Origin of the sequence: Pseudomonas sp. B22129 (assembly GCF_044218875.1) — a bacterium.
GTDB lineage: Bacteria > Pseudomonadota > Gammaproteobacteria > Pseudomonadales > Pseudomonadaceae > Aquipseudomonas.
Window position 1 is genome coordinate 4,296,449 of sequence record NZ_CP162592.1, and the last position, 115,343, is coordinate 4,411,791.

A 115,343-nucleotide genomic window follows, 5' to 3' on the forward strand; every position below is an offset into this window, starting at 1 on the left:
GTTGCGGCGCGGTGCTGTGCTGGCCGCGCAAGGCCGATGACCGCGCCTTGCGCCGTTTGCAGGTGGCGGCGGAAACCGGGCAGACCCTGGCGTTTGCCTGGCGCTCTTTGAACGAGGCGATCAATTCGTCACCCGCCGCCCTGCGCCTGGCGGTCGAGGCCAAACCCGCGCAAGTGCGGGTGCTCAAGTGCCGTGGCGGGCTGGCTCATCCGGCGCCGATTGCGCTGGCAGGGCATTGAGGTTGCCATGCGCTGGGTGTGTATTGTCTTCCCGCAATTGGCGCTGGACGGGGTGCAGCGTGTGCACCCCGAGCCGGACCAGCCTTTGGTATTGCTCGCCGGCACGCCGCAACGGCGCGTGCTGCAAACCGTCAATGACGCCGCCCGCGCCCTGGGTTTGCGCCCCGGCCAATCGCTGACGGCGGCGAACGCGTTGGCCAAAACCTTTGCCAGCGCCGAATACGACCCCGCCGACATTGAACGTTGCCAGCAGTTTCTCGCCGCCTGGGCCTACCGTTTCAGCTCCCAGGTCAGCCTGTATTACCCGCGCGCCTTGCTGTTCGAGATCGAATCGAGCCTGGGGCTGTTCGGCCCGTGGCCACAATTTGAAGCGCGTTTGCGCCAGGAACTGACCGAGCTGGGCTTTCGCCACCGTATCGTCGCCGCGCCCAACCCGGCGGCGGCGCGCGTGTTGGCCAACCTTTACGATGGCCTGGCCGTCGGCGATGAAACATTGATGCAAGCCTTGGCCCCCTTACCGGTTGACCGCGCCGGCCTCGATCCGCAGGCCGCCACCGCCTTGTCGCGCATGGGCCTGCGCACCTTGGCCCAGGTGCAGGCGTTGCCCCGGCATACGTTGGCGCGGCGCTTTGAGGCCGGCTTGCTCAAGCATCTGGACGCGCTGGCCGGGCAGCGGCCGCTGGCCTTGGCGTTCTATCAACCACCGGACCGGTTTGATGTGCGTATCGAGCTGAATTTCGACGTGCAATCCCATCAGGCCTTGCTGTTTCCACTGCGCCGTTTGACCGGCGATTTGTCCGCTTTCCTCTGCGGGCGCGACAGTGGTGTACAGCGTTTCGAACTGCACCTGGAACACGCCCAAGCGCCCGACAGCGTGATCAAGGTCGGCCTGCTCAGTGCCGAGCGCGAGCCGGCGATGCTGTTCGAACTGGCCCGTGGCCGCCTGGAGCAGGTGCAAGTCACCTCGCCGGTACGCGGCTTTCGCCTGGTCGCTCAAGACCTGCCGGCATTTGTGCCGCAACGCCATGACCTGTTCGACGACCGCCCGCAACAAACCCTGCCGTGGGCACAATTGCGCGAACGCCTGCGTGCACGCCTGGGCGATGAGGCCGTGCAAGGCCTGCGTTTTCACGCCGACCACCGCCCCGAATGCGCCTGGCAGACGGCGGCCGACAAACACCCGTGCCCGACCCTGAACAGGGTGCAACGCCCCGGCTGGTTGCTGCACGAACCCACGCTGCTGGCCGAGCAGGGCGTACAGATAGTGATGGGCCCGGAGCGCATCGAATCCGGCTGGTGGGACGGCGCCGATATCCGCCGCGATTATTATCTGATCCAGACCCGTGCCGGCCAGCAAGGCTGGGCCTACCGCACCGTGGGGCAAAACGACGGCTTGTGGCTGCACGGCTGGTTTGCATGAGTTACGCCGAGCTGCATTGCCTGTCCAACTTCAGCTTCCAGCGCGGGGCGTCGAGTGCGCTGGAGTTGTTCGAACGGGCCAAACGCCAGGGTTACAGTGCACTGGCGATCACCGATGAGTGCACGCTGGCAGGCATCGTGCGCGCCTGGCAGGCGGCGAAAGCGGTGGAGTTGCCGCTGATTATCGGCAGCGAAGTGCGTATCGAAAACGGCCCGAAACTGGTGCTGCTGGTGGAAGACCTCAGAGGCTACCAGCACCTGTGCCGCTTGATCACGGTGGCCCGGCGCCGTGCCGAAAAGGGCAGCTACCGCCTGTTGCAGGAAGACTTCGCGCAGCCGTTGCCCGGCCTGCTGGCGTTGTGGATGGCCGACGACAGCGACACCCAGGCCTCGATCCAATGGCTGCGCCACACCTTCGCCGAGCGCCTGTGGCTGGCGGTGCACCTGCATTGCGGCCAGGACGATGCGCGCCACCTGGAGCAACGCCTGCAACTGGCTGCCCGCCTGAATATCCAGGCAGTGGCCTGTGGCGATGTGCACATGCACGCCCGTGGCCGCCGCGCGCTGCAAGACACCATGACCGCCATCCGCCATCACGTGCCGGTGGCCGAAGCCGGCACGCGCCTGCATCCCAATGGCGAGCGGCATTTGCGCAGCCTCGACGCCCTGGCCGCGCTGTACCCGCAAGCCTTGCTCGACGAAACCCGAGCCATCGCCCGGCGTTGCACCTTCGACCTGAGCCAGTTGCGCTATCACTACCCGCGCGAGCTGGTGCCCGCTGGCCATGACGCCAAAACCTGGTTGCGCGCCGTGACGGAAGAAGGCATCGCCCGGCGCTGGCCGCAGGGCGCCGATGCCAGGACGGTGCAGCAGATCGACAAGGAACTGGGGCTGATCAGCGAGCTGGGTTACGAGAGTTATTTCCTCACGGTGCACGACATTGTGCAGTTCGCCCGCAGCCGCTCGATTCTGTGCCAGGGGCGCGGTTCGGCGGCCAACTCGGCAGTGTGCTTTGCCTTGGGCATCACCGAGATCGACCCGAGCCGCATGAACATGTTGTTTGAGCGCTTTCTGTCGAAGGAACGCAATGAACCGCCGGACATCGACGTGGACTTCGAGCACGAGCGCCGCGAAGAGGTGCTGCAATACGTGTTCAACCGCTATGGCCGTACCCGCGCGGCGCTGACGGCGGTGGTCAGCAGTTACCACGCGGCCGGCGCGGTGCGTGACGTGGCCAAGGCTTTGGGCTTGCCGCCGGACCAGATCAATGCGCTGGCTGAATGCTGCGGGCGCTGGAGCGAAGATGCGCCGCCTCTGGAACGCCTGCGTGAAGGCGGCTTCGACCCGCAAAGCCCGATCCTGCGCCGTGTGCTCACGCTGACCCAGCAACTGATCGGCTTCCCCCGGCACCTGTCCCAGCACCCGGGCGGTTTCGTGATTTCCGAATACCCGCTGGACACCCTGGTGCCGGTGGAAAACGCGGCCATGGCCGAGCGCACCATCATCCAGTGGGACAAGGATGACCTCGACGCCGTGGGCCTGCTCAAGGTGGATATCCTCGCGCTGGGCATGCTCAGTGCAATCCGCCGCTGTTTCGACTTATTGCGTCGCCACCGTGGTCGCGACTTTACCCTGGCGACAATCCCGTCCGAAGACCCGGCGACCTACGCGATGATCAGCAAGGCCGACACCATTGGTGTGTTCCAGATCGAGTCGCGGGCGCAGATGTCGATGCTGCCAAGGCTCAAGCCCCAAAAGTTTTACGACCTGGTGATCGAGGTGGCCATTGTGCGGCCCGGGCCGATTCAGGGCGGCATGGTGCACCCGTATTTGCGCAGGCGTAACGGTGAGGAACCCACCACCTACCCGTCGCCGCAGCTTGAGGCGGTATTGGAGCGCACGTTGGGCGTGCCGCTGTTTCAGGAGCAGGTGATGCAGATCGCCATGGTCGCGGCTGACTATGGCCCCGGCGAGGCCGACCAGTTGCGCCGGTCCATGGCGGCCTGGAAACGCCACGGCGGGCTGGAGCCGCATCAGGCGCGGCTGCGCACCGGCATGCTGAAAAACGGCTACACCGAGGCCTTTGCCGCGCAGATTTTCGAGCAGATCAAGGGCTTTGGCAGCTACGGCTTTCCCGAATCCCACGCCGCCAGTTTCGCCTTGCTGACCTACGCCAGTTGCTGGCTCAAGTGCCATGAACCGGCAGCTTTTGCCTGTGCGCTGATCAACAGCTGGCCCATGGGCTTCTACAGCCCGGACCAGATCCTGCAGGACGCGCGGCGTCACAGCTTGCAGATTCGCCCGGTGGATGTGCAGGCCAGCGACTGGGATTGCAGCCTGGAACCCATCGAGGGCCAGCAACCTGCGATCCGCATGGGCTTGCGCATGATCTCGGGGTTTCGCGAGGAAGACGCGCGGCGCATCGAGGTGGCCCGCCAGCGCCGGGCGTTTGGCGACATCGCCGACCTCGATGAGCGCGCCGGGTTGGATGCACGCGCCCAGGCGTTGCTGGCGGATTCCGGCGCCTTGCGCGCGCTGGCGGGCAACCGGCACAAGGCGCGCTGGGAGGTGGCGGGGGTGCACAAGCAACTCGGGTTGTTCGCCGGTTTGCCGGGCCCTGATGAAGCCATGGTGGAGCTGCCGGTGCCTTCGGTAGGCGAAGACCTGCACGCCGACTACGCCACCGTCGGCACCACGCTGGGCCCGCATCCGCTGGCGTTGTTGCGTGCCGAGCTGCGCAAGCGGCGCTGCCGCAGTTCCCTTGAACTGATGGCGGTGGAGCATGGACGCAATGTGAGCATCGCCGGGCTGGTGACGGGGCGTCAGCGCCCGGGTACGGCCAGTGGCGTCACCTTCGTGACCCTGGAAGACGAGTTCGGCAACCTCAACGTGGTGGTGTGGCGCGACCTGGCCGAGCGCCAGCGCCAGGCGCTGGTTGGCTCGCGGCTGCTGAAAGTGGACGGGCGCTGGGAGGCGGTGGGCGAGGTGCGGCACCTGATTGCCGGGCGTTTGACCGACCTGACGCCGCTGCTGGAAGGCATAAACGTGCGCAGCCGGGATTTTCACTGAGGCCAGTGGTGTCTGCGCCAATTACCCCCTAACGTATAGGCATTGAAACGATCTTTGCCTGGCGCGCTCCAAACTTTGCCGACGTCCTCTTTTCGCACAGAGTTTAACCATGCAGTTTTTATCCAACCCTCATGGCTGTGAAGGCTGGGCCGGTGAAATGGCCCAGCGGATTCGCGGGTTCGACTGGTCGGCAACCGACCTCGGCCCGATCGACCGCTGGTCCACCAGCCTGACCTGCACCGTGCAGATGATGCTGGCTTCACCCGTGCCGATGGTGATGCTGTGGGGGCGGGCGGGGTACATGATCTACAACGACAGCTACTCGGCCTTTGCCGGCGGGCGGCATCCGTATCTCTTGGGAACCCCGGTGGAAATGGGCTGGCCGGAAGTGGCCGAGTTCAACCGCCATGTGGTGGACACCTGTCTGGCGGGCGGCACCCTGTCGTTCAACAATAAAGACCTGGTGTTGTTGCGCAACGGCCAACCGGAAACCGTGTGGCTGGACCTGTATTACAGCCCCGTCGCCGGCGACGGCCAGCAACCGGCCGGGGTGCTGGCGATTGTGGTGGAGACCACCGAACTCGTGCATTCCGAGCACGTGCGCCAGGAACTGACGCATAACCTGGAGCAACGGGTGGCCGCCGAAGTGCAGGCGCGCTCCGCTGCCGAGGACCAATTGCGCCAGTCGCAGAAGCTGGAAGCCATCGGCGGCCTGACCGGCGGCGTGGCCCACGACTTCAATAACCTGCTGCAAGTGATCGCCGGCAACCTGCACCTGCTGGCCCGGCATGAGCCGGACAATGCCCAGGTGCAGCGCCGCGTGACGGCGGCCATCGCGGCGGTGGAGCGCGGGGCCAAGCTGTCTTCGCAACTGCTGGCCTTTGCGCGGCGCCAACCCTTGTCGCCGGCGGTGTACAACCCGCAACGCATCTACGCGGGCCTGGGCGAGTTGCTCCAGCGCGCGCTGGGGGAAACCATCCATATCGACGTGCAGTTGCCCCAGGACTCGTGGTGCATCAATGTCGACCGCAACCAGTTGGAAAACGCGCTGCTCAACCTGGCGATCAATGCCCGGGATGCCATGAACGGCGAGGGCGTGATTCGTATCACCGGCGAGAACATCATCCTCAACCCGCACGATTGCGCCGGTAAAAGCATCAAGCCGGGCGAGTACGTGCGCCTGGCGGTCACCGACACCGGCGTCGGCATGCCGGCGGCCGTGCTCAAACGCGCCTTCGAACCGTTCTTCACCACCAAGCGTGAAGGCCAGGGTACCGGCCTGGGCCTGAGCATGGTGTTCGGCTTTGTGCGCCAGAGCGGCGGGCACGTGGAGATGTGGAGCGAAGAGGGCAAGGGCTCGGTGGTGCAGATGTATTTCCCTCACAGCCTGGAGCCGGAAAGCCTGGACATCGGCAGCGAACTGGCGCTGCACAGCGGCGGCCAGGAAACCATCCTGGTGGTGGAAGACAACGAAGGCGTGCGCCTGACCGTGGTCGAGTTGCTGGAGCAGTCCGGCTACACCGTGCTGACCGCCGAAGACGGCGACCGCGCGATGCTGGCCTTGCAAGGCGGCGCGCTGCCCGACCTGATCTTCACCGACGTGGTGATGCCCGGCCGCGTCAAAAGCACGGACCTGGCCGACTGGGCCCGCGAACAGCAGCCGCCCGTGGCCGTGTTGTTCACGTCGGGCCACACCCGCGACATCCTCTCCACCAACCACCTGCTGAACCCCGACATTCATCTGCTGAGCAAGCCCTACAGCCCCGAAGCCCTGACGCATCGGGTGCGCAGCGTGCTCACTGCAAGACAAGGTTGCCCATGACGTCACAGCGCACCATCCCCCCGATCACTGCCCAACGCCCAGGTTTTGTCCGGGTGCGCGGCGCCCGCGAACACAACCTGCGCAACGTCGATGTGGATATTCCCCGGGATGCCCTGGTGGTGTTTACCGGGGTCTCCGGCTCGGGCAAATCGTCCCTGGCGTTTTCCACGGTGTACGCCGAGGCCCAGCGCCGTTATTTCGAGTCGGTGGCACCGTATGCGCGGCGTTTGATCGATCAGGTCGGCGTGCCGGACGTGGACTCCATCGAAGGCCTGCCGCCCGCCGTGGCCCTGCAACAACAGCGCGGCACGCCGAGTGCACGCTCGTCGGTGGGCAGTGTGACCACGTTGTCGAGCCTGATCCGCATGCTCTATTCCCGCGCCGGCAGCTACCCGCCGGGGCAGGCGATGCTGTACGCCGAGGACTTTTCGCCGAACCTGCCCCAGGGCGCGTGCCCGGAATGCCACGGGTTGGGCCGCGTGTATGAGGTGACCGAGGCGCTGATGGTGCCCGACCCTTCGCTGACCATCCGCCAGCGCGCGGTGGCGGCGTGGCCGCTGGCGTGGCAAGGGCAGAACCTGCGCGACATCCTTGTGACCCTGGGGTATGACGTCGACATCCCGTGGCGCGACCTGCCGAAAAAACAGCGCGACTGGATCCTCTTTACTGAAGAAACTCCAACCGTCCCGGTGTACGCAGGTTTTACCCCGGAGCAAACCCGCGAGGCCTTGAAACGCAAGGTGGAGCCCAGCTACCAGGGCACCTTCAGTGGCGCGCGACGCTACATCCTGCACACCTTCACCCACACCCAAAGCGCGCTGATGAAAAAGCGTGTCTCGCAGTTCATGCAGGGCAGCGCCTGCCCGGTGTGCGACGGCAAGCGGCTGAACAAGGCGGCGCTGTCGGTGAAGTTTGCCGGGGTGGACATTGGCGCGTTGTCGCAATTGTCGCTGGCGCAGCTGGCCGAGCTGCTGCGTCCGGTGGCGGCGGGGCAGGACACGATGAAGCTGTCGGTGGAAAAACGCCTGGCCGCGCAACGCATCGCCCAGGACTTGCTGGAGCGGGTCAGCACCTTGACCGAGCTAGGGTTGGGGTATTTGTCCCTGGAGCGCAGCACGCCGACTTTGTCGTCCGGCGAGTTGCAGCGTTTGCGCCTGGCGACGCAATTGGGTTCGCAATTGTTCGGCGTGATTTATGTGCTGGACGAGCCTTCGGCGGGCCTGCATCCGGCGGATGGCGAAGCGTTGTTCACCGCATTGGAGCGCCTGAAAGCAGCGGGCAATTCATTGTTTGTGGTCGAACACGACCTGGAAACCATGCGCCGCGCCGACTGGCTGATCGACGTGGGCCCGGCGGCGGGTGAGCATGGCGGGCAGGTCCTTTATAGCGGGCCGCCTGCGGGGTTGGCCGAGATAGAAGCCTCACAGACCCGTGAATATCTGTTTGCCGAACGGCGCCCGGCCAATTCGGCGCGGCGTGAACCTTCCGGCTGGCTGAAGTTGGAGGGCGTGACGCGCAATAACCTGAAGCATTTGAAGGTGGATTTTCCGTTGGGCTGCTTTACCGCGGTGACGGGTATCTCCGGGTCGGGCAAATCGAGCCTGGTCAGCCAGGCGTTGCTGGAACTAGTGGGCACGGGGCTTGGCCGTGTACTGGAAAGCGACGAAGAACCGAGCCTGGAAGATGACGCGCCGCAAGCCAGCGGCGGGCGTATCAGTGCCGGGCTGGAGCACATCCGCCGCTTGGTGCAGGTGGATCAGAAGCCCATTGGCCGCACGCCGCGTTCCAATCTTGCGACCTACACCGGGCTGTTCGACAACGTGCGCAAGCTGTTCGCAGCCACACCGGCGGCGAAAAAGCGGGGCTACGATGCCGGGCAGTTCTCGTTCAACGTCGCCAAGGGCCGCTGCCCGAACTGCGAAGGTGAAGGCTTTGTCAGTGTTGAGTTGCTGTTTATGCCCAGCGTGTATGCGCCGTGCCCGACCTGCCATGGGGCGCGCTATAACTCTGAAACCCTGGCGATAAAATGGCAGGGTTTGAGCATCGCCCAGGTGCTGGGGTTGACGGTGGAACAGGCGGTTGAAGTGTTTGCCGAACAGCCTGGGGTGCTGCGTTCGTTGCAGGTGCTGCGGGATATCGGCCTGGGTTATTTGCGCCTGGGGCAGCCGGCGACTGAGTTGTCGGGCGGTGAGGCGCAGCGCATCAAGCTGGCCACCGAGTTGCAGCGCAATGCGCGCGGGGCGACGTTGTATGTGTTGGATGAGCCGACGACCGGATTGCATCCGCGAGATGTGGACCGCTTGCTCAGCCAGTTGAATCACCTGGTTGAGGCGGGGCACACGGTGGTTGTGGTGGAACATGAAATGCGCGTGGTGGCGCAGAGTGACTGGGTGATCGACATCGGGCCGGGGGCTGGGGACTTGGGGGGGAAGGTGGTGGCCAGTGGTACGCCGCAGAAAGTCGCCAAAAGCAAAACCAGCCGGACTGCGCCGTTTTTGGCCCGAGAGCTGATCTAACGTCAACACCCATCAATGTGGGAGCAGGCAAGCCAGCTCCCACCTTTGATCTTCATCGCTGGCAAGTACGTGCCCGGCGCGATGACGCTGGTTTCCCAAACACCACAAATCCCCTGTGGGAGCTGTCGAGCCCCGGCGAGGCTGCGAAGGCGGTGGCATAGACAACATCTCTATCAACAGTGCCGCCGCCATTGCGGGCGAGCCAGCTCTCACCGTTTTGGTCAGGGTCGGGTCAGCTGGATTTGTGCTTTCGCTTGCTTCACCACATTTTCAACGGTGAACCCGAATTTCTCCTGAAGCTTGGCCAACGGCGCGGAAGCGCCAAAGCCGTTCATCACGACCTTGGCGCCGGTTTGCCCGACATACCGGTCCCAGCCAAAAGGCCCGGCCTGTTCCACCACGACCCGCGCTTTCACCGCTGGCGGCAACACGCTGTCGCGGTAAGCCTGATCCTGATCCTCAAACAGCTCCCAGCTCGGCATGGGCACCACCTGCGCGGCAATCCCTTCGCTTTTCAGCTGTTCATACGCCGCCACCGCCAGGCTGACCTCGCTGCCCGTTGCCAGCAGCAGGACCTGGGGGCTATCGCCAGCCGCCAGCACATAAGCCCCCTTGGCCGCCCCGGACGCTGGCGCATACCGGGTACGATCCAGCGTCGGCAACGCCTGGCGCGACAGCACCACACAACTTGGCCGGTGGGTCTGCGCCAGTGCCACCTTCCACAGCTCCAGCGTTTCATTGGCATCACCCGGGCGCAAGGTCAGCAGCCCCGGCGTGGCGCGCAACTGGGTCAAATGTTCGATCGGCTGATGCGTCGGCCCGTCTTCACCCACGCCAATCGAGTCATGGGTAAACACAAATATCACCGGCAATTCCATGATCGCCGCCAAACGAATCGGCAGCTTCATGTAGTCGCTGAACACCAGGAACGTCGAGGTGTAGGGCCGTAAATACGACAGCGCCATACCATTGGCAATCGCGCCCATGGCGTGCTCGCGGATGCCGAAGTGCAGGTTGCGCCCGCTGTAATCCTCGGCGCTGAAGCGCCCGGCACCGTCGAAGGTCAGGTTGGTTTTGGTCGATGGCGACAAATCTGCGGAACCGCCGAGCAGCCAGGGGATTTGTTGAGCAAAGGCGTTCAACACCTCGCCACCTGAGGCACGGCTGGCGATGCCCTTGGCATCCGCTGAGAAGCCGGGCAATTCATCTTGCCAATGCTCCGGCATTTCGCCGGCGCGCATGCGGCGCAGTTCATCCGCTCGCTCCGGCTCGTATTGTTCAAGCTGCGATAAGTGCCCGGCCCAGGCTTCATACAGGGGCCGGCCTCGCTCAAACAGCGCGTCGCGCAACACCGTGCGGGCTTCATCGGGCACCCGGAAACTGGAATCTTCCGGCCAGCCATACGCCGCCTTGGTCAGGCGAATTTCCTCTTCACCCAACGGTTCGCCATGGGCGGCAGCGGTGTTGTGTTTGTGCGGCGAGCCATAGCCGATCACGCTGTCGACCACGATCAGGGTCGGCGCACCGGCAGTGGCCTGGAAGGTTTCCAGCGCTGTGCTCAACGCCTGCAAGTCATTGGCGTCGGTGACGTGCAGGGTGTGCCAGCCATAGGCCTGGAAGCGCTTGATCACATCCTCACTGAATGCCAGCTCGGTGTGGCCCTCGATGCTGATGGTGTTGTTGTCGTAGATCCAGCACAGGTTATCCAGCTTCAAGTGCCCGGCGAGGGAGGCCGCCTCGCTGCTGATGCCCTCCATCATGTCGCCGTCGCCACACAAGGTGTAGACGTTGTAGTCGAACAGCACCTGACCGTCGCGGTTGAAGCGCTCACCCATCCAGCGTCCGGCCATGGCCATGCCGACGCTGTTGGCGCAGCCCTGGCCGAGCGGGCCGGTGGTGGTTTCCACGCCGGTGGTCATGCGGTATTCGGGGTGGCCGGGGGTTTTCGAGTCGGCCTGGCGGAATTGCTTGATGTCGTCCAGGCTGATCGCCGGCTGGCCGGAGCGCTTGCCGTGGGCGTCAATCTCCACCACGCCGGCCAGGTGCAGCAGCGAATACAGCAGCATCGACGCATGGCCCACCGACAATACAAAACGGTCACGGTTGGGCCAGTCCGGGTGTTCAGGGTGATAGCGCAGGAAGCGGCTCCACAGCGTGTAACCCACGGGCGCCAGGCCCATGGGCGTTCCCGGGTGGCCGGAATTGGCCTTCTGCACGGCATCCATGGCCAGGGTGCGGATCGTGTTGATGCATTGGGTGTCGGCGGCGGTGGCAGCGTGAGTCATGAAACCGGTCTCCCTCGGGTGGCGATTTACAGTGGAGGGCAGGGGGTGGCAAAGGTTTGATCCCATCGCCAGCGTTGCGACGAACGGGGATGGATTGATCCCGAACATGACAAGACCCCGCGCAATGGGCTAGCTTCAGGAGCGTAGGCCATTGATCAACTTGCGGAGGTATTCCATGCCAGTGAAACACGACCTGTATCAGGACTTGGGGTTGAGCAAGGAAGTCGTTCACGAACGCAGGGCGGGCGATAAACGGCTGGACTCGTTGTTCAGCCAATACGACGCTGCCGACGGTGAAGTGCTCAAAGCCGAGTCGGCCAGTGCCAGCGATGAGGACGTGGAGAAGCTGAAGAAGAAGCGGCTGTTGATCAAAGACGAAATCGTCGGGCGGTTGAACTGAGTGATTTGTGGTCCTACAGGCCACGGACACATTTGTTCAGAATTGTCTGAGGGACAGGGCGCTTTTGACTGAATATGATGCGCCCCGTCCACCCGGCTCTGGGGACTGTTGCGGCGCAAGGATTGCGCTGCTGAGCCGGGTGGGCATCTCTATTTCACGCCAGCAGCGCCTGGGTGCACACCTCTATAGAGCGCTGCTGCGTCTCGCCGTACAGCTTCAATTCATCCATCGTCTGACGGCCCAGTGCCTGTTCGAACTCGGCCCTGTTTGAGTTGGCTGCGTAGTGACTCTGCGCCGTGTCGCCCAGGTTGGACTGAAAGATCCCCGCCGCACTCACTGGCAGAAAATCCTCATACACCAAGGGCTCCACGTCGATGTGGCCCGCAGCGATCAGCGCCTCCACTGTGCGCGGCTGATCCGCTGCACCGCGTGCCGCCAGGCCTTGTTCGGTGGCGAAGTAACGGTAGTAGGCCAGGCCCTGTTCACGCATCTGCGCGTGATCATCCGGGAAGGCCTGGAAGTGGTGTTCCATCAATTTTATATAGCGCGTGGCGTTACCCTCATTCGGGAAAGCGCCCAGTTCGTCGCGCGCGGCGTTCAGTAATTCGTCGTACAACGCGCGGCCTTTGGGCGTCAGCGCCACGCCGCGTTGTTCGATTTCGCCGAAACGCGCGCTGTGGCTGCCTTTGGCGTCGGTGAAGGCGATGGGCTCATCGAGGGCCTTGAAGCTGGTCTGGCGCAGCAGGATCGGGCACTGGCGGGGCGGCGGCCCTTCGATGACGGCTTTTGGCGTGATGCCTTTGCCGGGCATGGCGGCCTGTACCTGGTCGATGTCCAGGGTGCGCGGGGTCAGGTGGTTGATATGCGGCCCACGGAATGCGACTACGTCGGCGATCAAGCGGTGCTGGTCACTCAGTTGCTGGTATTGAGCGCCGGTCACGGTCGCCGTGTGATGCCAGCGGAAGGTCTCCAGGGCTTGGCGGATGAACGCTTCGGCGTCTTCGGCGTTGAGGCCGCCATCACGTTCCGCTTGTTCGATCAGCGCCAGGGCGCCCGGCGTGAAGATCGAGCGTTTGGCCAAAGCGCTTTCGGCGAAGGCGCGCAGTTCCAGGTTTTCGATCAGTTCCAGGCGCAGCAGCGAGGTGAACACGCGAAACGGGCTGGTTTGCAATGACTGCTCGTGCACGGCGCGAAAGGCCGTGGAATGCACCGGCACGCCCGCCGGCGTCAGGTCGTAATAGCCCACTGGCTGCATGCCCATCACCGCAAAAAGCCGGCCGATGGTGGCCAGTTCGGTCGCTGTGCCCAGGCGGATGGCGCCGTGGCGCTCCATGTCCAAACGCTGGATTTCCCCCGTGCGTTGCAGGTGCGCGGCCAGCGCTTGATCGTGCTCCAAAACCCCGGCATTGGTCTCGGCCACCAGCTCCATCAGCGCGCCATACAGTGGAACTTCATCTCTGTACATGTCGGACATGGCTCGGGAGAAACCCTTGCGGATGTCGTCGGGGCTGACATAGGCGACGGTTGGCATAGAAAAATTCCTGAACACGGTGGGAGGAGGTGAGGCCGTTGTCTGGATTTTGTTGGGCTGGGCGCGGCCATGCAAACGAAGAATCTTCAGGACTTCATTCTTCAAGAGAATGAAATGACGGGAATATGACAAAAAACGACGGCCGTGAAATTTCATTTTCGAGGGGGTTTTCCTAACTAATTCTTCACGAGGAGCGCCGGGGCCGTCATGAAACAATCGTCACGTTTGTAGGGATGAAAGCTGTTCTGCACACACCGCACATAAAAATATGTTTAGGGGCCGTCGTTAATGAAAATTTCTACACTGGCGTTATCCATCACCGCCGCCTTGCTCGCACAACAAGCCAGCGCCGATGATTTCGGGCTGGGTTCGCTGGGCACAGGTACCGGACACAGCGGCTTCCTGGAAGACAGCCACGCGGCTATCAGCTCGCGGACCATGTACTACAGCGCAGACAATCGTTCGGGGACCAGCAACGATTTGCGCGAAGCGGCAACACTGCTGCGCTTTGACTACAAATCCGGCTTCACCCAAGGCACCCTCGGGGTCGGCTTCGACGTGATGGCCTTCGGCGCCCTGCGTCTGGATGGCGGCGATGGCCACACCGCGGGCCCAGGCTTGTCCGGCAACGGCAACAGCTTCTTCCCGACCAAAAACAACGGCACCGAGCCGGCTGACTCCTTTGGTCGCGCTGCGGGTAACGTGAAGTTCCGCATTTCCCAGACCGAGTTGCACGTCGGTGGTGGCCTGGCGCCGGTGTTGCCTATCCTGGTGTCCAACGACAGCCGTGTAGCGCCGCAGACCTTTGACGGCGGCATCCTGACGTCGAACGACATCCCGAACGTCACCTTCACCGGCGGTGAGCTGAACAAGGCCGAAGGCCGTGCGTCCAGCAACTCCACCGGCTTGAGCGTTGCCGGCGGCACTCGTGACAGCGACAGCTTCAAATTCGGTGGTGTGGACTACAAGCCTTTCGGTTCGTCTGACAACGCCATCGCTAAAAACCTGACGTTGCAGTACTACTACGCCAACCTGCAAGACTTCTACAAACAGAACTACTTCGGCCTGGTTCACGTACTGCCGCTGGGCAACGATCAGTCGTTCAAGACTGACCTGCGCTACTTCGACAGCACCAGCGACGGCAAAAACGGTGAAGCCGGCTACCAGTTCAACAACAACGGCGGCTATGCCAAACACGCCGGCGAAGTGGACAACAAAACCTACAGCGCCGCGTTCACCTACCAGTTGGGCGGCAGCAGCCTGATGCTCGGCCACATCGGCGTGAGTGATGACGGCGGCTTCGTGTGGGTCAACCAGGGCAGCATCGCCAACCCTCAGCCGCAAGGCGCAGGCGGCAGCGACTTCTACCTGTTCACCGACGCTGTGGTTGGCCAATTCTCCCGCGCGGGCGAGCAAGTCAACTTTGGCCAGTACACCTACGACTTCAAAGCCTTTGTACCGGGCCTGAAAGCTTCTGTGGCGTACCTGGACGGTTCCGACATCAAGTCCAAAGTGGCGGGTGGTTCCGACCAGAAAGAAAGCGAAACCGACTTCCGTCTGGATTACGTTGTGCAGGAAGGCCCGCTCAAAGGCTTCGGCACTACTTTCCGCACCGGTACTTACAAAGGCCACAACACCGGTACTGCAGACCAGGATCAAACCCGCCTGATCTTCAACTATACCTACGCGATCTTCTAAGAACGCGCTGCAAAACTCCCCATCTGGAGCGCTGTAAAACTGAAGGCCGCCTCATCCGCGGCCTTCAGTCTTTTTAGCGCCGGGGTGACTCTTCATGTGCATCCGGGGGCGGATGGGTTCTACACTGGCCGCCACTGTGTCAGTGCTGGAGGACCCGATGCCCGTCACGCCCGCCAACATCCTTGAAACACTCGAAGGCCAACGCCTGGCCACCCATGACGCCGCAAGCTGGCGCGAATGGGGCCCTTATTTAAGTGAACGCCAATGGGGCACGGTGCGCGAAGACTACAGCGCCGACGGCGACGCCTGGACCTACTTCCCCCATGAACATGCCCGCAGCCGCGCCTACCGCTGGGGCGAAGACGGCCTGGCCGGTTTCAGCGACAAGGCGCAACGCTGGTGCCTGGGCCTGGCCCTGTGGAACGAGCGTGACGCAATCATCAAGGAGCGCCTGTTCGGCCTGAATAACGCTGAGGGCAACCACGGTGAAGACGTCAAGGAACTGTACTTTTTCGTCGACGGCGTACCGAGCCATGCCTACATGCGCATGCTCTACAAATACCCCCATGCGGCCTTTCCCTATGCTGACCTGATCAGTGAAAACGCCCGGCGTGGCCTCGGCGATGCCGAGTACGAGGTGCTCGACACCGGCGTGTTCGAAGACAACCGCTATTGTGATGTCAGCGTCGAATACGCCAAGCACCAGCCCGACGATATTTTCATGCGAGTCACCGTGCATAACCGCTCGGACCAACCGACGCGCCTGCAGGTGCTGCCCCAGTTGTGGGCACGCAACGACTGGAGCTGGACCTTCGACGCACCCAAGCCGCAGTTGACGCTGGACGGCGATCACGTGTTGGCGCGTCACCACGAGCTGCCCGATCGCCACCTCAGTGCCTGGGGCCAGGACGGGGTGGAGTGGCTGTTCTGCGAAAACGAAACCAACTATCCCAAGCTGGACGGGCTGGCGGCGCTCGGGCCCTTCAAGGACGGCATCAACGATTACGTAGTGGGCGGCGTGCAGTCGGCGATTCGCCGCGACACGGGCACCAAGGTGGCCGCACGCTTTACCCTCGAACTGGCGGGTCTGGAAAGCAAAATCCTCTACCTGCGCTTTGCCCCCACGGATGCGCCCCAGGTCAATGCGCGCAAGCTGTTCGAAGCGCGTCGCCAGGAAGCGGATGACTTCTATGCAGCCCTGCAACACGGCATCAGCGATGAAGACACGCGCAATGTGCAGCGCCAGTCCCTGGCCGGTTTGCTCTGGTCCAAGCAGCTCTACTATTTCGACGTGAACCAGTGGCTCGACGGCGACCCGGCCCAACCCGCGCCACCGCCCGAGCGCCTGCACATCCGCAATACCCATTGGCGGCACCTGTCGAACTTCGACATCCTGTCAATGCCTGACACCTGGGAATACCCGTGGTACGCCTCGTGGGACCAGGGCTTTCAGGCAGTGGCGATTGCGCTGATCGACCCGGGCTATGCCAAGCAACAACTGTTGCTGCTGGTGAAGGACCGCTTCATGCACCCCAACGGCCAGTTGCCGGCCTACGAGTGGCGTTTTGACGATGCCAACCCGCCCGTGCATGCCTGGGCCAGCTGGCGCGTGTATCAGCAGGACAAAGCGCTGACGGGCGTAGGCGATATGGATTTCCTGGAGCGAATTTTCCATAAGCTGCTGCTGAATTTTTCCTGGTGGGTCAACCGCAAGGACGCCGAAGGGCGCAACCTGTTTCAGGGCGGCTTTCTGGGCCTGGACAACATCGCCTTGTTCGACCGCTCGGCCACCTTGCCGCCGGGTTACCAACTGGATCAGGCCGACGGCACGGCGTGGGTCGCCGCTTACGCGTTGGACCTGATGCGCATCGGCCTGGAGCTGGCCAAGCGTAATGCGGTGTACGTGGATATCTCGGTGAAGTTTTTCGAGCATTTCCTCTACATTGCCGGCGCCATCAACCGGGTCGACGACAATGCCGAAGGCCTGTGGGATGAGCAGGATCAATTCTTTTACGACGTGCTGCACCGCCCTGACGGCCAGAACGAGCCGGTGCGCCTGCGCTCCATCGTCGGCCTGATGCCGCTGTTTGCGGTGCTGGTGCTGGAGCAGCGTGAACATGAAGGGCTGCAAGGTTTGCGTGAGCGCTTGCTGGGCTTCATGAAACACCGGCCAGACCTGGCCAAGCTGGTGTCGCGCTGGAACGAGCCGGGGCAGGGCAACCGCCTGTTGCTGGCGCTGTTGCGGGGCGAGCGCACCAAGGACCTGCTGCGGCGCATGCTGGATGACAAGGAGTTTTTGTCGCTCTTTGGCGTGCGTTCACTGTCCAAGGCGTTTGCCGAACAGCCACTGGCGCTGAAGATGAATGGCGACACGCTGTGCGCACGCTACCAGCCCGGTGAATCCGACTCACGCTTGTACGGCGGCAACTCCAACTGGCGCGGGCCGTTGTGGATGCCGGTGAACTACATGCTGATTGAATCCTTGCGCGAGTTTCACCGTTACTACGCCAACAATTTCTCGGTGGAGTACCCGACGGGCAGCGGTTATCTGGCGTCGTTGGAGGAAGTGGCCGACAGCCTCAGTCAGCGTCTGACGCGATTGTTCCTGAGGGATGAAAATGGCCTGCGGCCGTCGATGGCCGGGTATGCGCAACTGGAGGCCGACCCGCTGAGCCGCGATCTGGTGTTGTTCCATGAGTATTTCCATGGCGAGACCGGGCGGGGGTTGGGGGCGTCGCATCAGACAGGGTGGACGGCGTTGGTGGCGTTGTTGCTGCAACCGAAAGCCTAGGTAAAACCGCGGACAAAAAATGTGGGAGCGGGCTTGCTCGCGAAAGCGGTGTGTCAGCATCAGATGCATTGACTGACACACCGCTTTCGCGAGCAAGCCCGCTCCCACAGGGATCAAGGTTGCCCTTGAATCAAGCCGGGAACAGCTCGCTCAGCTTCATGGCCAGCATCATGTCACCTTCAGTGCGCAGTTTGCCGCTCATGAACGCCTGCATGCCGTCGGTGTCGCCGCTGACGATGCCTTCCATGGTTTCGCCGTCGGTGACCAGAGTCACTTGGGCGTCAGGGTTTTCGCCTTCCAGCAGTTCGCAGGTGTTGTTCTTGACCACCAGCGAGAAATTCTGGGTGTCGTCGATACGGAAACCGAACACCAGGTCCAGGCCGTCAGCGGCGGCCGGGTTGAATTTGGCTTTCATTGCTTCTACAGCTTTGGCTACGTCAGTCATGGTTTCGATCCTTTAAGGTAGAGTCCAGTGACCTTGGGGTCACGGTTGGCCGCAATTCACCGGAAAGTGATGAGCTGCGGCGCCTTCAACAGTTGCAAGTGGGTATGACCGTTGAAGGAAGCCAGGGCCACCTCGCGACCGCGGAATTTCAGCTGGTTAAGCGAGGTGTTAACAATTTGCCAGTTCAGTTCGAAGGCCTGCGCGGCAGGCATTCGGGTAATCAAGTGGAGCAGGGCGGTGATGGTGCCGCCGGAGGTAAACACGGCGATCTTGTCGGCGTTGCCTGCGGCTTCCAGAATGCGTTGCAGGCCGCCCTGAACGCGCTCGACAAAGCCCAGCCAGCTTTCCAGGCCCGGCGGATCATAAGTGCCGGCCAGCCAGCGCTCGATGATCAGGGCGAAGATGCGTTGGAACTCGCTGCGGTTTTGCGCGCCGTTGCGCAGCACTTCCACGGCGTGAGGCTCGGTGGCGAGCAGGTCGGGCAGCAACGCGCGAATGATCGCTTCGGCGTCGAACTCATTGAACGCGCTGTCGATTTCCAGGCGCGGTACGGGCAGGCCAAGGGCGGTGTACTGATCAAAGGCGGCGGTGGCGGTGTGCTGCTGGCGACGCAGGTCGCCGGCGATGCAGCGGTCGAACGTCAGGCCCAGGTCTGCCAGGTGGCGGCCGAGCACTTGCGCCTGTTCCACACCGATGGGCGACAGGACGTCATAGTCGTCTGCACCGAAGGAGGCTTGGCCATGTCGAATCAGATAGATGCTGCCCACGTCCGTTTTCCCGGTACGTTGAAAGTCTGGCGAGGTTATGAGGATGCCTGCGAGCTGTCAATGAAAAAACATACGCTTGTTTTAAAAGGTCGTTAGAGGGCCGCTGCTGGCGGTTTGAGCACTGGCTCGAAGGCAGTGCCGTCGGTATGCTGGGGCAATCCGCGCCTGGCGCCGTGCAATTTTTTAAGGAGTCATATGGATTTTCTGGCTGAATACGCGAGTTTCCTGGCGAAGACCGTCACCCTGGTGGTCGCTATTCTGGTGGTGTTGATCAGCTTCGCGGCCTTGCGCAGCAAAGGCCGTCGCAAATCTGCCGGCCAGTTGCAGGTCAGCAAGCTCAATGATTTCTACAAGGGCCTGCGCGAGCGCCTGGAGTCGACCCTGCTCGACAAGGACCAGCTCAAGGCCCTGCGTAAATCCGAAAGCAAAGCCGAAAAGAAAAAAGGCAAGAAGAAACCCGAGGCCAAGCCTCGTGTGTTTGTGCTGGACTTCGACGGCGACATCAAAGCCTCGGCCACCGAAAGCCTGCGCCATGAAATCACCGCGCTGCTGAGCCTCGCGACACCGAAGGACGAAGTGGTGCTGCGCCTGGAAAGCGGCGGCGGCATGGTCCACAGCTATGGCTTGGCGTCTTCGCAACTGGCGCGTATCCGCCAGGCGGGTGTGCCATTGACCGTGTGCATCGACAAGGTGGCAGCCAGCGGCGGCTACATGATGGCGTGCATCGGCGAGAAGATTATCAGTGCACCGTTTGCCATCCTCGGTTCCATTGGCGTGGTGGCGCAGTTGCCCAACGTCAACCGCCTGCTGAAAAAACACGACATCGACTTCGAGGTGCTGACCGCCGGCGAATACAAACGCACCCTCACGGTGTTTGGCGAAAACACCGAGAAGGGCCGCGAGAAGTTCCAGGAAGACCTGGACATCACCCACCAACTGTTCAAGAACTTCGTGTCGCGTTATCGCCCACAGCTGGCGATTGATGATGTTGCGACCGGTGAAGTGTGGCTGGGTGTTGCAGCCCTCGACAAACAGCTGGTAGATGAGCTGCAAACCAGCGACGAGTACCTGGCGACTAAAGCCAAGACCGCCGAGGTGTTCCACCTGCACTATGCCGAGCGCAAAAGCCTGCAAGAGCGCGTGGGCCTGGCGGCCAGCGGTTCGGTGGACCGCGTGCTGCTGACCTGGTGGAGCCGGCTGACCCAGCAGCGGTTCTGGTAACCCGGGGATGCAGGCAACCCCAACTGTGGGAGCGGGCTTGCCCGCGATAGCGGTGGTTCAGTCAATCTATTCGTTGGCTGACACACCGTAATCGCGGGCAAGCCCGCTCCCACATTCAGGTTGGTGTCGGCGCGGAGGTCTGTTGCGCCAAGGGGATCGGGTTACGCATCAAAATCCCCACCACCAGCGCCCCCAGCAACCCCAACAACCCCGCCACCCACAACACCCCGCTGAACCCGCCCACAAATGCCTGCCGCGCCAATGGCTGCACCAGCGCCCGTGCCGATTCCGGCAATAAGCCCATCGCGGCCGGCATATCACCCGCCACCACCCGCGACGCAATGCCCGCCACCTGCGTTTGCCACTGCACGCCGATACTTGCGCTCAGCAACTGCTCGCTATGGCTGCTCAGTAGCGCGCCGTACACCCCAATCGCCAACATGATCGCGCTGAAACGCATGGTGGTGCTCATGCCCGACCCCATGCCCGCGCGGTCGCGCGGTATGCAGGCCATGATGTTTTTCTGGGTGTCGCCATTGAGCAGGCCGGCACCGGCACCGGTCACGGCAATCGCCAGGGCGAACGGCAGGTAGCCGCCGACATTGACCGCCCAGGCGCTCAACAGGTTGCCGCAACCCACCAGGGTCAAACCGGTTGCCATCAGCGTTGCCGGGGCGAAACGACTGGCCAGCCGCGCACCGATCCTTGGGCAAATCAGCATGGTCAAGGCAAACGGCAGCATGCCCAGGCCCGAGTGGATGGCGGAGAAACCCAAGCCGTTTTGCAGGTAGAACGGCAGCAGCGTCATCATCACCTGGGCGCAACCGGCGTAGGCAAACATCCCCAACAAAGCACCGATAAAGCGTGGGTGGCGAAACAGTTGCAAGTCCACCATGGGCCGTTGTTGCACACGTTCGACGATGACAAACACGCCCAGCAATAACGCGCCGCCCACCAGGCGCGCGCCGGTCAGCGGGTTGCCCCAGCCGATGCGGTTGGCTTCGATCAGGCCCCAGATCAGGCACAGCAGGCTGGCGCTGAACGCCAGGCTGCCCCACGGGTCCAGGCGCGCGGACTGGGCGTCGCGGGACTCCGGAATCGCGCGCACTGCCAGCGTCATCAGCGCCAGGCCCACCGGCAGGTTGAGATAGAAAATCCAGCGCCAGCCCAGGTACTCAGTGATCAAACCACCCAGGGTTGGCGCGGCAGTCATTGCCACGCCCATGCAGGCGCCCCAGAAGGCCCAGGCTTTTGCGCGCTCCACTTCATCGTGAAAGGTGTGGCCGATGGAGGCCAGGGCTGAGGTCAGCAGCAAGGCGGCGCCGACGCCTTTTACCGCGCGGGCAATGTCCAGGAACAAGGCACTGGGCGCAGCGCCGCAGCCCAGGGAGGCCAGTATGAAAATACTCAGGCCCCAGATCAGCGATTTCTTGCGGCCAAAGCGGTCGGCAATGCTCCCGGCGGGCAGCAGCAGGGCGGCGAAGGCCAGCATGTAGGCGCTGACCACCCATTCGATATCGGCGAAGTTGGCCCCCAGGTCGCGGGCGATGCTCGGCAACGTCACGGCGACGATATTGGTGTCGAGCACAATCAGCGAGCAGACGCCCGAGGCGGTGAGCAACGTCAGGCGTGGGCTGACCCGGCTCATGGCTTAATTACCTTGCAGGCAATACGGAAATGACGGTTGACGGACATCGCAGGGGCTCTTTAGTGTTGAGGTGCTGCAAGCTTATCCTTGGCCGCCGTTGCCTTTGTTAGCTGCCTGGAAGCACTTCATTACCTTTGAGCTAATCCTGAGATGGACATACGCCACTTCCGCTACTTTCTGGCTGTTGCCCGGCAGCGCAATTTCACTCGCGCGGCTGAACAGTTGGGCATCGCGCCTCCCACGTTGAGCCGGCAGATTCAGGACATGGAAACCGATCTGGGCACCCGTTTGTTCGTCCGCCAGCAACGCGAAGTCAGCCTTACGGAAGCGGGCGCGGCGTTGCTGATAGAGGCCGAAGCCACCGTACGCCAATTCGAATTTGCCCAGCGCAGTGCGCAGCGTGCCGGACGTGGCGAGATCGGCCATATCGAGCTGGGTTATGTGGCCTCGGCGGTGTATTCCGGCGTATTGCAGCGGCAAATGCAGGCGTTCAGCCAAGCGTTTCCTGATGTCAGCGTGAATGTGCGTGAGTGTGCGATGGCAACCTTGCCGGGCGCCGTGGCGGATGGGCGATGTGATATCGGCTACATCCGCTCGCCGATGGCCTTGCCGGACGGTGTGGAAGCCGTACGCCTGGACAGCGAAGGTTTTGTGCTGGCGCTGTACCGGGATTCATGGCTGCTGGGGCTGAAGGCTATCAATTGTGAACACCTGCAAAACGAGACCTTCATCCTGCCGGAACAAATCAGCGGCACCCTGCACGTGGCGGCGCGAGGGGGCTATGCACCGCGTCTCGGCCCGCAGCCGGGTGGGTTGGTCGCCGTGGTTGCGCTGGTGTCATTGGGGCAGGGAGTGGCGGTGGTGCCGGCGTCACTGGTAGGGCATGTAAGTTTGCCGGGTGTGGTGTTTCGGCCCATTCAGGGCAATGACGCCACTTCGTGGTTGTCGCTGATTCACCGGCGCTTTGAGAAGGCGCCGGCGGTGGTGCGGTACATTCAGCAGGTCAAAATGAGTGGATGAGCACAGGGCACAGTTCCTGTGGTGTCAGGTGAGGCGAGGCTGCACTGAGTCCGCCAGGCGGGTGAGGATCAGGCAGCACGACACCGCCCCGGCATCCAGCACGCCCAGCGAGCGCTCGCCCAAACGGCTGGCCCGGCCGATTTTTGCGATCAGGTCCTTGGTCGAGTCGCGGCCTTGGGACGCGGCGGCTTTCATGGCGTCCAGTGCGTCGTTGAAAGAGGCTCCGCTGGCATGGGCGCGCTCGAAGGCTCCAACCGCCGGAATCAGCGTATCCATCAGGCACTTGTCGCCTACGCCGGCTTCGGTAATGTCCTGCAACGAGGTCAAGCCGCCGCGCAGCAAATGGGCGAAGGTCGCCGCGTCGATGTCGTCACTGCCGCGCACTTCATCGGCCATGCCGATAAACAGGCTGCCATACAGCGGCCCCATGGAACCGCCGATGCCTTCCATCAGGCTCAGGGTCAGTTCATCCAGCGCCTCGGCCAGGGTCAGTTGGCGGCCTTCTATCGTGCGCCCGCAATGGGCGAAGCCCTTGGCCATGTTGATGCCGTGGTCGCCATCACCGATGGCGCCGTCGATTTCGCTGAGGTATTCACGGTTGGCCACGATCACGCTGACCAGGTCGCTGACGATGGCGCCGCCGTCACGGGTGGAAAAATGCTGGCTCATGGTTCACTCCGCCTGGGTCATGCCGATGGAGCGGCAGGGTTGGTCGATCAGGGTTTTAAGCTCGGCGTCGAGGCCGAGCAGGGTGAGGGTTACGCCCATCATTTCCAGTGACGTGAAGTAGTTGCCCACGTAGCAGCGGTGAATCTTCAAGCCCTTGGCCGTGAGCTGGCGCTCGACTTCGGCGTAGAAAATATACAGCTCCATCACCGGTGTGGCGCCCAGGCCCGAGACCAGCACCACCACGCTGTCGTCCACGCTGAAGTCGCGGTCGGCGAGGATCGGCGCGAGCATGCGCTCGGCCATGGCAGCGGCAGATTCAATGGGGATGACTTCAATGCCCGGTTCGCCGTGATGGCCGATGCCCAGCTCCATCTGGCCGTCCGGAATCTGGAAATTCGGCTTGCCCACGGCGGCGATGGTGCAGGGCGTCAGGCCGATACCGATGGAGCGGCAGTTATCGACCGTTTTTTGCGCAACACGGATCACCCCGTCGAGGTCGTAATGCTGGGCGGCCGCAGCGCCGCCGATCTTCCACATGAAGATTTCCCCGGCCACACCACGACGTTTGGCTATATCGGCCTTGGGCGCCGACGCCACGTCATCGTTGGCCACCACGGTGCGGATGCGCATGTCTTTGCTGGCGGCCATTTTCATGGCCAGCTTCACGTTCATGTTATCGCCGGCGTAGTTGCCATACAGGCAGGCCACACCTGCGCCATGGTCGGCGGCGCGGAAGGCGTCGAAGAAGCTTTTGGCGGTGGGTGAGGAGAAGATTTCGCCGACGGCCACGGCGTCCACCAAGCCTGGGCCGACATAGCCGAGAAAGGCGGGTTCATGGCCCGAGCCGCCACCGGTGACGATACCGACGCAGCCTTGTGCCGAAGGTTTGGCCTTGACGATCACCCGAGGGTTGCTCTCGTATTGGCGCAGTTCGGGGTGCGCGACCAGAATGCCGCGCAGCATGTCCTCGACCACCTGGTCCGGATCATTGATGACTCGATTCATAACGCGGGTTCCTGTTCTTGTTCTCGTTGTATAACAACAATCCAGTGTGGGAGCTGGCTTGTTGTGGCGAGGGAGCTTGCTCCCGCTGGACCGGGCTGGCGCTCCAGTGCGAAGCGCTCCCAAGATTTAAGGGCTGCTTCGCACCCCAGCGCAAGCAAGCTTGCTCGCCACAACAAGCCGGCTCCCACAAGGGGCTGCGTCGGTGAAATCAGGGTTCGAGTACCACTTTGAGCGACTTGTCCCCACGCTCCATCACCGCAAACGCTTCCTTGAAATCCGCCAGCGCAAATTTGTGGGTCACCACGTCGCGCATGTCGATCTTGCGGTTGCCGATAAAGTCGATGGCGCGCGGGTACATGTACGGCCCCAGGTGCGAGCCCAATATGTCCAGTTCCTTGCGGTCGCCGATGATCGACCAATCTACCGTGGCCTCGTCATTGAACACGCTGAATTCGACGAAACGCCCCAGCTTGCGCAGCATCGCCAGGCCCTGGTTCACGGCTTTGTGGTGCCCGGTGGCTTCGATATAGATGTCGCAACCATAACCGTCGGTGATTTCACGGATTTTGGCCATCACGTCGACTTCGGCCGGGTTCCACACTTCGTCGGCGCCCATTCGCAGGGCGAGGGCGGCGCGTTCGGGTTTCATGTCCAGCACGATCAGCTTTTTCGGGTTGCGCAGGCGCACGGCGCCGATGATGCCCAGGCCCAGCGTGCCGGCACCGGCCACCACCACGACATCGTCATGGTCGACATTGGCGCGTTCGGCGGCGTGCAGCGAGCAGGCGAGCGGTTCGATCAGGATCGCCTCGTCGGGTGCGATGGATTCCGGCACTTTGTGAATGATGCCTTCCTTGGTGAAGATCATGTACTGGGCCATCGCGCCCTGCACATTGTTCTGGAAGCCATACAGGTCGTGCTTCTGGCACATCCAGTACTGGCCGTGGTTGCAAAAGCGGCAGCCCCAGCACGGCACGATCTGTTCCGAGATGACCCGGTCGCCGACGCTCACACCGCGTTTTTCCGCGCCAGGCCCGAGCGCGACCACGCGGCAGACGAATTCATGCCCAGGGATCATCGGCGGTTTCACGTAGCGCGGCTGCTCGGCGTCGCCCCAGAATGACGGCGCGCCACGGTAGGTCTTGATATCGCCCATGCAGATGCCGCACAGTTCGACCTTGGTCAGAATTTCGTCGGGCCCGGGTGTGGGCACGTCGACGGTTTCCAGGCGGTAGTCTTCCGGGCCATGGCAGACCACGGCCTGCATGGTTTTCGGGATGACCGGGGACAGTTGTTCAGGTGTGCGTTCGGTGACGGTGGACATGACAAGACCTCACGGCAAAAAATGAATTACTGAATGCTGTAGCCGCCATCAATCACCATGTTGGCGCCGGTGATCATCTGCGCGGCGTCGCTGAGCAGGTACAACGCCAGCCCGGCGATTTCTTCCGGTTGGGCAAAGCGGCCCGCCGGGATCTGCAATTTGGCCTTTTCACCGACTTCACCGGCCCAGGCTTTTTTGCCCAGCGCGGTCTCGACGATGGTCGGGGAGATGGCGTTGACGTTGATCTGCGGCGCCCATTCCATGGCCAGTACCTTGGTCATGCCGACAATGGCCGCCTTGCTCGCGCAGTAAGCGACGTGGCGATCCAGGCCGATGACGGCGGCCTGGGAGGCGAGGTTGACGATGCGCCCGCTGCCCTGGGCCAGCATGTGTTTGGCACAGGCCTGGGCCACGAAAAAACTGGCTTTGAGGTTGATGTCCAGGGTGGTGTCCCAGGCGCTTTCGCTGACATCGATAGCCTTGTCCAGCAACACCACGCCGGCGCTGTTGATCAGGTAGTCCAGGCGTTGGAAGTGTTCGAACACCTGGTCGATGGTGGTTTGTATCTGGCCGATCTGGCCGAGGTCGACGGCAATGCCCAAGTGGCCGTTGCCCAGGCTGGCGGCGACTTCAACCACGGCCGGGTCGCGGTCGAGCAGGGCCACGCGCGCGCCACGTTCGGCCAGTAAGGCGGCGCACGCCAGGCCGATGCCGGCAGCGCCGCCAGTGATCACCGCGCAACGGCCGGTGAGGTCGAAGGCTTGGTTCCAGAAACCCGACATGAATGACTCCATTTTCGAAAACAGTGGAGATCCAATGTGGGAGCGGGCTTGCTCGCGAAAGCGGTGTATCAGTTAACAGATGTGTTGTCTGACACACCGCTTTCGCGAGCAAGCCCGCTCCCACATTTGGATTGCATTTACACGTTTAAACCGTCATTTGCCGCCGCTGACTTGCTGGTACAGCGCATCCGCATTCGCATTGGTCACCGGCACCCACGGCAGGATGTAGTTCTTGGCCGTGCCATCGCCCCATTTCACGTCCTTGGCGTAGCGCTCCCAAATCACCGACTGCGGCTTGTAATCCTTGCCGGCCAGTGCGCGCAATGCCACATCCAAAGCGCCTTGGGATTGGGCCTGGGCGTCTTGCAGGAAAGTGGTGACTTCATCTTTCTTTGCCGCCTGGATCGCGTCCGGCATGCCGTCAATCGAGGTAACCGGCACGTCCTTGGACGACAAGCCATGGGACTTCAAGGCCTGCACCGCGCCGAGGGCCATGTCGTCGTTCTGCGCGATCACACCGTTGATGCCTTTGGGGTGGGCGTTCAGCCAGTCTTCGGTGAGGGTCAAGGCCTGGGCGCGGTCCCAGTTGGCGGTTTTCTTCTCGATGATCTTGATGTCAGGGTGCTTGCTCAGCACCTCCAGCTCGCCTTTTTCGCGGTCGATTTGCGCCGACTGGCCAATCGGCCCCTGGATGATCACCACGTTGCCTTTGCCATTGAGCTTGTCGACCATGGCCTGGGCCTGCAGGCGACCGCCTTCCACGTCGTCATTGCCCACATACGGCACGGAGGCATCGGCTACTTTCGTATTGGAGGCGATGACCACCACGTCGTTGCTCATGGCTTGCTTGACGGTGCCGACGCCGGCCTTGGTGTCGATAGGTACGAACAAGATGGCGTCGTAGTGTTGGGTCACCATGTTTTCAATCTGGTTGTTCTGGGTCAGGGCGTCGTAGTTGCCGTCGAACACGGTCAATTGCACGGTGCCATCCTTGACTGCCGGGTGTTCCTTGAGCTCACGGACCCAGTTCTGCATGAACTGGCCCTTGAGGCCGTAGACGGCGGCGCCGATTTTGTACGTCTTGCCATCGGCTGCCATGGCGATACTGCTGGCGAGCAGGGAGAGAGCCGCCACGGCGGCCAAGGTGGTACCCAGTTTCATAAGTAGAACTCCGGTTATTGTTGTGGGTCGTTCTCTAGCGTTTTTTCTTGCGCCACACGTCGATCAGTACTGCGAACACGATGATCAGGCCCTTGGCGACCTGTTGGTAATAGGAGGACACCCCCAGCAGGTTCAGCCCGTTGTTGATCACGCCGATCAGCAGTGCGCCAAACAGCGTGCCGACAATGCTGCCGGTGCCGCCCGAGAGGCTGGTGCCGCCGATCACCACGGCGGCAATCGCGTCCAGCTCGTAGGAAACCCCGGCCTGGGGCAGGGCGGAGGTGGTGCGCGCCGACAGCACGACGCCAGCCAACCCCGCGAGCAACCCCGAGACCACGTACACCGAAAACATCACCTTGCGCACGCCAATGCCCGAGGTGCGCGCGCTCTTTTCATTGCCGCCCACCGCGTACACATAGCGCCCGTAAGTGGTGTAGCGCAGCACCATCCAGAAGATCAGCGCGACCACGGCGAAGATGATGATCGGGATGCCGATCGGGCCGATCTTGCCGATGCCCAGTGCCAGGTAAGCGTCGGGCAGGTCGGTGATCGGGCTGCCGTCATTGAGGATGAAGGTCATGCCCCGCGCGATGCTGAGCATGCCGAGGGTGGCCACGAAGGGCGGGATCGACAGGTTGGCGACCATGAAACCGTTGACGACACCGAGCATCGCCCCGGCAAACATCCCGGCGCTGACCGCCGCGAGCAAGCCGTAACCCTGGGTCGCGACCATGGCGCTGCACAACCCGGCAAAGGCCAGGATCGAGCCCACCGACAGGTCGATGCCCTTGGTCAGAATCACGTAGGTCATGCCCACGGCGAGGATGCCGTTGATCGAGGTCTGGCGCAGGATGTCCATCCAGTTGCGCCAGGTCATGAAGTATTCGCTGGAAAACGCCATCACCACACACAGCAGGATAAACACCAGCGGCAGGCCGAAACGGTCGAGGGACAGGCGCAGGCGATTGCGCGGCTGGGCTGTGATGGGAGCAGTAATGGAGGTTTTGGCATTCATGAGGCAAGACTCAGCAAGGCTTCCTGGGAAAGGGCGGTGTCGGTGCTGATGGTCACCAGCCGGCCGCCTTTGAATACGGCGATGCGATCGCTCAGGTGCAACAGTTCCGGGGCTTCGGACGACACCACGATGGCGGCGCCGCCGGCGCGCACAAACTGGTCGAGCAGGTGATAGATCTCCTGCTTGGCGCCTTCATCAATGCCGCGCGTAGGCTCGTCGCAGAGCAGGCACACCGGCTCGGTGGACAGGCATTTGGCGAGCACCACTTTCTGCTGGTTGCCGCCACTCATTGAGGCCACCGGCAGCTCCAAAGACGAGGTCTTGATCTGCAGGCGTTTGACCATGTCCTGCGCGAGCCGGGTTTCCTTGCGCGCGTTGATCAGCGACCAGCTCGACAGGCGCTTGTAAGCCGACAGCGCAATGTTGGAAAGAATGCTGCCGGTGAGCACCAGTCCGCTGTCCTTGCGGTCTTCGGTCACCAGTGACATGCCGGCGTCGATCGTGGCTTTGGGCTGGCCAATGGGCATCGGCTTGCCTTGCAGGGTCACGCTGCCGGAGTCGGCGACGGTCAGGCCGTAAATGCAGTTGAGAAACTCGCTGCGGCCCGAGCCCATCAGCCCATAAATGCCGAGGATTTCGCCTTGGCGCAGTTGCAGGCTGATGTCGTGGAACTCGCCGTTGCGGCTCAGGTTGTCGACTTGCAGGCAGGTGTTGGCGGCGCATTCGCGGCCGACCTTGTGGTCGATGCGCGTCAGTTCCTGGCCGACGATGCCGCGCACCAGATGGTTGCGGTCGATGTCGGCCATGCGCCCGCTTTCCACAAAGGCACCGTCACGGAAGATGCTGTAGTCGTCGGCGATCTGCGCCAGTTCGCTGAGGCGGTGCGACACGTAAACAATGCCTGCGCCGCGAGCGGTGAGGCGGCGGATGGCTTTGAACAAGGTCTCGGCTTCGCGTTCACCGATGGCTGACGTGGGTTCGTCCATGATCATCACCTGGCAGTCATGGCTGAATGCCTTGGCGATTTCCACCAGTTGGATTTGCGCCACGCTCAGGCGGTGCATGGGGCTGGTGGCGTCGACGTCGAATTCGAGGCTTTCGAGCAGTTCGCGGGTGCGGCGGTTGAGGGTCTTGCTGTCGACGATGCAGCCGGCGCGGCGCGGTTCGCGGCCCAGCCAAATGTTTTCGGCGACGGTCATGTAAGGAATGGGTTCCAGCTCCTGGGTGATCATCGCGATCCCCGCCGCCAGGGCGTCACTCGGGCGGTTGAACTGCACGGGTGCACCGTTGAGCACAATGCTGCCGGCGTCACGCTGGGTGATGCCCATCAGGATGCTCAGGAAAGTCGATTTGCCTGCGCCATTGCCGCCGCATAACGCGTGGACGCTGCCGGCCCGCAGAGAGAGGCGCCCGTCACGCAGGGCGGGTACCCCGGCGTAAGCCTTGGCGACGTGTTCAGCCTGGAGCAGTAATGGCGTGGCCATCGGCGTGTCCTCGTGCTGTGAATTCTTATTAGGTCGCACAGTCATGTTGCGCTGTGATCATATGTGTACCAAATGAAATTCTGATCAGTCAATCTCTTTAATGTAAATGATGCGATTCTCATCTCTAGGCCGAAATATGCCTGAATAGAGGGCTTTGACTGCCAAGTCAGTTAAAAGCTGCTTGACACGAAGGGCTGAATGCACGCGAAATGTCTGATCGGAATTTCACTTGATGATCAAATGATCAGTCAAAAAGCAGAATCACGGCAGCGGAGCCAGACGCCATGAACACACCTTTCCCGGTGGCTATCGGATGCGATGAAGCGGGTTTTGAGCTCAAAGAGCTGTTGAAGCGCCATATCGAGGCGCTGGGTTACCCGGTGACCGACTTCGGTACCCATTCCACCGCGCCGGTGCTCTACCCGGACATCGCCCTGGCCGTGGCCAATGCGATTAACGCCGGGCAGCAACGCCTGGGCGTGCTGGTGTGTGGCACCGGGATCGGCATGGCGATTTCGGCCAACAAGGTGCTGGGCATTCGTGCGGCGCAGGCCCACGACACCTATTCGGCAGAGCGTGCGCGCAAGAGTAACGATGCGCAGATTTTGTCCATCGGTGCGCGGGTGATCGGCGCCGAGCTGGCGAAAAGCATCGTCAAGTCGTTCCTTGAATCGGAGTTCGAAGCCGCGCGCTCCGGGGCCAAGGTCGACCGTATCAACGCGATTGAGCGTGACGGGCATCAGTAGTGGACGGAACGGGGCAAGAGCCGGGAGAATGCGCCTTTGACGCCGAAACGGAAGCCCGTCCCCATGAGTGACAGTACCCAGCGCATTGCCAGCGATATCGATCAAATGACCGAAGTGGCGATGCTCTATTACCTTGAGAACGTCACTCAGGAAGCCATTGCCAAGCGCTTCGACCTGTCACGTGCGAAAGTCAGCCGCTTGCTCAAGCGTGCGCGCGATGAAGGGATTGTCGAGGTGCGCGTGCTGCAGCACCCGGCGATGAACAACGAACTGGAGCGCGCGCTGGTGGAGCGTTTCAAGCTCGACCGCGCATTGATTGCGGTCGACCACAGCGAGCCCGACACCCAGCGCTCGGCCGTTGCCAGCCTGGTGGCCAATTACCTGAACAAAACCCTGGGCGACGGCATGATTGTCGCCGTGGGCATGGGGCGTAATGTTGGCGCGGTCGCCGATAACGTGTTTTTGCCGGTGACGCGCAATTGCACGTTTGTGTGCGCCATCGGCGGTTCGCTCAAGGCGGGCGAATACATGAACCCGGACCATATCTGCCGTCGTCTGGCCCTGCGTTTTGGCGGCGAGAGTGAAAGCCTGTACGCGCCGGCACTGGTGGCCAACCCGGAGCTGCGCGGCGTACTGATCAATAACGACACCGTGCGTTCGACCCTGGACCGTGCTCGGCGGGCGGACATCGCGTTGATTGGTATTGGCGACATGAGTGAAAACAGCAACATGGTGCGCATGGGCTGGTTCTCACCGCAGGAAATCGCCCAGGCACGGTTGTCCGGCACGGTGGGTGACATGATGGGGTATGACTTCATCGACATTCACGGGCAGCCGGCGGTCAACGCGATTCAGGGGCGGGTGATCGGGTTGACGGTGCAGGAGCTGTTCCGCATCCCGGATGTGGTGGCCATTGCCAGTGAGAACACCAAGGCGGCGGCGACACTGGGGGCGTTGCGGTCGGGAGTGATCAATACTCTTGCAACCACCGTGACGAATGCACACACCATCCTGGCGCTGGATGATGCGACGCGAAAGTCCTGACACTGCACAGGTCGACCCTGCAGAGCAGGCCCCTGTGGGAGCTGGCTTGCCTGCGATGCAGGCAGCTCGGTCTGTCAGTAAAACCGAGGTGATGCTATCGCAGGCAAGCCAGCTCCCACAGAAGTTATGTGTCGAGTTCTACAGATCTTGTAATAGTTTTACGTTGTGGGAAATGTGACTCTCGGCTGTACGATTCAAGTCCTTTTCCCATCACAGGACTTACATGAACACCCTCTCGGAGCCTCCCAGTCGTCTTTCCCCAAGACAACCGCTGCTGCTGTTCCCTCTGAAGCACCCCGTATTTCGCCTGCTAACCTTGTCCCGGTCCACTGACCGCGCATTGCCGTGCCCGGCATTCTGAAAAACCGATAAAGAGACTCTATAAATGGAATGGTTAGCGGATCCAACGGCCTGGCTCGGCCTGTTGACCTTGATTGTGCTGGAGCTGGTGCTGGGCATCGACAACCTGGTGTTTATCGCAATTTTGGCGGACAAGCTGCCGCCGCACCAACGCGACCGTGCGCGGTTGATCGGTTTGTCCCTGGCCTTGCTGATGCGCCTGGGCTTGCTGGCGAGTATTTCGTGGCTGGTCACCCTCACGCAGCCGCTGTTCGAGGTGTTCGACAAGAGCTTCTCGGGCCGCGACTTGATCATGCTGTTTGGTGGTGTGTTCCTGTTGTTCAAGGCCACCATGGAGTTGCACGAACGGCTCGAAGGCCATGTGGCCCAGCGCACGGGCAATGCCGCCTATGCGATGTTCTGGCCGATCGTTGCGCAGATTGTGGTGCTCGACGCCGTGTTCTCCCTCGACGCGGTGATTACCGCCGTGGGCATGGTGGACGAGCTGGCGGTGATGATGATCGCGGTGATCGTGTCCATCGGCGTGATGATTGTGGCCAGTAAACCGCTGACCCGTTTCGTCAACGCGCACCCGACGGTGATCATGCTGTGCCTGGGCTTCTTGATGATGATCGGTTTTGCCTTGACCGCCGAAGGCTTGGGTTTCCATATTCCCAAGGGCTACCTGTACGCGGCGATTGGCTTCTCGATCCTCATTGAGCTGTTCAACCAGATTGCCCGCGCCCGTCGCAAGAAGTCGGCGCAGGGCACCTTGCCGGTGCGTCAGCGCACAGCCCACGCGGTGATGCGCTTGCTGGGTGGTCGCAGCCTGGCGGTGGAGGGCGTGGATGACGAGGTGGCCGATTTGCTCGGCGAGCCGGACGCCAACCAGGGCCCGCTGTTTGACCGACGTGAGCGCGTGATGATCAGTGGTGTGCTGCAACTGGCCGAGCGGCCGATTCGCACGCTGATGACGCCACGGGCCAAGGTTGATTGCATTGATCTGGCAGACGACCCCGAGACAATACGCCTGAAGCTGATGCACTCGTCCTACTCGCGGTTGCCGTTGATCCGTAACGGTGCGGTCGATGAGCCGTTGGGCTTTGTGCACAAAAAGGAGCTGCTCAAGGAATACCTGGCCGGTAACGAACCTAATCTTGAGCACCTGGCGCGCCGTGCGATCAACCTGCTGGAGAGCTTTTCGGTGCTCAACGCGCTGGAGCAGATGCGCCAGGAATCGACCCACATCGCGTTTGTGATCAACGAATTCGGCGATTTCATGGGCGTGTTGAGCATGACCGACATTCTCGAGTCCATCGCCGGTGAGTTGCCGGACGCCAGTGAGATCGAAGGGCCGGACATTGAGGAGGAGGCGGGCGGGTTCCGCGCCAACGGTGCCTTGAACCTGAACCAGATTCGCCAACGCACCGGTTTTCAAGCGGCAGCCACCGAGGATTACCAGACCCTGGCGGGCCTGGTGATGAGCCTGTTGGACCGCCTGCCCGTGGTCGGTGACAGCCTGGAACACGAAGGCTGGCGTCTGACGGTGGCGGCGGTGGAAGAGCGAAGGGTTACCCAGGTGTTGCTGGTGCCGATTGACGGTAAACCGGGGCGGGGTGCCGCAGGTTCATAGCTACAAATAGATCGGAAGGTCGGGAAGCGCTGTGCCGGAGAGGTGGTGGGAGAAAATTCCCCGCAGGTAATCTTCTTGATCTTCCGGAAAACCGATCCCCAGGTACCTTTCCACCTCCTCGTTATTTTTATACGCCACGAGGGTAGGTGTTCCGATGTCTGCCAATGCATCGATTTTCGGGGTTTGTGTTGTATCCAGAATGATGCTTTTAACCGTGCCGGCATATTCCTCGGCAATCGATTCAAACCGTTTGTTGGCGCCTTGGCATGCTTCGCAGTAAGGGGAGACAAACAGCACAAATACCCACGAATCCTGTTTCACGATCTCCCAATATTCCTTGGGATGATTGATGACCGTATTTGCCAACCCCATGATGATCTCCTTGTGTACCCAGCGACATGTTGCTGTCCGGTACGCTAAATCCGCAGATCATCAGTGTCTACTGTCAACCTTTACAGGTCTGCTGCATCCCGCTCCACCCGCTCCCGGGCCTTGCGCGCCTGGCTCGCACACTTCCTGTATTCCTCATTGTCCCGGGACGCCTTGGCCTTGCGATAACCGTGATGGTTCTGGCTGGTGTAGTCGGTGCTGTAGGCCTCTTTAAGCTTTTGCAGTTCTTCTTTGCATTCGCGCCGGTCGTTGGTGGCCGAGGCGTTGCCGGCCAGCAAAAGGGCAAGCAAAAGCAGCACAGGGCTGAGTTTCATCGGGGCGGGATCCTTGTCGGCGTTGATGTGCCAAGGCTAGTCCAGCGCGAGGATTTTTCCATGTGTGCGGGCGCACCCCAATGGTGCGTGGTAACACGGTTGTGGCGCACCGGGTTGGCGCTGTCACCGGGGTGTGGGGCCCACGGTAGCAACCAGCTGCAGAGTGCTGGCTTAACGCCTTGTCTCGCCAAGATATTTATCTGATTGATTTATAACGAATTTATCCCTGTCATATTTTTCTGTTACCGCGTATGGCACACTTTCTGCTGTCTATTCCGTTGTTACATACTAAGTTCCGGTATAGCGGAATACACAACTCCTGGAGTGCTTGTCATGCATCACCGACCTTCCGTGTTTAAAGCGTGTGTTTTTCTCTTCGCCGCATCGGCTTCCCTCGCAAGCGTAGTGCACGCGGCGGACAGCAAGCTCGATGATGTGCTCAAGCGTGGGCACCTCATCGTGGGTACAGGCAGTACCAATGCGCCGTGGCACTTCCAGGGAGCGGATGGCAAGTTGCAAGGTTTTGATATCGACATCGGCCGTATCGTGGCCAAAGGGTTGTTCAACGACCCGAGCAAAGTCGAGTTTGTGGTGCAGTCGTCCGATGCACGTATTCCCAACCTGCTGACCGACAAGGTCGACATGAGTTGCCAGTTCATCACCGTCACCGCCAGCCGTGCACAGCAAGTTGCCTTTACCTTGCCGTACTACCGTGAAGGCGTGGGCCTGCTGTTGCCGATCAACAGCAAGTACAAAGAGATTGAAGACCTGCAAGCCGCCGGCGATGGCGTCACCGTAGCCGTGCTGCAGAACGTGTACGCCGAAGAACTGGTGCATCAGGCCCTGCCCAAAGCCAAGGTTGACCAGTACGACAGCGTCGACCTGATGTACCAGGCCGTGAACTCCGGCCGTGCCGATGCGGCCGCCACCGACCAATCCTCGGTCAAGTACCTGATGGTGCAAAACCCTGGCCGCTACCGCAGCCCGACCTACGCCTGGAGCCCGCAAACCTACGCGTGTGCCGTCAAGCGTGGCGACCAGGACTGGCTGAACTTCGTCAACACCGCGCTGCATGAAGCCATGACCGGTGTGGAGTTCCCAGCCTACAAAGCTTCGTTCAAGCAGTGGTTCGGTGTGGACCTGCCAGAACCTGCGATCGGTTTCCCTGTTGAATTCAAGTGATGTGTAAACCGGGGGCGCAGCGTGTTGCGCCCCGCTTTAGGTACTGCCGACCATGAACTATCAGTTGAACTTTGCCGCCGTGTGGCGCGATTTCCCCAGCTTGCTGGCGGGGCTCGGTCTGGGCCTTGAGCTGGCCTTGCTGTCGATCGCGATTGGCTGCGTGATCGGCCTGATGATGGCGTTTGCCATGCTGTCCAAACACCGTGCGTTGCGAGTGCTCGCTTCGGTGTATGTGACGGTGATCCGCAACACGCCGATCCTCGTGCTGATCCTGTTGATCTACTTCGCACTGCCCACGCTCGGGGCGCGCCTCGACAAGATCCCCTCGTTCATCATCACCCTGTCGTTGTACGCCGGTGCTTACCTGACCGAAGTGTTCCGCGCCGGGCTGTTGAATATTCCCAAGGGGTTGCGTGAAGCCGGCCTGGCCATTGGCTTGGGCGAGTGGCGCATCCGTGCGTACATCACCGTGCCGGTGATGCTGCGCAACGTGCTGCCGGCGTTGTCGAACAACTTCATTTCGCTGTTCAAGGACACCTCGCTGGCCGCCGCAATCGCGGTGCCGGAGCTGACCTATTACGCCCGCAAGATCAACGTCGAAAGCTACCGGGTGATTGAAACCTGGATGGTCACGACCGCGCTCTACGTGGCTGCCTGTTACCTCATTGCCATGCTGCTCCGTTACCTGGAACAGCGTCTGGCGATCCGTCGTTAAGGAGGGTGTCCATGTACGAGTCCCCCAGCTGGTTGCATGAGTTGTGGATCGCCCGGGATACCCTGTGGGCGGGCTTTCAAACCAGTGTGTATGTCTCGGCGCTGGCCATTATTTTCGGCACGTTGATTGGCATTGTTGCCGGGTTGATCCTGACCTATGGCAAGTTCTGGATGCGTGCGCCGTTTCGCCTGTATGTCGATTTGATCCGTGGTACGCCGGTGTTCGTGCTGGTGCTCGCCTGTTTCTACATGCTGCCGGCGCTCGGTTGGCAAATCACCGCGTTCCAGGCCGGTGCGGTCGGGCTGACGCTGTTTTGCGGTTCGCACATTTCGGAAATCGTGCGCGGCGCGCTGCAAGCCATTCCCCGTGGGCAACTGGAAGCGGGCAAGGCGATTGGCCTGACGTTCTACCAGTCCCTGGGCTATGTGCTGTTGCCTCAGGCGCTGCGTCAGATCCTGCCGACCTGGGTCAACTCGTCCACCGAAATCGTCAAGGCCTCGACCTTGCTCTCGGTGATCGGCGTGGCCGAGTTGCTGCTCAGTTCCCAGCAAGTGATCGCACGCAACTTCATGACCCTGCAGTTCTACCTGTTCGCCGGGTTTCTGTTCTTTGTCATCAACTACGCCATCGAATTATTCGGGCGCTACATTGAAAAGCGGGTGGCTTTGCCATGAACCAACCTCAAAAAGAACAACCGCTGCTGAATATTCGCGGCCTGCGTAAACAGTACGGCCAGGTCGAAGTGCTCAAGGGCGTCGACCTGTCCATGCAGCGCGGCAACGTGGTGACCTTGATCGGCTCCAGCGGCTCGGGCAAGACCACCTTGTTGCGGTGCGTCAACCTGCTGGAAGAATTCCAGGGCGGGCAGATCACACTCGATGGCGAGTCCATTGGCTACAGCGAAATCGCCGGCAAACGGGTGCGTCACCCCGAGCGCGTGATCTCTCAGCACCGCGCAATGACCGGCATGGCGTTTCAGCAGTTCAACCTGTTCCCGCATTTGACGGCGTTGCAAAACGTCACCCTCGGCCTGCTCAAGGTCAAGAAAATGGGCAAGGACGAAGCCGTGGCACTCGCCGAAAAATGGCTGGACCGCGTGGGCTTGCTAGAACGTCGCAATCACTTTCCGGGCCAGCTGTCTGGCGGCCAGCAACAGCGTGTGGCGATTGCCCGCGCCATTGCGATGAACCCAAGCCTGATGCTGTTTGACGAAGTCACCTCGGCTCTTGACCCGGAACTGGTGGGTGAAGTGCTCAGCGTGATCAAGGGCCTGGCGGAAGAGGGCATGACCATGTTGCTGGTCACCCACGAAATGCGCTTTGCCTATGAAGTGTCCGACAAGATCGTGTTCATGAACCAGGGCCGCATTGAAGAGCAGGGCTCCTCGAAGGACATCTTCGAACGCCCGCAATCGCCGCGCCTGGCGGAATTTTTGAAAAATATTCGTTTTTAATCAGGAGTTATTTTTATGAGCATTACTCGTTACGGCGCCGGCAGCACCGCCGGTGGTGGCCAGCCTCGTCCTTTCGCCCGCGCGGTGGAAGCGGACGGTTGGCTCTACGTGTCGGGCCAGGTGCCGGCCGTGGACGGTGAAATCATCACCGGCGGCATCATCGAACAAACCCGCCAGACCATGCGCAACGTGGTGGCGATCCTCGAAGAAGCCGGCTACGAACTCAAAGACGTGGTGCGCGTGGGCGTTTGGCTGGAAGACCCGCGTGACTTCTGGAGTTTCAACAAGGTCTTCGGTGAATACTTCACCCCGGAACACGCCCCGGCGCGCGCCTGTGTGCAGGCCAACATGATGGTCGACTGCAAGGTGGAGATTGATTGCGTGGCGTACAAGAAAAAAGGCTAAATTGCCCCATTCTTGACATCACTAAAGATCAAATGTGGGAGCGGGCTTGCTCGCGAATGCAGTGGGTCAGTGAATGCATCTGTGACTGACCCACTGCATTCGCGAGCAAGCCCGCTCCCACAGGGGATCGCCAGTGCAGCACATACCTTTGATCGGACCGACAACTGCCATGACCGAAGACACCATCAAGCGCCGCGCCAAAGGACTGGACCGTGCATTCGATATCCTCGATTTTCTCAAGGAAATTGGCCAGCCCCTGCGCCCGAATGATATTGCCAGCGGCATCGGCAGCCCCAAGTCTACGGTTTACGAGTTGGTGGCGTCCCTGCTTGAGCGGCGCATCCTGGAAACCGTGGGCAAGGACGGTCACGTCTACCTTGGCCGCCAGCTGTACTTTCTCGGCCAGGCGCACCTGCGCCATTTCGACCTGACCCGCGAGGCCGACTTTGCCTTGCAGGAGATCGTCAGCCAAACCCACGAAACCGCGCAGATGTGCCTGCTCAACGGGCGCAAATACACGGTGGCGCTGATGCGTGAAGGCGAGCGGCATTTTCGCATCTCGTCGGACATCGGCGAAAACGCACCCATCCCGTGGACTGCCTCGGGGCGCCTGTTGCTGGGGCACTTGAGCGATCAGCAGATCATCGACCTGATCGACCACGACGACTTCATCCTGCCGGACGGTGAGCGCTTGCCGCTGGAAACCTTCCTGGCGCAAATCCGTCAGGCCTCCCTCGATGGCTTCTTTTCCTTCGATAGCGTGGCTGACACCTTTACCCATTGCTTTGCCGCCCCGGTACGGGACGCGCACGGCATCAGCATTGCGACCTTGTGCATCGTCGCGCCGCGCGCCGATGCGATCAAAAACTACAACGACTATCGCCGGGTGTTGATCGACAGCGCCAACAACCTGGCCCGGCGCATCAACGAATAGGAGTTTTCCATGTCTGCCCACAATGCCGTTGAAAAAGGCGCCGCCGCCGTTGGCGCGTACCTGGTTCGTGACGTCAGCCTGCCGGCCCTGGTGCTGCACCGCGACGCCCTGGAACACAACATTCGCTGGATGCAGGGCTTTGTCAGCAAGAGCGGCGCCGAGCTTGCGCCCCATGGCAAAACCAGCATGATGCCCGCGCTGTTCCAGCGCCAGATCGAGGCGGGTGCCTGGGGCATTACCCTGGCCAACGCCGTGCAGACCCGCGCCGCCTATGCCGGTGGCATTCGCCGCGTGCTGATGGCCAACCAACTGGTCGGCGCGCCGAACATGGCGCTGATTGCCGACTTGCTGGCCGACACCGATTTTGACTTCCACTGCATGGTCGATCATCCGGACAACGTTGCCGACCTGGGCCTGTTCTTCGCCGCCCGCGGCCTGCGCCTGAATGTGATGATCGAGTACGGCGTGGTCGGCGGCCGCTGCGGTTGCCGCAGCGAGCAGGAAGTGCGCGACCTGGCCAAAGCCATCAAGGCTCAGCCGGCCTTGGCCCTCACCGGCATCGAAGGCTACGAAGGCGTGATCCACGGCGAGCACGCCATCAGCGGCATCCGCGCGTTCGCCGCGAGCCTGGTGAGTTTGGCAGTGGACCTGCAAAACAACGGTGCTTTTGACCTGCCCAAGCCGATCGTCACGGCTTCAGGTTCGGCCTGGTATGACTTGATCGCCGAATCGTTCGAAGAGCAAAACGCCGCCGGCCGCTTCCTCAGCGTGTTGCGCCCGGGCAGCTATGTAGCGCACGACCACGGCATCTATAAAGAGGCGCAATGCTGCGTGCTCGACCGCCGTAGCGACCTCAATGAAGGCCTGCGCCCCGCGCTGGAAGTCTGGGCCCATGTGCAATCGTTGCCCGAGCCTGGCTTCGCGGTGATCGCGTTGGGCAAGCGCGACGTGGCCTACGACGCCGGTTTGCCGGTGCCGCTCAAACGCTACAAGGCAGGCATCTTGCCGGCTGAAGGCGATGACGTGACCGCGTGCAAGGTCACGGCGGTGATGGACCAGCATGCGTTCATGACCGTGGCGCCGGGGGTTGAACTGCGCATAGGCGACATCATTTCGTTCGGTACCTCGCACCCGTGCCTGACCTTTGACAAGTGGCAGGTGGGTTGCCTGGTGGATGAGCAGTTGCAGGTGGTTGAGAGCCTGCATACCTGCTTCTAGACCGAGTCGCGGCCATCGCAGGCAAGCCAGCTCCCACATTTTGAATTGTGAATACTTTCAACTGTGGGAGCTGGCTTGCCTGCGATGGGGCCCTAAAGAACACCCGAGACAACAGCCATGACCACCCAACCCCGCATCGCCCTCATCGGCGAATGCATGATTGAACTGCAACACCGCGCCGACGGCAGCCTGCACCAAAGCTTCGGCGGCGACACCCTGAACACGGCGGTGTACCTGCGCCGCGAACTGGGTGCCACCGGCAGCGTCGACTACGTCACCGCCCTGGGCGATGACAGTTTCAGCGATGCCATGTGCCAGCAATGGACCGACGAGGGCCTGGGCCTGGGCATGGTCCAGCGTTTGGCCGGGCGCTTGCCTGGTTTGTATTGCATCCAGACCGACGCCAATGGCGAGCGCAAGTTTCTCTACTGGCGCAACGAAGCGGCGGTGCGCGACTGTTTCACCACGCCTGCCGCCGAGCCGATCCTGGCAGCGTTGCCGGGTTACGACGTGGTGTATTTCAGCGGCATTACCCTGGCGGTGCTCGGTGAGGTGGGGCGTGAGCGTTTGCTGCAAACCTTGATCGAAACCCGCAGGCAAGGGGGCAAGGTGGTGTTCGACAACAATTACCGGCCGCGCCTGTGGGCCTCCGTGGAAGCGGCGCGCGCGGCGTATCACAAGGTGATGGCTGAAGTGGACATCGCCTTGCTGACCGAGGACGACGAGCGTGCGCTGTTTGGCTATGAAGACAGCGAGCAGGTGTTTGCGGCGTATCCGGTTATTGCTGAAGTGGTGCTCAAGCGCGGCGCGGATGCGTGTTTGATCCGGTGCGAGGGCGAGCGCTTTGCGGTACCGGCGCTGAAGGTCGAAAAGGTCGTGGACACCACGGCAGCGGGGGACTCGTTCAGTGCGGCATACCTGGCCAGCCGGCTCAAGGGCGGTTCGCCGGAGCAGGCGGCACTGGCCGGGCATCAGTTGGCCAGCCGGGTGATTCAGGTGCCGGGGGCTTTGATTCCTCGGTGAATGGCCGCCTGCGGCGGATCGCGGGCAAGCCCGGCTTCCACATTTGATCGGTGTACACCGGCCAATGTGGGAGCTGGCTTGCCTGCGATAGCGGTTTACAGCCAAGCCCCTTAGTCGCGGTAAAACACCTGCACCAAGTGGTACCCGAACTTGCTCTTGATCGGCCCATGCACCACCCGCAGGGGCTTCTTGAAAATCACCGCATCAATCGCCCCGACCATCTGCCCCGGACGAATCTCCCCCAAGTCACCGCCACGCTTGCCCGAGGGGCAGGTGGAATACTTCTTGGCCAGCACATCAAAGGCTTCGCCCTTGGCGATGCGCTGCTTGAGCTGTTCGGCTTCTTCACTGGTTTTCACCAGGATGTGACGGGCTTGGGCTTTCATCTTGTTACCTTGCAACGGTCAAACGGAAGGGCGCGCGATTATGCCTGAACTCACTCGACGACGTTGATCATGCTGCGGATTTTTGTCGCCAGCAGGTCGATGGAAAACGGCTTGGCGACCATGTCCATACCTTCCTCCAGGAAACCCTGGCGCTCGGCAGCTTTTTCGGCATAACCGGTCATGAACAACACGCGCAGGCCCGGGCGGTGCTGGCGGGCGATCTCCGCCAGTTGCCGGCCGTTCATGCCCGGCAGGCCGACGTCGGTGACCAGCAAGTCCACGCGCAAATCCGACTCCAGCAACGGCAACGCCGTACGCGCATCGGCGGCCTGGTGCGCGGTGTAGCCCAGTTCATCGAGCACATTGACCACCAGCATGCGCACCGCGGGGTCATCCTCGACTACCACAACCGCTTCGCCGGCCAGGGCCAGCGGTGCTTCGCCCAAATGGGTTGGAGCGCTGCTTTCCAGCGCGGTGCCATACAACCGCGGCAAATACAGGCGCACGCACGTGCCTTGGCCGGGTTCGCTCTGAATCGTTACATGGCCGCCGGATTGCTGGGCAAACCCGTAGATCATCGACAACCCAAGGCCGGTGCCCTGGCCGATCGGCTTGGTGGTGAAGAACGGGTCGAACGCCTTGGCGAGAATTTTCGGCGCCATGCCGGTGCCGTTGTCGCACACGCCGAGCATCACATAGTCGCCGGCCTTGACCGGTTCGAGGGTGGTGATGTCGGTGCCGTCCAGGTAGCTGTTGGCGGTTTCAATCAGGATTTCGCCGCCATCGGGCATGGCATCACGGGCGTTGATCACCAGGTTGAGCAGGGCGTTTTCCAACTGGCTGGCATCGGTGTTGACCGGCCAGATGTCCTGGCCCAGTTGCACGTTGAGCCCAATGTGCGCGCCTTTTGTGCGCCGGAACAGGTCTTCAAGTGACGCCACCAACTGGTTCGGGTCCAGAGGGCGGCGGTCCAGTGACTGGCGCCGTGAGAAGGCCAGCAACCGGTGGGTGAGGGCGGCTGCACGATGGGCGGAGGACACCGCGGCGTCGGTAAACCGGCCGATTTCATCGCTGCGCCCGGCGGCGATGTAGCGCTGCATCAAATCCAGGCTGCCGATGATGCCGGTGAGCATATTGTTGAAGTCATGGGCGATGCCGCCGGTGAGCTGGCCCACCGCTTCCATCTTCTGCGCATGGCGCAAGGCATCTTCGGCGCGCTCACGTTCGAACATCTCGTTCTGCAGGCGCTGGTTGGCCTCGGCCAGTGCCTGGGTGCGCTGGGCCACGCGTTCTTCAAGGTTTTCGTTGAGGTGGCGCAGGGCTTCTTCAGTGAGTTTGCGTTCGGTTTCATCAATCACAAAGATGTAGAAACCATTCACCGCACCGTCGTTGCTGAAGCGCGGCAGGTACTTCATCAGCGCATGGCGCGGGCGGCCGTCACGGTGCGGGGTCATGGTCATGAAACTGCAGGCCTTGCCCTTGAGCGCGGCGGCGATCTTGTCCGCGCGCCCGGCATACACCTCGTCACCGAGTACTTCGCGAATGGTCTTGCCGTACAGCTCCTGGGGCGTCATGCCGTACCAGTCCAGGTAGGCGCTGTTGTTCAGGCGAAAACGCTGCTCATGGTCAACGTAGCTGATCAGCACCGGCATGGCGTTGATGATCAGTTGCAGTTCGGTCTGGCTTTGGCGCAAGGCCTGCTCGGTGTGTTTGCGCTCGGTGAGGTCCAGTGCCGCGCCGAGGAAGCGTGCCGGGCGGCCTTGCGCGTCCTTGTAGCAGCGGCCTCGGGCAAATACCCAGCGCACCTGGCCGTCGGCTTGCAGCAGGCGGTATTCCTCGGCGTACTCGGTGCCGAAGGTAATGCAGTGCTTGATGCTGCGCGCCACCATGCCGCGGTCTTCAGGGTGCACGCCTTGCAGGTAGTCGCTGATGGGCAGCAAGCCGGCGTCGCTGGGGTCGACGCCGTGCAGGTAGGCAAAATGCGCGTCGGCGATAAAGCGGTCTTCGCCGATATCCCAATCCCAGGTGCCCACTGCGTCGGTCGCCGCCAGTGCAAGCTGCAAGCGTTGTTCGGTGTTGTGCTGGGCCTTGAGGCTGTCTTCGGAGCGCTGTTGCAGTTCGAGCGTCTTACTGCGCCGCTCGTTGGTTTCGATGGCGGTGACCAGGATGCCGGCAACGGAGCCGCTTTCATCACGGATCGGGCTGTAGGTCAGGTCGAGCCAGATTTCTGTGTCGCGGCCGTCACGCTGCAAGACGAAGCGCTGTTCGCTGAAGGTGCGCACCTGGCCACCGAGTACCGCGTCGTAGATGGGCGCGGTAAAGCTTTCCAGTTCCGGCCAGGTCTGATGCGCGGGTTGGCCGAGGGCACCGGGGTGCTTGTTACCCGCAAGCTTGGCGAAGCTGTCGTTATACAGTTGGGTCAGCTGGTTGCCCCACAGCAGCAGCATCGGCATTGGTGAATGAACAACGATATCCACCGCTGTGCGCAGGCTTTGCGGCCAATCATTGGCCTCACCGAGGGGGCTGTGTGCCCAATCCAGCCGCGCGATCAAGGCGGCGGCGCTGCCGGTGGATGTTCCATTCATGAAAAAGCCCTGCGCGTAACGCTTTGAAATATGACAAAGACCGATTATCCCGCGAGTCGGGAACGGCTGACTACCCCTCGAAAAATAGCACGCCTTGGGGAGTTGTCTTCAAATGAGTGTGCCAGGGCTGAAACCTTTCATCCTTGCGTCAGTTCAGGCCGGTCGCGAAACTGCTCCAGCGCCTGCGGGTTTGCCAGCGCGTCGGTGTTTTTCACCGGCTCGCCATGCACCACATTGCGCACCGCCAGCTCGACGATCTTGCCGCTGATGGTGCGGGGGATATCCGTGACGGTCAGAATCTTCGCCGGAACATGGCGCGGTGTTGTGTTGGCACGGATGACCTGGCGAATCTGCTGTTCCAGGGCTTCGTCCAGTTCCGTGCTGTCCTCCAGACGCACAAACAGCACCACCCGCACGTCATCCTGCCAGCGTTGGCCGATGGCCAGGCTTTCCAGCACCTGCGGGACTTTTTCCACTTGCCGGTAAATCTCTGCCGTGCCGATGCGCACGCCGCCGGGGTTGAGTACCGCGTCGGAACGCCCATGAATCAACAGGCTGCCATTGGGCCGTTGTTCGGCGTAGTCGCCCTGGGCCCACACGCCGGGAAACTGGCTGAAGTAGGAGGCGCGCAGCTTCTTCTGGTCCGGGTCATTCCACAGACCGATGGGCATGGCCGGGAAATGCCGGGTGCACACCAGTTCGCCTTTTTCCCCGACCAATGGCTGGCGGTTGTCGTCCCACACCTCGATGGCCATCGCCAGGCTCTTGCACTGCATTTCGCCACGCCGCACCGGCAGCACCGGGTTGCCGATCACAAAACAGGAGACGATATCGGTGCCGCCCGACATGGAGGACAGGCACAGCTCGCCCTTGATCTCGCGGTACACGTAATCGTAACTCTGCGGCGACAGCGGCGAGCCAGTGGAAATCAGCCCTTTGAGGCTGCCCAGGTCATGGCTCAGGCGCGGTTGCAGCCTGGCCTTTTCCAGGGTGGCGAGAAACTTGGGGCTGGTGCCGAACACCGTGATTTTTTCAGCGTCGATCAGGTCCATCAAACGCTCCGGGCCCGGGTGGAACGGCGAGCCGTCATACAACACTGCCGTAGCGCCGAGGGCCAGCACCGAGACCAGCCAGTTCCACATCATCCAGCCGCAGGTGGTGTAGTAGAACAGGCAATCTTCGCGGCACAGGTCAGCGTGCAGACCGTGTTCCTTGAGGTGGGTGAGCAGCACGCCGCCCGTGCCGTGGATGATGCATTTGGGCACGCCGGTAGTGCCGCTGGAATAGAGGATGTACAGCGGGTGGTCGAACGGCACCGCCACAAATTCCGGCTCGCCGCCGGGTTGGTAAAAATTGTGCCACAGCGCGACGTTTGCCCGGGTTTGATAATCCTCAATACGCGCCTGGGGCCGGGCGTAAGGCACGATGATCAAGTGCTGCAGAGACGGCAGGCGTTCAAGGATTTCATTGAGCTTGGCGCTCTGGTCGATGTCCTTGCCGGCGTAGCGGTAACCGGCGCAGGTGATCAGCACTTTGGGTTCGATCTGGCCGAAACGGTCGATCACGCCCTGGGTGCCAAAATCCGGCGAGGAGCACGACCAGATGGCGCCAAGGCTGGTGGTGGCGAGCATGCCCACCAGGGTTTGCCAGGTGTTGGGCATGCAGGCGGCGACGCGGTCGCCCTGGGTCACGCCCGCCGCGCGCAGGCTTTTTTGCAGGCCTGCAACGTGGGCGGCCAGTTCGGCGTAGGTCAGTTGCTCACGCTGGCCGTCTTCGCTGATGGCGACCACGGCGGGGTGATCGTCGCGACGGCGCAGCAGGTGTTCGGCAAAATTCAGGGTGGCGCCGGGGAACCATTGGGCGCCTGGCATTTCGGCATCTTCGATCAACGCGGCGCTGGGCGGGGTCTGAAATCGCACGTCGAAAAAATCGACAATGGCTCGCCAGAAATCCGGGCGCTGGTCGATGCTCCACTGGTGCAGGGCGGGGTAGTCGGCCAATTGCAGGTTGTGGCGTTCGTTGATGGAACGGCGGAACTGGTCCATGCGCGTGTTGGCGATGCGTTCGGGGGAGGGTTGCCAGAGGATGTCGGACATAGCGGCTCTCTTGTTCTGGTCTGCAATCCAGCAGTCAACATCGATCAACTGTGGGAGCGGGCTTGCTCGCGAATGCGGTGTGTCAGTAATAAATAGACTGACTGACCCAACGCATTCGCGAGCAAGCCCGCTCCCACATTTTGATCTCCTGTGTTAGTAGGGGCGGGGGTTACTGGGCCAACCAACCGCCATCAATATTCCACGCCGCGCCGCGTACCTGGCTGCCCGCCTCACTGCACAAAAACAGCACCAGCTCACCCAGCTGCGGCGGCGTCACGAACTCCAGCGACGGCTGCTTCTCGGCCAGCAAATCATGCTGCGCCTGCTGCGGGTCAACACCGTTGGCCGCGCGGTCATCAATCTGCTTTTGCACCAGCGGTGTCAGCACCCAGCCCGGGCAGATGGCGTTGCAGGTCACGTTGCTGGTGGCTGTCTCCAGGCCCACCACCTTGGTCAAGCCGATCACGCCATGCTTGGCCGCCACATAGGCCGCCTTGCCCACCGAGCCGACCTGGCCATGCACCGAGGCGATATTGACGATCCGCCCCCAACCCTTGGCCTTCATGCCCGGCAAGCTCAAGCGCGTGCTGTGGAACACCGATGACAGGTTGATCGCAATGATCGAGTCCCAGCGCTCGGCCGGGAAGTCTTCCACGGCCGCCACATGCTGGATGCCGGCGTTGTTCACCAGAATGTCCACGCCGCCGAACTCGCGCTCGGCATAGGCAATCATGTCGGCAATCTGCGCCGGGTCGCTGACGTCCGCCGGGTGGTGGCCCACCTTGCCGCCGAAGGCCTGCACCTGGGCGATCACCGCGCTGGCGTCGCCGAAACCGTTGAGGATCAAATTCGCGCCAGCCTTTGCCAGGCTCAACGCGATGCCCAAACCGATGCCGCTGGTGGAACCGGTCACCAGGGCGGTCTTGCCGTTCAATGTTGTCATGAAAACCTCACACAATGCCGGTGGCGTAGAAAGTACCGATCACCACGAACACCGCGAGGGTCTTGATGATCGTGATGCCGAAAATGTCCTTGTAGGCTTCGCGGTGGGTCAGGCCGGTGACCGCCAGCAGGGTGATCACCGCGCCGTTGTGGGGCAGGGTGTCCATGCCGCCGCTGGCCATGGCCGCAACGCGGTGCAGCACTTCAAGAGGGATATTGGCCGCATGGGCCGCCGAAATAAAGCTCTCGGACATCGCCGCCAAAGCGATGCTCATGCCGCCCGACGCAGAACCGGTGATACCGGCCAGCAGGGTCACGGTAATGGCTTCGTTGACCAGCGGGTTGGGAATGCCCTTGAGCCAGTCCGCCAGCACCAGAAAGCCCGGCAAGGACGCGATCACCGCGCCAAAGCCGTATTCCGATGCGGTGTTCATCGCCGCGAGCAGCGCGCCGCTGACCGCACTTTTACTGCCTTCGGCGAGCTTGCTTTTGATCGCAGACCAGCCAAACACCAGCACCATGACGATGCCGACCAGCAGCGCGGCCTGCACCGCCCAGATCGCGGTGAGCTTGGCGATCTCGGTGGTCACCGGCGCGCTCATGCCCGGCAAGGCCAGGCTGTGGGTTTTGCCGTACCACTGCGGGATCCAGTGGGTGAACAGCAGGTTCATCACACCCACCAGAATCAGCGGCGACAACGCGACCCACGGGTTGGGCAGGGCCAGGTTGTCGGCGGTTTCCGGCTCGTTGCGCAACTCGGTGCCATAGCCTTCGCCCGCGCGCTGGGCTTTGTTGCGCTGGCGCGCCAGGTACAGCATGCCGGCGCAGAACACGAAGATCGTGCCGATCAATCCCAGCCACGGCGCGGCCCAGGCGGTGGTGTTGAAGAAGGTGCTGGGGATGATGTTCTGGATCTGCGGCGTGCCGGGCAGGGCGTCCATGGTGAACGAAAACGCGCCGAGGGCGATGGTCGCCGGGATCAGGCGTTTGGGAATATTGCTCTGGCGGAACATCTCGGCCGCAAACGGGTACACCGCGAACACCACCACAAACAGCGACACGCCGCCGTAAGTGAGCAGGGCGCAGACCAATACGATCACCAGCATCGCCTGGCGGGTGCCGAGCAAGCGGATGGCCGCCGCCACAATCGAGCGGGAAAAACCCGACAGCTCGATCAGCTTGCCGAACACCGCACCCAACAGGAACACCGGGAAATACAGTTTGATGAACCCGACCATTTTCTCCATGAACACCCCGGTAAAGGCAGGTGCGACGGCGGAAGGGTCGGTGAGCAGCACGGCGCCGAGGCCGGCGATGGGGGCAAACAGGATAACGCTATAGCCACGGTAGGCAGCCAGCATCAGCAACGCGAGCGCTGCCAGGGCAATGATCACACTCATGGTGTGTCTCCAGATCGGATTGTTATTGTTGTGAGGGTGGTGCTTTGGGGAGGGCTATAGCGAGATGTGTGCCAAAACTTTAACTTGTTGAAATATATGAAAAATAGTTAAGTTTTAGCCGACGATTTCGATATTTGTCTCTGATTTGAGACAAATGAAAATCCAGTGTGGGAGCTGGCTTGCCTGCGATAGCGGTCTGAAAGCCAGCTTATAGGTAGCTGACAGACTGCTATCGCAGGCAAGCCAGCTCCCACATTGGGTTGTCTATTATTCAGGACTTTTGTCTCTTTATTGAGACTGCTCGATGCCTAGCGCCACCATTTTTTTGTACAGCGTCGACCGCCCCAGCCCCAGCCGCTTGGCCGCCTCCACCACATTCCCCTCACACCCCGCCAACGCCGCCGTGATGATCTGCCGGTCAAACCGCTCCCGCGCCGCACTGAAGCTTTCGCCTTCCACAGGCGCCACGGCATTGCGTTCAACCGGCGTAAAGGTGCCAATCGCCGCGCGAATGTCCTCGGCATTCAACACCAGGTCATCACTCAACAACGCCGCCCGCTCCAGCACATTGCGCAGCTCGCGGATATTCCCCGGCCACGCATGTTGAGCCAGCAGAGCCAATGCCTCGCGGTCCAGTTCATGTTCGCTGCGCAACTCCTCAAGAATCGCCTCGCTCAACGCCGGAATATCCTCCAGCCGCTCGCGCAGGGGCGGCACCTAGATCGGCAACACATTCAGCCGGTAATACAAATCCGCACGAAACTCACCCCGCTTGATCGCCGCCTCAAGGTCCATGGAGGTGGCGGCAATCACCCGCACATCGCTGTGCAGCATCTCGTTGGAGCCCACCGGTTCGAACTCTTTTTCCTGCAGCACCCGCAGCAGTTTGCTTTGCAATGCCAGGGGCATGTCGCCGATTTCGTCGAGAAACAACGTGCCGCCCTGGGCAATCTGGAACTTGCCGGGGCGGCCCTTGCGGTCGGCGCCGGTAAACGCGCCAGGCGCGGTGCCGAAGAACTCGGCTTCGAGCAAGTCGTGGGGGATGGCCGCACTGTTGATGCTGACAAAGGCCTTGTGTGCTCTGGGTGACGCGCCATGAATTGCCTGGGCGAGCAATTCCTTGCCGGTGCCGGTTTCGCCCAGCAGCAACACCGGCGACTCGGCACTCGCACTGCGCCGCGCACGGCGTTTGACTTCCAGGCTGGTGGCGCTGGTACCGATAAAGTGCGCAAAGTTGTATTTGCTCTGCCGCGAACGCAACAGCGAGCGGGTGGACGCCAGCTCCTGCTGCAGGCTCAGGTAACGCTCGATCAGCGGCGACAGATTGCGCAACTCATCGAACAAGGCAAAGCCGATGGCGCCAATTACCCGGCCGGCGTCGTCGTGAATCGGCAGGCGCATTACCACCAGCGGGCCTTTGGGCGTGTCCTGGATATCCAGCAGAATCGGCTGATCAGTGCGCACCACCTGGCGCAACAGGCTGTTGGCGATCACCTGCTCGCAGGGCTGGCCGATGGCTTCGTCGGCGCTTTTCAGGCCAAACCGCCGGGCGTAACGCTCGTTCATCCACACGATGTTGGCATCGCGGTCGACAATCACCGTGCCTTCGCTGGTCTGTTCGATGATCTCGAACAGTGACTGGATGGCCAGGCCACGAACCTGTTGGTAGTCCTTGAGGCTTTCGCTGATGTTCATGCTTATGCCGCCAACACAAATGTAGGAATGGGAGTGCGGTCCTGTGGGAGCTGGCTTGCCTGCGATGGCAGTGTGCCTGCCAGTAAATTAGGTACTGATACACCGCTATCGCAGGCAAGCCAGCTCCCACAGATGCTGCGTTTACAAGGGAATATGCGCGGCCGCCAGCAGCTCTTTGGTATACGGATGCTGCGGCGCTTCAAACACCTCATGGCTGGCGCCGTGCTCCACCACCTTGCCGTCCTTGATCACGATCATATCGTGGGCCATGGCCCGCACCACGGCCAGGTCATGGCTGATAAACAGGTAAGTCAGGCCATACTTTTCCTGAAGCTCACGCAACAATGCCACCACTTGTTTCTGCACGGTGCGGTCGAGGGCTGAGGTCGGTTCGTCCAGCAACATCAACGCCGGTTTGAGCACCAGCGCGCGGGCGATGGCGATGCGTTGGCGCTGGCCACCGGAAAACTCGTGGGGGTAACGGTGGCGGCTGGCGGGGTCGAGGCCCACGTCCTTGAGCACCTGCACCACCTGTGCATCGCGGTCCGCCAGGCTGCACGGCGCATGTACTTCCAGGCCTTCGCTGATGATCTGCTCGACCGTCATGCGCGGGCTGAGGCTGCCGAACGGGTCCTGGAACACCACCTGCATCTGCTTGCGCCACGGGCGCATTTGCTGGTTGTTCAGTGGGTCAAGGGCCTCGCCCTGAAAGCGGATGCTGCCCGTGGAATCCAGCAAACGCAGGATCGCCTGGCCCAGGGTGGATTTGCCGGAGCCGGACTCGCCGACAATCCCCAGGGTTTTGCCGCGCTGCACGCTGAGGCTGATGCCATCCACGGCGCGCAGGTAGGTCTTGCGCCGAAACAGCCCGCTTGAAAGGGGGAACTGCACCGTCAGATCATCCACCTGTAAGACGGTTTCGCGCGGGTCGCTGCACAACACATCGCCCGAAGGCTCGGCGTCCAGCAGCAACCGGCTATAGGGGTGTTGCGGTGCCTGGAACAGCGTCTCGCACTGCGCCTGTTCGACAATCTCCCCGGCACGCATCACGCATACCCGCTGGGCGATGCTGCGCACCAGGTTCAGGTCGTGGCTGATCAGCAGCAGCGACATGCCCAAGCGTTGTTGCAAGGATTTGAGCAGCAGCAGGATCTTGCGCTGCACGGTGACGTCGAGCGCCGTGGTGGGCTCGTCGGCGATCAGCAGTTCCGGTTCGCAGGCCAGGGCCATGGCGATCATCACCCGCTGGCGCTGGCCGCCGGAAAGCTGGTGCGGATAGGCCTTGAGCCGCTCCCGGGGTTTCTGAATGCCCACCAGTTCCAACAATTCGAGGATGCGTGCCTGCGCCGCCTTGCCGCCCAGGCCCTTGTGCACCAGCAGGGTTTCGCCGATCTGCTTTTCGATGCTGTGCAGCGGGTTGAGCGAGGTCATCGGCTCCTGGAAGATCATCGCAATGCGGTTGCCGCGCAATTTTTGCAGGGTGGGCGCCGAGGCTCCGATCATCTCCTGGCCGCGATACTTGATGGAGCCGGTGGTATGTGTACCGGCTTCAGGCAGCAGTTGCAGGATCGAATGAGCGGTTACCGACTTGCCCGAACCCGACTCACCCACCAGCGCCAGGCATTCGCCGGGGCGCACGTCCAGGCACAGGTTTCGCACGACGGTCTGGCCGTTGAAAGCGACACTGAGGTCGCGGATTTCGATCAGGTTCATAGGCCGTCACTCATGAGCGGGGGTCGAAGGCGTCACGCAACGCCTCGCCGATAAAGACCAGCAGCGACAGGATCAGCGCCAGGGTGAAAAAAGCCGTCAGCCCCAGCCACGGCGCCTGCAGGTTCTGCTTGCCCTGGGCGATCAGTTCGCCCAGTGAAGCGCTGCCTGCGGGCATGCCAAAACCGAGGAAGTCCAGGGCGCTGAGGGTGGAAATCGCCCCGGTCAAGATAAACGGCAGGTAGCTCAGCGTGGCGGTCATGGCATTGGGCAGGATATGCCGGCGAATGATCTTGCCGTCGCCCAGGCCCAAGGCCCGCGCGGCCTTGACGTATTCCAGGTTACGCCCGCGCAGGAACTCGGCGCGCACCACATCCACCAGCGCCAGCCAGGAAAACAGCGCCATGATGCCCAGCAGCCACCAGAAATTGGGCTCGACAAAGCCCGACAATATGATCAGCAAGTACAGCACCGGCAGGCCTGACCACACCTCGAGGATGCGCTGGCCGAGCAAGTCGACCCAGCCGCCGTAGTAGCCCTGCAAAGCACCGGCCGCGATGCCGATGGCGGCACTGATCGCGGTGAGTGCCAGCGCGAACAGAATGGAGACCCGCGCGCCAAAAATCACCCGCGCCAACACATCCCGCGACTGATCATCGGTGCCCAGCCAGTTCACCAACGAAGGCGGGCTGGGGGCAGGGCGGCTCAGTTCGTAATTGGGGGTGTCGTCGCTGAACGGGATCGGCGGGAACAGCATCCAGCCGCCGTCCTGTTTGATCAGGTTTTGCACGTAGTCACTGCGGTAGTCGGCCTGGAACGGCAGTTGCCCGCCAAATTCCTGCTCGGTGTAGCGCTTGAACACCGGGAAATACAGCTCGTTCTTGAAGCTCAATACCAAGGGCTTGTCATTGGCGATCAGCTCGCCGCCCAGGGTCAGGATAAACAGGCCGATGAACAACCACAGCGACCACCAGCCGCGACGGTTTTTCTTGAACCGTTCGAAACGCCGGCGCGCTACGGGAGACAGATTCAGCATCAGGCGTTCCTCGCGGCGAAGTCGATACGCGGGTCCACCAGGGTGTAGCAGAGGTCGCCGATGAGTTTTATCAAGAGGCCGAACAACGTGAAGATAAACAGCGAGCCAAACACCACCGGATAGTCTCGCGACACCGCCGCTTCGTAGCTCATGCGGCCCAGGCCATCGAGTGAAAAGATCACTTCGATCAGCAGCGAACCGGCAAAAAACACGCTGATAAACGCCTGGGGAATTCCCGAGATCACCAGCAACATTGCGTTGCGAAACACATGGCCGTACAGCACGCGGCGTTCGCTCAAACCTTTGGCGCGGGCGGTGACCACGTATTGGCGGGTGATTTCATTGAGGAAGGAGTTTTTGGTGAGGATGGTCAGCGTGGCAAAGCCACCGATGACCAGCGCGGTGACGGGCAATACCAAGTGCCAGAAATAATCGGCAACCTTGCCGACCGTGCTCAGTTCGTCGAAGTTCTCCGACACCAACCCGCGCACCGGGAACCAGTTCAGTGAAGTGCCACCGGCGAACACCACGATCAGGAACATCGCAAACAGAAACGCCGGCATCGCGTAACCAATGACGATGGCTGTGCTGCTCCACACGTCAAAGCTGCTGCCGTGGCGCACGGCCTTGCGAATCCCCAAGGGGATCGACACCAGGTAGGTAATCAGTGTGGCCCACAGGCCCAGGGAGATGGTCACCGGCATCTTTTCCAGGATCAGGTCGATGACCGTCTTGCCGCGAAAGAAGCTGTTACCAAAATCCAGTTTGGCGTAGCTCTTGAGCATCAGCCACAAGCGTTCCGGCGCGGGTTTGTCGAAGCCGTATTGTTTTTCGATGTCTTTGATCAGCTTGGGGTCCAGGCCTCGGCTGGCGCGTGAGCCACTGCTGATGCCTTCGCCGGAGGAACCGCCGACGGCACCGCTGCCAATGCCTTGCAGGTGGGCGATGGCCTGTTCGACCGGGCCACCGGGCGCAGCCTGCACGATGACGAAATTCACCAGCAGGATGATCACCAGCGTCGGAATGATCAGCAGCAGGCGCCGCACAATGTAAGCAAACATCAGCGTGCACCTCCGCGTTTTTTCAGCTCAGCGCTCATTTGTTCATTCGTCAGCGGGGTAGGGCTGATTTCCCACCAGGTTTCCAGGGCTTCGTCGTTCTTGGCCTCGATGGCCGGGCGGCCGAAGCGGTTCCACCACGCGGCGGAGGTGCCGGGCGGGTAGTAGTTGGGAATCCACAGATAGTTCCATTGCAGCACGCGGTCCAGGGCATGGGCGTAGGTGAGCATCTGCGCCTGGGTGTTGGCCTTGACCAGGCCCTTGATCAATGTGTCGACGGCCGGGTCCTTGAGCACCATGTAGTTGTTGGCGCCTGGGTCGAATGCGGCCTCTGAACCGAAGTAGTTGTACAGCTCCATGCCCGGCGAGGTGGTGACCGGGAAGCCGACCACGATCATGTCGTAATCGCGCGCCATCATACGGTTCACGTACTGCGAAGAGTCGATGCGGCGGATGTTCAGGGTGATACCGATCTGCGCCAGGTTGCGTTTGTAGGGCAACAATAGGCGTTCAAGGCCGGCCTGCGCATTGAGGAAAGTGAACTCCAGCGGCTCGCCCTCGGCGTTGACCAATTTATCGCCCTTGGGTTTCCAGCCAGCCTGCTCCAGCAGGGCCAGGGCTTGCAGCTGTTTGTCGCGGATCATGCCGCTGCCGTCCGTGACGGGTGCCTTGAACACCTGGGTGAACACCTCGTCGGGCACTTGGCCGCGCAGGGGTTCAAGAATGGCCAGTTCTTCCGGGGTTGGCGGTTGGCTGGCCGCCAACGGGCTGTTAGAGAAAAAGCTCTGCTGGCGGATGTACATATTGCGCATCATCTGCCGGTTGGCCCATTCGAAGTCCCACAGCATGGCCAGGGCCTGGCGCACGCGGCGGTCCTTGAACATCGGTTTTTGCACGTTGAACACGTAGCCCTGGGCCGGTTGCGGCATCTCCTTGGCCAAGTGGTCCCGTTGCAGCCTGCCATCATCCAGCGCCGGGCCGTTGTAGCCGATGGAATAACCGGTGGCGGAAAACTCGCGGTTGAAGTCGTAGGCGCCGCCGCGCAGCACCTGGCGCGCCACTTCGGTGTCGCCGAAGTACTCAAGGCTCAGGTGATCGAAGTTGTACAGGCCACGGCTGACGGGCAAGTCCTTGCCCCACCAGTCCGGGTCGCGGGTAAACGTAATGGTGCTGCCGGAGTCGACCTTGCTGACCTTGTACGGGCCGCTGCCCAGCGGGGCTTCGTAGCCGCCGCCATTGGCGAAGTCTCGGGTTTTCCACCAATGCTCGGGAAACACCGGCAGGGTGGCGATATCCAGCGGCAGGGTGCGGTTTTCATTGCTGGAAAAGTCGAAGCGCACCTGACGTTCGCCTTCGACTTCGACATGCTTGACGTCGGCGAACAACGTGCGAAAGCGCAGGCTGCCCTGGGTCATCAGCAAGTCGAAGCTATAGCGCACGTCTTCGGCGGTGATGGGCGTGCCGTCGGCAAAGCGTGCCTTGGGGTTCAGGTAGAAGCGTAGCGACAAGCCGTCGTCGGCGCGTTCCATCTTCTCGGCGACCAGGCCATAGACCGTGTACGGCTCATCGAGGGAGCGCTGGGCCAGCGGCGCATACAGCCAACCGTCGACTTGAGAGACGCCGATGCCTTTATCGATATACGGCAGTACATGGTCAAAGCGCCCGATCTCGATGGCCGAGCGTTTCAGGCTGCCGCCCTTGGGCGCATTCGGGTTGGCGTAGTCAAAATGGCTGAAGCCGGCGGGGTACTTGGCCGGTTCGCCGTAAACCGTGAGGTAGGTCTGCGGGGCTGCAATCGCAGCTGAGGTGGCCAGCAGCAGGGCCAGGGCAGAACCAAGCAGTAGGGTGGGAAAAGCCAGTCGCATTATCAGCCTTGAACGCCGGGTGAGCAGGAATAAGGATTTGTACGCTAACGGCGCACGCGTCGCCAGTCATCACATGCACAACGGCCCACCAAAAGGCGGGCCGTTGTTTATAGCATCAGCACAGGGGGGATCAGTCCTGGCGGCTGGTGACTTCCAGCAGGTGGTAACCGAATTGGGTTTTCACCGGGCCTTGCACGGTGTTGACCGGGGCGCTGAATACGACGGTGTCGAATTCCTTAACCATCTGGCCAGGGCCGAACGACCCCAGGTTGCCGCCGTCACGGCTGGACGGGCAGCTGGAGTTGGCTTTGGCGATTTCTGCGAAATCGGCGCCGCCTTCGATTTGGGCCTTGAGTTCGTTGCACTTGTCTTCAGTGGAAACGAGGATGTGACGGGCGGTTGCTTTGGCCATGGGGAGTAACTCCTTGAATTAAAAACGGTGAGCCTACCCGATTCAGGTGGTTATTTCCTGGCAAAGTTCCCGCCAATTGCCTGAGCGGGTCAAGAGCGTGCCATGGCACCGCTGCGGGTCAGCCACTCGATAAACAGCGCGAACAGCTCGGCCTGGGAGTTGATCGTCAGCTTGGTGTACAAGTTCTTACGGTGCATTCGCACTGTTTCCGGCGAAATACCCAGCACTTGGGCGGTGGATTTCACCGAGTGACCGCGCAGGATCAAGTGGGCAATTTCGCGTTCGCGTACCGTCAGCACACCACTGCCAAAGCCCATGAATGCGGCTTCGATTTGCTGGTGCGCCTGGGTCTGGGAGTAGGCTTCATCGCTGATCACCTCGGCCAGCCCACCCGTGGTGCCGAAGCGGCGCAGCAACGCGCGGACCATCGCCTGGACAGTCTGTTGTATCGCCAGTTGCTCAGCGGTAAATTGCCCGGCGCTCAACCCTTGAAACATGCACAGGGAAATTTTGCTCTGGGGGCACAGGTCGACGATGTAGTAGCTCTCCTGCGCGCCGCCGCTGCGCAGGTAATAGGTTTTGTAGTACTCGCTGTTGAAGAAGTCATCCGGGGCTATTTGTGCCAAGTGGTAGAAACCTTCGGCGAGGCCCTTGTCCACGGCCAGGCAAAACGGGTCCAGCAGGTAACCACGGGAAAAATAGCGATGAATGATTTCGTCCTGGTAGGCCCGCGGGATGCCTTGCTGATACAGCAAGTGCGGCGCCAGGCCCTGGCGCTCCAGGCTGATCATCATCGATTCGATGGGGGTGAGGGTACACAGTGCGGCCGCCAGGTGTTCCAGGAATGAAGCGTCGTCCACATGGATGAGCGCCTGGGCCAAGGCATGGTGCCAGGCTTCAAGCTGTTGCAGGGTCGGGGCAGGGCTGGGTGTGCTCATGCCGGCCAGTCTACCCGCCGGCCAGCACCCAGGCAAAAACGCCGAGACGGGCTCGGCGTTATGGCTCATCGGCCTTGATACTCGCCGCTCTGGTGCAGCTCTGCGGCTGTTTCGAGGATGCACTGGCGCAGGGTCTCGACGATTTCATCCACCTGGGTGCGGGTGATGATCAGCGGTGGCGACATCACGTTCAGGTGCCCGATAGGCCGCACCAACAGACCTTTGGCCTGAGCGCGCAAATGGATTTTCTCGCCGATGTTCACGGCGTCTGGTAACAGGGCTTTGCTGCGTTTGTCTGCGACGAACTCGATGCAGGCCATCAGGCGCTGGCAGCGGATGTCGCCCACCAATGGCAACTCGGCCAGGGTTTGCAGGCGTTGCTCAAGGTACACACCGACCTCTTCGACGTGAGCCAGCAGGTTTTCCCGCTCGATAATCTCGATATTCTTCAGCGCCGCGACACAACTCACCGGATGGCCGCTGTAGGTAAAACCATGGGTGAAGCAGCGGCCTTTGCCCGGCTCGCCAATCACTTGCCAGATGCGCTTGGAAAAAATACACGCGCCCAAGGGCAGGTAGCCGGAGGTCAGGCCTTTGGCGGTGGTGATGATATCCGGCTGCATGCCGAAGACGTCTTCAGAGGCGAAAAACGCACCCAGCCGCCCGAACGACGTCACCACTTCATCGGCGACGTAGAGCAGATCGTAGCGTTGGCAGATGTCCCACATGCGCCGGTGGTAACCCACAGGCGGAATGATCACGCCACCGGACCCCATGATGGGCTCCGCGAAAAATGCGGCCACATTGTCCGGGCCAAGGGTGAGGATTTTGTCTTCGAACTCGTTCACCAGGAAATCAAGGAAATCGGCCTCGCTCATCCCTTCGGGCGCGCGGTAATAGTTGGGGCAGGAAATGTGGTGGAACAGGTCGCTCATGAAATCGAATTCAGGGGCGCGGTCGGCGGCCTTGTTGCCGATGGACATCGTCAGGAAGGTCGAGCCGTGATAAGCACTCAAGCGCGAGATGATGTGCTTCTTGGCCGGTTTGCCACGGCTGTTCTGATAGAACTGCACCAGCCGGTAGGCCGTGTCCACGGCAGTCGAACCACCGGTGGTCAGGAACACATGATCAAGGTCGCCGGGGGCCAGGCTCGCGAGCTTGGCGCACAGTTCGATGGCGGTGACGTTGGCCATGTCGCAGAACGGGTTGGAGTAGGCCAGCTGGCGCACCTGGTGGGCAATGGTGTCGGCCATTTCTTCGCGGCCCAGGCCGATGTTCGTACACCACATGCCACCCACCGCGTCGAGGTAGCGGTTGCCGTGGGTGTCGTAAATGTAAGCCCCATTGCCCACTGCGATGTTCAGTGAGCCTTGCTCACGGTGTTCGTCGAACATGTGAAAGCCGTGCATGTAGTGGGCTTTGTCGGCGGCGTCCAGCTTGTCGTGGTCGAATTGGGCGAAAAAAGCGGGATTTGGCAGGGTCATGGCGTTTACCTTCAATGGCTGGGTTTACTTGCCGGTCTTCACGGCATTCCAGGTACGGGTGATCAGGCGCACCGCCGCCTGGGGCTGGCTTTTCTGAGTGAACAGGCGCTGCATCGTCGCCGGGTCAGGGTAGATGGCCGGGTTGTCGCGGATGTCGGCGTTGACCAAAGGTTTGGAGGCCAGGTTGCTGTTGGCGTAATGGATGGTATTGCTGACGCCGGCCATGGTTTGCGGTTGCAGGAGAAATTCGATGAATGTGTGCGCGTTGGCCACGTGTGGCGCATCGGCGGGGATGTAGAAGTTATCAAACCAGATCAACGAACCTTCCCTGGGAATGAAGTAGTCCAGTTTGACCTCTGCCCCTGCCTCGGTTGCCCGCGCCTGAGAGGTGGCGTAATCCCCCGACCAGGTGGTGGCCAGGCACAGGTCGCCGTTGGCCAGGCCATTGATAAATCCGCTGGAATCGAATTTTCGAATGTACGGACGCACGGCCATCAATACATCCTGCGCGGCCTTGAGGTCCTGTGGCGCGACGCTGTTGGGGTCCAGCTTCAGGTATGTCAGGGCCAGCGGAATCATGTCGGTGGGTGAGTCCATGAAAGTGATCCCGCAATCGGCAAATTTCGACACGATTTTTGGATCGAAGATCATCGCGAGTGAGCCAATCGGGGCGTCCGGCATGCGCGCCTTGATCATGTCGACGTTGTAGGTCACGCCATTACTGCCCCAGGTATAGGGTGCCGAGTAGGTGACGCCGGGGTCGTGGGCTTCAAGGCTCTTGAGCACGACAGGGTCGAGGTTTTTCCAGTCGGGCAGTTGTGATTTATCCAGCGGCTGGAACACCTTGCCCTTGATCAGCAGCGGCACCAGCGAAGCATTCAGCAGCGCCAGGTCGTAGCCGGAGCGCCCGGACAGCAATTTGCCCTGTACGGTTTCGTAGGAATCGTAGGTGTCGTAGATCACCTTGATGCCCGTGGCCTTTTCGAAATCGGCCAGCGTTGTGTCGCCGATATAGTCCGCCCAGTTATAGATGCGCAGGGTATTGGCGGGGTCGGCGGCGGCATGGCTCAGCGAGGTGGTTGCCAGCAAAGTGGCGATGAACAGGGCGATAAAGGCTTTGTGCATGGGGACCCACCTTTGTTGTGCTTGTTATCAGGCCGAGGGGCTGATTGCACTGTCAGGCAGGTGAGGGGTGGGCGCCATACCCCGTTCGGGTAGGGTTCAGGGCAGCACGATGTAGTCGTTTTGCTGGACGATGGGCCGATGCGGGCCTTGCACCAGGTGGATATAGCGACCGTCGACCAGGTCGATGGGCAGGCAATCGTCAATGTCCATCACGCCATCGGTGTGCGGCTGGGACCAGGTGCGCAGCATCTGTTGTTTGCCCTTGCTCATGGCTTCCCGCGGATTTCGGGCTACCGTCAGCAGGTAATGATGCGCTTCGCCAAACGCATTGGCCTGGTAGCCACCCAGGTTGATGAAGTACAGGTGTTGCGCGCCGGACTGCGGGGCCAGATGGCTGAGCTCGACTTTCCATCCGTCGACGCCATCGACCATCATCCACGAGTCGACGTGCACGCCCTTGGGGCTGCCAAACCAGCCGTCGCGTAATTGTGAATATGTACCTTGCAGCGTGTCCGCCACGGCGAATACCACATCGTGGACTTCAATTTTAGCGCGGGGGTGCTTGCCCCCGAGCATGACGACAAACAGCATTGCAGCTTCTTCCTGGCGACTTGGCGAGGGTTCACCATACTTCGATTGAACCCTTTTGTCTGGTCAGTGCCACACTGTTAATCCGCGAACTCATCAGGAGGTTGTCATGCGTACCATTGATCTGGCCGGTGCTCCCGTCCCTGTCATCGGCCAGGGAACCTGGCGTATGGGTGAAAACCCGGACCGGCGCCGCGCTGAAGTGGCTGCCTTGCAACTGGGTATCGACGAGGGCATGACCCTGATCGATACCGCCGAAATGTACGGGGAGGGCGGTGCCGAAGAAGTCGTTGGCGAGGCCATTCGCGGCAAGCGCGAACAGGTGTTTCTGGTGAGCAAGGTCTATCCCCACAATGCGAGTCACAAAGGTGTGCCGCGCGCCTGTGAAGCCAGCCTTCAACGCCTTGGCACTGACCATATTGATTTGTACCTGTTGCACTGGCGTGGCCAGTACCCCCTCGAAGAAACCGTTGAAGCCTTCGAGCGCCTGCGTGAGGCGGGCAAGATCGGCCGTTGGGGCGTCTCCAATTTTGACGTGGCAGACCTGCAGGAACTCGCATCCCCCGCCTGCGCAACAAACCAGGTGCTCTACAACATCGAAGAGCGGGGTATCGAATTCGATCTGTTGCCATGGTGGCAACAGCACCATCTGCCGTTGATGGCTTATTGTCCGATCGCCCAGGGTGGTGACCTCCTGTCCAGCCCCACACTCAAGCAGATCGCCCGTCGCCATGACGTCACGCCCGCCCAGGTATCCCTGGCCTGGGTCTTGCGCCAGGACGGTGTGGTTGCGATTCCGAAGGCTGTCACACCCGAACATGTGCGCCTCAATGCCGGTGCTGCGAACCTCGTATTGGATGAGCACGATCTTGATGCAATCGACCGCGTATTCGGCGCGCCCAAGCGTAAGCATCCGTTGGCGATGGTGTAGTCAGCTTATGGAAACGGCGCCTTCCCTGGCAGCCGTTCCTGCAACTGTCGACCTTAGCCGGCTACCGGGTTACGCCAGTCGTCCGAGCCGGAGGTGCCGGCGACTTCGTGAGTCCAGATGATCTTGCGATAGGTGAAATACACATCCTCCAAATGGGTGAAGTGGGCGTTGTCCGGGTCCTGGCAATTGGGCATGCGCGATTGAATGTCGACGATGGTCGCGCCTTCCAGTTCAATCGTGAAGTAATGCTCCTGGGTGCCGGCGGAGGAGGTGCGCAACCATTCCAGCCGGCACGACACTTCTTCGCCGCAGGTCAGTGCGCTGAATAGCAACGGCGAGGATTTGTCGAAGACTTTGCTGATCATCAACGGCTTGTGAACCCGCTGACCGGTCGGCTGACCCGATTGTGGATCGCGGGGAATGATCACCTGATGGGCAAATGCCTGCACCAGGATCTGATCTTCATGCCCCTCCTGATAAATGTTGCCTACCGAGTCCTGGGTGAATGTGCCTGCCGTGATTAAACCCTGTTTAACACCGGTGATCGAGAGATAGGCGGGTGTTGGCATAAGTGGTTTCCTTGCCTGATTAAGTAGGTAGACCGAACGGTGAAATTACCGAACGGGCAAATGCCTATAACAAGAAGCGTGCCTGAAATGCCGAGGGCTAATGAAATAAGGGACTTGTCTCGGCAGGGAGTAAGTTTATAAAAGATATATATCGTTTTTGGCGGTTTTTTAGTGTTCTGTTTTGCAGAGGAGTGCGCAGTTAGTTGCACATTGGTTTTGTTCAATGGAGGGGCGTTTGCGCAAAAAAGTCGCGGTAATTATTCGAATATAGCTGCGCAAAACAATGCGCATGCTCGATTTTAAAGGACTTGTAGGAAATTACTTAAGTGCAGGTCTTGCGCTTGCTGATTGTTTTTTGAATGGCTAAGGTTCGTCTGCTCCGCCTCTTGGTGAGCGGAGATCATATAGCACCCATCGACGTATTTTAATTGCGCTCCGGTTGCTTGTTTTTACCTTTGAAAGTTGTGCGCGATCCCGAATGGTTTATTCAGACAAACTCTATGTTCACTACATTGAACTTGCTCGGCTGCCTTGTGTGTCGGGGGTGTTTGCTGGCTGTGATATGCGCTTTTCGAGTGAGTATGAAACGCTGGAATTCGAACTTGCAAAGGTGCACTCGATTCATGGTGCGAGCATGCCGGATTGGTCGGCAGTCAGTGAGATCAGTGAGCGCCTGTTGCGCGATCACTCCAAGGATCTGCGAGTCGCTGTCTGGCTGACCTGGGCTTTGCACCAACGCTTTTCGTATCCCGGCCTGCTGGCAGGCCTCGGTGTGCTGCTCGACCTGTGTGAACACCATTGGGCAGTCATCTACCCGACCAAATCACGGACCCGTTGTGCTGCATTCGGTTGGTTGGTGCTGCGGCTGGACCCGCTGTTTACGCAGAATATTTCACTGGCCGGGCAATTGCCCCTGTTCCAGGCGCTGTTGGAGCACATCGTGCGCCTCGATGAATTATGGGGAAAACGGCTGGGCGACGACGCCCCCTTGTTGCTGCCGATTCGCAGGCAGTTGGTCTTGGGGCAAAAGGTCATAGCAGCGATGCAGGAGGTGGGCAACCTGTAGAGCCAGCTCTGGCTCCCATCGCTCCAGCCCGCTGCGCTGCAGTTCAAGATCCAGCTGCTCCAGCTGGATCCTGCCCAATTCGTGTTTGCCGGCCCGCATGCACAACCTGGCCAACGCCAATCGCCAATGAAAGCGGGCCCGGTCGCTGCGTGCGTCATTCAGGCCTTGCTTGAGCACGCCTACCGCCGACTTGAGCCCGTCGGTGCGCAAACTCAGCAACTGTGCCTGCAATGCGACCTCCCAGGGCTCAGTTGCAGCCTGCGCCGCAACACTTGGGAACTCGTTTTTTTGCAGGTGACGAAAGACGTGAAGTGCGATCCAGTCACAGGTTGCGGGGTCGGCAAACGGCGTACCGTCGTCAAACCTGAACTCAGGCAAACTCGGCAACCGTTGCAACAGCAGGGCAAAGCTCATTTCCAGTTCGGTCATGGCCAACTCTGCCTGCAAGGCTTCAAGGCACTCCCAAGCCATGCGCACCCCGTCGAACCAGAACAATGCGCAACTCAGGCTGGCCTCAAGCTCAAGCAGCAGATCGGCGTACTGCCCTTGGGCAAAACGCGCCTGGTAACGCTTGAGCTTGTCGGGAGCGGGTGCGCGCAGCGCCGTTATCCGCTCACTGTTGGCATCCGGGTAGCTGACCAGCACCAGCCACGCCAGCGTTCGGCCCAGACGCAAAGCGCGCAAGTCAGTGGCGCTCTGGCGCAACCACCAGTTGCATAGAGGACGGGCCTGCTCCTGCAATGCGCGGAGTACTTTATGGGCGTCTTTTTCGTTGCTGACCGGCTGCTCGGGCTTGACCCATTGAGTGGCTGCCTGCCTGACGTGCTCGATGACGCCAGCCACCGCGCCTGTCGCAGGCGTGCCTTGAGCGGCAACCTCCAGACGCTCCGCCAACCGTTGTTCGCAGAAGTGGCGAGTTGCTGCACAAAGAGCCGGGTAACGGGCGCAATGCGCAAATACTCAAAGCGGACCTTGCTGGTTTGCGCGCCAACTACCTGCTGACGAGTCAACGCACGCCCAGCCCGTTTGACATTGACGACTGGCGAACCTTCCGGTTGCCGGAGCAACTGTGAGCCACGCGCACGGTCAATGGCGCAGTGCCGGGCGCACGCAGCAAGGTCAGGCCAGGCGCCGCAATGAGGACGCCTACCTCGACTGCCCGCAGCAAGGTTGTTGGGCGGTAGCGGATGGCATGGGAGGGCACCAGCACGGCGATGTAGCCAGCCAATGGGTGATAAGCAGCCTGGCTTCATTGCCTGCCGGGGGAAGCCTGGACCAACGCGTGCATGCGACCCGGTTGCGCTTGCAAGCCGTGAACCGACGGTTGATAGGCAACGGTGCTCAGCCAACGGCAAACAGTGACGTGACTGTGGGCAGCACTGTGATGGTGCTGCTCCTTGAGGAGGGGCGTGCAGCGTGTGTGTGGGCCGGGGACAGCCGTTGCTACCTGTGGCGAGGGAGGCGTTTGTACCAGCTGTCCCGGGACCATTCGCTGTTGCAGTGCCTCATGGATCAGGGCCAGTTGAGTGTGGCACAAGCAAGGGCGCATCCCGACGCCAGGGCCCTGACCCGCGCCGTCGGTGCGCGGGCGACGTTGCATCTTGAAGTCCTGGAACTCAGCACTCGGCCGGGTGATGTGTTTCTGTTGTGCACCGATGGTCTTTATCAAGTACTCAGCCACGATGACTTGGGGAGTGCTTTGGATGAAAGGGCGCCGCAGCAGATGGTCGATCGTTTGTTTGCAAGCACGTTGCGCCGGTCTGCCCGGGATGACTTTACCGCTGTGGTGGTACAGCGATGAGTGAGGAAATGATACTGCCCACCGTGCTCGCCGGGCGTTACTGCCTTGAGCGCGAGCTGGGCAGGGGCGGCATGGGCGTGGTTTATCGTGCGCGGGATCTGTTGCACGAGCAGTTTGGCGAGCCAAGCCCCTACGTGGCAGTCAAACTGTTGGGCGAGGCTTTTTCCCAAAGCCCGGACGCCCACGTCTTGCTGTACAGCGAGTTTTCCCTGACCCGCAGTCTTCGCCACGAAGGTGTCGTGCGCGCATTTTCATTCGAGGTCGACACGCTCCGTCAGGCCGCTTTTTTCACGATGGAGTTGATGCACGGCATTACGCTTGACCGGTTGCTTCAAGAGTGCCCGCAGGGGTTGCCCTGGCGTGAACTGCAACCCATCGCCGTGCAGTTGCTGGAGGCCCTGGCCTATACCCACCGCCAGCAAGTCCTGCACGGCGATGTGAAACCCGCGAATGTGATGGTGGGAGAAGACGGGGTACGCCTGTTCGATTTTGGCCTGGGCCATGCCCTGGCGCAGGCGGGCCTGCCGTGTTTGAGCCGCAGCCGGTTCAATGCCTGGACACCCGTTTACGCGGCGCCGGAACTGCTCGCAGGGAGCGAACCGACCGCCGCAACGGACCTGTATGGCGTTGCGTGCGTCCTGTACGAAATGGCTCATGGAGAACGCCTTGACGTGAACCGCCCTCTGCGACAGCTCACTGCGCCTCGGCAACTGCCCAGGTATTGCTGGCCAGCGTTACGTCTGGCGCTGGAGGCGGACCCTGAACGCCGAAGTATCACCGTCGCGCAATTGGCGCAGGTGATGGGCCGCCGCCGGAACTACTGGTGCCTGTAACGCAGACCTCAGTTGGCCAACCCATGTAATTGGCAGTATTCAACCCAGCTTAACCCGGCCATCTGTGCGACCTCCTTGTGCACCTCCAGTCGCTGCGCCTCAAAGGCTTCGGCGGACTCGGCCGTCAACTTGAGCGTCAGTTCCCAGGCAAACAAGTGCTGACGTTCCGCTTCGGCTTCAAATGCTTCATGCAGGCGTTCGGCGCGATACTCGGCCAGGGTTTCCTTTTTGGCTTGTGCTGCCAGAGGGTTCAGCGTGTCGAGTTGCGTGGCCACGTCCGGATGTTCAATCAGGAACCTGTCCAGGGCGCGCTGGTGATTATCGCCGGGTTCTGACAAGGGCTAACTCCTGTAATGTTTTTCTCGGCGCCGGGTGCGCTTGCCCAAGTGACGAAAGATCCGGGTTCGCATGGGTTCCAGCAAAAAAAACAGCACGTACGCAGACAATGCCAAGGTCAGGTCCAATTCCATCCAGTCATCATCGATCGCCCCGGCGAGCCTTGCGATCATGGTTTTGAGCATGAGCAATAACGTTATCCCACACAGCCACATCAGTGCATTGAACACGAGGGGGGGCAGCGGGTTTGACAGCTTGTGTTGCATCTTGAACTGATCTCCTTGTTGTTGAGCTCCTGTACCGCACCGACAAGCATAACGGTTAAGAAATTAATTCTGAATAAATACCAGCGTTGCGGCAAAATCTTTTGCTCTCGGTCAAAGGATATCTGGCGTTAACCGGGAGTTTCGGGCCCGCCTGCGGGCACAGAGCTTGGGTAGAGGGGCGGGGCATGGCGCAAACGCTGTTCAAACTTTTCCTTACCCAGCGGCTGGCGGCTTTGGCGAGCACAGAGTCGCTGCGCGCCATTCGGGAAGGGCTGTTATGGATCTTGCCTTGCTTGCTGGTGTCGGCCGGTTTTCTGGTTCTGTCCGAGTGCGCCAAGGTATTGGGTTTTGACCCGCAGGCAGTGGCCTTTCTGTCTGGGCTGCATAACCAGATCAGCTCGGTCATCCCGCTGCTGGTGGCCGCCTCAATCGGTTACATGCTGGCGATCCAGTACCGCTTGCCTCAATTGCCCGTCGCTTTCCTGTGCCTGGCACACGTGGTGGTCGCCACCTTTGTCTTGCGTGAGTACCCGCGGGCTTCGGCCACGTTTGTGCTGTTCATTGCCATTGCTTCACCGCTGATCAATGTGCCGGCAATCGCCTGGTTGCATCGCTTGCGCTGGACCCGCCTGGTCAATGAAAACCTGGTCGGCCATAACTTGCGAGGTACCATCAATATGGTGGTACCTGGCGTCATCACTGCGTTGTCGTTGGTGGTGCTGTTGTCGTTGCTATTGCAGATACCCTATGTGGCGCAACTCCAGGGGCCGCAGGTACTGGAAGCGCTGCAATCACCCTATGGCAGCGGCTTGTTTGTGACGCTGATGAATTCGCTGCTGTGGTTTTTCGGTATTCACGGTGTGTATGCCATGCAGCCCCTGTTTGATGTACTGGACCAGGCGGTGCTGCTCAACGGCGCGGCATCAGCAGCGGGTGAATCGATTCCGTATGCGCTCAATAGCGGGCTGTTGGGCTGTTTTGCGTTTATCGGCGGCTCTGGCGGTGCGCTGTGCCTGCTGCTGGCGATCCTGCTGTTTTCCAAAAGCCAATCCATGCGCCTGTTGGCGATGGCCAGTTTGCCGTTGTCGTTATTCAACGTCAGCGAAGTGCTGCTGTTCGGCCTGCCGATCATTCTCAACCCGCGCCTGTTCATTCCGTTTCTGCTGGTGCCGGCGTTCAACACCATGGTGGCACTGACGGTGGTGCAACTGGGGTGGGTTTCGCCGGCGGTGGCCAGCGTGCCGTTTACGGCGCCGGTGTTGCTCAATGCTTACCTCAGCACTCACGGCGACCTGGCCGCCGTGGGGCTGCAAGTGGTACTGCTGGGGGTGGGGACTTTGGTGTATGCGCCCTATGTCCGCGCCATTCATCGCCAGGCCAGCGAAGGCGGCACGGTCTACCTCAAATCGCTGGACATGACGTTTCGCGGCCTCGAAGAAAAAGGCCGGTTGCTGGAGCTGGACCCCGTGCTGGCGTCCCACAGGACCCTGGCCCGCCAGGCGGTTGAGCTGAGCCATATCCAGCAGATTTGCGACTATGAGTTCTACCTGGAATTCCAGCCTCAAGTGTCCACCCGCACAGGCCTATGCACCGGTTGTGAAGCCTTGATGCGAGCCCGCGACAATCAGGGCACGGTGCACTCGCCGTGGGAATTTCTGCAGTGGCTGGCGCAAGCGCGGTTGATGCCGGACGTGGACGTTTGGGTCGCCTCCCAGGCGGTACGTCAGTATCAGAAATGGCAGAAAGCCGGTTTTGCCTTGCCGATGACCATCAATATTTCCAGCGCCACCCTGACGAACGCCGCCCATGGTGAGCGCCTGGTGGAGATCCTCGCCCAGGCCCGGGGGCAAGTGTCGGTGGAAATCACTGAGGATGCGCTGGTCAGTGACGTGCCGGCTACGCGCCAGACCATCCAGAAACTTCAGGCGATTGGCGCCAAGGTGTATATCGATGACTTTGGCACCGGGTTTTCCGCGCTGAGTTACCTGCACCAGTTTCCGGTGGATTTCATCAAGATCGACCGCAGCTTTGTCGTCGCCCAGCACGACCCCAAGGGCGCCCAGGTGCTGACGGGCATGCTGCGTTTCTGTGAGGCGTTGAACCTGGGTGTGGTGGTCGAGGGTGTAGAGACGGCCGAGCAGTTGGCCTTTTTGAATACCGGCTCCGAACTGTTTATTCAGGGCTGGTATTTCAGCAAGGCACTGCCCGGCGATCAGATGCAGGGCTTTGTACGCGAGCGCGCGCAGGCGCAGCGTTAAACCTGTGCGGACGCGTACTCGCGGCGGGTTTGCTCGATCTCCTCGACCAGCCCGTCGATGCGTGCCAGGCGTGCGCGGTTGTCGTGGTCCCAGGGATGAAAACCCGGCTTGAAGTACTGCAGCCACGGCAACAGCATGCGCGGGAACACACCCTTGGGGCCGTAGAGAAATTTGAGCATCCTCCAGAGCCCTTTCAAGTGCCCACCGGACTTGCGATCGGCTATCAGCAGGCGCACATGGAAATCAAACACCACCAGCCAGAAAAACAGCGTGGTGGTCAGCATGGTGCCGGTACGCAGCAGATAACGCCCCAGGCCTGGCTTGACCACCGTGTTCCACACATCGAAGGCCACCGCTTTGTGCTCGGTTTCTTCGAGCGCGTGCCAGTACCACATTTGCTGGTAGCCCTTGAGGGATTGCCCGAAGCGCGACGGGTCGCTGAGCAGGATCTCTGCGAGCATGGCGGTGTAGTGCTCAAGGGCGATGGTCACCGCCAGGTTGAAAGACGGCGGCAGGTGTTTTTTTTGCAGGTCGAGAATGAACTTCAGGCGCCGGTCCAGGGTGTGGGCGGGCAGACCGGCCGCTTGCAGCAAGTCGTTGTAGGCCACGTGCTCGCGGCTGTGCATGGCTTCCTGGCCGATAAAGCCCTGAATCTCTTTTTTCAATTGCGGGTCGTCGATGCGTTGGCGGTAGTGGCGCACGCTGTCCATGAAAAACAGCTCGCCCTGGGGAAACAGCAGCGATAGCGCGTTGAAAAAATGTGTAATGAACGGGCCTTGTTCGTGCCAGTTCTTGATGCGCCCGGCAGGCAAGGCAAAGCGGATATCGCGACGGATCGGCAGCATGGTGCGTGCTCCTGTTCAGAGGCGGGGTTCGTCGTTGGTTTCAAACACCGGCGCAGGTTGCTTGGGCGCCATGCGCTTGCTGGCGAACACCACCAACGCTTGGTAGGCCGCGGGCAGAAGGCGCGCGAGCGCGTCCAGAAAGTAAGCGTCACGGCCAATCAATACGCGGCGTTTGTTCTTGCGCACGCCTTGCAGGATCACTTTGGCGGCGTGGTCGGCATCGGTGATAAACAGCTTTTCAAAATCCGCACGCGCTTGTTGTTCGCTGTGGATCAGAAAACCGGTCATGTTCGCGTCGATACGGCTGCTGCGGCAGATATCGGTGCGAATGCCTCCGGGGTGCACGCAGGTGGCGGACACCCCGCAGCGTTGCAGGTCAAGTTCCTGGCGCAGGGATTCGGTGAAGCCGCGCACGGCAAACTTGGTGGCGTTGTAGCCGCTCATGCCGGGCTGGGCAAACAGGCCGAACACGCTGGACGTGTTGACCACATGGCCGTCGCCGCTGGCTTTCAAGTGCGGCAGAAACGCCTTGGTACCGTGCACCACGCCCCAGAAATTGATGCCGACAATCCATTCCAGGTCGGCATAGTCCACGCCTTCAACCGTACTCGACAGCGCCACCCCGGCGTTGTTGAACACCAGGTTGATCTTGCCGTGATCGGCCACGCAGCGAGCAGCCCATGCCTCAACGGCCTGGCGATCAGCCACGTCCAGCACCTGAGTGGTGACCTGTACCGGCCACAGGGTTGAGGTTTTGATGAGTGTCAGCGTTTGTTCCAGCCCTTGGCTGTTCTTGTCCGCCAGCGCCAAGTGGCAGCCTTCTCGTGCCAAGGCCAGTGCCAAAGCACGGCCCATGCCGGAAGCCGCACCCGTGATCGCCGCCACGCGGCCGTTGAATGACTTCATGACAGGCTGCCTTCTGCGGTGGAGTGGGGCGCCGCCAAGGGGCGGGGCGCGGGGTTGACGGGAAGGGGGCTGGCGACATAGTCCTTGAGCGCAAAGTGGCGGGTCACGCGCTTGAAGCGCCAGGTCGAACCGGGCCACAACGTGGTGTTCTTGCCGGTGCGGGGGTCGAGGTACCAGCTCTGACAGCCACCGGTGTTCCAGATGGTGCGTTTGAGCCGTTCCTGCAACTGGGTGTTGTACGCCTGTTCCACGGCGGGTTTGACCTCGACCGTGGCGAGGCGCTGGCGTTGCATTTGCTGCAGCGCGTCAAGGATGTAGGTGACCTGGGCCTCGATCATCAGAATCATCGAGTTGTGCCCAAGGCCTGTGTTCGGCCCGACGATCAGGAACAGGTTCGGGTAGCCCGGCACGGTGGTGCCTTTATAGGCATGCGCGCCGTCGTGCCAGGCGTCTAGCAGGTCGATACCGCCGCGGCCGATGATGCAGCCGCGCGACACTGGGTCGGCCGCCCGGAAGCCGGTGCCGAAAATCAGGCAGTCGGCCGGGTGCTTGATGCCGTCGGCGGTGATCACGCCGTCGGCTTCAATGCGCAGCACCTTGTCGGTCACCACCTCGACATTGCTGCGTGACAGCGCCGGGTAATAGTCATTGGAGATCAGTACGCGCTTGCAGCCGATGGTGTAGTCCGGCGTGAGGGTTTTGCGCAGGGAAGGGCGGGCGACCTGTTTGTGCAGGTGGCGCTTGGCGATTCTCTGCACCATCTTCATCAACCGCGGGTGCAGGGCGAAGCCAATGACACGGCCTTCCAGCGCCCAGTAGAACGCACCGCGCACCAGGCGCTGGGTGAACGGCAGATGGTTGAAGGCCCAGCGTTCCAGGCGCGAGATCTCGCGGTCGGGCTTGGGCATGATCCACGGCGGCGTGCGCTGGAACAGGTCCAGGTGGGCCACCTGCGGCGCAATCTGCGGCACGAACTGGATGGCACTGGCACCGGTGCCGATCACTGCTACGCGTTTGCCCTTCAACGAATAGTCATGGTCCCACTGCTGGGAGTGAAAGCGTTTGCCCTTGAAACTGTCGAGCCCCGGGATATCTGGCAGCGCCGGGCGCGACAGGCCGCCCATGCCCGACACCAGCACCCGCGCACTTACCTGACGGCCATCGCTGAAACTCAATTGCCAGCGTTGCTGCTGCTCATCAAATACCGCTTGCTCAAGGCCCATGCCAAAACGCAGGTAGGGCGCCAGCTCAAAACGCCGGGCGCATCGTTCAAGGTAGGCGCGAATCTCCGCCTGTGGCGCAAATTGTCGTGTCCAGTCCGGGTTGGGGGCGAAGGAAAACGAATACACATGGGATTGCACGTCACAGGCGCAACCCGGGTAGTGGTTGTCGCGCCAGGTGCCGCCGAGGGTATCGGCCTGCTCGGCGATGAAGAAGTCGGTGAGCCCGGCTTCCTTGAGTTTGATCGCCATGCACAGGCCGGCGAAACCTGAACCGATGATGGCGATATCGACGAAATCACTGTAGGCATTCATTGGCCGGCCTCATGACGAGAGCGCTTGGAGGGCATCAGACGTGCTCCTGTTTTTTGTGAGTCTTTTAGATAGAACACCATTGCAAAGGAAAAATGAATTAATTATTTTAAAAAAGATTTTAAATAATCTACCTGAAAAAAACGCCTACGCTAGGACCTTGTTGCGCCTATGAGCCTTGTCCGACGGACGAGCACGGTATGCAGGAAGTCCGGACCTTAGGGTGGACGTTGGCTGAGGCCTTGATCAATTCCGGTCGGGTCGCCAGCAGCAGGGAAGCAGAGGACCGAGCTATGGCTGTCGATTGGGTAGTCGCTGCGGGTGGGGTGGTGGTTGTCAGTGCCGTGCTGTGGGCCTTCAGTGCCCTGATGACAAGGCGCATTGAAACCACCGTTGCGATCAACGGGCGCTTCGTGGACGTAGAGGGCGAGCGCTTTCATTATGTGGAGGAAGGCAAGGGCCCACCGCTGGTCATGATCCATGGCCTGATGGGCAGCAGTCGCAACCTGACCTATGCCCTGTCCGGCCAATTAAGTGAGCGCTTTCGGGTGATCACCCTCGACCGTCCAGGCTCAGGCTATTCGACCCGGCATTCCGGGACAGCCGCTGACCTGCCGGGCCAGGCGCGGCAAATTGCCGGGTTCATCAAGACCCTGGACCTGGATAAACCCCTGGTGCTGGGGCATTCCCTGGGCGGAGCGATTGCCCTGTCGCTGGCGCTTGACCACCCTCACGCCGTGTCTGGGTTGATTCTGGTGGCGCCGCTGACCCACCCCCAACGCCTGCTGCCGCTGGTATTTCTGGCACTGGCGGTGCGCCCGGTGCTGTTGCGACGCTGGATGGCGCACACCTTGACCCTGCCCATTGGGCTGCTGACCAAAGGCGCGGTGGTGAAGGGCGTTTTTGCCCCGGACCCTGCGCCGGCAGACTTCGCCACGCGCGGCGGGGGCTTGCTCGGTATGCGCCCTGACAACTTCTACGCCGCCTCCACCGAGATCAACACAGTCAATGATCACCTGCCCGGCATGGTCAAGCGCTACCCGCAGTTGAGCTTGCCGATCGGGCTGATTTATGGCGCCCGTGACAAGGTGCTCGACTTCCAGAAACACGGCCAGGCCCTGGCCAGCAAGGTGCCGGGGTTGAAGCTGCAGGTGGTGGAAGGGCGCGGGCATATGTTGCCGATCACGGCGCCGGAGCGTGTGGCAGCGGTGGTCGAGCAGGTTGCCAAGCGTGTGCGGCTACCGGAAAGCGCCACGGTGTTGCATCCGACGTTTGCGTTGGCGAGTAAATAATTGTGCCATCCGACTCGCGGTTCAAGCCCGTCAACGCCTGCTTTAGACACCTGACCAAACGGCTGAAAAAGAGACTGTCCGGTCACGTAAAAAAGCCACCAAGAAAGTAGTTGACGACCTAACGATTCCGCGCTATTTATTTAAAAAATTATTTCAATGTCTTATTTGAAACAGTTTTTGCAGTGCCTAAGAGCGAATAAAATAATGAAAAAAACGTCTTTTATCGCATGGTTGATTTCTCGGGGCAGTCAGTGCTCCGTGAACCTGTTCAGCGCTTTTCACGTTTGCCTGCCGGCCCTCCGTGTGCGGAGGTTGCCATGAATCAGACTGTGGCGAGCGCAACGACCTGGACCGACGGCAAACGTCACCTGTGGTGGCTGGGCATCATGCCGCTGGCCACGCCTTTACTCTCTGGCGCACTGGCCATTTCTACCGGCGTACAACAACTGTGGTGGGTGGGGGTGCTGGTGATCTTCGGCCTGATCCCGTTGATCGACGGCTTGCTGGGCGAAGACGTCAGCAACCCGCCCGAGTCTGCCGTCAGCGGCCTTGAATCCCAAAGCTACTATCGCTGGATTGTGTATACCGGCGTGGTGTTTGTCATCTCGTCGGTGGTACTCACCGGCTGGCTCGCCGCGGGCGGTATCGACTGGATCATCAGCGGCGGCCTGCTCGACGCCACGGCCACTCTGGACCCCTCCAGCGGGTTGGCAAAAGCGGCAGCATTCATCACCGCGCGCACCGAGCTGCACGGCGCGGTGACCTGGTTCACCTACCTGGGCATGGCGATGTCTACCGGCGCGGCCACCGGGATTGCGATCAATACCGCCCACGAACTGGGGCACAAACCCAAACCGCTGGAAGTGTTCCTGGCCAAGGTTACGTTGGCACCAACCTTCTACGGGCACTTCTACACCGAACACAACCGTGGCCATCACGTACGCGTGGCCACCCCTGAAGATCCAGCCAGTTCGCGTCTCGGTGAGAGTTTCTGGGCGTTCCTGCCGCGCTCGGTGTGGTTCAGCGCACGTTCGGCCTGGAACCTGGAGCGTGAGCGCCTGCGCAAACTCGGCCTGCCGGCCTTGCACTGGAAGAACGCGGTGCTCAGTGCCTGGATGTACAGCGCAGTGTTGTGGGGCGCGATGATCCTGTGGCTGGGCGCGGCAGTGATTCCGTTCCTGATCATTCAGGGCATCTACGGCTTCTCGCTGTTGGAAGTGGTCAACTATGTAGAACACTACGGGCTTAAACGCCAGAAGTTGCCCAATGGTCGTTATGAACGTTGTTCGCCACGGCACTCGTGGAACAGTAACCGGATTGTGACCAACATCTTTCTGTTCCAACTTCAACGTCATTCCGACCACCACGCAAACCCGACACGCAGTTATCAATCATTGCGCCACTTTGATGAATCGCCGCAACTTCCCTACGGTTACGCGAGCATGATTGTCTGGGCCTATGTGCCGTACTTGTGGCGCCGCCGAATGGACCATCGGGTGCTCAATCATTATGCCGGGGATATTACCCTGGCCAATCTTCAGCCTTCACAGCGTTTGAAGTATTTGGAGAAGTACAGCAACAGTGCAAAACCGTTTTAACCTGAATTGAACCAGTGGGTGTTGGACGCGGGGTTTATACACCGCGCAGGTGTTCATCGCCCACGATTTACCGGTTGTATTGCAAGAAAGTTGTTTGACCCTACAACAATAATTTCAAGGGAAGGACGTACACCATGCAAAGCCCTGCCACGTTTACCGCCCATATTGTACTGGCCGCCCTCGGGCTGATTGTCTATCACCAGGCCCAGGCCGCCCGCATCGAGCCGGCGGGCAGCGTTTTCACGGCTCAGGGGCCGATCAGCTTCTCCAAAGGCGCGCTGATCAGCGCCGACTGCACCATTAAGGTGGCCGGCAAGGTGGCGGCGGATGGTGCGTCGGTGAATGTCGATAAAGTTGAGTTTGATGGCGGCCTTAAATGCAGCCGTGTCGAAGCCATTAACTTGCCGTGGGTATTGGTCGCCAAAGATACAAAAAGCGGTTCCATGTCCAAGATCAGTGTGGATGTTCACGCCTTTGGCCTGGGTGGAAAGTGCGGCCCCTCAACGGCCGATGGTACGTGGGACAATGCCACGGGCAAGTTGGAAGCTTCCAATGTGCCCATTGGCGAAGACTGCAAGATCAAGACGGTGTCGATCAAGATGCCGCCAAACTTCAAAGTTGTTGAGTAACCCACGCTCCGAATGTTGCAGCGGTAACTGAATTGAAATTTGGCTGGAAAGGGAAGTTCTGCAGTTTCACCGTGACCTCTCGATCATGGCCATTACCCCTGGCGAAAGACTCGCCATAACATGTGAGGAAAAACAATGAAAAGCTTGAAAACTCTCGTGTCGTTGACTGCTCTGGCTGTTTGCATGGGTGCTGCTTCGATGGCCAGCGCGGCGTCGATCAGCCCGGAAGGTCCTTTCACCACCACCGCAGGCTCCATCGTCGTGCAGTCACCGTCTTCTTTCGGGGGCTCTGTGACCTGTGGCATTACTTTCAGCGGTGTGGTCAGTGGTGGCGTCGCCACTATCAATAACGCGGCACTGACCGGTGGCGGCCTGTGCGGTCTGCCGACCCTGAAAAGCATCCCGTCGCCAGGCTGGAAGCTGACCGCTCTGTCCGGCACCACCGGCCAGGTTGAAAACGTTGGCTACACCATCAAGAAAACCATCGTGATTCCAGCCACTGATTGCGGCCCGTCCACCATCAGTGTGGTCTGGAACGCTGCAGCTCACACCCTGACGGCCTCCAACCAGGCACTGAGCGGCGGTTGCAACATTGTTTCGCTGACCACCACTGCCGCCGGCCTGACCGTTAACCCATAACGCTGTCCTGCAGAACCCGGGGTTGATCACCCGTTGAAAGGCCGGCGCCTCGCCAGAGGTGCCGGCTGACGTGGAAAGCCGGCCATGTAATGCCGGACGCGCATAATAATAAGGAGTGCCGCATGATCACTAAGAAACAACAGGCTAAAACACTGCTGGGGCTGGCGATACTGGGGGGGTTGATGACGACCGCGCCGGTGCAGGCAGGTGGCTTCTCCACGCCGACTTACGGCGCCCCTGGCTGGGGCCGGGCGTTCGGTGGCGGTTCTCTGTTCAAGAACGACCCAAGTTCTGCCTTCAACAACCCGGCGGCCATGGCGTTTGTTGACCAATCCGTGGTGCAACAGACCGTCGACTATGCCCGCGTCAAAATCAAATACAGCGGCCAGGCTTACGATTACCAGGGCAACCCGGTGACCAACACCGCAGTGATGCCCGATGGCAGCTTTGATCCAAGCACGGCCACCGTCAATAACAACGATGGCGGCCAAGGTGGTTTTACCGCGTGGCTGCCTACCGGCTTTCTGGTGATCCCGATGGGCGACCGCTTTGCCTTTGGCCTGTCTCAGGTTGTGCCACAAGGCATGCGCACCACGTGGGATGAAAACTCCAAGGTTCGCGATTTCGCCGTCGATACCAAAATTGAAACCGTCGGCCTGACGGGCTCCTTGTCCTTCAAGGTACGCGACGACTTCTCCATCGGCGGTGGCGTGATCGTTCAACGCAGCCAAGGCTTCGTCAGCCAGAACATTGACCTGTTCTCGGCGGCGTCGGTCTCGCCTGGCTTGAGCAACGGCGCATTTCCGCCCGGCGTCGGCACCGCGTTGATGCGCGTCAAGGTCGACAATATTTCCACCGGCTGGTTTACCGGCGTTGTCTGGAAGCCGACTGACAAGGATTCTCTGGGCGTGAACTACCACGCCAAAATCAAAAACAAGATGACCGGCAAGTACAACATCCGGGCTGATGCACTGAACACCGGCTTGATGACGGACGACACGATCTTCGGTAACGGCAAAACCCTGGTTGAAACCGCATACCCGGGGCTGAAGTTGTTCCCGAACGGCGCACATGCCAGCACTCAACTGGATATTCCTGCGACCGCCGCGTTCGACTGGGTGCACCAATTCAATGATCGTTGGACCCTGGGCGTCAGCGCCATGTGGACCCAGTGGTCGTCCTTCAAGGACCTGACGCTCAAGTCCCAGGGCTCGACGATTGTTGCCATTCCCTACAACTACAAGGACGCGTGGATGTACTCGCTCGGGGGCGACTTCAAAGCCACCGATGAGCTGACCCTGCGCGCCGGTGTGGCCTATGACCAAACCCCTACTCGTAACTCGACGCGCGACCCGCGCATCCCGGACGGCGACCGTTATTTTGCCTCGCTGGGTGCCGGTTACGACATCAAGGCCATTCCCGGCCTGACGCTGGACGCCGCGTATTCGCACCAGTTTGTGGAGAAGGTCAACATCAAGACCCAGAACGTTGATCGCCTGGGCGGCGGTCGGCTCGACGGCACGGCCGAGTCTTCAGGCGACATTGTCAGCCTGTCGGCCACTTACAAGTTCTAGTACCACAAGGGCAGGAGGCACCTGGCGCATCTGGGTGCCTGCTGCCTGACCTTCCTCCAAATACGTAACAAACAGGCTGACGGGTTCATGCCTTATTTTTTTTGCCTACTCATTAAATAAAAATTTCAAAACAAAATTTGAATATTCGCTTTCAAGTTTGTAGTGTGGTTTTACGCCGCAGGTCATTCCGGCTTGTCCTGGCGTGTGCCGTACCCTGAATCGAGTCGAGGTATCCCCATGGTTATCTGGTTATTGGCGGGTTTTGCAGCAGCGATTGCCCTGGCGTATCGGCAAGCGGCTGCGGCCCTTTGGTTGGCAGCGGGTGTGATCTGGTTGGCGGTGGGTTACCTGTTCAACGTGGTCGCCGGGTCCGGCGCCACCGTCGCTGCGGTCCTGGTGGTGTTGCCCGCGCTGTTGCTGGCGATCAAACCGCTGCGCCGCACGCTGTTGAGCAGCAAGGCACTGGCGCTGTTTCGCACCATCATGCCCGCGATGTCCGACACCGAGCGCGCCGCCATCGAGTCCGGCACCGTGTGGTGGGATGCCGAGCTGTTCAGCGGCAAGCCCGACTGGCAACGCCTGCTGCAAGCCGCGCCGGCCAGCCTGAGTGCCGAAGAACAAGCCTTCCTCGACAACGAAGTCGAAACCCTGTGCGATATCGCCAATGACTGGGAAACCACCCAGGTCTGGCAGGACATGTCCCCCGAAGGCTGGCAGTACACCAAGGACGCCGGGTTCCTCGGCATGATCATTCCCAAACAATACGGCGGCAAAGGGTTCTCCCATTACGCGCATTCGCAAGTGGTGATGAAACTGTCGACACGCTGCTCGGCGGCGGCCATTTCGGTGATGGTGCCCAATTCCCTCGGCCCGGCGGAACTGTTGCTGCACTACGGCACCGACGCCCAGCGCAACTACTACCTGCCACGCCTGGCGCGCGGCGAAGACATCCCGTGTTTTGCGCTGACCAGCCCGTATGCGGGCTCCGATGCCGGGGCGATCCCGGACCTGGGCATCGTGTGCAAGGGCGTGCATGAAGGTGAAGAAGTGCTCGGTTTCAAGGTGACCTGGGACAAGCGCTACATCACCCTCGGGCCGATTGCCACGGTGCTCGGCCTGGCGTTTCGCGCCGAAGACCCCGAGGGTTTGCTCGACGCCCCGGGTTCCCTTGGCATTACCTGTGCGTTGATCCCGACCTCGCACCCCGGTGTCAACAGCGGCCGCCGCCACTGGCCGTTGAATGCCGTGTTCCAGAACGGCCCAACCACCGGCAAGGATGTCTTCATTCCGCTGGAATGGGTCATCGGCGGCCGCGAACAGGTCGGCAACGGCTGGCGCATGCTGATGGAATGTCTGGCAGCGGGGCGCGCAATTTCCCTGCCGTCAGCCAACGTCGGCCTGGGCAAAGTCGCCGTGCGCGGCACCACGGCTTATGCGGCGATGCGCAAACAGTTCGGCCTGCCCATTGGCAAGTTCGAGGGCGTGCAGGCGCCGTTGGCGCGCATGGCCGGGCATTTGTACGCCTGCGACGCGGTGCGCAAGGTCTCGGTCGCGTCGCTGGACGCCGGCGAAAAACCTTCGGTGATTTCGGCCATCGCCAAGTACCACGTCACCGAACGCGCGCGGATGATCGTCAACGACGGCATGGACATCGTTGCCGGCAAAGGCATCTGCATGGGCCCCAATAACTTCCTGGCCCGCGCCTATCAGCAAAGCCCGATTGCCATCACGGTAGAGGGGGCCAACATCATGACCCGCTGCCTGATCATCTTTGGCCAGGGGCTGATTCGCTGCCATCCCTATGTGTTTCGCGAGATGGAAGCGGCGCGCGACCCGGATCGGCGCAAAGCCCTGGAAGCGTTCGACAGCGCGATGTTCGGCCATGTGAGTTTTGTGTTGGCCAACACCGTACGCGCGGCGGTGCATGCTCTGACGGGAGGGCGGCTGATTTCCGTACCGGCCAGGACTGACTCGGCGCTGGCGTCCTACTACCGCCAGGCCAATCGTCTGTCGGTGGTGCTGGCGCTGATCTCGGACGTGTCCATGGGCGTGCTGGGTGGCGCCCTCAAGCGCAAGGAAAGTATCACCGGGCGGCTGGGGGATATTCTGTCGCAGCTCTACATCCTGTCCTGCGTGCTCAAGCGTTTTGAAGATGACGGCCGGCCCCAGGCGGACCTGCCGCTGGTGCACTGGTCGGCCCAGGACGCCTTGCTGCGTGCCCATGAAGCCCTGGCTGAAGTGCTCGATAACTACCCTTCGAAAGCCGCGGCGGCCGTGGTGCGCGGCTTGAGCTTCCCGTTCGGCATTCCACTGCACAAACCCTCGGACCGGCTGTTGGCGCAGGTGGCGGACGTGGTGCAGACGCCGGGAGAAACCCGCGACCGTTTGCTGGCCAATTCCTACATTCCGCGCCCGGAAATCGACAAACTGGCTTACGGCGAACTGGGCTTCCGTTTGTTACCGCAAGTGGAACTGATCGACACGCGGCTCAAGCCTGCGATCAAGAGAGGCCTGATCGAGCCGATGCCGGTTTCCGCCACGGCCTTCACCGGCTGGCGCGTCAAGGCGCGGGCGCTGGACCTGATCAGCGACGACGAAGACACCTTGCTCGGCCGCTATGTGGAATACGCCGACCACGGCATCCAGGTCGATGACTTCCCGCAGGACTTTGGCTTGCTGGAGGCCCTGCAGCAGCGCAAACAGGCGTTGGAGCCGACGGCGAAACGTCGTTCGCCCCAAAGCGAAAACGCCTCGGTCAATTGAGTTGCATTGAATGAACGCGGTCAGTGTGGGAGCTGGCTTGCCTGCGATGGCGGTGTATCAGTCACCGCCGCCATCGCAGGCAAGCCAGCTCCCACAGTTGATCGGGTTTACAAAGCAAGGCTGTGTTGTGAGTGAGTTTCTACTATGAGTGACAGCTACCTTTCCTTCGTCAATTCCCCTTGGGGCCGTCGCCTGGCCCAGGCCATTGGCCTGCCGCAACCATTGCCGTTGCAACGCCATCGCAGCGGCCAAACAGGGCTGGCCAATCCGGTGATCGTCGCCGGGGCAGGGCGCCTCGTCGCGCAGGTGCAACAGGTTTTCAGCGCCACCGACACCGTCACCGCGACGCCTGCAACCCTCAAGGCACCGTCCACGGTCAAGGTGCAGGGCGCGGTGTTCGACGCCAGTGGCGTGGTCGACCTGCAACAACTCGACGAGCTGTATGTGTTCTTCCACGCCAACGCCAAACGCCTCGGCCACCACGGCCGCGTGGTGGTACTCGGCACTGCGCCCGAACAGTGTAAAGACTTGCCCCAAGCCATTGCCCAACGTGCCCTCGAAGGCCTGGTGCGTTCGCTGGCCAAAGAGTTGCGCCGGGCCATCACCGTGCAATTGATCTACGTGGCGCCGGGTGCCGAAGATGCGCTGGACAGCAGCCTGCGGTTCTTCCTGTCGCGCCGTTCGGCCTATGTGTCCGGGCAGGTGGTGCGCCTGGAGAAACCCGTGGACGGGCAGCCCGCTTTCAACTGGGACAACCCCTTCGCCGGTCGCCGCGCGCTGGTCACCGGTGCATCCCGTGGCATCGGCCTGGCGATTGCCCAGGTGTTGGCGCGCGACGGCGCCCATGTGGTGTGCGTGGACGTTCCCCAGGCGCAGGACGCCTTGCAGCAAGCCGCAACAAGCACAGGCGGCTCGGCGCTGCCGCTGGACATCACCGCTGCCGACGCGGCCTCGCTGCTGCTGGCCCATGCCAGCCAATACGGCGCCTTTGATGTGGTGGTGCACAACGCCGGAATTACCCGCGACAAAACCATCGCCAAGATGACCGAAGCGGCTTGGCGCGACGTGTTGGCGGTGAACCTGCAAGCACCGTTACAACTCAGTACTGCATTGCTCGAGGGGCAGGCGGTCAAGCCGGGCGGGCGGATTGTGTGCGTGTCGTCGATTTCCGGCATCGCCGGTAACCTTGGGCAAAGCAACTATGCGACGTCCAAGGCCGGCGTGATCGGTTTGGTACAGGGCCTGGCACCGCGCGCGGCGGCGCAGCACGTCACGGTCAATGGCGTGGCGCCGGGGTTTATCGAAACCGGGATGACCGCGAAAATCCCGCTGATGATCCGCGAGGCCGGGCGGCGCATGAACTCCTTGTCCCAAGGCGGCCAGCCTGTCGACGTGGCCGAGACCATTGCCTGGCTGGCACACCCGGCGTCCGGCGGGGTCAACGGCCAAGTCGTACGTGTGTGCGGCCAAAGCCTGCTGGGAGCCTGAGCCATGGACTACGTGACGCAGATCATCGACCCACCGCCGTCGCGCACGAAGCTGCTGCTGGACGGCCTGCGTGCCCTGCGCAAACCCGCGTTCGACGGTGCGCCGCAACTGCCGGCAGAGCATCTGGTGCGTTCCGCCGTGCCCTTGTCCGCCAGTGGCATCGCAGCCTACGGCCGTGCCTGCGGGTTTCGCCACGAGCAGGGCGTGCCGCTGTCTTACCCGCACGTGCTGGCGTTTCCCTTGCACTTGATGCTGCTGACCCGGCCGAGCTTTCCCTACCCGGCCAGCGGCATGGTGCATTTGGCCAATCGCATTCGCCAGCACCAGCGGCTGGCGCCAGGCCAGGCCCTGCGCCTGGAAGTGTTTTGCGAGCGTTGGGTTGCCCACCCCAAGGGCCAGGCGTTGAGCATTGCCACGCGGGCTTACAGTGCCGGGGATCTGGTGTGGGAAAGCGACAGCCTCTACCTGCGTCGGGGCGTCAACAATCCCACCGGTGAAACATGGAATGACGCATTGCCCTTGCAGGAGGACGGCCTGCTAAAGACCCAGCGCTGGGTGCTGCCGGCCGATCTTGGTCGGCGCTTTGCCAGGGTGTCGGGGGATTTCAACCCGATTCACACCTCGGTAATCGGCGCGAAACTCTTCGGCTTTCGCCGTGCCATCGCCCACGGCATGTGGACCCTGGGCCGCGCGCTGGCCGCCCAGCAACCGCCCGGTGGCCTGGATACTGCCGAGGCCCATTGCGACTTCAAGCTGCCGATTTTTCTGCCCGGCCAGGTCGCCCTGTGGAGCCACCCGGTGACCGGCCCGCGCCGTGAATTCGAAGTGCGCAATGTCGCGGGTGACCAACCGCATATGCGCGGCCTGTTTGTCTGGAATGAGAACCGTCGATGAGTGACTACAGTTTCAACCCGGCCCCGACCCGCCGCGTCGCGATCGTCGGCGGCAACCGCATTCCCTTTGCCCGCTCCAACACGGTGTACGCCCACGACAGCAACCAGGATTTGCTGGTGGCCGCGTTGCAGGGCCTGATTGACCGTTACAACTTGCATGGCCAGCGCCTGGGCGAGTTTGCGGCGGGGGCGGTGATCAAGCACTCGCGGGATTTCAACCTGGCGCGCGAGGCGCTGCTCTCGACCACCTTGTCTGCAGACACGCCGGCTTACGACGTACAGCAGGCTTGCGGCACGGGCCTTGAAGCCGCGTTACTGGTGGCGAACAAAATCGCCCTCGGCCAGATCGAAGTCGGCATCGCCGGGGGGGCCGATACCACCTCCGATGCGCCCATCGGCATCAACGAATCCTTGCGCCACACCTTGCTCGCGGCCAATCGCGCCAAAGGCATGGGGGCAAAGTTGCAGGCCTTGCTGAAAGTACGCCCGTCGATGTTTTTCAAACCCTTGCTGCCGCGCAATGGCGAGCCGCGCACGGGGTTGTCCATGGGCGAGCACTGTGAAGAAATGGCCAAGCGCTGGCAGATCCGGCGCCTGGCCCAGGACGAACTGACCTTCACCAGCCACAAGCGCCTGGACGCGGCCTACAAGCGCGGGTTCTTTGACGACTTGATCAGCCCCCATCGCGGCCTCTCCCGGGACAACAACCTGCGCGGCGATGCGAGCCTGGAAAAACTCGCGGGCCTGTCGCCTGCCTATGACCGACAGAACGGCACGCTCACGGCGGGCAATTCCACCCCCCTGACCGACGGCGCCTCAGTGGTGCTGCTGGCGAGCGAAGCTTGGGCTGCCGAGCATGGCTGGCCGGTGCTGGCATACCTGCGTACGGGCGAGACGACGGCGGTGAACTTTGTCGACGGCACCGAGGGTTTGCTGATGGCGCCGGCCTACGCCGTACCGCGCATGCTCAAGCGCGAGGGCCTGAGTTTTGCCGACTTTGACTTCTTTGAAATTCACGAAGCCTTCGCAGCCCAGGTGTTGTGCACGCTCAAGGCCTGGGAAGACGCCGATTATTGCCGTGAGCGTCTAGGCTTGGAGGCGCCGCTAGGCAGCATCGACCGCGCGAAAATGAACGTCAACGGCGGCTCCCTGGGGTGTGGTCATCCCTTTGCCGCCACCGGAGGGCGGCAATTGGCGGCGCTGGCCAAAATGATCCACGAAAACGGCGGCGGGCGCGGGCTGATTTCGATTTGTGCGGCGGGCGGCCTGGGCATTACTGCCATCGTCGAAAAGTAACGTGATCAAAACAATAACAACAAGGAGACTGCCATGAACGCTGTAAGCCTGGAACACACCGAACGGGTCTGGTTGAACGCTTACCTGCCGGGCGTGCCGGCAGACATTGAGGCCGGGATCGAGGCGTACCCGTCGCTGCGCGAGGTGTTCCTGGAGCACCTGGAGAAATTCCGCGCGCGGGTCGCCTACGTCAGCATCGGCACTGAGATGACTTACGCCGACTGGCAGGTGCAAGGCGTCGCGTTTGCCGCGTGGTTGCAGGGCCAGGGCGTAAAGAAAGGCGACCGTGTGGCGCTGATGATGCCCAATTGCTTGCAGTATCCCATCTGCCTGCTCGGCACGATTCTGGCCGGTGCGGTGGTGGTCAACGTCAACCCGCTGTACACCTCCCACGAGCTCAAACATTTGCTCAAGGACAGCGGAGCCGAAACCGTGGTCATCTTCGAAAACTTCGCCCACACCCTGGAAAAAGTCATTGACGGCAGCAGCGTGAAGCGCGTGGTTGTGGCGGCCATCGGTGATCTGCTGGGCACTTTCAAAGGCGCAGCGATGAACTTCATCCTGCGCCGCGTGCAAAAACAGGTACCCGCCTTCAACCTGCGCGGGTCGCTGCGTTTCAACCAGGCGCTCAAGCAAGGGCGTGCGTTGAACCACTTTCCAGTGGCCATGGCCCTCGATGACCTGGCCTTCCTGCAATACACCGGCGGCACGACCGGCGACGCCAAGGGGGTGATGCTCAGCCATCGCAACATCATCGCCAACCTGCTGCAGGCCAAGGCGTGGGTGGGCGACCAGCTGGACCAGGACAAACAGGAAACCAACGTCACCTTGTTGCCGCTGTATCACATCTTTTCCCTGACGGTGAACTGCCTGATGTTCATGTGCCTGGGCGGGCGCAACATCCTGATCGCCAACCCGCGCGACGTGAAACGCGTGCAGATGATCCTGCGCAAGGAGCGCTTCAATGGGATCGCCGGGGTGAATACCCTGTTCAACGGCTTGCTGGAGAACAAGGAATTCTGCGCGCGGGACTTTTCCGACCTGCGCATGGTGATTGCCGGCGGCATGGCCACGCACACGGCGGTGGCCAAACGCTGGAAGGAAGTCACCGGGCTGCCGATCATCGAAGGTTACGGGCTGACCGAGTGCTCACCGGTGGTGAGCATCAGCCCTATCGACATCGCGCGCATGCGTGAGATGGAGTTCACCGGCAGCATCGGTGTGCCGTTACCGTCGACCTGGGTGCGCTTTATTCGTGAGGACGGCCAGTTGGCCGACATTGGCGAACAGGGCGAACTGCAAGTACGCGGCCCGCAGGTCATGCAGGGTTACTGGAAGCGCCCCAAGGAGACGGCCGAAGTGCTGGACCGCGATGGCTGGCTGTCGACCGGTGATATCGGTGTGATGGATGAGCGCGGCTATATCCGCCTGGTGGACCGCAAGAAGGACATGATCCTGGTCTCGGGTTTCAACGTGTACCCCAATGAAATCGAGGACGTGGTGGCGTTGCACCCCGGCGTGGGCGAAGTGGCGGCGATTGGCGTGGAAGATGGTGTGACCGGGGAGAAGGTCAAGATCATTGTGGTACGCAAAGATCCGAACCTGACGCAGGAGCAGCTTCTGGCCCATTGCCGGGAGTACCTGACGGGGTACAAGGTGCCCAAGTATGTGGAGTTTCGTACCCTTGAGCTGCCCAAGACCACGGTGGGCAAAGTGCTGCGGCGGGCGCTGCGCTAATTTGAATGTGTCGATGCCCTGAATGTGGGAGCGGGCTTGCTCGCGAATGCGGTGAGTCAGTCAATGAATTTACTGACTGATACACCGCATTCGCGAGCAAGCCCGCTCCCACAGGGGTTCAGTGTTGGGGGTTAGACAGAGTCCACTTGGACCCAGCGCTCTTCTCTGGCCGCCACTCGAATCGCCGTCGCCAACCGCTCCACCGCCCACGCGGCCTCAAAGTCAGTGCCATCCGCGCCCTGGCCGGCCAGCGCCATGATCAACTCCTGCACCTCCAGCGTCTTCAACTCGTTGTACCCCAGTTGATGCCCCGCCGCCGGGCTGAACGCCGCATAACCGGGCAGGGCGGGGCCGGCCAGCAGGCGCTGGAAACCGTCCTGGCCGACGCGGCACACACGCAGTTCATTCAAGCGCTCCTGGTCGAACGCTAAAGTGCCTTGGGTCCCGCTGATTTCAAAGCTCAAATGGTTTTTGTAGCCATGCTTGAGCCAACTGCTGCTCACCGTACCGCGCGCGCCATTGGCAAAACGCAGCAGGGCATGAACTTGGTCATCCACGGCGATGGATTTGAGGTCGCCGCTACCTTTGATGGCGGGGCGCCGAGCATGCACGGTCTGGGTGTCGGCGCACACGCTGGCCACATCCCCGACCAGGTAGCGCGCCATCGAGAGTAAATGGCTGCCCAAGTCCGCCAGCGCGCCGCCGGCATGCTCCACTTCACAACGCCACGACCAGGGTGAAGCCGGGTCGGCCATGAAGTCTTCGCTGAACTCGCCCTGGAAACTGATGATTTCACCCAGTTCACCGCTGGCAATCATCTGCCGCGCAAGCGTGATCATCGGGTTGTGCTGGTAGTTGTAACCCACCCGCGTCACCACCCCGGCAGCACTAGCGGCGCGGCGCATGGCGTCGGCTTGTTCCAGGCTGACCGCCAGAGGCTTTTCGCAATACACCGCCTTGCCCGCCGCAATCGCCGCCATGGCCATGGGGTAATGCAGGTGGTTAGGTGTGGTGATGGCCACGACATCGACCTCTGGGTCATCTATCAGGGCCTGCCAATCGCCATGAGCCCTGGCAAAGCCCCAGGCCGTGGCGCAGCGCTGGGCGCGTTCGGTGTCGGCATCGGCCAGGGCTGCGAGCTTGAGGGTCACCGGCAGTTCGAACACCGCCCGGGCGTTATTGAATGCCAGCGCGTGGGCGCGCCCCATGAAGCCTGTGCCGATCAAGCCGATTCCGAGTTCACGCATCGCCGTGGTCCTTTGGATTATTGTTTTCAGGAAGTATATTAATGGAATAAATATTCTCTAATTTCAATAGATGGAACAAAAATTCATTTGTTCGCAGGGCAATCACCCAAGTGAATGCGACGACATTCAGGCGCTGACGAAAGACCTTCAGTTAACAAAAGATAACGTAGCGCCGATTGTCAGACGATTCGAAAGCCCGATAGGATGGCCCCTGCTTCCTTCAGGCGCTCTAGGTTGCAGGTTTCAGAGCCCGGGAAGGCAAGACGACCTAACAATAATAAATCGGGAGAAAGGTCTATGAGTGAGCCTGTCATGGGTTGGGGTGTTTGCCGCCCGCGCGCCGCACGCAAGGTTGCGTTGCTGGCCACAGCGCTCTCGCTGTTGGCAACTGCCGTGTTGGCGACACCCGTACTGGCAGCCAGCGACACCAGCGCAACGCCAGCGTTTGCGATTGAGTCTCCCAAGGCCGCCAAAGGCCTGATGATCGATGTGGTCCATGCCGGCAAGCGCCTGGTGGCGGTCGGCGACCGCGGGCACATCCTCTATTCCGATGACCAGGGCAGCACCTGGACCCAAGCCAAAGTCCCCACCCGCCAATTGCTCACGGCGGTGTTTTTTGTCGACGACAAGCAGGGCTGGGCTGTGGGCCACGATGCGCAAATCCTTGCGAGCGCAGACGGCGGTGCCACCTGGACCCAGCAATTTCAAGACCTCAAGCGCGAAGCGCCGTTGCTCGACGTCTGGTTCAAGGACGCCGAACACGGCCTGGCCGTGGGGGCCTACGGTGCGCTGATCGAGACGAACGACGGCGGCAAAACCTGGAGCGACGTCAGCGACCGACTCGACAACGAAGACCAGTTTCACCTCAACGCCATTGCCCATATCAAGGATGCCGGCCTGTTTATCGTGGGTGAGCAGGGCAGCATGTTCCGCTCCAGCGACGACGGCCAGACCTGGGAAAAACTCGAAGGCCCTTATGAGGGCTCACTGTTTGGTGTCATCAGCACGGCGCAGCCGCAAACGCTGCTGGCCTATGGTTTGCGCGGCAATCTTTACCGGTCCACGGATTTTGGCACCACCTGGGAGCAGGTTGAGTTGAATGCAGCGCGGGGGGCGCTGGAGTTTGGCTTGTCGGGCGCGACCTTGCTGGAGGACGGTTCGATTGTCGTCGTCGGCAATGGTGGCAGCGTGGTGGTCAGCCACGACGACGGCCAGACGTTCAGCGTCTTCAACCGCCCGGACCGTATTTCGCTTTCTTCCGTCACGGCGGCAGGTAACGGCAACTTGATTCTGGCCGGGCAGGGCGGTGTTCGTGTCGCCACGCCAGCCGGTGCTGAGCTCTCAAAATAATAAGAAGGCGGGGTTTCAATGAGCAGTCATCACAACGATAAAGCGACCTTTCTTGAGCGCCTGATCTTCAACAACCGCCCGGCAGTGATCGTCATCTGCCTGTTGGTGAGTATTTTCCTGTTCTGGCAGGCGACGTTGATTCGCCCGTCCACCAGCTTTGAAAAAATGATCCCCCTCAAGCACCCCTTCATCGAGAAGATGATGGAGCACCGTAACGACCTGGCGAACCTGGGCAACACGGTGCGCATTTCGGTGGAGGCCAAGGACGGCGATATCTTCACGAAGGAATACATGGAGACGCTGCGTCAGATCAACGACGAGGTGTTCTACATTTCCGGCGTTGACCGCTCGGGCCTCAAATCGCTGTGGAGCCCCAGCGTACGCTGGACCGAAGTGACCGAAGAAGGCTTTGCCGGCGGCGAAGTGATCCCGCAGAGCTACAACGGCTCGCCGCAAAGCCTCGATCAATTGCGCAATAACGTACTCAAATCCGGCCAGGTCGGGCGTTTGGTGGCCAACGATTTCAAGTCGAGCATCGTCGATATCCCGCTGCTGGAGTCCTACCCGGACCCGCAGGATCAGGGCAAGTTGCTCGCCCTCGATTACCAGAAGTTTTCCCACGAGCTTGAAGACAAAATCCGCACCAAGTTCCAGGAACAGAACCCCAACGTACAGATTCACATCGTCGGTTTCGCCAAGAAAGTCGGTGACCTGATCGATGGTCTGATCATGGTGGTGCTGTTCTTCGGCGTGGCCTTTGGCATCACCCTGGTGTTGCTGCTGTGGTTCACCCACTGCCTGCGCAGCACCATCGCGGTATTGAGCACCACCCTGGTGGCGGTGGTCTGGCAGCTGGGGCTGATGCATGCCGCCGGCTTCGGGCTCGACCCGTACTCGATGCTGGTGCCGTTCCTGATCTTCGCCATCGGCATCTCCCACGGCGTGCAGAAAATCAACGGCATCGCCCTGCAATCCAGCGAGGCCGACAACGCGCTGACCGCCGCACGCCGCACCTTCCGCCAGCTGTTCCTGCCGGGCATGATCGCGATCCTCGCCGATGCCGTAGGCTTTATCACCCTGCTGATCATCGACATCGGCGTAATCCGCGAGCTGGCCATCGGTGCGTCCATCGGCGTGGCGGTGATCGTGTTTACCAACCTGATCCTGCTGCCTGTGGCGATTTCCTACGTTGGCATCAGTAAACGCGCTATCGCCAAGAGCAAGAAGGACGCAAACCGGGAGCATTCGTTCTGGCGCCTGCTGTCGAAGTTTGCCAGCCCCAAAGTCGCACCGGTTTCGATCTTTCTGGCGCTGATCGCCTTTGGCGGCGGCCTCTGGTACAGCCAGAACCTCAAGATCGGCGACCTCGACCAAGGCGCACCGGAACTGCGCCCGGACTCGCGCTACAACAAGGACAACAACTTCATCATCAGCAACTACTCCACCAGCTCTGACGTGCTGGTGGTGATGGTCAAGACCAAGGCTGAAGGTTGCTCGCGGTATGAAGCCATGGCGCCCATCGACCAGTTGATGTGGAAGATGCAGAACACCGAGGGCGTGCAATCGGCAATCTCGCTGGTGACCGTGTCCAAGCAGATGATCAAGGGCATGAACGAGGGCAACCTGAAATGGGAAACCCTGTCGCGCAACCCCGACGTGCTGAACAACTCCATCGCCCGTGCCGATGGCCTGTACAACAACAATTGCTCGTTGGCGCCGGTGCTGGTGTTCCTCAACGACCACAAGGCTGAAACCCTCGACCGCGCCGTGCATGCGGTGCAGGACTTCGCCAAGGAAAACAACAAGGACGGCCTGGAATTCATCCTGGCCGCCGGTAACGCCGGAATCGAGGCGGCTACCAACGAAGTCATCAAGGAATCGGAACTGACCATCCTGATTCTGGTGTATCTGTGCGTGGCGACTATGTGCATGATCACTTTTCGTTCATGGGCGGCGACCCTGTGCATCGTGCTGCCGCTGGTTCTCACTTCGGTGCTGGGCAACGCGCTGATGGCGTTCATGGGCATTGGCGTCAAGGTCGCGACCTTGCCGGTAGTGGCCCTGGGCGTAGGGATAGGCGTGGATTACGGCATCTACATCTACAGCCGCCTGGAAAGCTTCCTGCGTGCCGGGCTGCCGCTGCAAGAGGCCTATTACCAGACGCTCAAGTCGACCGGTAAAGCCGTGCTGTTCACCGGCCTGTGCCTGGCAATCGGCGTGTGCACCTGGATCTTCTCGGCGATCAAGTTCCAGGCGGATATGGGCCTGATGCTGACCTTCATGCTGCTGTGGAACATGTTCGGTGCACTGTGGCTGTTGCCGGCACTGGCAAGGTTCCTGATCAAACCGGAAAAACTGGCAGGGCAGAAAGGTAATTCGCTGTTTGCCCACTGAACCTGACGGGTCTGTTCAAGGAATGCAAAGGGGGAAGCCGGCCGGCTTCCCCCTTTGCTGTTTAGAGGTTGAGGAACAACTTCTGGTCCTGCGGCGGGCTGATTTTGGCGTGCACGATGCCGTTGATGCGCTTGTTGTCCCGGCCGGCCTGGGCTACAAGGTCTTTTCGCGTCAGGTAACGTTGCTCGGGCAGTTTCAGGTGCGCGGCACTGTATCCGTTACGCGGGGCGTTTAGGGTCGGGTAGTGGAAGTGCGCATACCACAAAACCTTCAGGCTGTTTTTCTCGCGCACCGCGTATTCAGTGAGAAAGTCCCCGCCCTTGAGTTGTTTGCCACGGTTGACCAGCCCGATATCCACACGGCCGTGGGTCCATAGATAGTCGACGTTTTCCGCGCGGGGTTCCTGGCGCAGGTAACCCTCACAGCGGTGCGTGATTGCCCGCTGGCGCATCTCTTTTGCAGCATTCTTCCACTGTGCCACCGATCCCGCTGTTGCGCTGCTATTGGCATGATTGACCTGGGCCAGCTGTGCAAGCTGTTCAAGACGTTCGGCCTGGTTCTCGAGCATGTCACTCCAGTCTCTGGGGTTGACGCTTTCGCGGCGAGCGGGGTCATCGAGTTTCTTTTTCTGGAACTCAATTGAACGCTCGATCGCAGCCTGACCCTCCATCAGTTTTTGCGCGTCACCGGACAAGGATGCCAGAGGCCTGGTTGAGGGTGGGGTGGTGGGTTTCTTCGGTTGCGCCTCGACGATCTGCGCCCATTCACCTTCAGTGGCGTGCCAGCTGTAACTGGTGACGGCCTGTCCGGTTTTCGGGTCAAGCACATCGATGATCGAAATATCCTGGCCGGGCTGTGACGGGCGCAAGGTGCCGACGAGGGTCTGTTTATCGCGGGTCTTGAAGACTTTTTTGTTTTGCGAGCGGCCGGGCCGCTCCTTGCGTACCGCCACCGTGGGCGGAAGGTGTTGTTCTTCGCGGATCAGGTCGGCCAGCTCGGATTGGGCCTGGGCAATGAACTGGCCGAGGCATTCGGTGTAACGCTCGCCATAATAGGGGCGCACACGTGCCGAGCCCATGTCCTGAAGGGCCTGGCTGATGCCCAGTTCGGCCTTGTATTGATCGATCAGGCTGCTGAGCACGGCGATACGCTCATCTGCGGTATAGCCTTCGTGCTCCTGTAACTCGATATGGGAGTTCGCGATGCTGTTGAGCTCCCCCCGGTTGAACCGCTGCATGAGGAATTCCTCCCCGGCAGAGTGGTTTTCAATGCTGCGGTCCATGCTTAATTCACGCAGGGTGCTCAGGCGCTCCAGCCTGGCGTACAGCGCCTGATTTTCCAGTGGCTGCTCGGTGCCCTTGATAAACGCTTCAGCCTGTTTTTTGCTCGCCGGGGAATCGTTTTTCCATTCATCGAGCAGCGCGGAATACGTGTCCGAGCGCCGTATCAGCCGCTCGAGGTTCTCAACCCGCTCACCCAGTGTTTGAATCATTTGCGCGTAGGCACCCGGCGCGTTCACCCGCGTCCTTTCGATCAGGTCAGGCAGCGGTTCACCGGTGCTGGCGTGGGTAAATTCGTCATCCACGTAAAGGTACTCGGTGTTCAACGAGCGCGAGATTTCGGCGATTTCCTTGTATTCCTCTGCGCGCTTTTCCTTGAAAACATTGAAGTCCATTGCCGGGGATGAAGGTGTGAGGGCCTTGATGGCGTCTTTGCGCAGTTTGATGAGCTGGTCAGCTTGCTGTTCGTAGAGCGTAACCCGGGTCCGGTGCATCGCTCTCAACAAGGTGTTTTGCGCCAGTTCCTTCTGGTACCGCTCGGCGAACTCATGGCCCCGCTCGGGATGGCTGGACAAGCCCCACAGGGTCTTGAGGGCTGTGTCGGACTTGTGCAATGAGCGCTCGGTCTCTACAAGGCGCTGGTCGGCGTCCTCCGTGGCAATCGCCGCAGGCTGTATCGCCACCATTTCATCGGCATACTTTTTTAACATCGTTTGGGTCACTTCGACATTTCGGTCGACAGTGGCTTTCATGCGGGCGCCGCCTCTGGGCATGCCACCCTTGAGTTTGGGTTTTGTATCAAACTGCCAAGCACCCCGGCTGTCGAGGGTCAGCGGTGGGCCGGTGCGGGATTTGTCTTGTTCGTCAATCACGAACACACCCTCCAGATCCCTTGCAACCTTGTACCAATGGCTGTCAATGCGGGCGAGCAGTTTGCCGCCGATTGAGTACAGGCCTTTTAACGGTCCGCTTGCGATGGGGGCTGCACGGCCAGCCGGGGCGGGCACAGCGAAGCTTTCGATATGGGCACGCTGTGTGGGTGTGAGCGCACGCGGGCTGGAAAAAGAAAAATCAAACGGCGCGGCCTTTGCGTCAAGCACGGTACTCGGCGCCGACTGATGGATCTGCGCCGGCTCGCGAGGGGCCACATCGGCGCCACGATGCAGCGGGATGTTGACGTCGGGATGTTCGGCAAAGGCGATGTCGCCGACATTGCGTTGTTTCACTGCTCCGGTGGTTGTGTGGCTCAGCAATGTCCCCACGTTGACCAGCAAATCAACCAGTGCGGCGGTAGGGTCGGGGTTGGTTGACTCACTCGCGTGCTGGATATCGTTGTCCACGCTGGCCAGTTGCACCAGCCAACCGGCCATTGCTCCGGGGCCTTGCAATACCGGCAACAGGGTGTTGAACAGCAGCCAGCCCAGCTCTTTATGGGACGCCCAACGGCTCTCGGCATCAGACGTGGATTGGTCCTTGGCGAGGTTGACCAGGCTGCGGGCATTGGCATTGAACAGGTGTTTCATCAGTTCGCCATTGTTCAAGTCCCGTGCCAGTACGTTGGCTGCGCTGAAGCCATCGACGGCCAGGGCGGTCGGCCCCGGCGTCTGGGGCGCATCGAATTCGTTGAACACGCTGTAATGGGCGATGTGGGGTGTATGAAAACCACCATTGCCATACACGGCGCGGGCTTTGGCGTCCGGTAACCAGGCCAGGACGCTTTGCTGCAACGGGCCGGGTTGTTGGATAGCAGCCAGCACGGCTGCGCGGCTGGCGAATTCCTGTAGTGGCGGCGCGAGTTGGGGGCGGTAGAGAATGTGCGGACCTTTTTGGGCGTCTTTCGGTTCGATCAGAAACATGTTTTCGACCACATCCGGCGTTGCTCCCGGTTTTCGCAGGAAGGCCAGCGGGCGTACGGTAATCTCCACGCCGCCGACCTGCCGGCTACCGGCGCCGGGCCGGGTGGCGGTTTCGACAAACTGCACGCCTTGCGCCGTCATACCGGCCTGGCCCTCGAGCCTCAGCTGCGTAGCCTGCATGGCGAGCTGGATGGGCACCTGTTCGATAAACAACGCCTGTCGCGCTCTGGATTGTGCGTTGTCACTGAGCAGGTGTTGTTCCAGCAACGCCGGATAGTTTTTGCCGATATCGACTTCGCTGATCAGGTCCTTGAGCTGTTGAGCCAGTTGCGGGTCGTTGACTGGCTGGCCGCGCAGGCGGATTTCCATCTGGCCCTTGGGCAGCCCGGCAAGGTTTTCCAGGGCCATCTGCACCAGGCTCATTTTTACCGGTTCGATGTAGCCACCGGCGAGTGTTCCCACGGCGACCTTGAACGTGATCTCCAGGTCTTTGGCGCGATAACCCTTGGCCGCCAACCGGGTATCGAGTTGTTGTTCGGCGTAGCTGCGAATGTCCGGAATATCCGTAAGGAACGTTCGGCCTTTATTGCGTTGCACGCTACTGGCGAGTGCCAGGGTGTGGCGCTGATACGCGAAGCGGTCCGCGTCGCCGGCACGGGTGAGCCAGGCCGGCATATTGCCGGCCATGGCTTGAAGTGTGGTGGTCGGTGGCTGCAGGGTGTCTGTGAACGCCGTCGCGGTGCTGCTGGCTTGGGCAAACAGCTGCTCCAGTTCGTCTACGTTGCTGCTGGTCGGCAGTTGTATGGCGTTCAGGTTTTGCAACTGCCCGTTGAGGAGGAGGGCGGCCTGCGTGTCGAACACCGGGCCGTCCAGCGCCACCCGCGCCCACGTCAACCGGTCGAATACAAAACGTTCGCTGAGCCGGCGCTCCCATGCAGTGGCAAACGCTTCCAGCGACTCATAGGGCGTGACCACGCCGGCTGCCGTGGCATGAAGCACCACTTGGCGGCCGTCGAGGTCGCGGGTGATCAGCAGGTCAGGGGCGAGGATCTTCGTGGTGGTATCACCTTTGGCCAGCGTTGAGTCCAGAACGTACACCTGGGCTGGCGAAGCACCGACAGCGCGTACGCGTTCAGCGGCGTCGGGGTAGCGTGTGACCTGATCGAGGGTTTGGCGTTGTGCGTCGTCCAGGCCGGGTTGCTGGATGCCGGCGATGCGCAGCGTGTCCTGCAGGGTGTCGCTGAGCCAGGACCAATGGCTGGCGGGCGGCCCGGCGTCGCGGGTTTGGGTGAAGGCGTTCTGGCCCCAGTATTGGCTGAGTGCCTCGGCAAAGCCGGCCTTCAGGTTGGGGCGCACGGAGCGGATCGCCAGTTCCACCGCCTGCATATCCAGCGGCAGGGTTTTGTGGCTGACGGGGTCGGTGATCTTCAGAAATCGGTAGCGGGCAGTATCCATCCACTTGCAGGGCAAGCCGTGGCGGTCAGAGAAGTCCAGCTCTGCACCGGATGCCAGGTGGTCTAGGGCCAGGTCCAGCAGCGGCTTTAAGTCATATTGCAACGGCTCGGCCTGGCTCGGCACTGCCAGCGAAGTGGTGGTGACATCAATATCGAGCGCCGGGTACTGCGCCTTGAGCGCTTCGGTCAAGAGCCCGGCCACCACCTGGCGTACTGTCGGGCGGCTGGCAAAGTGTGTCGCGACGGTCGAATCCGCAGTGCCGACAGGGGTGGGTGCGTTCAGCCGCTGTTCAATACCCCGTGACATTCGGGCCGCCTGGGGCGCTGAGGGGGATGGGGCTGAGAGCGTTGCCGGGGGCGTTTCGATAGCCGGGGGGGCAGGCAAGACCTGCGGGTGGACGGTGTAGGTGTAGGGCGTGTTTCTGACCGATAGCATGCAAGCGCTTCCTTAGCTTGATGGAGGGATACCGCAGAACGGAAAATACCTGCCGGTGTGACGGGCTGGGCGGGCAATGCGTTATCAACTGTTTCGCTGTGGTGCTGTTATTGGCGTGCGCGCCTTGAACAGCGCGGGGTTGAGCGGTCTGTTTCGAGGTGTTTGTTGCCTTGTTGCTGGCAAAAATGGCGCCCCATCGGAACGGCTGGGCTATGATTGGCGCTTTCCCGAAGATGATTGACTGCCATGACTGCCGACACCCTGACCTCCGTCCTTGCCACCAGCGACATGCTTGAAATCGATGGGCTGCACGCATTCGACTTCGAACTTGACGCAGAAAAGCTGCTGATCATCGCCATGGACGGCCGTGCTGAAAAACGCTGGAATTTCAGCCCGGCGCAGGTGCAGGCAGCCACCTTTGACGACACCTTGCAAAGCTGGACCCTTACCGGTGATTCGGGCGAGCACCGCCTGATCTGCCTGAGTGCTTTCACCGGCAACAATAACGACGAGGACGAAGCGGATGATGATGCGTAAATTCTGGCCCCTGCTGATGGCGGGCAGTGTCGGTGCGATGTCGGTGCAGGCTGCACCGGCAGACACTTATGAACTGCTGGTGGGCAGCTACACCGCCGGCACCAGCGAAGGGATCTACCGCCTGCAATTCGACAGCCGTACCGGCCAGTTCAGCGGCAAGCCGGTACTCGCGGCCAAGGCGGCCAACCCGTCGTGGCTGACGATTTCCAGGGATCGCAAACACCTGTTTGTCGTCAACGAAAACGGCCCGGGCCAGAAAGACCCGGTCGGCCGTGTCAGCAGCTACAGCATCGACCCACAGAACCATCAGCTCACCCTGATCAACCAGGTCCAAAGCCTGGGCAACGAGCCGACCCATTCCAGCGTGGCCGCCGATGGGCGCTACCTGTTCGTCGCCAACTACTCGGTCCTGGAAGATCCGGGCGGCAGCCTGGCGGTGTTGCCGGTGGACGCCAATGGCAAGCTGTCTGCTCCGGTGCAACTGAGCGCGCACCCGGCCAGCCGCGTGAACCCTGAGCGCCAGGCGTCCAACCATGTGCACTCGGTGGTGTCGTCGCCGGATGGCAAATACGTGTTTGTGCAGGACCTGGGGGCCGACAAGCTCTTTGCCTACCACTACGACCCAAAGGCCAATCCTGAACTGCCGTTGACCCCGGCCAACCCGGCGTCGGTGCAGCTGCCACCGGGCAGCGGCCCGCGTCATCTGCTGTTCAGTGCGGACGGCAAGCATGCGTGGCTGACCACCGAGATGAGTGCCCAGGTTGCGGTGTTCGATTACAACGACGGCAAGCTCAGCCAGACCCAACTGGTGGATTTCGCCGCCGGGCAACCGGTATCCGATAAGGCTGGCGCCGCGCTGCATGCGTCAAGCGATGGCAAATTCCTCTACGTGAGCAACCGTGGCACCGCCAACCAGATGCTGGTATTCAGCATCGACCCGGCCACCGCGCACCTGAAGGAGCTGCAACGCCGTTCCGTGGAAGGCGACCACCCGCGCGAGTTCAGCCTGGACCCGAGCGGCAAGTTTTTGTTGATCGCCAACCAGAAAAGCAACGAAATCGTAGTGGTCGAACGCGACCCCAAGACCGGCCTGCTGGGTAAAACCGTGCAGAAATTGGCGATTGATGCCCCCAGCGACCTCAAGTTCCTGGTGCGTCAATAAGCCACAGGCCCCGCCGTGCGGGGCCTGAGCCTTTCTATTAATTCTATTAATAGCGGCTACTGTTTCAAAGCATTTCTAAGGTTCAGCCCCCGGGCGTAAGTTTGGTTCCAAGGCCTTCCCCGGCCACCTAACCAAACGAACACAAGGGTTACCGACATGAACTTGAACCTCTTCTCCATCATCGCCGCTTCTGCTGTTTCCGCCACCGTAGCCCTGCCTGCTGCCGCCAGCGTTGAAGTGTCCGGTAAAAAATCCAGCACCAGTGCCTACACCCAGAAGTACCTGCAACAAAGCGCCAACTTCTACGCCGCGCTGGATCACAAAGCCCAGCAGTGAGCTTCATTCCACACAGATCAAATGTGGGAGCGGGCTTGCTCGCGAATGCGGTAGGTCAGTCGATACCTGTGTTAACTGACACGGCGTATTCGCGAGCAAGCCCGCTCCCACATTTTGATTTGTGTTCTGCTTCAGGATTTCGCCATTACCGCAACAAACAGCGGCGATTCCAGAAAGCGCTCAAGCCAAACCTGTAACCGTTTATACGAAGTACCGGCAAACCACACTCGATCCACATGGGCATACTGACGCACGAAGGGCGCCAGTGCAGCATCCGCCAGGGTCAGGTGGTTGGCCAACAGGTAATCGCGCTCGGCCAACAAACCGTCGAGCTTGTGCAAAAACACCTCGCCCTCGGCCCGATAATGTTCCATCGGTTGCTCCGGGTAGCGTTCGGCGTACTTGTATCGATTCAAGTGATGTTTGAACACCTGATCGTTCTCGGCGATCAGTTCCGCCACTCTCGGGTCACCCCGCAGCAACCAGTCATCAGGGTCGTGCTGTGCCAACGCCCAGTGCATGATTTCCAGGCTTTCTTCAATCACCCGGCCCTCGACGCAGAGCACCGGCACCGTACCCTTGGGCGACAGCGCCAGCATCTCGGCTGGCTTGGCTTTGAGGCTCACCTCGACGATCTGCACCGGCACGCCTGAATAGCGCAGCGCCAAGCGCGCCCGCATCGCATACGGGCAACGCCTGAACGAATACAGCAGCGCTTCACTCACTTGACCTCCAGCGTGCTCAAGCCATTGCCCTGACGCTTGACCTGAATCTGCACCGGAATCCGCTCGTGCATTTCCTGCACATGGGAAATTACCGCCACCTTGCGGCCCTGGGCTTGCAGGCCGTCAAGAGCGTCCATGGCCAGTTGCAGCGATTCAGGGTCGAGGCTGCCGAAGCCTTCGTCGATAAACAGCGACTCGATCTTCAACGTGCTGGACGCCATCGACGCCAGGCCCAATGCCAGGGCCAGCGACACCAGGAACGTCTCGCCACCCGACAACGAATGGACTGAACGCAATTCGTCGCCCATTTCCGTGTCCAGCACCAGCAGGCCCAACATACTGCCGCCGCGCTTGAGACGGTAGCGGCGAACCAGTTGGCGCAATTGCACGTTGGCGTGGTGCACCAGCAAGTCAAGGTTGTAGGCCTGGGCGATCTTGCGGAAGGTGTCGCCGGAGGCCGAGCCGATCAGCGCATTGAGCCGTGCCCAGCGCTGCCATTGCTCGTACGCTTGGGTGATTTGCCCGGCCAGCGCATGGTTGGCGTCTTGACGGCGCTGGTCTTCGGACTGGCGGGCGCGCAACTCGATAACCAGTTTCTCGCCTTCGGCCAGTTGCTGATTGAGCGTCGCGAGTTCGCCATCCAGTTGCTCGGCTTCCAGCCCGCCATTGTGCTGGGCATGATGCTCGGCGAGGCGCTGTTCGCGTTCCTGCAACAGAACCCTGGCTTGCTCGACGGCTTTTTCGCTGCCGTGCAACTGCTGGCGCAATTCGGTGACTTGCGTGTCATCAAAGGCCAGCAGGCGCTCGAGCCCGTTGCTGTCCAGCTCCGGGTGCTGGGCGCGCCACTCGTTGAGGCGCGTGTCGAGGGTCTGTTGCTCGGCGTGCAGCGCGTGTTGGCGTTCCTGCAGGGCCTTGAGGTCGGCAGCCAGCTGGATCAGCGTATTACGGATTTCCTGCAATTGCCCGTTAGCATCGGTTTCGCTCTGGCGTGATTGCGCCACGGCGGCGTCGAGCTGTTGCTGCCAGTGTTCGGCGCTGAGGTGTTGGCCGAGCAGGGCGCCGAGTGTTGCCTGTACCGCCTGTTGCTGCGTGGCCAGTTCGGTCACGGCGAGTTGCGCAGCGTCCCGTTGTTGCTGGCGATGCTGCTGATTGCCTAGCTCTTTGTCGAGGGTTTGCTGGCGTTGCTGCTGTTCTTCCAGCTCCTCGCGTTGGCGATCCAGCTGCTCGCGGCGCTGGCTGACCTGCTGGTCCAGTGCCATGAAGGTGTTGGCCGGGTCGCTGCGCAAGCCGTCCAGCGTGTCGGCCGGCAACAGGTTGGCGAAGGCGCTGAGTTCTTCTTCGAGGCGCTCGCGGTCGTTGGCCAGTTCGCGTTGCTGGTCCACCAGCAATTGGCGCGCTTGCCCGCTGGCCTCCTGCGCCGCTTGCAGTTGCTGCTGCAAACGCCCGGCGTTTTGTTGCAGGTTGAGCAGGGCGCCCTGGCGGTGTTCGTCCTGGGTGATGCTTTGCGTGAGCTGGCTGAGTTGCTGGGCCAGCCAGGCGCTGCGCTGGGCGGCGTCCTGATTGAACAGCGACGCTGACAGTGGGTGCGCTTCCAGGCTGGGCGTCAGGCCCTGCTGCTGAATCGCTAGCTGTTCTTGCTGTTGCAGGAACTCCTTCTGCTGGGCGATCAAACCGCCGACTTCACCGCGCAATTCGGTGAGTTTTTCCTTAAGCGTATCGACGGTTTTTTGTGCGTTGGCTTCTTCGCTTTCGTCGTGGCGGCCAAGGCTTTGCAGCAGCGCTTCTGGCTGGTGGTACGGATGCTCATGGCTGCCGCACACCGGGCAGGGCTGGTCGTCCTGCAATTGTTCACGCAATTCTTCGACGCTGGCACTGCGCGCCAGGCGCTGGCGTTCCAGCAGCTGCTTGGTCACCGTCAGGGTTTGTTCGGCAACCGTCAGCTCGGCTTTGGTTTGCAGGCCATTGCCGTTGAGTTTTTCCCGTTGCTGGGCGGCATCTGCCAGTTTTTGCGCGATCAGGGCGGCTCGTTGATCGAGTTGCTGCTGGCTGTCCCACAAGCGCGTGAGGTCTTCAAACCCACGCTGCTGCTTGCGATTGTCCTGCAAGAGGCTGGCGAGCAATTGAATCTGCTCGGCCACGGCATGGGGTTCGGCACCGGCTTCCTGATACAGCAGGGCCAGCGCATCGCGTTGTTGGGTGAACTGCTCGGCAGCGGCCGTTGCGCGTTGCTCCAGTTGCGGCAGCTCGGCCTGGCCCTTGTTCAGGCGGTTGCCGACCAACATCAATTGTTGCAGGCGCTCGCGGTAGGCGGTCCAGGCGTCGCTCAGCGGCGCGAGTACGGCGCTGCGTTCCAGCTCGGCGGCCAGACGTTGCAGGCGCTCGGCCACTTCGGTTTGCTTGTCCTGCAAGCTTTTGAGTAAAGCCTGGCCTTCAGCGCAAGCAGTTTCCTGTCGTTGGCTGTCCTCGCTGCGCTTGGCCAGTTCTTTGGTCAGGTGGGCGAGGGTGTTGTGTTCTTCAAAGGCCTGACGCAGCAATGGGGCAGCATCGGCCTGGTTTTTCAGGGCGTCGGCCAGTGCCGTTTGCGCAGCGGATTGCTGCTGCTGCGCCTGCTCCTGGCGCGAGTGCAGCGTGGTTTGTTGCTCGATGTGTTGTTGAATCTGCTCGGCGAGCGGCGTCAGCAATGCGGCGACCTCGGCCTGGCGCGCAAACTGATGCCGCTGTGGCGCCAAATGGTCCAGCCGGCTCAAGTCCTGACGTTGCGGGCCCTGGCTTTCCCAGTGTTGCCGGGCCAGTTGCAGCTGTTCGGCGGCGCTGAGTTGGCGCTCCTGCCATTCACGCAGTTCCTTGAGCCAGGTGTATTGCGTCTCCAGCTGTTTAAGCTGCGCTTGCTGGCGCTTGAATTGCTGCTGCGCCTGCGCCAGTTGCTGATCCAGCTCGGCGCGGGCTTCGGCGGCCATTGGCGTCACGCCGCTCGCCTGGTCTTGTAGTTGCTTGTGGGCGTCCTTGGCGTCTTTGGCCTTGTCGAACGCGCGGCGGCCCAACTGGGTGTAAAGCGCCGTGTCGGTGAGCTTTTCCAGGAGTTCACTACGCTCGTTGTCGTTGGCTTTGAGGAACGCACTGAACTCGCTTTGCGCCAGCAACACCGCACGGGTGAATTGCTCGAAGTTCAGGCCCAGGGCCAGTTCCAGCTGCGTCTTGTATTCGGTCTTCTGGCTGGCGAGCAGTTGGTCGCTGTCGAGATCCGTCAGGCTTTGCCGGCTGTTTTGCAGCTTGCCGCCGGCCTTGTCGCGGGCGCGGTTGGCCTCCCAGCGTGCGCGGTAACGGTGACCATTGACGCCGACAAAATCCACCTCGGCATAACCGCCGCCCGTACCACGGCGCAACAAGGTACGCGGGTCACCAATGGAAATGTCGCTGTCGGCGTCCGGCATCTTGGCCTGGCCGGTGTCGTCCAGACGCGGCACAGCGCCGAACAAGGCCAGGCACAGCGCATCGAGCAGGGTACTTTTACCGGCGCCGGTCGGGCCGGTAATCGCGAACAGCCCGGCGCTGGCCAAGGGTTCGGCGGTAAAGTCGATTTCAAACGGGCCAGCCAGGGAGGCCAGGTTCTTCAGGCGGATGGCGAGAATCTTCATGGCTGTTCGCCCTCCTGTTGCACTTCCTGAAGCAGTACGGCGAAATCCTTCAGGGTTTGTTCGTCCACTTCGCTGCCATAACTGTCCTGCCAGGCGCGGCTGAACAATTCCTGGGGCGTGAGCTGGTCGAGTTCGATCAGGCGGTCTTCGTTGTCGTCTTCGCCACCTCGTTTGCCTGCGTATTCGGCGGCGATGCGCACCAGGCGCACGGCCTTGCCTTGCAGGGCGCTTTCGATTTGCTGGCGCAGGTCGGGTTGCGGTTCGTCGAGGCGTACGCGTACTTCCAGCCACGGGTGGCGTTGGGTTTCGGCGAGTAGGTCGATGTCGGGCAGTTCGGCAAGCTGCTTCAGAATATCCGCCAAGGGCGCGGCTTCCAGGCGTTGCAAGTCGACCGAGCGCGGAATCAGGATCGGTTCGACACCCACCAGGGATTGGCCCTGGAACGTCACGTCGAGAATCTGGTGCTTGTAGCCGATTTCGGAAAACGACAGTGGAATGGGTGAGCCGCTGTAGCGAATACGTTCCTCGCCGTTGACCTTTTGCGGCTTGTGCAAATGGCCGAGGGCCACGTAGCTGACGGTTCTATCAAAGAGCTTGGCGGGCAACGCCTCGGCATTGCCGATGATCAGGCTGCGTTCGGAGTCTTCCGACACCGACCCGCCGGCCATGTGCGCGTGGCTGACGGCAATCAGCGCCTGGCCTTTCTTGCGTTTGGCATTGGCGGCGGCAATCAGCTTCTCATGCACCTGGCCAATGCCAAGCAGGTAGTCGTCACCCAACTGCGCGCCGGTCACTTCGGCCGGGCGCAAAAATGGCAGTGCCAGGCACCAGCCGGCGATCTTGCCTTTGGCGTCAGGTAGCGGAATCAACAGGCGTTCGGCATCCAGCTGGCCATCATCCAGCCACAGCACACGGCCGAGCGCGTGGGTGCGCAAGCGGCGCATCAACGGCGCAGGCAGTTCGATGCGCGAGCCGGAGTCATGGTTGCCGGCGATCATCACAATGGTGAGTTTCGGGTTCTGTTCGTGGGCGCTGATGATGAAGTCATACAGGCGCTCCTGGGCCTTGAGCGGCGGGTTGACCGTGTCGAAAATATCGCCGGCGATCAGCAGCGCATCCGGCTGTTCGGCCTTTAATTGGCCGAGCAGCCACTCAAGAAAACAGGCGTGTTCGAAGTCGCGTTCCTGGCCATGCAGGTTTTGCCCAAGGTGCCAGTCGGAGGTGTGAAACAGACGCAAGGCGAACTCCGTGGAAGAGATGAAAAGGAGGGGAGTTTACCTGTAAAGCGGATGCAGTACGTCAGACGACACAGATCAACTGTGGGAGCGGGCTTGCTCGCGAAGGCGGTGTGTCAGTCAACACATCTGTTTCTGACACACCGCCTTCGCGAGCAAGCCCGCTCCCACAGGGGTTAGGCGGTGTGCAGGCAGTTCAGTGCGCGGTCGGCGAGGAGTCTGGCGTTGTCGATCAGGTGTTCGGTGGCGCCGGCCAGGTGGCGTTGCTCGTCAGTCAGCGCCTGGGTTGTGCCGGCAGCTGTGGCGGCGGCACAGCGCAGCAGGTCGCAGATTTGGATCAGGGCGTCTTCGAAACTGAGGTCGTGGTGAACGGTGAAGGAGGCGGGTGGGTCTGGGACGATTTTGTTCATGAATGAAACTCCTACTAAGTTGGGGAGCCATCCTGATGTCGTTTCCACGCGACAAATTAGGTGGCAGCCATACGCGGGGTGGAAATCCGAGTAGTAGGACTCGGCCAGACCGAAGTCTGCCCGCGTACAGCCGCCATTGAGCGTTTGCATACGATCATGACGCCTACTAATTTCCAGGTTTCCACACCCGATCGCTGATATGCAGCGACGGAGCGAAGGCTAGCCAGTGAAGTCAGCAGGCGCAAGGCCGTGGGATTGTCTAGGAAACTTCCTGCAAATTAAAGGGATAGGGATTGCTGGCCTTTAACAATGCATGTCGCCCAGACAATACCGACCAAGTGTGGGAGCTGGCTTGCCTGCGATGGCATCACCTCAGTTTGGCTGAAAAACCGAGGTGGCTGCATCGCAGGCAAGCCAGCTCCCACAGGGGTTTTGTGGGGTGTCAGAGAGTCGGGTTACTTGGGATACAGCGGCGGCAAACTGGTGGTGTCGGTCGCCGGGTCTTGCTCGCGCTCGGCCACCGGGATGGCCTTGACCGCGCGCCACAGGTCTTCGCCCAGCCAGAAGTGCCCGCTTTCGCTGTAGAGCGCGCCGTTGAGGCCGTCCAGGGCGTCGGATAGCGGCACAAAGCGCGCCGCCATATCCGCCAGGGTTTCCGGCTGTTGCCGCGCCCACGCATCGAGGGCCTGGCGCGTGGCTTGGGGGTCGTTGGCCTGGGTGGCGCGCTTGAGGTCGTCGAGCAAGGTGCGTGGGCTCGGGCCGGTTTGTGCGGCGCGTTGCACGGCCGGTTGGCGACGGGCGCGCCACCACAGGCTGAAGCCGAGCAGGGTGGTACAGGCCAGCAGCAGGGTGCTGAGTTGCCACAGCCACAGGCGGTTGTCGTCCGGCGCGGTGATCACCGTGGGCGTAGCCGGAGTGTCCACCACCAGGCTCGGGTTGGTGGCCACTTGCAGGGTGCGCGCGGGCAGGTTGGTGCGTTCCAGGTGATCTTCGTGAGTGTTCCACCACACCACTTCCACCGCCGGCAGTTCCACGGCGCCGGCGCGGGTGGGCACCAAGGCTTCGCGATCTTCACGGCTGCCGATCAGGCCCCGGTCGTTGTTCTGATTGCCGAGCACCGGCTGGTCGGGGTAGCGGCGCAGGCCATTGATATCGCTGCTGGGCAGGGCCGGCAGTTGCGCACTGGACAGGCCTTCGGCCGTGACCGTGAGGCTGCGGGTCAGCGAATCGCCAACCTGCACGTGGTCCGGCTCGGGGTTCCAGGCTTCGCTGAGGGTCAGGCTGCGCGCGGGTATCCAGGGGGCGTCGGCGGGGTAGATCGCGGGTTTGGCCTTGACCGTCAGCGGCAATTCGGCAGAACTGACGTGAATCAACTTGCCCGGCTTGGTGCCCTGCAAGGTGTTTTCCTGGGGCGGGCGCGATTCCACCAGCGTGGCGCTGAAGGTTTGCGCCGGAATCACCAACGCACCGCTGTGCTGCGGGTAGATCGCGTAGCGGGTTTCGATCACGCCATGGCGAATACTGTTGATGACTTTTTCATAGGTGCGCGACTCGCCCAGTTGCTCGATGCGCGCATCGGGAATTTGCAGCGGCGTGAGGCTGCTGTCGTCGTACAGCGACACCGAGTGGTACACGCGCACAGTCAACAGTGCCTGAGCCTGCACGTACACGCTGCTCTGGTCGAGGCTGGTTTCGATGAACACCGGCGCCAGCTCGGCGCTGGTGTTCTGGCTCGCCGTTTCGACCACTTGCAGGCTGATGGGCTGGGTCTTGAGCTCGCCCACTTGCAGCGGCGGAATCACCACCGTGCCGTTTTCCCTGGGCAGCAGGGTGATGATCCAGCGCGTGGTGGCATGGTTATCGCCGCCCAGGGTGGTGAGCTGGTTGATCTGGCGCGTGCCGCTGACTTCGAATTGCGCATCCAGGGGTGACAGGTCGGGTTTGCCAAACTGGGTGACGTCGCTGGATTCCACCGTCAGTTCCACCGTTTCCCCGGAATTGAGGCGGCTGCGGTCGACGCTGGCGGTCAGGTTCGCCGCCTGGGCGTGGCCTGCCGATAACGCGAGCAGAAGCAGAAGGGTGGTGCGGCGGCTCATCGAGTCTTGTCCTGATGTTGTTGCTGTTCATACCAGAATTTGCGCCGCAGCAGCTCGCCGGGGTTGTCCGGAATCTCCCGCAGCCATTGCTCCAGGGCTTGGCGGTGTTCGCCGTCGATGTTCGCATCGGCGGGGCGCAAAGGCGGCGTGGTGGTTTGTTCGTCGCCTAATTCGCTGCCCGGCACTTCATTGCCGCCCGGTTGCGGCGTGGCATTCGTCTGGGTGTCGCCTTTGCCGGCTTCGCCCTGGCCCTGTTCCGACTGTTCGCCACCGGTACTGTTTTGCCCACTCGCACCCGGTTGCGCAGTTTGGCCGGGTTGGGTGGTTTCGTCATCCTCATTTTTGACAGGCTTGGCCGGTTCGGGCGCAGCCTTTTCCTGCAGGATTTTCTCCACCAGCGCCTTGTTCTTCAAGGCCGGCTGCAGGTCGGGCTGGGCTTCCAGCGCCTGTTCGTAGGCGTCGACTGCGGCTTCCAACTCGCCTGACCTGGCCAGGGCATTACCTCGATTGTAGTGAGCGTAGGCGTCATTGCCCTGGGCAAAGCGCTTGATGGCTTCGGCATAGTTGCCGGCCTCGTACAGCGCCACGCCTTGCCATTGCGGGTCTTCGAAGTGTTCGGCGGCTTCGGCCGGGCGCTTGTGCTTGAGCAGGTACTGGCCCTGCTGGTCGGGGCGCAGCCACAGGTCCTGAAGCTCAAAGGCATAGCTCGGTTGCGGCGCACCGAGCAATAACAATGGCAGGCAAAACAGCCAGCCGCGGCGCCCGGCACAGGCGGCCAGCAGCAGCAAGGGCAGCAGCAGCCAGTAGCCCTGGTCGGCCCAGGTGTCGAGGTGCAGCAATTGGCCGTCGTTGCGCAGATTTTGCGGGCCGTCGAGCAGGTTGAGTTGGCGCAGGTCTTTGTCGTCCAGGCGCGCTGCGCGGTAGCGGCCGCCCATTTCGCTGGCGAAGGCCTTGAGCGTCGGGCTGTCGAGGCGCGGCACGAGGATCGCGCCTTGTTCGTCTTTGAGGAACTCACCGCTTTCCTGGGTCACCGGCGTGCCTTCACGGCTGCCGATGCCGAGGATCGACAAGGTGGGGGCCTGGGCACCTTGCAGTTGCAGGCGGATGCCCTGGCGCTCCTGTTTGGACAGCGAGGAGCCCACCAGCAACAAACGGCCCTGGCCGAGGCCGCCTTGCTTGAGCAGGCCCATGGCCTTTTCCACTGCCAGATCGGCGCGGTGGCCGGGCTCGGGCATGATCGAGGGGCGCAAGGCTTCCAGCAGGTTGCGGCTGGTGGCCAGGTCGTCAGAGAGCGGCACCAGCGTGTGGGCGCTGCCGGCATACACAACAATGGCGGTTGGCGCGTTATCCCGCGCTTGCAGCAGGTCGTAGAGCTTGCGTCGTGCCTGCTCCAGGCGGTTGGGCGGGCTGTCGGTGGCGAGCATTTCCGGGGTCAGCTCCAACAGCACCACCACCGGGTCGGACGGCTTCTGGCTGGACTGTTCAACCCTTTGCCAGCTTGGGCCGAGCAGCGCCAATACCGCCAGCAGCCAGGCGATGCCCAGCACCACCCACGGTGATTTGCTCTCGCGGCCATTGCCGCCACTGAGCAGCACGGCATGAAAGGCCGGCGGCAAAATCATCTGCCAGCGCCCCGCGCGTTTTTGCCGGTGCCACAAGTGCCAGAGCAGCCAGCCGAGCAGCGGCAGCAGCAATAGCCAACCGGGGCGGAACAGGTAAGGCCACAGGTCGCTCATCGACGCCTCCGCAAACGCAGACGTTTGAGGCGCTGGCGCCATTCCGGGTGCTGCTGCAGGAAAATCCCCTTGGACGACAGCCTGTTGAAGGCGCGTTGCAAGGCGTTGTTCGGCCAGCGTTCCTGGATCACCAGCAACATGCTCAAGATCAATGCCAGGGCCAGCGGGGCGCTGTACAGCGCTTGGGCCGGGCGGGCCTGGGTGGGTTGCTGCGCTACGGGTTCGAGCTGATCGAGGGTTTCCTTGATTTTTTCCAGCTCGTCGCCGTCGCGGGCACGGAAGTAGCGGCCACCGGTGGCGTCAGCGATGGCCTTGAGTGCCGGTTCGTCCAGGTCCAGGCTCGGGTTCACGCCGAGAATACCCAGCGAGCCGGTTTGCTCGGGGTCGGCGCCGATGCCGATCGGGTAGATCTTCACGCCTTCTTCAGCGGCCAAACGCGCGGCGGTCAGCGGGTCGATCTGCCCGGCGTTATTGGCGCCGTCGGTGACCAGGATCAGCACGCGGCTTTGCGCCGGGCGCTGGCGCAGGCGTTTGAGCGCCAGGCCAATCGCATCGCCGATGGCGGTGTTTTTACCGGCAATGCCAATACGCGCCTCATCCAGCCAGGTGCGCACGGTGCGCCGGTCGAAGGTCAGCGGCGCTTGCAGGTAGGCCTGGCTGCCGAACAGGATCAGGCCCACGCGGTCGCCTTCGCGGCTCTCAAGGAAGTCGCCGAGCAAGTGTTGTACCAGGCTCAGGCGGCTGACGTCGTCGTCTTGCCAGTGCATGTCGGGAAAGTCCATGGAGCCGGACACATCCACCGCCACCAGCAAGTCGCGGCCACTGGCGGCAATCGGCAGAGGCTCGCCGAGCCATTCCGGGCGCGCGGCGGCGGTCAACAGCAGTAGCCACAGCACCACGAATGGCGCTTGTTGGCGCCAACCCGGCAGGTTGGCGCGGGCGCGGCGGCGGGCGAGGCCTTCGAGGTCGGTGAGGTAGCTGACTTTCAGCGCGGGTTCACCGCTGTCCGCCACCGGCAGCACCAGCCGCATCAACCAGGGCAAGGGCAGCAGGGCGAAGATCCACGGCCAGGCGAACTCAAACATGTTTGCGGATCCAGGTGTCGACGGCTTGGGTCAAGCCGGCGATGGCCTTGTCGTCGAGTTTGCACTCAGGCTTGTAGGCGCCTTCCACCAGCACCATCCAGCGCGTAAGGCCCGCCGCCGGGCAGCGGTTGTCGAGGAATGCCAGCCATTTGCGGCCGTTGAGGGTGTGGCTCTGGCTGTAGGGGTAGTCGTTGCGGCACAGGCGTTTGAGCAGGCCATTGAGCTGTTGCAGCCAGGCACCGGCGGGGGCGCCATCGTAGGGTTTGGGCATCAACGCCAGTTCGGCCAGGGCGGCGATGCGCAGCGGGTCCAGCGGCTGTTCGGCGCGGGCCACCGGCTGGCGTTTGGGCAAAAAGCGCCGCAGCCACCACAGGCCCCAGCCCACCAGCGGAATCACCAGCAGCAACAGCCACCAGCCCGGTGCAGGCGGCCAGAAGCCGATCGACGGCGGGGCGATCAACGGTTGCAACTGGTCGAGGCTGCTCATTGCTTTTTGACCGGGCGTTGCGGGTTGAGGTATTCGCGCAGTTGCTCGACCATTTCGCCTTGGGTGCTCAACGGCATCAGCAGAATCCGCAGTTTCTGTGCGAGCAGTTCCCAGCGGGCGATACGCGCTTCGGCCTGGGCTTTGTAGGCCTGGCGCAGATCGAGGTTCAGCGTGTCCAGTTCCAGCTGGGCGCCTCTTTGCGCAAAGCGCAGCAGCCCGGCAGCGGGCAGGGCGTGGTCGAGCGGGTCGGAGATCGGCAGCAGCAACAGGTCACAATGGCGCGACAGCAAGCTCAACTGCTGCTCGGCACCTTCGGTCAGGGCGCGCTCGTCGCCAATCACGATCACCAGGCTACCGGGGCGCAGCACTTCGCGGGCACGGCGCAGGGCCATGCCCAAGGCGTCGGCCTCGGGGCGGCTTTCGGTGTTCAGGCTCTGGTTGACCCGCACCAGCCGGTTGAGCAGTTGCAGCAGGCTTTGCTTGCTGCGCCGGGGTTTGATTTCGTAGTGCTCGCTGTCGCCAAAGACCAGCCCGCCGACACGGTCGTTATGCCCCAACGCCGCCCAGCCGATCAAGCTGGCGGCCTGCGCCGCCAGCACTGACTTGAACATCTTTCCAGAGCCGAAAAACAGCCGGCAGCTTTGCTCGACCATGATGAAAATCGGCCGTTCGCGTTCTTCATGGAACAGCTTGGTATGCGGCTCCTGGGTGCGTGCGGTCACGCGCCAGTCGATGGTGCGCACATCGTCGCCGGCCTGGTACACGCGCACCTGGTCGAAATCGACGCCACGCCCGCGCAGCTTGGAATGGTGCAGGCCAATCAGTGGGCTGCGCTGGCTGGGCGTGGAAAACAGCTGCACTTCGCGCACGCGGTGGCGCATCTCAATCAGTTCGCTGAGCGTGACGCGGATTCCATCGCTGGCATTCATAGGGTTCAAGCGACGGCAACGACGTCAAGAATGCGTTGCACCACGCGGTCCTGGTCAATGCCGGCGGCTTCTGCCTCAAACGACAGAATGATGCGGTGGCGCAGCACGTCGAACAGCACCGCCTGAATATCTTCCGGGCTGACGAAATCGCGACCGGCCAGCCAGGCGTGGGCACGCGCGCAGCGGTCAAGGGCGATGGAGCCGCGCGGGCTGGCGCCGTAGGCGATCCACTCGGCCATTTCCGGGTCGAACTTGGCCGGGGTGCGGGTGGCCATGACCAGTTGCACCAGGTATTCCTCCACCGCGTCGGCCATGTACAGGCCGAGGATTTCCTTGCGCGCGGCGAAAATGGCTTGCTGGCTGACGCGGCGCTCGGGCTTGGTTTCTCCGTTGAGCGCTTCGCCGCGGGCCTGTTGCAGGATGCGGCGTTCGACGGCGGCGTCCGGGAAACCGATTTTGACGTGCATCAGGAAGCGGTCGAGCTGGGCTTCGGGCAACGGGTAGGTGCCTTCCTGCTCGATGGGGTTTTGCGTGGCCATGACCAGGAACAGCGGCGACAGGTCGTAGGTGCTGCGCCCGACACTGACCTGGCGCTCGGCCATGGCCTCCAGCAGCGCGGATTGCACCTTGGCCGGGGCACGGTTGATTTCGTCCGCCAGCACCAGGTTGTGAAAGATCGGGCCTTGCTGGAACACGAAGCTGCCGGTTTCCGGGCGATAGATCTCGGTGCCGGTGATGTCGGCGGGCAACAGGTCGGGGGTGAACTGGATACGATGGAATTGCGCTTCAATGCCTTCTGCGAGCTCTTTGATGGCCTTGGTCTTGGCCAGCCCCGGCGCGCCTTCGACCAGCATGTGGCCGTCGGCGAGCAGGGCGATCAGCAGGCGATCGATGAGTTTTTCCTGGCCGAGAATCTGCGTGGAAAGAAAGGTTCGCAGCGCAAGCAGCGCTTCACGATGTTCCATCGATGACGGTTCCTGGAGAGATGAGCCCGAACGCTGAAAAAAACGCCGGGCCTGGGGGGCCTACTTTAATCCATCGCGGGGGGTGGCGACTAACGGCGTGGGGGGTATTTTTGGCAAAACTTGTAGGAATTTTGTGTGGAGTGCACAGATTGCGCCTGGTCTTGCTCTATTCATGTGGGAGCTGGCTCCCACATTTGATCTTCGGTGCATTCAGATCCGGATGAAGGTGCCGGTGCCTTTGAGAATGTTCTGCAGGGTTTCTTCAACTTCAGCCAAATCCGCCGCCGCGGTGCTGTGGGTGATTTGCAATTGGTCCTTGCCGCCCAGCGCGTCGGCATCGCCGGCCGCCAGCTCCACCAGCAGTGTGGTGTTGCCCAAGGTGACTTTCAGCCCGTCCAGGGTCGATGGCTCGTAGTCCCAGGTCAGTTCCACTTCATCTTCGTCCGGGTAACGGGTGAGCATGAACATCTCGCCGTTTTTACCGTGGCAGCAGAGCATGGCCATGTTGTCTTCTTCGTCATCGCACGGGGTGGCCATCAGTGCGTCGGTGTTCAGTTGCAGCATGGGTAATCCTGTCTGGGGGAGAGCGCAGCGCAGCAATTGTGCCACTGCGGCGAATTTTGTGCTGCATCCTGTGTCAGACCCAGTGCATGACCTGACGGGCTGTATCAGTCATTTCTGGTACTCGCAGGCTCGGAAATAGCTGGTTTTTCTGTCGGAAAATCCGGGTTGCCCAAGTCGCAACCCCCAGCCTGCGTACCGATGACCGAATATGTCGCAGCGTCGCAAGCAGCGGTCTTCCTACACTCGTTAAGCTGCGCAACGGATGTGCCCTGTGCCAGGCGCCTGACCTGCCCGTCGTATCGTCACCCGGCAAGGTGCGCATCCCGTGGACGTTGTATGTGACCTGACTGTCTCTTGCAGCTTCACCCACCTGTCACTCCGATTCGCTATTGTGCTTTTATCTTCACTGGCGAACAGAGCTGACGGTCTCCCCGCAAGGGGATAACACGCGACGCTTTCATCAATAACAAGCCCAAGCGGAGTACCACAGATGGCGTTCTTCACCGCAGCCAGCAAGGCCGACTTCCAGCACCAACTGCAAGCGGCACTGGCGCAGCACATCAGTGAACAGGCACTGCCACAAGTGGCGCTGTTCGCGGAACAATTTTTCGGCATCATTTCTCTCGACGAACTGACCCAACGTCGCCTCTCCGACCTGGCCGGTTGCACCCTTTCTGCCTGGCGCCTGCTTGAGCGCTTTGATCACACCCAACCGCAAGTGCGGGTCTACAACCCCGATTACGAACGTCATGGCTGGCAGTCGACCCACACCGCGGTCGAAGTGCTGCACCATGACCTGCCCTTTCTGGTGGACTCGGTGCGCACCGAGCTGAACCGCCGTGGCTACAGCATCCATACCTTGCAAACCACCGTGCTCAGCGTGCGCCGTGGCAAGAAGGGCGAGTTGCTGGAAATCCTGCCCAAAGGCACCCAGGGCGAAGGCATTCAGCAAGAATCGCTGATGTACCTGGAAATTGACCGCTGCGCCAACGCCGCCGAATTGAACGTGCTGAGCAAAGAGCTTGAGCAGGTACTGGGCGAAGTGCGCGTGGCCGTGGCCGATTTCGAACCGATGAAAGCCAAGGTCCAGGACCTGCTGGCCGGTATCGACGCCAGCCAGTTCGTGATCGACGGCGAAGAAAAAGCCGAGATCAAGAGCTTCCTGGAATGGCTGGTGGGCAACCACTTCACCTTCCTCGGCTATGAAGAGTTTGTGGTACGTGACGAGGCGGATGGCGGGCATATCGAATATGACGCCGGTTCGTTCCTCGGCCTGACCAAGTTGCTGCGTGCCGGCCTCACTGCCGAAGACACCCGCATCGAAGACTACGCCGTGGCCTACCTGCGTGAACCGACCGTGCTGTCGTTCGCCAAGGCTGCGCACCCAAGCCGCGTACACCGCCCGGCTTACCCGGACTACGTGTCGATCCGTGAGATCAGCGCCGACGGCAAGGTCATTAAAGAACACCGTTTCATGGGCCTGTACACCTCGTCGGTGTACGGCGAAAGCGTGCGGGTGATTCCTTACATCCGCCGCAAGGTCGCGGAAATCGAGCGTCGCTCTGGCTTCCAGGCCAAGGCTCACCTGGGCAAAGAGCTGGCTCAAGTCGTTGAAGTGCTGCCGCGTGACGACCTGTTCCAGACCCCGGTCGACGAGCTGTTCAGCACCGTGATGTCGATCGTGCAGATCCAGGAACGCAACAAGATCCGCGTGTTCCTGCGCAAAGACCCGTACGGCCGTTTCTGCTACTGCCTGGCCTACGTGCCGCGCGACATCTATTCCACCGAAGTGCGCCAGAAGATCCAGCAAGTGCTGATGGACCGCCTGAAAGCCTCGGACTGCGAGTTCTGGACCTTCTTCTCCGAGTCCGTGCTGGCCCGTGTACAACTGATTCTGCGGGTAGACCCGAAGAACCGCCTGGACATCGACCCGCTGCAACTGGAAAAAGAAGTGGTGCAGGCTTGCCGCAGCTGGCAGGACGACTACGCCAGCCTGGTGGTGGAAAGCTTCGGCGAAGCCCAAGGCACCAACGTGCTGGCCGACTTCCCGAAAGGCTTCCCGGCCGGCTACCGCGAGCGTTTCGCGGCGCATTCGGCGGTGGTCGACATGCAGCACCTCAACAGCCTGACCGAAGCCAATCCGCTGGTGATGAGTTTCTATCAGCCGCTGGGCCAGGTGTCCGGCCAGCGCGAGCTGCACTGCAAGCTCTACCACGCGGACACCCCGCTGGCGCTGTCCGACGTGCTGCCGATCCTGGAAAACCTCGGCCTGCGTGTGCTGGGTGAGTTCCCGTATCGCCTGCGTCACGCCAATGGCCGTGAGTTCTGGATCCATGATTTTGCGTTCATCGCCGCCGAAGGCGTGAACCTGGACATCCAGCAGCTCAACGACACCCTGCAGGACGCGTTCGTGCACATCGTGCATGGCGACGCCGAAAACGATGCGTTCAACCGCCTCGTGCTGACCGCCGGCCTGCCGTGGCGCGACGTGGCGCTGCTGCGTGCCTATGCACGCTACCTGAAGCAGATCCGCCTGGGCTTTGACCTGGGTTACATCGCCAGCACCCTGAACAACCACACCGACATCGCCCGCGAGTTGACCCGGTTGTTCAAGACCCGCTTCTACCTGGCGCGCAAGCTCACCGCCGACGACCTGGAAGACAAGCAGCAACGCCTGGAACAAGCGATTCTCACGGCACTGGACGACGTTCAGGTGCTCAACGAAGACCGCATCCTGCGTCGCTACCTGGACCTGATCAAGGCCACCCTGCGCACCAACTTCTACCAGACCGACGCCAACGGTCAGAACAAGTCGTACTTCAGCTTCAAGTTCAACCCGCATGCGATTCCCGAGCTGCCCAAGCCGGTGCCGAAGTTTGAAATCTTCGTGTATTCGCCGCGTGTTGAAGGCGTGCATTTGCGCTTTGGCAACGTCGCCCGTGGCGGCCTGCGCTGGTCCGACCGTGAAGAAGACTTCCGCACTGAAGTGCTCGGCCTGGTGAAAGCCCAGCAAGTGAAGAACTCGGTCATCGTGCCAGTGGGTGCGAAGGGCGGCTTCCTGCCGCGTCGCCTGCCGTTGGGCGGCACCCGTGATGAAATCGCGGCCGAGGGCATCGCCTGCTACCGCATCTTCATTTCGGGCCTG

At 61.3% G+C, this 115,343-nt stretch carries 89 protein-coding genes and 3 pseudogenes (2 of these 92 running past the window's edge); 43 read left to right on the plus strand and 49 right to left on the minus strand.

Features of this window, described 5'->3' with window-relative positions; genetic code table 11:
• From imuA to uvrA, 5 genes are all read left to right on the plus strand, one after another.
• Positions 1–239 carry the 3' end of a translesion DNA synthesis-associated protein ImuA gene (imuA, locus tag AB4P94_RS19885; protein ID WP_395607047.1) on the plus strand. 376 nt of this gene lie to the left of the window's left edge, so the window shows 239 of its 615 coding nt (coding positions 377–615); the start codon falls outside the window, past its left edge; it ends in the stop codon at positions 237–239.
• A gap of 7 nt (positions 240–246) precedes the next feature.
• On the plus strand, positions 247–1,659 hold the full coding sequence (locus tag AB4P94_RS19890) for a Y-family DNA polymerase (RefSeq protein WP_395607048.1): 1,413 nt from the start codon (positions 247–249) through the stop codon (positions 1,657–1,659).
• A complete protein-coding gene (locus tag AB4P94_RS19895) occupies positions 1,656–4,727 on the plus strand; it encodes an error-prone DNA polymerase (RefSeq protein ID WP_395607049.1) in 3,072 nt (1,023 codons plus the stop codon). Before AB4P94_RS19890 ends, AB4P94_RS19895 begins: the two co-directional genes overlap by 4 nt.
• Before the next feature lie 109 nt (positions 4,728–4,836).
• On the plus strand, positions 4,837–6,549 hold the full coding sequence (locus AB4P94_RS19900; RefSeq protein WP_395607050.1) for an ATP-binding protein: 1,713 nt from the start codon (positions 4,837–4,839) through the stop codon (positions 6,547–6,549).
• Complete coding sequence (uvrA, locus tag AB4P94_RS19905) at positions 6,546–9,065, plus strand: excinuclease ABC subunit UvrA (protein ID WP_395607051.1); 2,520 nt, start codon at positions 6,546–6,548, stop codon at positions 9,063–9,065. Before AB4P94_RS19900 ends, uvrA begins: the two co-directional genes overlap by 4 nt.
• A 221-nt stretch (positions 9,066–9,286) precedes the next feature.
• On the opposite strand, the gene tkt is transcribed toward uvrA, so the two are convergent.
• Positions 9,287–11,350, minus strand: a complete 2,064-nt coding sequence (tkt, locus tag AB4P94_RS19910) for a transketolase (protein WP_395607052.1) — start codon at positions 11,348–11,350, stop codon at positions 9,287–9,289.
• Between the two features lie 175 nt (positions 11,351–11,525).
• On the opposite strand from tkt, the gene AB4P94_RS19915 reads away from it, so the two are divergent.
• A complete protein-coding gene (locus AB4P94_RS19915; RefSeq protein ID WP_395607053.1) occupies positions 11,526–11,750 on the plus strand; it encodes a DUF465 domain-containing protein in 225 nt (74 codons plus the stop codon).
• Positions 11,751–11,904: 154 nt separating this feature from the next.
• Here AB4P94_RS19915 and AB4P94_RS19920 read toward each other — a convergent pair whose 3' ends face one another.
• A complete protein-coding gene (locus AB4P94_RS19920; RefSeq protein WP_395607054.1) occupies positions 11,905–13,281 on the minus strand; it encodes a VOC family protein in 1,377 nt (458 codons plus the stop codon).
• A 288-nt stretch (positions 13,282–13,569) separates the two neighbouring features.
• On the opposite strand from AB4P94_RS19920, the gene AB4P94_RS19925 reads away from it, so the two are divergent.
• Both AB4P94_RS19925 and AB4P94_RS19930 read left to right on the plus strand, forming a co-directional pair.
• Positions 13,570–14,979, plus strand: coding sequence for an OprD family outer membrane porin (locus AB4P94_RS19925; RefSeq protein ID WP_395607055.1), 1,410 nt, complete (start codon positions 13,570–13,572; stop codon positions 14,977–14,979).
• Positions 14,980–15,136: 157 nt separating this feature from the next.
• On the plus strand, positions 15,137–17,770 hold the full coding sequence (locus AB4P94_RS19930; RefSeq protein ID WP_395607056.1) for an MGH1-like glycoside hydrolase domain-containing protein: 2,634 nt from the start codon (positions 15,137–15,139) through the stop codon (positions 17,768–17,770).
• A 130-nt stretch (positions 17,771–17,900) separates the two neighbouring features.
• Here the strand turns inward: AB4P94_RS19930 and AB4P94_RS19935 are convergent, their stop codons facing one another.
• Both AB4P94_RS19935 and AB4P94_RS19940 read right to left on the minus strand, forming a co-directional pair.
• Complete coding sequence (locus AB4P94_RS19935) at positions 17,901–18,215, minus strand: SCP2 sterol-binding domain-containing protein (RefSeq protein ID WP_016969749.1); 315 nt, start codon at positions 18,213–18,215, stop codon at positions 17,901–17,903.
• 56 nt (positions 18,216–18,271) lie between these two features.
• Positions 18,272–18,982 carry a histidine phosphatase family protein gene (locus AB4P94_RS19940; RefSeq protein WP_395607057.1) on the minus strand — a complete coding sequence of 237 codons (711 nt, stop codon included), beginning with the start codon at positions 18,980–18,982 and terminating at the stop codon, positions 18,272–18,274.
• 195 nt (positions 18,983–19,177) lie between these two features.
• On the opposite strand from AB4P94_RS19940, the gene sohB reads away from it, so the two are divergent.
• Positions 19,178–20,203 carry a protease SohB gene (gene sohB / locus AB4P94_RS19945; protein WP_395607058.1) on the plus strand — a complete coding sequence of 342 codons (1,026 nt, stop codon included), beginning with the start codon at positions 19,178–19,180 and terminating at the stop codon, positions 20,201–20,203.
• Positions 20,204–20,318: 115 nt separating this feature from the next.
• Here the strand turns inward: sohB and AB4P94_RS19950 are convergent, their stop codons facing one another.
• Entirely contained in the window at positions 20,319–21,851 is a 1,533-nt protein-coding gene (locus tag AB4P94_RS19950) for an MFS transporter (protein ID WP_395607059.1), read from the minus strand.
• 150 nt (positions 21,852–22,001) lie between these two features.
• Between AB4P94_RS19950 and AB4P94_RS19955 the strand changes: the two genes are divergently transcribed.
• Entirely contained in the window at positions 22,002–22,871 is an 870-nt protein-coding gene (locus AB4P94_RS19955) for a LysR family transcriptional regulator (RefSeq protein ID WP_395607060.1), read from the plus strand.
• A 24-nt stretch (positions 22,872–22,895) separates the two neighbouring features.
• Here AB4P94_RS19955 and dhaL read toward each other — a convergent pair whose 3' ends face one another.
• The 7 genes from dhaL to AB4P94_RS19990 form a co-directional block, all read right to left on the minus strand.
• Positions 22,896–23,540, minus strand: coding sequence for a dihydroxyacetone kinase subunit DhaL (gene dhaL / locus AB4P94_RS19960; RefSeq protein WP_395607061.1), 645 nt, complete (start codon positions 23,538–23,540; stop codon positions 22,896–22,898).
• A gap of 3 nt (positions 23,541–23,543) precedes the next feature.
• Entirely contained in the window at positions 23,544–24,545 is a 1,002-nt protein-coding gene (locus tag AB4P94_RS19965; protein WP_395607062.1) for a dihydroxyacetone kinase subunit DhaK, read from the minus strand.
• Positions 24,546–24,753: 208 nt separating this feature from the next.
• Positions 24,754–25,869 carry an alcohol dehydrogenase catalytic domain-containing protein gene (locus AB4P94_RS19970; RefSeq protein ID WP_395607063.1) on the minus strand — a complete coding sequence of 372 codons (1,116 nt, stop codon included), beginning with the start codon at positions 25,867–25,869 and terminating at the stop codon, positions 24,754–24,756.
• Between the two features lie 26 nt (positions 25,870–25,895).
• Entirely contained in the window at positions 25,896–26,651 is a 756-nt protein-coding gene (locus AB4P94_RS19975; protein WP_395607064.1) for an SDR family oxidoreductase, read from the minus strand.
• 153 nt (positions 26,652–26,804) lie between these two features.
• The gene (locus tag AB4P94_RS19980; RefSeq protein ID WP_395607065.1) at positions 26,805–27,812 is read right to left on the minus strand and encodes a substrate-binding domain-containing protein; all 1,008 of its coding nucleotides are present in this window, start codon (positions 27,810–27,812) and stop codon (positions 26,805–26,807) included.
• A gap of 34 nt (positions 27,813–27,846) precedes the next feature.
• Positions 27,847–28,827, minus strand: coding sequence for an ABC transporter permease (locus tag AB4P94_RS19985; RefSeq protein WP_395607066.1), 981 nt, complete (start codon positions 28,825–28,827; stop codon positions 27,847–27,849).
• Positions 28,824–30,311: a sugar ABC transporter ATP-binding protein gene (locus tag AB4P94_RS19990; RefSeq protein WP_395607067.1), complete on the minus strand. Its 1,488-nt coding sequence runs from the start codon at positions 30,309–30,311 to the stop codon at positions 28,824–28,826. The genes AB4P94_RS19985 and AB4P94_RS19990 overlap by 4 nt, the downstream gene beginning before the upstream one ends.
• 284 nt (positions 30,312–30,595) lie before the next feature.
• Here AB4P94_RS19990 and rpiB point away from each other — a divergent pair, with 284 nt between their 5' ends.
• The 3 genes from rpiB to AB4P94_RS20005 all read left to right on the plus strand — a co-directional run bounded on the left by rpiB (position 30,596) and on the right by AB4P94_RS20005 (position 34,073).
• Positions 30,596–31,057 (plus strand): ribose 5-phosphate isomerase B, encoded by a 462-nt coding sequence (gene rpiB / locus AB4P94_RS19995; protein WP_395607068.1) that lies wholly within the window; start codon positions 30,596–30,598, stop codon positions 31,055–31,057.
• A 63-nt stretch (positions 31,058–31,120) separates the two neighbouring features.
• Positions 31,121–32,101, plus strand: coding sequence for a sugar-binding transcriptional regulator (locus AB4P94_RS20000; RefSeq protein WP_395607069.1), 981 nt, complete (start codon positions 31,121–31,123; stop codon positions 32,099–32,101).
• A 385-nt stretch (positions 32,102–32,486) separates the two neighbouring features.
• Positions 32,487–34,073 carry a transporter associated domain-containing protein gene (locus tag AB4P94_RS20005; protein WP_395607070.1) on the plus strand — a complete coding sequence of 529 codons (1,587 nt, stop codon included), beginning with the start codon at positions 32,487–32,489 and terminating at the stop codon, positions 34,071–34,073.
• Here the strand turns inward: AB4P94_RS20005 and AB4P94_RS20010 are convergent, their stop codons facing one another.
• Positions 34,074–34,445 (minus strand): thioredoxin family protein, encoded by a 372-nt coding sequence (locus AB4P94_RS20010; RefSeq protein WP_395607071.1) that lies wholly within the window; start codon positions 34,443–34,445, stop codon positions 34,074–34,076.
• An 80-nt stretch (positions 34,446–34,525) separates the two neighbouring features.
• A complete protein-coding gene (locus tag AB4P94_RS20015; RefSeq protein WP_395607072.1) occupies positions 34,526–34,777 on the minus strand; it encodes a hypothetical protein in 252 nt (83 codons plus the stop codon).
• Between the two features lie 333 nt (positions 34,778–35,110).
• Here AB4P94_RS20015 and AB4P94_RS20020 point away from each other — a divergent pair, with 333 nt between their 5' ends.
• The 8 genes from AB4P94_RS20020 (at position 35,111) to AB4P94_RS20055 (ending at position 41,707) form a co-directional block, all read left to right on the plus strand.
• Positions 35,111–35,959: a transporter substrate-binding domain-containing protein gene (locus AB4P94_RS20020; protein ID WP_395607073.1), complete on the plus strand. Its 849-nt coding sequence runs from the start codon at positions 35,111–35,113 to the stop codon at positions 35,957–35,959.
• 52 nt (positions 35,960–36,011) lie between these two features.
• Complete coding sequence (locus AB4P94_RS20025) at positions 36,012–36,674, plus strand: amino acid ABC transporter permease (protein ID WP_395607074.1); 663 nt, start codon at positions 36,012–36,014, stop codon at positions 36,672–36,674.
• Positions 36,675–36,685: 11 nt separating this feature from the next.
• Positions 36,686–37,348 carry an amino acid ABC transporter permease gene (locus AB4P94_RS20030; RefSeq protein ID WP_395607075.1) on the plus strand — a complete coding sequence of 221 codons (663 nt, stop codon included), beginning with the start codon at positions 36,686–36,688 and terminating at the stop codon, positions 37,346–37,348.
• A complete protein-coding gene (locus AB4P94_RS20035) occupies positions 37,345–38,127 on the plus strand; it encodes an amino acid ABC transporter ATP-binding protein (protein ID WP_078742926.1) in 783 nt (260 codons plus the stop codon). Before AB4P94_RS20030 ends, AB4P94_RS20035 begins: the two co-directional genes overlap by 4 nt.
• A gap of 15 nt (positions 38,128–38,142) precedes the next feature.
• Positions 38,143–38,532 (plus strand): RidA family protein, encoded by a 390-nt coding sequence (locus AB4P94_RS20040; RefSeq protein ID WP_010210958.1) that lies wholly within the window; start codon positions 38,143–38,145, stop codon positions 38,530–38,532.
• A gap of 169 nt (positions 38,533–38,701) precedes the next feature.
• Positions 38,702–39,466: an IclR family transcriptional regulator gene (locus AB4P94_RS20045; RefSeq protein WP_395607076.1), complete on the plus strand. Its 765-nt coding sequence runs from the start codon at positions 38,702–38,704 to the stop codon at positions 39,464–39,466.
• A 9-nt stretch (positions 39,467–39,475) separates the two neighbouring features.
• Positions 39,476–40,684, plus strand: coding sequence for an amino acid deaminase (locus tag AB4P94_RS20050; RefSeq protein WP_395607077.1), 1,209 nt, complete (start codon positions 39,476–39,478; stop codon positions 40,682–40,684).
• Between the two features lie 117 nt (positions 40,685–40,801).
• Positions 40,802–41,707 carry a sugar kinase gene (locus AB4P94_RS20055; RefSeq protein ID WP_395607078.1) on the plus strand — a complete coding sequence of 302 codons (906 nt, stop codon included), beginning with the start codon at positions 40,802–40,804 and terminating at the stop codon, positions 41,705–41,707.
• Between the two features lie 110 nt (positions 41,708–41,817).
• Here AB4P94_RS20055 and AB4P94_RS20060 read toward each other — a convergent pair whose 3' ends face one another.
• The 15 genes and pseudogenes from AB4P94_RS20060 to AB4P94_RS20130 all read right to left on the minus strand — a co-directional run bounded on the left by AB4P94_RS20060 (position 41,818) and on the right by AB4P94_RS20130 (position 61,030).
• Positions 41,818–42,093 carry a peptidylprolyl isomerase gene (locus tag AB4P94_RS20060; RefSeq protein ID WP_034098324.1) on the minus strand — a complete coding sequence of 92 codons (276 nt, stop codon included), beginning with the start codon at positions 42,091–42,093 and terminating at the stop codon, positions 41,818–41,820.
• Positions 42,094–42,143: 50 nt separating this feature from the next.
• Positions 42,144–44,678, minus strand: coding sequence for a PAS domain-containing protein (locus tag AB4P94_RS20065; RefSeq protein WP_395607079.1), 2,535 nt, complete (start codon positions 44,676–44,678; stop codon positions 42,144–42,146).
• A gap of 137 nt (positions 44,679–44,815) precedes the next feature.
• Entirely contained in the window at positions 44,816–46,774 is a 1,959-nt protein-coding gene (locus tag AB4P94_RS20070) for an acetoacetate--CoA ligase (protein WP_395607080.1), read from the minus strand.
• 169 nt (positions 46,775–46,943) lie between these two features.
• Positions 46,944–47,717: a 3-hydroxybutyrate dehydrogenase gene (locus AB4P94_RS20075; protein WP_046034061.1), complete on the minus strand. Its 774-nt coding sequence runs from the start codon at positions 47,715–47,717 to the stop codon at positions 46,944–46,946.
• A gap of 7 nt (positions 47,718–47,724) precedes the next feature.
• Positions 47,725–49,116: a GntP family permease gene (locus AB4P94_RS20080; protein WP_395607081.1), complete on the minus strand. Its 1,392-nt coding sequence runs from the start codon at positions 49,114–49,116 to the stop codon at positions 47,725–47,727.
• A gap of 288 nt (positions 49,117–49,404) precedes the next feature.
• A pseudogene (locus tag AB4P94_RS20085) lies at positions 49,405–50,811 on the minus strand (sigma-54 interaction domain-containing protein).
• 141 nt (positions 50,812–50,952) lie between these two features.
• Positions 50,953–52,524 (minus strand): ABC transporter ATP-binding protein, encoded by a 1,572-nt coding sequence (locus AB4P94_RS20090; RefSeq protein ID WP_395607082.1) that lies wholly within the window; start codon positions 52,522–52,524, stop codon positions 50,953–50,955.
• Between the two features lie 10 nt (positions 52,525–52,534).
• Positions 52,535–53,557: an ABC transporter permease gene (locus tag AB4P94_RS20095; RefSeq protein ID WP_395607083.1), complete on the minus strand. Its 1,023-nt coding sequence runs from the start codon at positions 53,555–53,557 to the stop codon at positions 52,535–52,537.
• Positions 53,557–54,618 carry a microcin C ABC transporter permease YejB gene (locus tag AB4P94_RS20100; protein WP_395607084.1) on the minus strand — a complete coding sequence of 354 codons (1,062 nt, stop codon included), beginning with the start codon at positions 54,616–54,618 and terminating at the stop codon, positions 53,557–53,559. The genes AB4P94_RS20095 and AB4P94_RS20100 overlap by 1 nt, the downstream gene beginning before the upstream one ends.
• Positions 54,618–56,480 carry an extracellular solute-binding protein gene (locus AB4P94_RS20105; protein WP_395607085.1) on the minus strand — a complete coding sequence of 621 codons (1,863 nt, stop codon included), beginning with the start codon at positions 56,478–56,480 and terminating at the stop codon, positions 54,618–54,620. Before AB4P94_RS20105 ends, AB4P94_RS20100 begins: the two co-directional genes overlap by 1 nt.
• 130 nt (positions 56,481–56,610) lie before the next feature.
• Positions 56,611–56,892, minus strand: coding sequence for a peptidylprolyl isomerase (locus tag AB4P94_RS20110; protein ID WP_010210937.1), 282 nt, complete (start codon positions 56,890–56,892; stop codon positions 56,611–56,613).
• An 89-nt stretch (positions 56,893–56,981) separates the two neighbouring features.
• Entirely contained in the window at positions 56,982–57,830 is an 849-nt protein-coding gene (locus AB4P94_RS20115) for a response regulator transcription factor (RefSeq protein ID WP_395607086.1), read from the minus strand.
• A gap of 65 nt (positions 57,831–57,895) precedes the next feature.
• Positions 57,896–59,314: an aminotransferase gene (locus AB4P94_RS20120; protein WP_395607087.1), complete on the minus strand. Its 1,419-nt coding sequence runs from the start codon at positions 59,312–59,314 to the stop codon at positions 57,896–57,898.
• 24 nt (positions 59,315–59,338) lie between these two features.
• Complete coding sequence (locus AB4P94_RS20125) at positions 59,339–60,439, minus strand: polyamine ABC transporter substrate-binding protein (protein ID WP_395607088.1); 1,101 nt, start codon at positions 60,437–60,439, stop codon at positions 59,339–59,341.
• Positions 60,440–60,535: 96 nt separating this feature from the next.
• Complete coding sequence (locus tag AB4P94_RS20130) at positions 60,536–61,030, minus strand: DUF1543 domain-containing protein (RefSeq protein ID WP_395607089.1); 495 nt, start codon at positions 61,028–61,030, stop codon at positions 60,536–60,538.
• Positions 61,031–61,136: 106 nt separating this feature from the next.
• On the opposite strand from AB4P94_RS20130, the gene AB4P94_RS20135 reads away from it, so the two are divergent.
• Positions 61,137–61,958, plus strand: a complete 822-nt coding sequence (locus AB4P94_RS20135; protein ID WP_395607090.1) for an aldo/keto reductase — start codon at positions 61,137–61,139, stop codon at positions 61,956–61,958.
• Positions 61,959–62,011: 53 nt separating this feature from the next.
• Here AB4P94_RS20135 and AB4P94_RS20140 read toward each other — a convergent pair whose 3' ends face one another.
• Positions 62,012–62,527, minus strand: coding sequence for an Hcp family type VI secretion system effector (locus AB4P94_RS20140; protein WP_395607091.1), 516 nt, complete (start codon positions 62,525–62,527; stop codon positions 62,012–62,014).
• Positions 62,528–63,005: 478 nt separating this feature from the next.
• On the opposite strand from AB4P94_RS20140, the gene AB4P94_RS20145 reads away from it, so the two are divergent.
• Complete coding sequence (locus tag AB4P94_RS20145; RefSeq protein WP_395611365.1) at positions 63,006–63,593, plus strand: type VI secretion system ImpA family N-terminal domain-containing protein; 588 nt, start codon at positions 63,006–63,008, stop codon at positions 63,591–63,593.
• On the opposite strand, the pseudogene tssA reads toward AB4P94_RS20145, so the two are convergent.
• Positions 63,483–64,493, minus strand: a pseudogene (gene tssA / locus AB4P94_RS20150) (type VI secretion system protein TssA); the annotation flags it as partial. The gene AB4P94_RS20145 and the pseudogene tssA overlap by 111 nt on opposite strands.
• A gap of 17 nt (positions 64,494–64,510) precedes the next feature.
• Between tssA and AB4P94_RS20155 the strand changes: the two are divergent.
• The 3 genes and pseudogenes from AB4P94_RS20155 to AB4P94_RS20165 form a co-directional block, all read left to right on the plus strand.
• Positions 64,511–64,666: pseudogene (locus tag AB4P94_RS20155) on the plus strand (hypothetical protein); the annotation flags it as partial.
• Positions 64,663–65,394 carry a PP2C family protein-serine/threonine phosphatase gene (locus tag AB4P94_RS20160; protein WP_395607092.1) on the plus strand — a complete coding sequence of 244 codons (732 nt, stop codon included), beginning with the start codon at positions 64,663–64,665 and terminating at the stop codon, positions 65,392–65,394. The pseudogene AB4P94_RS20155 and the gene AB4P94_RS20160, both read left to right, overlap by 4 nt.
• Before the next feature lie 8 nt (positions 65,395–65,402).
• Positions 65,403–66,227, plus strand: a complete 825-nt coding sequence (locus tag AB4P94_RS20165; protein ID WP_395607093.1) for a serine/threonine-protein kinase — start codon at positions 65,403–65,405, stop codon at positions 66,225–66,227.
• Positions 66,228–66,235: 8 nt separating this feature from the next.
• Here AB4P94_RS20165 and AB4P94_RS20170 read toward each other — a convergent pair whose 3' ends face one another.
• Positions 66,236–66,565, minus strand: a complete 330-nt coding sequence (locus AB4P94_RS20170) for a DUF6388 family protein (RefSeq protein ID WP_395607094.1) — start codon at positions 66,563–66,565, stop codon at positions 66,236–66,238.
• Between the two features lie 3 nt (positions 66,566–66,568).
• Positions 66,569–66,829, minus strand: coding sequence for a hypothetical protein (locus AB4P94_RS20175; RefSeq protein WP_395607095.1), 261 nt, complete (start codon positions 66,827–66,829; stop codon positions 66,569–66,571).
• A 185-nt stretch (positions 66,830–67,014) separates the two neighbouring features.
• Here AB4P94_RS20175 and AB4P94_RS20180 point away from each other — a divergent pair, with 185 nt between their 5' ends.
• A complete protein-coding gene (locus AB4P94_RS20180) occupies positions 67,015–69,087 on the plus strand; it encodes a PTS sugar transporter subunit IIC/EAL domain-containing protein (RefSeq protein ID WP_395607096.1) in 2,073 nt (690 codons plus the stop codon).
• On the opposite strand, the gene AB4P94_RS20185 is transcribed toward AB4P94_RS20180, so the two are convergent.
• Genes AB4P94_RS20185 through AB4P94_RS20195 form a run of 3 tightly spaced genes read right to left on the minus strand, consistent with a single transcriptional unit; the run spans position 69,084 to position 72,373 of the window.
• Positions 69,084–69,932 (minus strand): metal-dependent hydrolase, encoded by an 849-nt coding sequence (locus tag AB4P94_RS20185; RefSeq protein WP_395607097.1) that lies wholly within the window; start codon positions 69,930–69,932, stop codon positions 69,084–69,086. The two genes, AB4P94_RS20180 and AB4P94_RS20185, sit on opposite strands and share 4 nt — an antisense overlap.
• Positions 69,933–69,947: 15 nt before the next feature.
• Complete coding sequence (locus AB4P94_RS20190; RefSeq protein ID WP_395607098.1) at positions 69,948–70,838, minus strand: SDR family NAD(P)-dependent oxidoreductase; 891 nt, start codon at positions 70,836–70,838, stop codon at positions 69,948–69,950.
• Positions 70,835–72,373, minus strand: coding sequence for a flavin-containing monooxygenase (locus AB4P94_RS20195; protein WP_395607099.1), 1,539 nt, complete (start codon positions 72,371–72,373; stop codon positions 70,835–70,837). Before AB4P94_RS20195 ends, AB4P94_RS20190 begins: the two co-directional genes overlap by 4 nt.
• 290 nt (positions 72,374–72,663) lie before the next feature.
• Here AB4P94_RS20195 and AB4P94_RS20200 point away from each other — a divergent pair, with 290 nt between their 5' ends.
• From AB4P94_RS20200 to AB4P94_RS20245, 10 genes are all read left to right on the plus strand, one after another.
• Entirely contained in the window at positions 72,664–73,662 is a 999-nt protein-coding gene (locus AB4P94_RS20200; protein WP_395607100.1) for an alpha/beta fold hydrolase, read from the plus strand.
• A gap of 317 nt (positions 73,663–73,979) precedes the next feature.
• A complete protein-coding gene (locus AB4P94_RS20205) occupies positions 73,980–75,260 on the plus strand; it encodes an alkane 1-monooxygenase (protein ID WP_395607101.1) in 1,281 nt (426 codons plus the stop codon).
• Positions 75,261–75,394: 134 nt separating this feature from the next.
• A complete protein-coding gene (praA, locus tag AB4P94_RS20210) occupies positions 75,395–75,889 on the plus strand; it encodes an alkane oxidation protein activator PraA (RefSeq protein WP_395607102.1) in 495 nt (164 codons plus the stop codon).
• Between the two features lie 135 nt (positions 75,890–76,024).
• Positions 76,025–76,528, plus strand: a complete 504-nt coding sequence (praB, locus tag AB4P94_RS20215; protein ID WP_395607103.1) for an alkane oxidation protein activator PraB — start codon at positions 76,025–76,027, stop codon at positions 76,526–76,528.
• A 122-nt stretch (positions 76,529–76,650) separates the two neighbouring features.
• A complete protein-coding gene (locus AB4P94_RS20220; protein WP_395607104.1) occupies positions 76,651–78,102 on the plus strand; it encodes an outer membrane protein transport protein in 1,452 nt (483 codons plus the stop codon).
• A 237-nt stretch (positions 78,103–78,339) separates the two neighbouring features.
• Positions 78,340–80,865: an acyl-CoA dehydrogenase gene (locus AB4P94_RS20225; protein WP_395607105.1), complete on the plus strand. Its 2,526-nt coding sequence runs from the start codon at positions 78,340–78,342 to the stop codon at positions 80,863–80,865.
• 144 nt (positions 80,866–81,009) lie between these two features.
• Complete coding sequence (locus tag AB4P94_RS20230) at positions 81,010–82,353, plus strand: 3-oxoacyl-ACP reductase (RefSeq protein WP_395607106.1); 1,344 nt, start codon at positions 81,010–81,012, stop codon at positions 82,351–82,353.
• A 3-nt stretch (positions 82,354–82,356) separates the two neighbouring features.
• Entirely contained in the window at positions 82,357–83,247 is an 891-nt protein-coding gene (locus AB4P94_RS20235; protein WP_395607107.1) for a MaoC/PaaZ C-terminal domain-containing protein, read from the plus strand.
• The gene (locus AB4P94_RS20240) at positions 83,244–84,542 is read left to right on the plus strand and encodes an acetyl-CoA C-acetyltransferase (RefSeq protein WP_395607108.1); all 1,299 of its coding nucleotides are present in this window, start codon (positions 83,244–83,246) and stop codon (positions 84,540–84,542) included. The genes AB4P94_RS20235 and AB4P94_RS20240 overlap by 4 nt, the downstream gene beginning before the upstream one ends.
• A 33-nt stretch (positions 84,543–84,575) precedes the next feature.
• Entirely contained in the window at positions 84,576–86,279 is a 1,704-nt protein-coding gene (locus AB4P94_RS20245) for an AMP-binding protein (RefSeq protein WP_395607109.1), read from the plus strand.
• A gap of 131 nt (positions 86,280–86,410) precedes the next feature.
• Here the strand turns inward: AB4P94_RS20245 and AB4P94_RS20250 are convergent, their stop codons facing one another.
• Positions 86,411–87,526, minus strand: coding sequence for a Gfo/Idh/MocA family protein (locus tag AB4P94_RS20250; RefSeq protein WP_395607110.1), 1,116 nt, complete (start codon positions 87,524–87,526; stop codon positions 86,411–86,413).
• A 312-nt stretch (positions 87,527–87,838) separates the two neighbouring features.
• On the opposite strand from AB4P94_RS20250, the gene AB4P94_RS20255 reads away from it, so the two are divergent.
• Together AB4P94_RS20255 and AB4P94_RS20260 are read left to right on the plus strand one after the other, a co-directional pair.
• Complete coding sequence (locus AB4P94_RS20255) at positions 87,839–88,876, plus strand: WD40/YVTN/BNR-like repeat-containing protein (protein WP_395611366.1); 1,038 nt, start codon at positions 87,839–87,841, stop codon at positions 88,874–88,876.
• Positions 88,877–88,894: 18 nt separating this feature from the next.
• On the plus strand, positions 88,895–91,270 hold the full coding sequence (locus AB4P94_RS20260) for an RND family transporter (RefSeq protein ID WP_395607111.1): 2,376 nt from the start codon (positions 88,895–88,897) through the stop codon (positions 91,268–91,270).
• A gap of 61 nt (positions 91,271–91,331) precedes the next feature.
• Here AB4P94_RS20260 and AB4P94_RS20265 read toward each other — a convergent pair whose 3' ends face one another.
• Positions 91,332–96,167 (minus strand): dermonecrotic toxin domain-containing protein, encoded by a 4,836-nt coding sequence (locus tag AB4P94_RS20265; RefSeq protein WP_395607112.1) that lies wholly within the window; start codon positions 96,165–96,167, stop codon positions 91,332–91,334.
• Positions 96,168–96,542: 375 nt separating this feature from the next.
• Between AB4P94_RS20265 and AB4P94_RS20270 the strand changes: the two genes are divergently transcribed.
• The 3 genes from AB4P94_RS20270 (at position 96,543) to AB4P94_RS20280 (ending at position 98,331) form a co-directional block, all read left to right on the plus strand.
• Entirely contained in the window at positions 96,543–96,833 is a 291-nt protein-coding gene (locus AB4P94_RS20270) for a DUF5629 family protein (RefSeq protein WP_395607113.1), read from the plus strand.
• The gene (locus AB4P94_RS20275; protein ID WP_395607114.1) at positions 96,820–97,995 is read left to right on the plus strand and encodes a lactonase family protein; all 1,176 of its coding nucleotides are present in this window, start codon (positions 96,820–96,822) and stop codon (positions 97,993–97,995) included. Before AB4P94_RS20270 ends, AB4P94_RS20275 begins: the two co-directional genes overlap by 14 nt.
• A gap of 156 nt (positions 97,996–98,151) precedes the next feature.
• Entirely contained in the window at positions 98,152–98,331 is a 180-nt protein-coding gene (locus AB4P94_RS20280; protein ID WP_395607115.1) for a hypothetical protein, read from the plus strand.
• Positions 98,332–98,462: 131 nt separating this feature from the next.
• Here AB4P94_RS20280 and AB4P94_RS20285 read toward each other — a convergent pair whose 3' ends face one another.
• From AB4P94_RS20285 to AB4P94_RS20335, 11 genes are all read right to left on the minus strand, one after another.
• Positions 98,463–99,056 carry a glutathione S-transferase gene (locus tag AB4P94_RS20285; protein ID WP_395607116.1) on the minus strand — a complete coding sequence of 198 codons (594 nt, stop codon included), beginning with the start codon at positions 99,054–99,056 and terminating at the stop codon, positions 98,463–98,465.
• Positions 99,053–102,691: an AAA family ATPase gene (locus tag AB4P94_RS20290; protein WP_395607117.1), complete on the minus strand. Its 3,639-nt coding sequence runs from the start codon at positions 102,689–102,691 to the stop codon at positions 99,053–99,055. The genes AB4P94_RS20285 and AB4P94_RS20290 overlap by 4 nt, the downstream gene beginning before the upstream one ends.
• Positions 102,688–103,929: an exonuclease SbcCD subunit D C-terminal domain-containing protein gene (locus tag AB4P94_RS20295; RefSeq protein ID WP_395607118.1), complete on the minus strand. Its 1,242-nt coding sequence runs from the start codon at positions 103,927–103,929 to the stop codon at positions 102,688–102,690. The genes AB4P94_RS20290 and AB4P94_RS20295 overlap by 4 nt, the downstream gene beginning before the upstream one ends.
• Before the next feature lie 173 nt (positions 103,930–104,102).
• Complete coding sequence (locus tag AB4P94_RS20300) at positions 104,103–104,336, minus strand: DUF6124 family protein (RefSeq protein WP_395607119.1); 234 nt, start codon at positions 104,334–104,336, stop codon at positions 104,103–104,105.
• Between the two features lie 455 nt (positions 104,337–104,791).
• Positions 104,792–106,432: a BatD family protein gene (locus AB4P94_RS20305; protein WP_395607120.1), complete on the minus strand. Its 1,641-nt coding sequence runs from the start codon at positions 106,430–106,432 to the stop codon at positions 104,792–104,794.
• Positions 106,429–108,168 carry a tetratricopeptide repeat protein gene (locus AB4P94_RS20310; RefSeq protein WP_395607121.1) on the minus strand — a complete coding sequence of 580 codons (1,740 nt, stop codon included), beginning with the start codon at positions 108,166–108,168 and terminating at the stop codon, positions 106,429–106,431. The genes AB4P94_RS20305 and AB4P94_RS20310 overlap by 4 nt, the downstream gene beginning before the upstream one ends.
• Positions 108,165–109,253 carry a vWA domain-containing protein gene (locus AB4P94_RS20315; RefSeq protein ID WP_395607122.1) on the minus strand — a complete coding sequence of 363 codons (1,089 nt, stop codon included), beginning with the start codon at positions 109,251–109,253 and terminating at the stop codon, positions 108,165–108,167. Before AB4P94_RS20315 ends, AB4P94_RS20310 begins: the two co-directional genes overlap by 4 nt.
• Positions 109,246–109,740 (minus strand): DUF4381 domain-containing protein, encoded by a 495-nt coding sequence (locus tag AB4P94_RS20320; protein WP_395607123.1) that lies wholly within the window; start codon positions 109,738–109,740, stop codon positions 109,246–109,248. Before AB4P94_RS20320 ends, AB4P94_RS20315 begins: the two co-directional genes overlap by 8 nt.
• A complete protein-coding gene (locus tag AB4P94_RS20325; protein ID WP_395607124.1) occupies positions 109,737–110,669 on the minus strand; it encodes a DUF58 domain-containing protein in 933 nt (310 codons plus the stop codon). Before AB4P94_RS20325 ends, AB4P94_RS20320 begins: the two co-directional genes overlap by 4 nt.
• A 5-nt stretch (positions 110,670–110,674) precedes the next feature.
• Positions 110,675–111,634: a MoxR family ATPase gene (locus AB4P94_RS20330; protein WP_003174327.1), complete on the minus strand. Its 960-nt coding sequence runs from the start codon at positions 111,632–111,634 to the stop codon at positions 110,675–110,677.
• Between the two features lie 210 nt (positions 111,635–111,844).
• Entirely contained in the window at positions 111,845–112,198 is a 354-nt protein-coding gene (locus AB4P94_RS20335; RefSeq protein WP_395607125.1) for a hypothetical protein, read from the minus strand.
• Positions 112,199–112,688: 490 nt separating this feature from the next.
• Here AB4P94_RS20335 and AB4P94_RS20340 point away from each other — a divergent pair, with 490 nt between their 5' ends.
• On the plus strand, positions 112,689–115,343 hold the 5' portion of the coding sequence (locus tag AB4P94_RS20340; RefSeq protein ID WP_395607126.1) for an NAD-glutamate dehydrogenase. The gene runs 2,214 nt beyond the window's last position; only the first 2,655 of its 4,869 coding nucleotides appear in the window; its start codon is at positions 112,689–112,691; its stop codon lies off the right edge, out of view.

Excerpts from the sequence above, each read along its gene's own strand:
- AB4P94_RS19890 (WP_395607048.1), top strand. The coding sequence starts at position 247 with ATGCGCTGGGTGTGTATTGTCTTCCCGCAATTGGCGCTGGACGGGGTG.
- AB4P94_RS19895 (WP_395607049.1), top strand. The coding sequence starts at position 1,656 with ATGAGTTACGCCGAGCTGCATTGCCTGTCCAACTTCAGCTTCCAGCGC.
- AB4P94_RS19900 (WP_395607050.1), top strand. The coding sequence starts at position 4,837 with ATGCAGTTTTTATCCAACCCTCATGGCTGTGAAGGCTGGGCCGGTGAA.
- uvrA (WP_395607051.1), top strand. The coding sequence starts at position 6,546 with ATGACGTCACAGCGCACCATCCCCCCGATCACTGCCCAACGCCCAGGT.
- tkt (WP_395607052.1), bottom strand. The coding sequence starts at position 11,350 with ATGACTCACGCTGCCACCGCCGCCGACACCCAATGCATCAACACGATC.
- AB4P94_RS19915 (WP_395607053.1), top strand. The coding sequence starts at position 11,526 with ATGCCAGTGAAACACGACCTGTATCAGGACTTGGGGTTGAGCAAGGAA.
- AB4P94_RS19920 (WP_395607054.1), bottom strand. The coding sequence starts at position 13,281 with ATGCCAACCGTCGCCTATGTCAGCCCCGACGACATCCGCAAGGGTTTC.
- AB4P94_RS19925 (WP_395607055.1), top strand. The coding sequence starts at position 13,570 with ATGAAAATTTCTACACTGGCGTTATCCATCACCGCCGCCTTGCTCGCA.
- AB4P94_RS19930 (WP_395607056.1), top strand. The coding sequence starts at position 15,137 with ATGCCCGTCACGCCCGCCAACATCCTTGAAACACTCGAAGGCCAACGC.
- AB4P94_RS19935 (WP_016969749.1), bottom strand. The coding sequence starts at position 18,215 with ATGACTGACGTAGCCAAAGCTGTAGAAGCAATGAAAGCCAAATTCAAC.
- sohB (WP_395607058.1), top strand. The coding sequence starts at position 19,178 with ATGGATTTTCTGGCTGAATACGCGAGTTTCCTGGCGAAGACCGTCACC.
- AB4P94_RS19950 (WP_395607059.1), bottom strand. The coding sequence starts at position 21,851 with ATGAGCCGGGTCAGCCCACGCCTGACGTTGCTCACCGCCTCGGGCGTC.
- AB4P94_RS19955 (WP_395607060.1), top strand. The coding sequence starts at position 22,002 with ATGGACATACGCCACTTCCGCTACTTTCTGGCTGTTGCCCGGCAGCGC.
- dhaL (WP_395607061.1), bottom strand. The coding sequence starts at position 23,540 with ATGAGCCAGCATTTTTCCACCCGTGACGGCGGCGCCATCGTCAGCGAC.
- AB4P94_RS19965 (WP_395607062.1), bottom strand. The coding sequence starts at position 24,545 with ATGAATCGAGTCATCAATGATCCGGACCAGGTGGTCGAGGACATGCTG.
- AB4P94_RS19970 (WP_395607063.1), bottom strand. The coding sequence starts at position 25,869 with ATGTCCACCGTCACCGAACGCACACCTGAACAACTGTCCCCGGTCATC.
- AB4P94_RS19975 (WP_395607064.1), bottom strand. The coding sequence starts at position 26,651 with ATGTCGGGTTTCTGGAACCAAGCCTTCGACCTCACCGGCCGTTGCGCG.
- AB4P94_RS19980 (WP_395607065.1), bottom strand. The coding sequence starts at position 27,812 with ATGAAACTGGGTACCACCTTGGCCGCCGTGGCGGCTCTCTCCCTGCTC.
- AB4P94_RS19985 (WP_395607066.1), bottom strand. The coding sequence starts at position 28,827 with ATGAATGCCAAAACCTCCATTACTGCTCCCATCACAGCCCAGCCGCGC.
- AB4P94_RS19990 (WP_395607067.1), bottom strand. The coding sequence starts at position 30,311 with ATGGCCACGCCATTACTGCTCCAGGCTGAACACGTCGCCAAGGCTTAC.
- rpiB (WP_395607068.1), top strand. The coding sequence starts at position 30,596 with ATGAACACACCTTTCCCGGTGGCTATCGGATGCGATGAAGCGGGTTTT.
- AB4P94_RS20000 (WP_395607069.1), top strand. The coding sequence starts at position 31,121 with ATGAGTGACAGTACCCAGCGCATTGCCAGCGATATCGATCAAATGACC.
- AB4P94_RS20005 (WP_395607070.1), top strand. The coding sequence starts at position 32,487 with ATGGAATGGTTAGCGGATCCAACGGCCTGGCTCGGCCTGTTGACCTTG.
- AB4P94_RS20010 (WP_395607071.1), bottom strand. The coding sequence starts at position 34,445 with ATGGGGTTGGCAAATACGGTCATCAATCATCCCAAGGAATATTGGGAG.
- AB4P94_RS20015 (WP_395607072.1), bottom strand. The coding sequence starts at position 34,777 with ATGAAACTCAGCCCTGTGCTGCTTTTGCTTGCCCTTTTGCTGGCCGGC.
- AB4P94_RS20020 (WP_395607073.1), top strand. The coding sequence starts at position 35,111 with ATGCATCACCGACCTTCCGTGTTTAAAGCGTGTGTTTTTCTCTTCGCC.
- AB4P94_RS20025 (WP_395607074.1), top strand. The coding sequence starts at position 36,012 with ATGAACTATCAGTTGAACTTTGCCGCCGTGTGGCGCGATTTCCCCAGC.
- AB4P94_RS20030 (WP_395607075.1), top strand. The coding sequence starts at position 36,686 with ATGTACGAGTCCCCCAGCTGGTTGCATGAGTTGTGGATCGCCCGGGAT.
- AB4P94_RS20035 (WP_078742926.1), top strand. The coding sequence starts at position 37,345 with ATGAACCAACCTCAAAAAGAACAACCGCTGCTGAATATTCGCGGCCTG.
- AB4P94_RS20040 (WP_010210958.1), top strand. The coding sequence starts at position 38,143 with ATGAGCATTACTCGTTACGGCGCCGGCAGCACCGCCGGTGGTGGCCAG.
- AB4P94_RS20045 (WP_395607076.1), top strand. The coding sequence starts at position 38,702 with ATGACCGAAGACACCATCAAGCGCCGCGCCAAAGGACTGGACCGTGCA.
- AB4P94_RS20050 (WP_395607077.1), top strand. The coding sequence starts at position 39,476 with ATGTCTGCCCACAATGCCGTTGAAAAAGGCGCCGCCGCCGTTGGCGCG.
- AB4P94_RS20055 (WP_395607078.1), top strand. The coding sequence starts at position 40,802 with ATGACCACCCAACCCCGCATCGCCCTCATCGGCGAATGCATGATTGAA.
- AB4P94_RS20060 (WP_034098324.1), bottom strand. The coding sequence starts at position 42,093 with ATGAAAGCCCAAGCCCGTCACATCCTGGTGAAAACCAGTGAAGAAGCC.
- AB4P94_RS20065 (WP_395607079.1), bottom strand. The coding sequence starts at position 44,678 with ATGAATGGAACATCCACCGGCAGCGCCGCCGCCTTGATCGCGCGGCTG.
- AB4P94_RS20070 (WP_395607080.1), bottom strand. The coding sequence starts at position 46,774 with ATGTCCGACATCCTCTGGCAACCCTCCCCCGAACGCATCGCCAACACG.
- AB4P94_RS20075 (WP_046034061.1), bottom strand. The coding sequence starts at position 47,717 with ATGACAACATTGAACGGCAAGACCGCCCTGGTGACCGGTTCCACCAGC.
- AB4P94_RS20080 (WP_395607081.1), bottom strand. The coding sequence starts at position 49,116 with ATGAGTGTGATCATTGCCCTGGCAGCGCTCGCGTTGCTGATGCTGGCT.
- AB4P94_RS20090 (WP_395607082.1), bottom strand. The coding sequence starts at position 52,524 with ATGAACCTGATCGAAATCCGCGACCTCAGTGTCGCTTTCAACGGCCAG.
- AB4P94_RS20095 (WP_395607083.1), bottom strand. The coding sequence starts at position 53,557 with ATGCTGAATCTGTCTCCCGTAGCGCGCCGGCGTTTCGAACGGTTCAAG.
- AB4P94_RS20100 (WP_395607084.1), bottom strand. The coding sequence starts at position 54,618 with ATGTTTGCTTACATTGTGCGGCGCCTGCTGCTGATCATTCCGACGCTG.
- AB4P94_RS20105 (WP_395607085.1), bottom strand. The coding sequence starts at position 56,480 with ATGCGACTGGCTTTTCCCACCCTACTGCTTGGTTCTGCCCTGGCCCTG.
- AB4P94_RS20110 (WP_010210937.1), bottom strand. The coding sequence starts at position 56,892 with ATGGCCAAAGCAACCGCCCGTCACATCCTCGTTTCCACTGAAGACAAG.
- AB4P94_RS20115 (WP_395607086.1), bottom strand. The coding sequence starts at position 57,830 with ATGAGCACACCCAGCCCTGCCCCGACCCTGCAACAGCTTGAAGCCTGG.
- AB4P94_RS20120 (WP_395607087.1), bottom strand. The coding sequence starts at position 59,314 with ATGACCCTGCCAAATCCCGCTTTTTTCGCCCAATTCGACCACGACAAG.
- AB4P94_RS20125 (WP_395607088.1), bottom strand. The coding sequence starts at position 60,439 with ATGCACAAAGCCTTTATCGCCCTGTTCATCGCCACTTTGCTGGCAACC.
- AB4P94_RS20130 (WP_395607089.1), bottom strand. The coding sequence starts at position 61,030 with ATGCTGTTTGTCGTCATGCTCGGGGGCAAGCACCCCCGCGCTAAAATT.
- AB4P94_RS20135 (WP_395607090.1), top strand. The coding sequence starts at position 61,137 with ATGCGTACCATTGATCTGGCCGGTGCTCCCGTCCCTGTCATCGGCCAG.
- AB4P94_RS20140 (WP_395607091.1), bottom strand. The coding sequence starts at position 62,527 with ATGCCAACACCCGCCTATCTCTCGATCACCGGTGTTAAACAGGGTTTA.
- AB4P94_RS20145 (WP_395611365.1), top strand. The coding sequence starts at position 63,006 with ATGGTTTATTCAGACAAACTCTATGTTCACTACATTGAACTTGCTCGG.
- AB4P94_RS20165 (WP_395607093.1), top strand. The coding sequence starts at position 65,403 with ATGATACTGCCCACCGTGCTCGCCGGGCGTTACTGCCTTGAGCGCGAG.
- AB4P94_RS20175 (WP_395607095.1), bottom strand. The coding sequence starts at position 66,829 with ATGCAACACAAGCTGTCAAACCCGCTGCCCCCCCTCGTGTTCAATGCA.
- AB4P94_RS20180 (WP_395607096.1), top strand. The coding sequence starts at position 67,015 with ATGGCGCAAACGCTGTTCAAACTTTTCCTTACCCAGCGGCTGGCGGCT.
- AB4P94_RS20185 (WP_395607097.1), bottom strand. The coding sequence starts at position 69,932 with ATGCTGCCGATCCGTCGCGATATCCGCTTTGCCTTGCCTGCCGGGCGC.
- AB4P94_RS20190 (WP_395607098.1), bottom strand. The coding sequence starts at position 70,838 with ATGAAGTCATTCAACGGCCGCGTGGCGGCGATCACGGGTGCGGCTTCC.
- AB4P94_RS20195 (WP_395607099.1), bottom strand. The coding sequence starts at position 72,373 with ATGAATGCCTACAGTGATTTCGTCGATATCGCCATCATCGGTTCAGGT.
- AB4P94_RS20200 (WP_395607100.1), top strand. The coding sequence starts at position 72,664 with ATGGCTGTCGATTGGGTAGTCGCTGCGGGTGGGGTGGTGGTTGTCAGT.
- AB4P94_RS20205 (WP_395607101.1), top strand. The coding sequence starts at position 73,980 with ATGAATCAGACTGTGGCGAGCGCAACGACCTGGACCGACGGCAAACGT.
- praA (WP_395607102.1), top strand. The coding sequence starts at position 75,395 with ATGCAAAGCCCTGCCACGTTTACCGCCCATATTGTACTGGCCGCCCTC.
- praB (WP_395607103.1), top strand. The coding sequence starts at position 76,025 with ATGAAAAGCTTGAAAACTCTCGTGTCGTTGACTGCTCTGGCTGTTTGC.
- AB4P94_RS20220 (WP_395607104.1), top strand. The coding sequence starts at position 76,651 with ATGATCACTAAGAAACAACAGGCTAAAACACTGCTGGGGCTGGCGATA.
- AB4P94_RS20225 (WP_395607105.1), top strand. The coding sequence starts at position 78,340 with ATGGTTATCTGGTTATTGGCGGGTTTTGCAGCAGCGATTGCCCTGGCG.
- AB4P94_RS20230 (WP_395607106.1), top strand. The coding sequence starts at position 81,010 with ATGAGTGACAGCTACCTTTCCTTCGTCAATTCCCCTTGGGGCCGTCGC.
- AB4P94_RS20235 (WP_395607107.1), top strand. The coding sequence starts at position 82,357 with ATGGACTACGTGACGCAGATCATCGACCCACCGCCGTCGCGCACGAAG.
- AB4P94_RS20240 (WP_395607108.1), top strand. The coding sequence starts at position 83,244 with ATGAGTGACTACAGTTTCAACCCGGCCCCGACCCGCCGCGTCGCGATC.
- AB4P94_RS20245 (WP_395607109.1), top strand. The coding sequence starts at position 84,576 with ATGAACGCTGTAAGCCTGGAACACACCGAACGGGTCTGGTTGAACGCT.
- AB4P94_RS20250 (WP_395607110.1), bottom strand. The coding sequence starts at position 87,526 with ATGCGTGAACTCGGAATCGGCTTGATCGGCACAGGCTTCATGGGGCGC.
- AB4P94_RS20255 (WP_395611366.1), top strand. The coding sequence starts at position 87,839 with ATGGGTTGGGGTGTTTGCCGCCCGCGCGCCGCACGCAAGGTTGCGTTG.
- AB4P94_RS20260 (WP_395607111.1), top strand. The coding sequence starts at position 88,895 with ATGAGCAGTCATCACAACGATAAAGCGACCTTTCTTGAGCGCCTGATC.
- AB4P94_RS20265 (WP_395607112.1), bottom strand. The coding sequence starts at position 96,167 with ATGTCACGGGGTATTGAACAGCGGCTGAACGCACCCACCCCTGTCGGC.
- AB4P94_RS20270 (WP_395607113.1), top strand. The coding sequence starts at position 96,543 with ATGACTGCCGACACCCTGACCTCCGTCCTTGCCACCAGCGACATGCTT.
- AB4P94_RS20275 (WP_395607114.1), top strand. The coding sequence starts at position 96,820 with ATGATGATGCGTAAATTCTGGCCCCTGCTGATGGCGGGCAGTGTCGGT.
- AB4P94_RS20280 (WP_395607115.1), top strand. The coding sequence starts at position 98,152 with ATGAACTTGAACCTCTTCTCCATCATCGCCGCTTCTGCTGTTTCCGCC.
- AB4P94_RS20290 (WP_395607117.1), bottom strand. The coding sequence starts at position 102,691 with ATGAAGATTCTCGCCATCCGCCTGAAGAACCTGGCCTCCCTGGCTGGC.
- AB4P94_RS20300 (WP_395607119.1), bottom strand. The coding sequence starts at position 104,336 with ATGAACAAAATCGTCCCAGACCCACCCGCCTCCTTCACCGTTCACCAC.
- AB4P94_RS20305 (WP_395607120.1), bottom strand. The coding sequence starts at position 106,432 with ATGAGCCGCCGCACCACCCTTCTGCTTCTGCTCGCGTTATCGGCAGGC.
- AB4P94_RS20310 (WP_395607121.1), bottom strand. The coding sequence starts at position 108,168 with ATGAGCGACCTGTGGCCTTACCTGTTCCGCCCCGGTTGGCTATTGCTG.
- AB4P94_RS20315 (WP_395607122.1), bottom strand. The coding sequence starts at position 109,253 with ATGTTTGAGTTCGCCTGGCCGTGGATCTTCGCCCTGCTGCCCTTGCCC.
- AB4P94_RS20320 (WP_395607123.1), bottom strand. The coding sequence starts at position 109,740 with ATGAGCAGCCTCGACCAGTTGCAACCGTTGATCGCCCCGCCGTCGATC.
- AB4P94_RS20325 (WP_395607124.1), bottom strand. The coding sequence starts at position 110,669 with ATGAATGCCAGCGATGGAATCCGCGTCACGCTCAGCGAACTGATTGAG.
- AB4P94_RS20330 (WP_003174327.1), bottom strand. The coding sequence starts at position 111,634 with ATGGAACATCGTGAAGCGCTGCTTGCGCTGCGAACCTTTCTTTCCACG.
- AB4P94_RS20335 (WP_395607125.1), bottom strand. The coding sequence starts at position 112,198 with ATGCTGCAACTGAACACCGACGCACTGATGGCCACCCCGTGCGATGAC.